Genomic DNA, 115,343 nt, shown 5'->3' with positions numbered 1-115,343 from the left:
CAGCGCCCGCACGGGGACGTGCGGCGTGCCGAGGGTGAGTGCGCAGAGCGCCGCGACCGCGAGCAGCAGCAGGGCGACGGCGAGACGGCGGCCCGCGTGCGGGCCGCCGAAGGAGTCGCTGCGGAGCCTCACCGCAGTGCGGCCGTGGCCTCGTCCAGGACGATGCCGAGCGAGCGGGTGCCGCGGCCCTTGGCCCACACCTCGGAGTTGACCTCGTGCACCTCGTTGTCGCGGACGGCGGGGATCTTCTTCCACAGCGGGTTGCCGGCGAGCTTCTCGGAGAGCTTGCCGTCGCTCTCACCGAAGGACATGGTCTCCACGAAGAGCACGTCGACGTCCTTCGCCAGGATCTCCTCCAGGCTGTAGGTGCCCTCCACGCCGCGCGACTTCCACGGGTAGTCGGCCAGCTTGGGGAAGAGCCCGGCGGTCACGTCGGTGCCCGGGGTGGCGACCCCGAAGTTCTCGTCGCTCCCGAAGATGATGAGGGCGGTGCGGTCGCTGGGGTTCCTCTCGGCGTCGGCCAGCTTGGTGCGGAAGGTGCGCTCGGCCTTCTCGCCCTCGTCGGTGCGGCCGGTGAGCGCGGCCAGGTCGCGGAGGTAGCCGACGCTGTCCTGCCACTTCTCGGGCTGGACCGGCCAGAACGTGGTGGCGCCCTTGAGTGCCGGGGCCAGCTTGCCGTGGGTGTCCGACAGCCCGATGACCAGGTCGGGCTTGTGGGAGAGGATCGCCTCGACCTCGGGCGCGATGAAGCCGCCGGGCACGACGGGAACGTCTGCGGCCTTCTCCTTGCCCAGGAAGCCCTTCTGGGCAAGGAGTTCGTTGTTGGTGGCCGCCGGTGTGATGCCCAGCTCGATGAGCATGTCGTCGCACAGGGCCACCAGGCACACGATGCGCTGGGGGGTCTTGCCGGGCGACACCTCGACGCCGCGGGCGTCGGTGATCTGCTTCGCTGCCTTGATCGGTTCGACGTCGACCTCGGTCTTCTTCTCGGCGCGGGAGTCGGTGGACGCCTCCTCGGTGGCCGCCCCGCAGCCCACCAGCAGGAAGCCCAGCGCGGCGGCGGCCAGCCGGCCCCGGACGGAACGAATGGGTGAGCGCGACATGTGCGGCCCTCGGTTCTGTGTACTGCGGGGCACGGCACGATGCGGCGGAGGGACGCCCCGGTGACCCCCCGCACAGGAGGGTACACATGATAATCATTATCAAAGTCACGGAACACCCCTTCTGGAGGCGACCACTCATGACCGCCGATCCGCTGCTGCTCGTCGCCGACCACGTACGGGGCTCGCTGAGCGTGCTGGGGCTCCCGCACGGCGACCGGGTCGCCCACCTGGAGCGGCGCCACCCGTCGGAGCACGCCGGCTTCCTGGCACTGCCCGGTGACCGGGTCGCCTGCGTGGACGACCGGGCCGGCGCCCTGCTGGTGCTCGACCCGTTCGGGGCCGCGGAGGGGCGGCCGTTGACGCAGGCCGAGATACCGGTGGCCGTGCCCGCCGAGCACCTGGCGGCCGACCCGGCCGGTCTCCGACTCGCCGTCACCTCGGGTCTCGGCTGCCACGCGGAGCCCTGGTCGGACCTGCTGACCGTCGTGGACCTGCCCACCCGGGACGCCGTCCGCGTCCGGGTGCGCACCGGAGAGCCGGGCGTGAGCATGCTCGGCGGCCCGGACCCCCTGGTGGTGCTGCGCCACCGCGAGCCGGGCTCGCTCGACGCCCACCGCCACCGCGACCTGCTCGCGTCCGAACCGGGCTGCCCGCAGGCCGCTCCCCCGCTGAGCGCGCTGCCGCTGCCCGACGACGGCCACGGCGACGCCCAGGACCCGCTGCACCAGCGGGTGTTCGCCGCCACCGGCGACGGCGTGCACCGGGCCCGACGGGAGGGCGACACCCTCCTCGCGGAGGACCCGCTGCCCTGGGGCACCGACGGCCGCGGCTACTTCCTGCGCTTCGACGCCCGCCGCCGTCACCTGTGGTCCTGCCTGCGCGGCGGCCCCGCCGACCCGCGGCGCTGGCCGGAGTGGACGAACACCGCGTGGCGCCACCGCCTGGACGAGCAGACCACAGACCTGGTGGACCTCGGCCCCGGGCTGGTGTTCCGCATGGGACTCACCCGGCAGCACGCCGCGTTCGCCCGCGTCCACCCGGACGGCGACGAACTCGTCCTGCTGCACCTGGGCGGGCACGGCCCGGCGGTGGAGCACCGGGTGCCGCTGGCCCCGATGGAAGGCGCCCCGCGGGCCGGCGGCACCCCCTGGGACGGCGTGCAGCGCCGGGCCGTGGCGGCGTCCCCGGGATCGCCCCTGGTGGCGGTCAGCCGGGGCGGGCACGGGGAGGTCCACCTCGTCGACGCCGAGCGACCGGGCGAACCGGTGGTGCTCAAGGCGGGTAGTCCGCTGGACCACGGCGGACACCTGGCGCTGCTGACCCCGGGCGACGGCGCCGACGGGGACCCCCTGGGCCGCTGAGCAGGCGCCACCCCCGCCGCGGAGCCGGGCGGTGTGCGGCGAGCCTCAGGCGGGCACAGAAAGCCTGCCCGGTGCGACGGGGGATGCACACCGGGCAGACAACAACCTTTTTACCGCATCGGCCAACGGTTATGCATCACCCGTCGGTTCACTTGCCGCCCGAACACCCGCGGGCGGCGAGATCCGGCCACCGGGGTCACGCCCCGGCGTGCACGCCGGGGCGAGTGCAGGGGCGGCGCCGGGCCGGCCTGTCGCCCGGCGCCGCCCTTGTCGCAGGCGGCCCAGACCCCCGTCCGGGGCCACCTCGTCAAAGGACCGGAACACCTCAGCCGGCGCCCCGGTTGCCGTCTCCACCCGGTTCGGGCGGATCTGCCGGGAGGTTCATCCGCTCCCGGAACTGGCCGATGATCGTGGTCAGGCTGTCCTGTATCTCGGGAGGCAGCCCGACGGACCTCAGCGCGATGGTGCGCACCCGCTGGTCGCGCATCGCCGCGAGGAAGTGCACCTCCTCCTCGACCCGTTCGGCCTGCTCGGGGGAGAGGTCACCCAGCAGGTAGCCGGCCGGCACCCCGAAGAACCGGGCCAGGACCCGCAGCACGTCCGGGCTCGGGTTGGCGCGCTTGCCGGTGCGCAGCATCGACAGGTACTGCTCGGTGAGCGTGACCCCGCCGAACTCCTCCCGGCGTCGGCAGATCTCCTCCGCCACCCGCGCGTTGGTCCACGGCGCGCCCTTCGGGTGCATGTGCGCGAAGAGGCGGTTCAGCCGGTCGGCGAGCGTGCCGCCCGCACCCACCGGCCGCCCTGCGTCGCCGGTCATCCGCACCGCCTTCCCCCGCGGGACGCCGGCCGGGTGCCGGCATGCCCATCAACGACCGGTTAAGGCCGAGCACTTCGGGCTTGCATGGTGCCATGGAAGAGACGCAGCGCACCAGAGCAATCCCGAACAGTGACCCCCGCACCGGTTAACCGGCGGTTGACCTCACGCCGGACGGCGGCGCCTGGGCGTGGCAGGCCCGGGACGGGACCTCTGGGCGACTAGAGGCTGTCCCGTACACCCAGTTGCAGGTGCTCGACGTGGTAGACGGCCTCGTCCAGCAGTTGCGCGACATGGCTGTCGTGCAGGCTGTAGACGATGCGGCGGCCTTCCCGGGCACCCTTGACGAGGCTCAGCGCCCGCAGCAGCCGCAACTGGTGGGAGACGGCCGACTGGCCCATGCCGACCGCCTCGGCCAGCTCGGTGACCGGCAGCGGCCCTTCACGCAGCCGGGCCAGGATCAGCAGCCGGGACGGCGTGGCGAGGGCCTGGAGCGTGGCGGCGACCGTGGCCGCACTCTCGGCATCCAGACGCGCGGCCGGGCTGCCGTGTCCGTCGACTCCATGTCCCATGGCGGGAATGGTACGGTCTCCGCTATACATGAATGCCTCTTCATGTGTTCAGCCGTTCACTCCATTGTGCACGACCGCCGCCCGGCCGCGCACACATCCCGCACCCACCCCGCCCGCTGCCCCCGTCCACACCGTTCGGCCGCATCCGGCGGCCGTTCCGCATCGGAGACCCCCATGACGTTCACCGCGACCCGCCCACCGGCGCCCCGGCCGGACCGCGCGGCGGCCCTTCCCGGCCCGTACCGCGTCCTGCTGACGCTGCCCGAGGCCCGCTGGGCGGCACTCGCCACGGCGGCCTTCCTGGTGGGCGTCGGCCTGCACTTCGGCGGCGCACCCTCGTGGCTGCCCTGGGCCGCGTGGGTGCTCTGCTACGCCGCGGGCGGCTGGGACCCGGCCCGGTCCGGCCTCGCCGCGCTCGCCGAGCGCACCCTCGACGTGGACCTGCTGATGGTCGTCGCCGCACTCGCCGCCGCCGCCATCGGCCAGCCACTCGAAGGCGCGCTGCTCATCGTCATCTTCGCCACCTCCGGCGCGCTGGAGGCGTTCGCCACCCGGCGTACCGAGGACTCGGTACGCAGCCTGCTGGAACTGGCGCCCCAGCGGGCCTGCCGGGTCGGCCCCGACGGCCGGGAGGAGGTGGTCGCCGCCGAGCGACTGGTCGTCGGCGACCTCGTGGTGGTGCGGCCCGGCGAGCGGGTCGGGGCGGACGGGATCGTGACCGGCGGCACCAGCGACGTCGACCAGGCGTCCGTCACCGGCGAGGGCATCCCGGTGCCGCGGACCGAGGGCGACGAGGTCTTCGCCGGCACCCTCAACGGCAGCGGCGTGCTGCGGGTACGGGTCCGGCGGCCCGCCCACGACTCCGTGATCGCCCGCATCGTGGCCGCCGTCGAGGAGGCGAGCGCCACCAAGGCGCCCCGGCAGCTGTTCGTCGAGCGCATCGAGCAGCGCTACGCCGTCGGCATGGTGGCGGCGACCGTCGCCGTGTTCGCCGTGCCCATGCTGCTGGGCGCCGACCTGGAGCCGTCGCTGCTGCGCGCCATGACCTTCATGGTGGTCGCCTCACCGTGCGCGGTGGTCCTGGCCACCATGCCGCCCCTGCTGGCCGCGGTGGCCACCGCGGGCCGGCACGGGGTGCTGGTGAAGTCCGCGGCGGTGCTGGAGCGGCTGGGCTCGGTGGACCAGGTGGTGCTGGACAAGACCGGCACCCTCACCGAGGGCCGCCCCCGGCTCGCCGAGGTGCGCCCGTTCGGGCAGTGGACCGAACGGGAGCTGCTGCGGATCGCCGCTGCCGCCGAACGCGGCAGCGAGCACCCGCTCGGCCGGGCCGTCGCCGCCGCCGCACCGGAGGAGGAGTCGCTGCCGGTCAGCGACTTCGAGGCGCTGCCGGGCCGCGGGGTGCGCGCCCGGGTCGCCGGACGCGACGTCGAGATCAGCGCACCGCGCGGCACCGCGGCAGCGGCCGTCGCCGCCCTGGAGCGGGACGGCTGCACCGTCGCCGAGGTGCGCGTCGACGGCGAGCCCGCCGGGCTGCTGGGCCTCGTCGACCGCCCCCGCGCCGACGCCGCGGCGGCGGTGGCACGCCTGGAGCTGCTGACCGGCCGACCCCCACTGCTGCTGACCGGTGACCGCCCCGCCGCCGCGACCCGGCTCGCCGGGCTGACCGGCATCCGGCCGGACCGGGTGCGGGCCGCGCTGCTGCCGCAGGACAAGGCGGACGCCGTCCGCGAGTTGGAACGCTCCGGCAGCCGGGTGCTGGCCGTCGGTGACGGCGTCAACGACGCCCCCGCCCTGGCCGCCGCGCACGCCGGTATCGCGATGGGCGGCAGCGGTGCCGACCTCACCCTGCGCACCGCTGACGCGGTGCTGGTGCGGGACGAGCTGGCCGCAGTGCCCGCTCTCGTCGCACTGTCCCGCCGCGCCCGGCGGCTGGTGCTGCAGAACCTGGTGATCGCGGGAACCGCCATCGTGGTGCTCGTCACCTGGGACCTGGTCTGGCACCTGCCGCTGCCACTGGGCGTCGCGGGTCATGAGGGCTCCACCGTCCTGGTCGGACTGAACGGGCTGCGCCTGCTGCGCGACCGCGCCTGGCGCGCCTGACGCCGCAGGCCCGGCCGCCGAAGGGCCCCGCGAACCGGCCGGAGTTGACGGTGCCACGGGGGGCCGGGTGGGCGCCGGTACCAAGATTGTGAAGGGATTCACACTTTTCCCTTGGCCGGGGCCGTGATCCGTGCTGAGATGCGACCACATCCGACACATTCCGGCTCGACGGCGCGCTTGGGGAGGGCACTGTGGCGGAATCCGCCATGTCTCGTTCGGTACGGCTGGATCACGGTGAGGGGGAGGACCCGCTCGCCCGCGCGGTGTGGCGGCTGCGTTCCCGCGGCTGCTGGGAGGACGCCGCAGCGCTGCTGAGCGCGGACGCCGCGCAGGACGCCGAGGTCGCCGTGGAGCGGGCCGCGCTGCTGGTGGAACGCTGCCTGTTCACCGCGGCGGGCTGGGCGGACGCGGAGGACGCGCTGCGGAACGCGGAGGCTCTCGCCGTCGCCGACGAGGTCCGCGGCGCGGCGGCCTGCGCACGCGGCCATCTCGCCTACGCCTCGACCGTGCTGGGCGTGCGGGACCGGGCGGACGAGGCTCGGGCGGCCCTGGGACGGGCCGCCGCGCTGCTGCCGCCGACCGCTCCCGGGCGCGCGCTGCTGGACTTCCGGCGCGGCCTGGTCGCCGAGCACCTCGCGGACAACCCGCAGGCCGCGCGTGCCGCCTACCGGCGGGCGCACGCGGGGGCGACCGCCCACAACAACGCCCTGCTGTGCTCGTTCACCTGGCGGCACCTGGCCGGACTGGCCCTGCGTGAGGGCGAGTTGACCGAGGCCCGGCACGGCTTCGCCGAGTCGCTGCGGCTACGCGAGGAACTGGGCTACCTGGTCGGCATGGCGCCCGCGCTGGCCGCGCTCGCGGACGCCGAGCCTGAGCCCGAGGCGTCCCGGCTGCGGGCCGAAGCACAGCGGCTGTTCCGTCTGCTGGGCGGCGTGCCCACCTGGCTGGAGAGCCAGCTCCCGGCCGCCTGAGCGAGACCTCGGGGAGCCGGGGCATGCGGGCGAGGCGGGGCCAGGGGTGGGGCCGCTCAGGGCGGGGCAGGGGCGCTCAGGGCGCGAGGTGGCCGCGGAGGACGCGTTCCGCGCGTACCGCGTCCCCCACCGCCAGCGCCTCCACCAGCGCCACGTGCTCGGCGGCGCGGGCGGCCAGTTCGGCGGGCCGGACCGTCGGGCGCCGCACGCGCCGCCGCACGTCCCCGGCCACAGCGACCAGGCGGCGGTTGCCGGTGAGCTCCAGCAGGGCCGTGTGGAAGGCCGTGTCGGCCTCCGCGTAGCCGGGCCGGTCGCCGCGGGCGGCCGGCCCGACCGTGGCCTCGGCGAGCGGGCGCAGCGCCCGCCAGCGCTCGGCCGGCAGGGTCCCCACCAGGCCCAGCACGGACGGCACCTCCAACAGGAGCTGCACCTCCGACAGCTCGGCCGCGTCCCGCACGCTGTGCTCTGCGACCCTGAAGCCCCGGTTGGGCACCGTCTCCACGGCACCTTCGCTCGCCAGCTGCTGCATGGCCTCCCGGACCGGCGTGGGCGACACCCCGAACCGTTCGGCCAGGGCGGGAGCGGAGTAGACCTCCCCCGCCCGCAGCTCCCCGCAGAGCAGGGACTCGCGCAGCGCGCTCAGCACCTGGCCGCGTACCGAGTGGCGCTGCGGTGCGCGCGGCGCGGCCGGCTCGCTGTGCACGTGCTCGCCCCGCGCGGGCTCACCGGCCCGGGGGCCGCCCTGCCGCCTCCCGTCGCGGTCCTGCTGCGCGGGGATTGCACGGTCGGCGCCCGGGCCGGTCCGTATGACCGGCTCCGTTCGGGTCTGCTCCATCTGACCGCTCCTGTCCCCTCCGGATGTCCGAAGAGCACGATAGGCGGAGAGTGCCGGAGATCAAACCTCGACATGATCGGGTAAGGTAAGGCTTACCTGCTAACGATCGAGAAACCGGGAACGCCGCATGGCCCTCACCGCCCTCGCTCCAGCCTCCGCCGCCCCCACCGCGGAGTCCCCTCTCGCCGCCGCCTACGCACGCCTGGCGGAGATCCTTCCCACCATGCGCATCACCGAGACCGGCGGCCCACTGCCGTCCGGCGACGGCTGGATCAGCGACGAGGACCTGGCGGCGGGCGGTGACGCGGTCGAGGCGTTCCTGCGCTGGGACGACGAGCAGGTGCGGCACGACTACGGGCAGCAGCCCCGGCCGGACGTGGTGGCCAGCTTCGGACTGCACCGCTACGCGTGGCCCGCCACCCTGCTGATCACCATCCCCTGGTTCCTGCACCGGCGGGTGCCGCGCTTCCCGGCCGGCACTGTGGCCTTCCACCGCGCCCGCGGCCTGCTGGCCGTTCGCCCCTCCCGCTTCGCCTGCCTGCCCGGCGACCCGGCGGCCGGCCTGCCCGGCGCCCGGATCGTGGGTGGCGAGGAGGCGCTGCGCGCCGAGGTGCGGGAGGCCGTCGCCGAACTCCTCGGACCGGTGCTCGAAGGGTTCCGGCCCCGGATGCGGCGCGGCCCCCGCGCCCTGTGGAGCCTGGCGACGGACGAGATCGTCGAGGGCCTGTGGTACGTCGGCCAGCTGCTGGGCGACGAGGGCCGCGCCCGGGCGGAGGCCGAGCGGCTGCTGCCCGGCACGGTCGCCCCCTTCCCCAAGGGCGCGGGTTTCCGCGAGCTGGCAGCCCCCGGCGGGGAGTCGCTCACCACCCGGGACCGCGCCGGCTGCTGCCTCTTCTACACCCTGCGCCCCGCGGACACCTGTACGACGTGTCCGCGCACCTGTGACGCCACTCGAATCGCCCGCATGACCGCCTCTCGCTGAGGCGTTCGACCCAGAACGCCCCCACAGGGCCCCAGCTGCCCCGTTCGACGGTTTCTTGCCGCGAAACCCCCTGCGCCCCGTGCGATTTCCGCCAGGATGCTGCCCGAAAGGGAAGCCACGGCGAAAGCCGAACAAGGGGCACCGGATGACACTGACGGATATATCGCTTAACTGGGTGCTGGCAGGCGCGGTGCTGCTCGCCGGTTTCCTCGGTGCGGTCTGGCTCACCGCCCGCGGCCGCAAGCCCGCGGAGGACCCGGCCCAGGCCGATTCCTGGGAGCGGGCCGAGGAGCGCCGGCGCCGCAAGGAGACCGTCTACGCGACCGCCTCCTACCTGCTGCTGTTCTGCTGCGCGGGCGTCGCCGCCGCACTCTCCTTCCATGGCCTGGTCGGCTTCGGCCGGCAGAACCTCAACCTGTCGGGAGGCTGGGAGTACCTCGTGCCCTTCGGCCTCGACGGGGCGGCCATGTTCTCCGCGGTGATCGCCGTCCGGGAGGCGAGCCACGGCGACGCCTCGCTCGGGTCGCGGCTGCTGGTGTGGGCGTTCGCGGGTGCTGCCGCCTGGTTCAACTGGGTGCACGCGCCGCGCGGTGACGAGCACGCCGGGGCACCGCACTTCTTCGCCGGAATGTCGCTGTCCGCGGCGATCCTGTTCGACCGGGCGCTGAAGCAGACCCGCAAGGCCGCGCTGCGCGAACAGGGCCTCGTCCCCAGGCCGCTGCCGCAGATCCGCGTGGTGCGCTGGCTGCGCGCCCCGCGGGAGACGTTCCGCGCCTGGTCGCTGATGCTGCTGGAGGGCGTACGGACGTTGGACGAGGCCGTCGACGAGGTCCGGGAGGACCGGCGGCAGCAGGAGCAGGAGCGCCTGCGGAGGAAGGAGCACGGAAAACTGGAGCGGGCCCGACTCAAGGCCCTGAGCCGGCAGCAGCGTTGGAACAGGGGCGGCCGGCAGGAACCGCCGCTGGAGGTGGAGATAGCTCCCGCGAGCACCGAGCCCGGCCAACTGCCCCTGCGGCAGCGGCCGGCGCTCCAGGCGGTGACCGACGAGAAGAAGGGCTCACGTCCGGAGGGCGCGTCCACCGGTGATCCGCTGGGTGACGAGTCGAGCCAGACCAGTCCCCGACTGGATTCGCTGGAGGAGAAACTGGCCGCGATCGAGCGGCAGTTCGGCTGAGCCCGGCGGTGCCCCGGCACCCCCGCGGCGCAGCCGTGCGGGAGCGGCGGCAGCACACCGGGCCCCTACGTGTGCCGCTGCGTGCCGCTGCCGGTGTCAGCTCTCCCAGACGGCGGCCGCGGTGCGGTCGTCCGCGTAGCCCTTGATACGGGTCTGGGCGTCGGAGAGGAAGTCGGCCAGCCCCGGCGGCTCGCCGGTGGTCCACCGGGTGGCCAGGTGGGCGGCGAAGTCGGCTTCCTCCCGCAGCGGTTCGGCGAAACCGCGCCCGCAGAGCAGCAGCACGTCACCCGGCCGCGCCTGCGCGGCACGGAAGCGGAAGGCGACCCCGGTCGGCGACGACTCCCCCGCGCGGTCCGCGCCCGCCGCGTCCGCGTCGTCCGGGGCGGACTGCGCCGGGATGCCGGCCGTGACCGTGGTCCCGGGGCTGCCCTCGTCCGCCTCGCCGTCACGCGGCGACTCGCGCGGGTCCGCGGCCGGGCCCTCCGGCGAGGTGCCCGGTTCGAGGTCCTGCCAACGGCCGTCGCGCAACCTCAGCAGTCCGCCGCCACCCACCCCGAAGAACACCCGTGAGCGGCAGCGCGGGTCGACCGGCAGCAGCAGGCAGCGCAGGTCCGCGGTGTACTCCTCCGGTTGCAGGCCGAGTTCGGCGGCCCGCGCCCGCAGCCTGCCCATGCCGCGGGCGGTGAGACGGCCGAGCCCGGACTTCAGAGCAGCCCGGCGGTCGGCCCGGATGTCCTCGGACAACCGGGAGTGGCTGCGGCCGACCGCACCGGCGATCCATCCGGCGGCGTCCCGGGCGGCCCGGTCCGCGAAGGGCGCGGCACGGTCACCGACCGCGACGGCGAGGAGCAGCAGCGCCGCGTCCCCGCTGCCGAAACGTGCCACCAGGAGCGCGTCGGCGCGGGGCCTGCCGCGGTAGCGCGCGGAGTCGCCGCGCAGGGAGGCCGCCCGGACGGTGAGCGGGCCGTACCGGGCGCCGTCCAGCACGGTGTCGGGGGTCAGCGCGTCCAGGTCCTCGGGATCGGCGGCGGGCAGCGCCGTCGGTTCGGGGTCGTAGGTGGGGGGCCGGTCGCCGAGGAAGTCGGCGGGCGGCGGCGCGGCCATCCGGCGGACCGGAGGCGGGGAGCCCTTGGCCGGGCCGGGACGCAGCCCGCGCGGGGTGCGGGGCGGCGGGTCCGGTGGGCGCTGCCGGACGATCCCGGGGACGCCGACCGTGCGGGCTGCCGAGTCGAAGCGGTCGTCGATGCTGTCGCCGGCCGCTGAGCGGCCGGTGTCCGGGGCGTCGTCGTCGTAGAGCTGACTCCACCAGTCGGGCGCTTCAGCCCGCTCCCGCTGACCACTCATGCGGTCATTGTCCATGTCACCGGGAGGAAGTCCCAGACCTTCCCGGTGCGCCACGCCGCGGACTCGCGCCCTGAAGGAGCGTCAGCTCGACCGGCGGGCGCGGCGGGTGGGGCGGTCGCGCGCCGGGGGCGCCCCGTGAGTGGTGCGGCACCGGCTCGGATTCGGGCGGGTGTGCCCTGCCGGGAGGCGGCGATATCGGGACCACAGGGGTCAGACCGCAGGGAATCGATGCGCGGCGCGTTGCCATGTGTGAACCTTTGGCTATGAGGGATACGAGCCAGAACACCCCGTTCAGCCAGGCAGAGCAGATGTATCTCACCACCCAGCGCCTGGGCAGGCTTGCGACGGTGGACGCCCAGGGCCAACCGCAGGCCAACCCGGTGGGGTTCTTCCCGCGGCACGACGGGACGGTGCTGATCGGCGGCTTCTCGCTGGGCAGGACCAAGAAGTGGCGCAACCTGCGGAAGAACCCGTTGCTCGCCCTGGTCGTGGACGACCTGGTCAGCGAGTCGCCCTGGCGGGTACGCGGGGTGGAGATCCGCGGCGAGGCTGAACTGCTCACCGGTGAGAAGTTGTTGGGCGACCGGTTCAGCGACGAGGTGATCCGGGTGCATCCCCGCTGGGTCCGCAGCTGGGGGTTGGAGGAGGACTGAGGGGCGGTCGGTGCCCGGGCCCACCGGTGCCGGCCGCCTCTCACACCGCGCGGGGGACGTCGGCGGCCCGGCCCCGGGACGCGGTGACGGCAACGCTCCCGCTGGCGAAGCCGCTTCCGGTACCGGTGGCGGTATCGCCGGCGGTCGCAGTGCCGGTTGCGGTGCCGGTGGCAGGCAGCAGCACGCCCTCGATCTCCAGCAGGGCGCGCTTGGCGGGCAGCCCTCCGGCGAAGCCGGTGAGCGCTCCCCCGGCGCCGAGCACCCGGTGGCAGGGGCGCACCACGAGCAGCGGGTTGGCGCCCACCGCACCGCCGACCGCCCGCACCGCGGCGGGCGGTGCACCGGCCAGGACGGCCAACTCGCCGTAGGTCACGGTGCAGCCGTAGGGGATGCTGTCCAGCGCGTCCCACACCCGGCGGCGGAACTCGGTTCCCTGCGGTGCGAGGCGCAGCGAGAAACCGGAAGACCCACCGGCGAAGTAGGCGTCGAACTGCTCCACCGCGTCCCGGTGGGCGGCGTCGTCGCGGACCCAGCCGGGTCCGACGACGGCGCCCCGGCGCTGGCCGGGCATGGTCACCGAGGCGAGCACGCCCGGTTCCGGACCGGCGAGCAGCAGGTCGCCGAGCGGGCTGGGGCAGTGGGTGTACAGCATGGCGGTCAGTCCTTCTTCGTCGTCAGGGCGTGTTCGTCGTCAGGGCGGTGTTCGCGGGCGGGGCGGTGTTCCACAGCAGGTGCAGGGCGTAGGAGCGCCACGGACGCCACCGGGAGGTGTCGGGCGGCCCCTCGGCTCCCAGGTGGCGCAGGCCGTGCCGGACGCCGGCGTCGCCCGGCAGGAAGACGTCCGGGTCGCCCAGCGCCCGCATCCGGATGTAGCCCGCCGTCCAGGGGCCGATGCCGCGCAGCGACAGCAGCGCGCGTTCGGCCTCGTCGCGGTCGGTGCCGGGGCCGAGGTCCACGGTCCCGTCGGACAGCGCGGCCATCACGGTGCGCAGGGCGTCCCGGCGGGCCGCCGGCATGCGCAGCTCCTCAAAGCTCGCCCCGGCCAGCGTGTCGGCGGTGGGGAAGACGTGGGTCAGGCCGCCGTCCGGCGCCGGGAGCGGCTTGCCGTGCGCGGCGACCAGGCGGCCGGTGAGCAGCCGCGCGGCCTCCACCGTGACCTGCTGGCCCAGCACCGCGCGAGCCGCCAGTTCGGCCGGGTCCACGGCGCCGGGGGCGCGCAGACCCGGCATGGCGGCGGCGGGTGCGGCGAGCAGGGGGTCGTCCGCGAACCGCTCGGCGACGGCCTGCGGGTCGGCGTCGAGGTCGAACAGCACCCGCAGCCGCTGCACGGCCGTGGTCAGGTCCCGCAGGTCGGTCAGGTGCAGGCGGCAGGCCAGCCAGCCGGGGCCGCCGCGTTCGTGCACCTCGGCGACCGCGTGGCCGTGCGGCAGGCCGAGCGTACGCCGGTAGCGGCGGTCGCCCGGCGGTCCCACCGCCTCCTCCACGCCCTCCACGGCGCGCCGGGCGAGGAAGTCGAACAGGCGCCGTGCGTCGTAGGGCCGGCGGCAGGCCAGGCGCAGCGCCACTCCCTCCCCCTCACCCACCGCGGGCGGCCTGCCCGTGCCGCGCAGCCGGGTGGGCGTGCAGGCGTAGATCTCTCGGACGGTCTCGTTGAACTGGCGCACGCTGGCGAAGCCGGAGGCGAAGGCGATCTCGGTGACCGGCAGGCGGGTCGTGCGCAGCAGTATCCGGGCGGTGTGCGCCCGCCGGCCGCGGGCCAGAGCGACGGGACCGGCGCCCAGTTCGGCGGTGAGCATCCGCTGCACCTGCCGGGCGCTGTATCCCAGTCGGTCGGCCAGTCCGGCCACGCCCTCCCGGTCGACCACACCGTCACCGATCATGCGCATCGCCCGGCCGACGGCGTCAGCCCGTACGTTCCACTCGGCGGAGCCGGGCACCGTGTCGGGACGGCAGCGGCGGCAGGCGCGGAAGCCCGCGCCCTGGGCCGCGGCGGCCGACGGGTGGAAGCACACGTTGGCCCGCTTGGGCGTGACCGCCGGGCAACTGGGGCGGCAGTAGATGCCGGTGGTGCGCACGGCGGTGAAGAACACGCCGTCGAACCGGGCGTCCCGGCTGCGTACCGCCTCGTACCTGCTGTCGTCGTCCATCACACGGTCCAGTGTGCGCCGTCGCCCGGCAGGTCACTGGCGGAAATCGGACACGGCGATCAGCAGGTACGGAACGGCCGCCACCGCGAAGATCAGCGCCGGTCCCGCGCTGAGCGAGCCCAGCGCGTAGGAGGCGAAGACGAGCACCGCGACGACTTCCGAGCCGAATCCCGCCATGGAGGTGACCGTGGCGCGGGCCCGGTCGGAGACGGCGCTCTGCAACCGCGCGTCGGCGAGCGCCATCGTCCACTGGAAGACGCCGAACGCCACCGCGACCAGCGCCAGTCCCGCCGGGTGCCCGGGCAGCGCGCCCGCAGCGAGACAGCAGGCTCCGGCAGCCAGCACCAGCGGGGCGTACCGGGCGCCCCGGCCGGCTAGCCAGCCGCCGACCACGCAGCCGCCGGTGACGAGCAGCACCAGCAGCGGCACGGTGCCGGGGGCGACACCGGTGTCACGGGCCAGCAGCGGCACGTACTCGTCCAGGGCGGTCACTCCGGTGATCAGGGAGACGAACAGCAGGGCCCGCAGCGCCCCAGGGGAGCCGCGCACCTCCCGCAGACCTTCGGCCAGCACCTCGCGGTACCCGCGCTGCCCCGACTCGCCGGCGTCGGTGTCCCCTGCGGCGTCGGGCTCGCTCAGGGGGCGGGGCGGGGCGGCGGGCTCCGGGGCCGAGGCGGCAGCCGGGCGGCTGCGGTGGTCGGGCAGGGTGGCGCCGGTCAGGGCGCACAGCAGCGTGACGGCGACGCTGGCCGCGCCCACGGCGAGCGGGCCGCCGAGAGCGATGACCGGGGCGGCCAGGGCCGTGGCGGCCAGTTCGGCGGACGCGGCCAGCGACTCGGTGCGTCCGATGACCCGGGCGTAGTCGTTCCGGGCGCCGGCCCTGCTCAGCTCCTCGTAGGCAAGGGCCTGGAAGGTGCCCGAGCGCAGGGCCGTCCCGGCGCCCCACAGCACGAATCCGGCGGCGAACGCCGGATACGACGGCCACCACGTCCACAGCGCGAAGCCGGTACCGGTGAACAGCGGGGCGAGCACCAGCAGGCGACGCCGGGAGAACAGGTCGGCCCACAGGCCGGACGGGATCTCCAGGGCGAAGGCGGTGACCGACCAGATCACGAAGAGCGAGGAGATCTGCGCGGCACTGAGGCCGGTCTCGGTGAACAGCACCGCGTAGACCGGGTAGAGCAGGACGAAGTCCTCAAGCCAGGCGTAGGCGTAGAGCCGGCGCACGAGGACGGCGGAGGCGGCGGAGGCGGCTGGGGATCAATGTCGCTTGAACATGGTCCGAGCGTACGCCGCCGCCCGCAGGTACGACAGGCCTTTCCTCATTCCAAAGACTTCGTTGCAAACAACCTCTTGCAAACTTTCCTTTGCACTGCTTTCCTGGGTTGCATGAGCGAGCAACCGGGCCCCTCGCGCCCCCAGCCCCCCGCCGACGACCCACAGGTACGCACTCTCGACCCGCGCTCGTTGCGGGCCCTCGCCCATCCGCTGCGGTTGCGCATTCTCAGCGCGCTGCGGGAGTACGGGCCCGCCACCGCCTCCGGGCTGGCCGAGCGGTTGTCGGAGTCCAGCGGGGCGACCAGCTACCACCTGCGGCAACTGGCGGCGCACACCTTCGTGGTGGAGGACACCGAGCGCGGCACGGCCCGCGAGCGCTGGTGGCGGGCCGCCCAGCGCGGCACCCGGCTGGACCGGGTGGACGAGCTGCACCAGCACCCCGACCCGGAGGTGGCCGGCGCGCTGAGCACCTTCCTCCACGAGGTCGCGGCGACACACGCCCGGGAGACGGAGACCTGGCTGGCCACGCAGTCCGACTGGTCCGCCGAGTGGCGGCGCGACGGCCAGGACCTGAGCGACTTCAGCCTCCAGCTGACCGCGGCGCAGACGCGGGAGCTGACGTCGCGCCTGCACGACGTGATCCAGGAGTACCGCGACCACAACCCCGAAGCCGCCGACACGCCCGCCGGGGTGGAACGGGTCCGGGTCCACCTGCACGCCTTCCCTCGCAAGCCCGGCTGAGTCGTCCCCACCACCGCTCCTGGAGGAGCCCGATGCACTGCGACATCCACGCTCTCGGGGCCCGCTACCGCGCCACGGAGCTGCACAGCTGGGCGGCACGGCGCGATGCCGCCGCCGTGGCCCGGTCCGCCGGGCCGGACGGGCGGGGCCACCCGCCGGCCGATCCGGTGCTCGCCGGCATACGCCACCGCGTCGGCTGGACGCTGGTGTCGGCCGGTCTGCGGCTGGTCGCCGCCGGGCCCTCCCCGGCGGACGCCCGGCGGTGAGCGCCACCGACGATCCCAGCGCGGCTGACGCCGGCGGGGCGATACCCGCAGCCTTACCCGACCGGCGTCCGCTGCTCAGCGTGCTCGCCGCCAACGTGGTGTCGGTGCTCGGCACCTCGCTGACGTTCCTGGCCGTGCCCTGGTTCGTGCTGGAGACCACCGGCAGCGCGGCCCGTACCGGCCTGGTGGCGTTCTGCGCCACCGTTCCGGTCGCCGCGTCGGCACTGCTGGGCGGCCCGCTCATCGACCGGTTCGGGCGCCGCCGGACCAGCGTCGGAACCGACCTGCTGTGCGGTGTCACGGTGGCGGCGGTGCCACTGCTGCACGCCGCCGGCCTGCTGCCGTTCTGGCTGCTGTGCGTACTGATGGCCGTCAACGGGCTGTTCCACGCGCCGGGTGAGACCGCGCGCAGTGTGCTGCTGCCCGCCCTGGCCGAACGGGCGGGCACCCCGCTGGTCCGGGCCGCGGGGTTCTTCGACGGCGTCTCACGGGGTGCTCGCATGGCGGGAACGGCGCTGGCGGGCCTGCTGATCGCGACGCTCGGCGCGGAGGCGGTGCTGCTCCTGGACGCGCTGACCTTCGCCGTGTCGGCCGCGATCATCGCGGTCGGGCTGCGTGGATTCACCGCCGCCGGCCCGGTCCGCGCCACCGGGACGGTGTCGCCGCGGGCGTACGCGGGAGAGTTGGCGGACGGGTTCCGCTTCCTGCTGCGCCTCCCCCTGCTGTGGGGCATCACCGCGATGGTGCTCGTGACGAACTCCCTGGACGCGGGCTGGTCGTCGGTCCTGCTGCCGGTGCACGCCAGGGAGCACCTGGGCGGCCCGGTGGACCTGGGGCTGCTGTTCGCGGTCGGCGGTGCCGGCGCCCTCGCCGGGGCCCTGCTCTACGGTTCCTTCGGGCACCGCCTGCCGCGCTGGCCGGTGTTCACCTGCTGCTTCCTGGTGGCGGGGGCGCCGCGCATGCTGGTGGCGGCGCTCGGTGAGGGGCTGGTGCCGCTGCTGGTGATGATGGCCGTCGGCGGCCTCGCGGCGGGCGCGCTGAACCCGATCCTCACCACCGTGCTGTACGAGCGGGTGCCGGACGCGATGCGGAGCCGGGTCATGGGCATCTCCTACGCCGGGGCGCTCGCGGCGACTCCGATGGGTTCGCTGGCGGCCGGGTTCCTCGTGGAGGGCGCGGGCCTGTCCGTCGCCGTGCTCGGGTTCGGTGCCGTCTACCTGCTGGTGACGCTGGCCCCGGTGGGGGTGCGGTCGTTCCGCGGCATGGACGATCCCCCGCCGGCTGCGGCCCCGCGGACCGCCACCGAGCCGGTCCCCCGGTGAGGTCCCCGCCACCGGGTGGCCTCCACGGCCCGGCCGGGCGGCCGGTCAGCCGGGCGGTTCCGACGGCTGGAGGCGTCCGTCGCGGACCTCGGCGACACGGTCGACAGCGGTGAGGTGCGTGCGGTCGTGGGTGACCAGCACGGTGGCGGTGGCCTGCCGGTGGGTGAGCCGGGTGACGAGTTCGATGACGGCCGCGCCGCGTTCGTGGTCGAGCGCGCTGGTGGGTTCGTCGACCAGCAGGACCGTGGGGTCGTTCACCAGGGCGCGGGCGAGGTTGACCCGCTGTCGCTGGCCGCCGGAGAGCTGGTGGGGGCGCCGTCCCGCCTCCGCCGTCAGTCCGACGGCGGCCAGCAGCTCCCCGGCCCGCTCTCGCGCCTCGGCGGGACGGCGGCCGGCGATCCGGCCCATGACCTCCAGCTGCTCCGCCGCCGTCAGGGAGGGAAGCAGGTTGGGCTGCTGGAAGACGATGCCGATCCGGTGGCGCCGCAGCTCGGTCAGCTCGCGGCGGGTCATGCCCGCCGTGGCGGTCCCGTCGATCGTCACCCGCCCCGAGTCGGGAGTGACGAGCGTGGCGGCGACGGCGAGCAGGCTGGACTTGCCGGAACCGGACGGCCCGACCACGGCGGTCAGGCTGCCGCGGGGCACGTCGAGGGTGACACGGTCCAGGGCGGTCAGGCGGGACTCGCCGTCGGGGTAGGTGAGGGTGACGTCGGTCAGGTTCAGGCTCATCGCACGCTCCCCAGAGCGGTCAGCGGGTCGACGGTGGTGACGCGGCGGACGGCCAGCGCGGCGCCGAGCAGGCCGAGCAGGACCGTCACGGCCGCAGGGACCAGCACCGTGCCCGGCGTGAGCCGGAACGGCACCGTGCCACCCGCGAGGATCGCGCCGAGGCCGGCGGCGAGCCCGGTACCGAGCAGGGTGCCGCCGGTGAGCAGGACGGCGGCCTGGCCCAGGGCGTCCTTCAGCAGGTCGGCGGTGGAGGCGCCGAGCGCCTTGAGCACGGCGATGTCCGCGCTGCGCTGGATGGTCCAGACGGTGAAGAAGGCGCCGATGACCAGCGCGGAGATGGCGAACAGGAAGCCGCGCATCAGTTGCAGCGAACTGTTCTCCGCGGCGTAGGAGCCGATCGCGGTGAGGGTGTCGTCCCTGGGGAGCGTGCTGGTGCCCGCGGCCCGGTCGACCGCCGACAGGTCGGCCCCGGAGGTGGTGTTGAGTGCGATCACGGTGGCGGACGGCCCGTCGCCCGCGCCGGCGGGGGCACTCGTGCGCGGGGCGGCGTCGAGGCCGGTCCAGATCACCGGAAGGTGGCTGAAGGACGCGTCGCCCCGCACGGACGCCACGTTCAGCTGCCGGCCGGCCAGGGTGAAGGGGTCGCCGGGCTCCAGCCCGAGGTCGGCGGCTGCCGTGGCCGACAGGACCGCCGAGCGGTCGCCGATCCGGCCGCCGTCGGGTGCCAGCGTGGAACCGGGCCGCACGCCGAAGGCGGAGACCGCGGTGCTGCGGTCTCCAGCGGCGGCCCTGGTGGTGGTGATCGCCAGCGGTTCCGCGCTGGTCACCCCGGGGGCCTCGGCCCATGTCCGCCACTGCCGCTCGGTGACGGTGGAGTGGGTGTACGACACGTCCTGCCCGCCGCCGGGCGCCTGGAAGGCGATGCTGTCGGCGGGCAGGCCGGTGATCGCGGAGACGTTCTGCCGGGCCAGGCCGGCGGTCAGCCCGGACAGCAGGCCGACCAGCAGCGTGATCAGCACGGTGACGGTCCCCATCAGGGCGAAGCGCCCCTTGGCGAACCTGAGGTCTCTCCAGGCGACGAACACGGGTGAGGGCCTTCCCTTCCACGGATGGCGCGGTGCTGCACGGTGCTGTGCGGTGTGCGGTGTGCGGTGTGCCCTCAGCGTCGCCGCCGGCCCCCGTGCGGGCATCCGGCGCAGGACCGCACTTCGCGGGTCGTAAGGCGGCGGCCGGACTCCTCCTTTTGGCAGAGGCCCGCTCGCGCGCCGTCTGCCTAGGCTGGGAGGATCGTGAACCTCACCGTCCCCACTTCGAACCCGGTCAGCCGGGCCCTGGCCTGGTGCCTGCACCTGCTGGTGGTCGGACTGCTCGCGCTGGCCGCCGCCCGTGCCGTGGCCGACAGCCGCCCGCACGCCCCGGCGATCGCCGCCGTCGCCGCGGTCTGCGCACTGGTCTACGCGGCGGGTCCGCTGCTCCCCCGCTTCGGCCGCTCCCGGCAGGCCGCCGCCTGGTGGCTGGCCTCCGTCGGCGCCGCTTGGCTGACCCTGCTGGCGCTGTCCGCCGACGCCGTGTGGGTGGCGTTCCCGCTGTACTTCCTCCAGCTGCAGCTGCTGCCGCGGCGCACCGGGCTCGTCGCCGTGGCCGCGACCGCGCTGGCGGCGATCACCGCGTTCGCCGCCCACCGGGGCGCCTTCGCCCCGGCCATGGCGCTCGGCCCCGCGCTCGGTGCCGCGGTCGCCGTCGCAGTGGTGTGGGGCTACCAGGCCCTGTACCGGGAGAGCGAGCAGCGCCGCGAACTGATCGACGAACTCACCGCGACCCGCGCTGACTTGGCCGAGGCCCAGCACACCGCAGGTGTGCTGGCCGAGCGCGAACGGCTGGCCCGCGAGATCCACGACACGCTCGCGCAGGGCCTGACCAGCGTCCAGCTGCTGTTGCGCGCCGCCGAGCGCGCCCTACCCGACTCGCCGCAGCTCGCGGCCCGCCACGTCGAGCAGGCCCGGCAGGCGGCGGCGGACGACCTGGCCGAGGCCCGCCGCTTCGTCGCGGCCCTCACCCCGCCCGCGCTGGACGGCACCACGCTGGCCGGCGCCCTGGAACGCCTGTGCGCCACCGCCTCCGTGCGCCACCGCGTCACCGCCCGGTTCCACCGTGTCGGCACCGCCGTGCCGCTGCCGACCGCGCACGAGGTGGCGCTGCTGCGCGTCGCCCAGTCGGCGCTGGCCAACGCCGTGCAGCACTCGCGCGGCACCACCGTCGACGTCACCCTCCGCTACGGCGGGGACGTCGTCAGCGTGGACGTGCGCGACGACGGCGTCGGCTTCGACCCGGAGCTGCTGCCCGACCCGGGCCCGGGGAGCGGGCCCGGCCAGGGAAGCGGCGGCGGTTTCGGCCTGGCCGCCATGCGCGCCCGGGTGCGCGCCCTCGACGGCGACGTGACCCTCACGTCCGCGCCGGGCCGCGGCACCGCCCTGGCCGTCCGGCTTCCGCTTCCCCCGTCGGCCCCTCCCCCCTCAACTCCGCCCCCGTCCACCGCGACCTCGCACGAGGCACGCCCGTGACCGGCCTGCCCGTCCGCCTGCTGCTGGCCGACGACCACCCGGTCGTCCGCGCCGGGCTGCGCGCGGTGCTGGAGACCGAGCCGGGCATGACGGTGGTGGCCGAGGCCGCCACCGCTGAGGACGCGGTCGCCCGCGCCGCGGCAGGCGACGTGGACGTGGTGCTGATGGACCTCCGGTTCGGCGACGGCATGGGCGGCGCCGAGGCCACCGCCGCCATCACCGCCCGGCCGGGCGCACCACGCGTCCTGATCGTCACCACCTACGACTCCGACGCCGACACGCTCCCGGCGATCGAGGCCGGCGCGACCGGCTACCTGCTCAAGGACGCCCCGCCCGAGGACCTCGCCGCCGCCGTCCGCACCGCCGCCGCCGGGCGCACCATCCTGGCGCCCACGGTCGCCGACCGGCTGATGCACCGGCTGCGCACGCCCGGAACGGCCCTGACCAGGCGCGAGACGGAGGTTCTCGGGCTGGTCTCCGAGGGGCTGTCCAACCAGGGCGTGGCCCGGCGGCTGCATCTCACCGAGGGCACCGTCAAGTCGCATCTGGCCCGGGTCTACACCAAACTCGGCGTCACCTCGCGGACCGCAGCCGTCGCCGCCGCCACCGAACTCGGCCTCATCCGCCGCTGACCGGCCGGCGGCCAGCCCCGCCGGTCACGGTGGCGGCAGCCGCTGGAGCAGCCCCCAGGTGAACTCCGCGACCACCGGCCGCCGCTCGCCTCCGGTGTCCGGCGCGCTGAAGGCCAGCTGCCAGCGGGTCGGTGCCGAGCCCTGCATCGGGCGCGCCGGGGCGAACGCCCGCGCCACCTCGTCGACCGTGCAACTCCACGGCTCCAGGTCCGCGACGGTGCGCAGCAGCGGTCCCGGTGCGCCGGGTGCGCGGACCAGCCACGCGTTCCACACCCCGCCGTCCGCGGTGGTCATCACCTCGAACCGCAGGTCCGGCCAGAGCGGGACCGGCCAGGTCAGCGCCTCGCACTCCAGGTCTCCCACCCGCCGTGCCGTGCGCTCGAGCGGCGGGCCGAGCACGGACCGGTAGCGGCGCAGTGCGCTGCCGCCGTGCGCTGACCGGGCCCAGGCCTGCCAGCGGCGGTTCGCCTCCCGCATCCGGGCCCGGTCGGTGCCCAGGCGCCGCAGGGACGACGCCACCAGATCAGGCTGGAAGTCGGCCATCCGGCGCAGCAGCACCAGCTGGAAGTCGAGCGGTGCCAGCTTCGGCCGCGTGCCCTCGGCCACCGCCCGCCCCCTTCTCCTCGTGTTGTCGACTCGCTGCCGCTACCGGCGCGGCACCGGGCTACCGGCGTCCGCGCTTGCGTTCCATCATGTGGCGTCCCAGCGCCTGCCGCTGCTTGAACACCTTGCGCTGCTCGGCCCTCAGCCGGGCGTCGGTCCGGGCCGCCAGACGCAGGTTCTCCCGCTGGAGCTTGCGGTAGCTGTCGAGCCGGCGGTGCGCGAGCGAGCCGTCCGCCAGGGCGGCCAGCACGGCGCAGCCGGGCTCGACCTCGTGCCGGCAGTCGGGGAACCGGCAGCGGGCGGCCAGTTCCTCCACTTCGGCGAAGGCCTGCTCCAGTCCGGGGCCGGCATCCCACAGGCCGACCCCGCGCAGGCCGGGCGTGTCGATGAGCACGCCCCCGGCGGGCAGCAGGGCCAGTTCACGGGTGGTCGTGGTGTGGCGTCCCTTGCCGTCCCGGTCACGGACCTCCTGCACCTCCATCCGGCGCTCCCCCAGCAGCGCGTTGGCCAGGGTCGACTTGCCCGCGCCGGACTGGCCGAGCAGTACGGCGGTGCCGCCCGTCAGCAGGGCTGCGACGTCGTCGACGCCCTCGCCGGTGGCGGCGCTCGCCAGCGCCACGTCCACGCCGGGCGCGGTGTCCACGGCGTCGGCGAGCAGATGGCGGGGGTCGGGGACGAGGTCGGCCTTGGTGAGCACCACCAGCGGCCTGGCTCCGCTTCCCCAGGCGAGGGCGAGGAAGCGTTCCAGCCGGCCGAGGTCGAACTCGGCGGCGAGGGAGACGCAGAGCACGGCGTGGTCGACGTTGGCCGCCAGGACCTGCCCTTCGGAGCGCTTGGAGGAGGTCGAGCGGACGAAAGCGGTCCTGCGCGGCAGCAGGGTCCGCACGAAGCGCCGGCCCGCGGGCGGGTCGACGGCCGCCCAGTCGCCGGTGCACACCACCCGCAGCGGGTCGCGCGGGGTGACGAACTCGGTGTCGGCCCGGACGGTCCCGTCCGGGGTGACGACGTGGCAGCGGCCCCGGTCGACCCGCACGACCCGGCCCGGCAGCAGGCCCTGCGCGGCGTGCGGGGCGAACGCGGCGTGCCAGCCGTCGTCCCAGCCGTAGGCGGCGAGCGGGTGCGGCGGAGGCGGAGGCGGAGGGGCGGCCGAGGAGGAAGGGGAGGACGAACAGGAGGAGGGGAACTGCGGCGAAGCAGAGGAGGACAAGGGGGATGACCCTTCACGGAAGGGTGGCCCCGGCGCCCGCGCGCGGCGCGGGGTCAGTGGTGGTGCAAGGTTCAGCCGGGGACCACGGGAACGGTGTGGATGAGATCTCGGTGGCGCGTGGCGCACGTCGCGGTGACAGCCATCACGAACACCTCCCGTCTTCTTCCGCAGCGGCAGCGGCGGCGGCCTTCGGCCCCGCCGGAACGCCGTCACCCTAGTCCGGCGGCCTCTTCGCGCGCCACGGGTTTTCGCTCCCGCCCGGCAGGGCCCGGGGTTCCCGCCGGGAGGAGCCCGGAAGGACGGTCGGCGGGTCAGTCCGGCGGGTCAGTCCGACGGGCAGATGAACTCGCACCACACCAGCTTGCCGACGCCCCGGGACTCCACACCCCACACGTCGGCGAGCCGGTCGACGAGCAGCAGCCCCCGGCCGCCCTGCCCCGACCGTTCGGGGGCGGGCAGCACCGGGTGGACGCTGCTGGCGTCCTCGACCTCGACCCGCAGCCGGCGTTCCGCACCGCCCAGCAGCCGGACCGTGACCAGCGCGCCGCCCCCGGTGTGCTCCAGCGCGTTGGCGGCGAGTTCGTGGGTGGCCTGGGTGATGTCGTCCACGCACGGGTCGGCGTTCCAGGCGCGGGCCGCCGCCTGGACCATCTGGCGGATACCGGCCAGGGCGCGGGTGTCGCCGGGGGCGACGTGCTGGTGCAGCCGTCGGCCCAGTTGCCGGGCGGGCTGCCGGTCGCGGCGCAGCAGCAGCACGGCCATGTCGTCGGAGCCGGCCCGCCCGCCCGGCTCCTCGCACAGCCACTCGGCCATCTTGCCCAGGTCAGCCGGGCCGCGGGTGACCGCCGCGGCGAGGTCGTGCACACCGTCCTCGATGTCCTTGCCCGGCTGCTCCACCAGCCCGTCGGTGAACATGAGCAGGGTCTCCCCCGCCTCCAGCTCCATGGCCGTCACCGGGTAGTCCGGCGTCCCCACGACCGGCATGCCGAGCGGCAGCGAGCCGACCACCGGGAACGGCCGGCAGGTGCCGTCGCTGCGGCTGAGCAGCGGGTCGAGGTGCCCGGCCCTGACCATGCGCAGCCAGCCGGTGGTCGGATCGACCTCGGCGTACAGGCAGGTGGCGAAGCGGTCGGTGTCCAGGTCGCGGAGGAACGCCGACGCCCGGGACAGCACCGTCGCCGCGGAGTGGCCCTCGGCGGCGTAGGCGCGCAGCACGATGCGCAGCTGCCCCATGACGGCGGTGGCGTGCGTGTCGTGGCCCTGCACGTCGCCGATGACGGCGGCGACCCGGCCGCCGGGCAGCGGGATGACGTCGTACCAGTCGCCGCCCATGCCCCGGCCGCTGCGGGCCGGGCGGTAGCTGACGGCGGTCCGCATGCCGGGGATGTCGGGCAGGGAGTGCGGCAGCATCGAGCGCTGCAGGCTCTCGGCGAGTTCCAGCTCCTGCTCGAACAGCTTCGCGCGTTGCAGGCTCTGCGCGATGCTGCTGGTCAGGGCGGTGAGCAGGGAGCGCTCACCGGCGGGGAAGGTGTGCTTGTGCCGGAACAGCAGTCCCAGCGCGCCCAGCGGACGGCCCTGCGCGATCAGCGGCAGGTAGGCGGCGGCCGAGGCGTCCAGGGGCGCGATGTGCGGCCACAGCTGCGGGTAGCGGCGGGCGAACTCCTCGCGGGAGACGAGGTAGCGCGGGGTGAGGGTGCGCACCACCTCGCTCATGGGGAAGTCCGCGTCGATGCGCGTGTACTCCAGTTCCGGGACGAAGCTGCTGGTGCGGCCCTCGGCGACGAGGTGGATGCGGTTGCCCTCGGCGAAGCCCATCATCAGGCTCACCGCGCCCAGCCGGCCCAGGCCGCGGGAGCTCTCCAGCACGTCGATCACGTCGCGGACCGTGCGGGCGTGGGCCAGGGCGGCGGCGGTCTCCTCCACCACGCTGGCCTCGTGGCGGCGGTGGTTGTCGAGGGTGAGGCGGTTGGTGGAGTGGCTCAGCTCGTCGGTGGCGTCGCGGATGATGCCCAGCACGCGGCGCGGCCGGCCCTGGCCGTCCCGCCGGATGTGGCCCTGGGTGTGGGTCCAGCGCAGGGTGCCGTCCGCGCGCCGGATGCGGAAGTAGGCGCCGTAGGTGGTGTGGCGCTGCTTCAGCGCCTGGGAGAACAGCGCGTCCAGGCGGGCGCCCTCGCTGGCGGGCAGCCGCACGCCCAGGCCCTCGGGGGTGCCGTCGTACTCCTCGGCGGTCAGCTCCAGCACGCGCAGGGCGGAGTCGTCCAGGTGGAGCCTGCCTGCGTCGAGGTCCCAGTCGAAGGTGCCCATCCGGTTGAGGGCCAGGGTGGACTCCGCCTCGGCGGGCCAGGGCCCCGGTTCTCTGACCGGGTCCGTCAGCGAATCCCGAGTGTCCATGCCACACCCCCGAACTGGCTGGCGGTCCCCTTCACTCTGTCACTGTTCGCCCGATTCTTCGAGCCGTGCGCACCACCCAGTGCACGCCGGGCACAGACCGGGACGGGGCGGTGTGCGGGACAGCCCTTAGTCGCGGGGCGGGCCCTTGAGCCGGGACCGGACGTCCTCCGGCGGCAGGAAGCGGGCCCAGCGTTCGGGGAACTCGGCGGGCTGACCGGGTCCGTCCGCCGTCCCCGGCTCCTCCTCGCCGTCGTCGGCGCCCCGGGCGGCGTCCCCGTCGTCCCCGGTACCGGGGGTGCCCCGCTCATCGGCGTCGCCACCGTCGCCGGTGTCGCCGCCGTCCGGCGCGGCGTCCGGCCCGGCGCGGGCCTCCCGTACCGCCCTGCGCGCCGCCACCGCGGCGATGACCTCGGCGGCCTCCTTCTCACGCTGGCGGTCCCGGGCCCGGCGGGCGGCGGCGGTGGCGACCGAGGGCCACACCCGGTCGATGGCAGCGTTGACGGCCGCACCGACCAGCACGGCGAACGCCGAGATGAAGATCCACAGCAGGATCGCGACGGGGGCGGCGAGCGAGCCGTAGATGGTGGGCCCCTCGACCGTCGACGTGAGGTAGATGCGCAGCAGGAAGCTGCCGCCCACCCACATCAGCAGGGAGACCATCGCCCCGGGGATGTCCTCGCGCCACGGTGAGCGGACCGGTACCGAGACGTGGAACAGCGTGGTGAGGAAGACGACGGACAGCAGCAGCACGGTCGGCCAGTAGAAGATCCGCACCAGCAGTTCGGCCTGCGGGACCCAGCTGATGACGGCGTTGGGGCCCACCACCATCAGCGGCAGCGCCACCGCGCCGATGAGCAGCGCGATGATGTACAGCAGGAAGGCGAGCAGCCGGGTCTTGACGATGCCGCGGTGCCCGTCGAGGCCGTACATCACGGTGATGGTGTCGATGAACACGTTGACCGCGCGCGAGCCGGACCACAGGGCCAGGGCGAAACCGAACGAGATGATGTCCGGCCGCCCCCCGTCGATGACGTCGTCGATGAGCGGTGCGGCGATGTCGTTGACGCCGCGCTCGGAGAGCACCGTGGCGGAGGCGTCGAGGATGTTGTCCCGGACGCTGGCGATGGTGTCGGTGCCGATCCAGGAGTCGAGGTAGCCCAGCAGGCCGAGCAGGCCCATCAGCAGGGGCGGCAGGGACAGCAGGGTGAAGAAGGCCGCCTCTGCCGCGAGTCCCAGGATGCGGTACTCGATACAGGAGTTGACGGTGTCCTTCAGGAGCAGCCAGGTGAGCCTCCGTTTCGGGATGTTCCGGTACAGAAGGCGTGTTCTTGCCCGACGGCGACTGGGCCGGTTCGGGGGTGAAGTGGCTGCTCGCACCCCCTTAACGTATCCGCCCTGCGGCCTGCGAAGCCCACCGGCGACCAGGCGTGCCCACCGGACCCCGGAACGGGGGCCGGGCACCCTGGCGGACGGCGGGACAGCCCTTAGGCTGGGCGGCATGGCAGCCACGACGCACACCGTGACGAACCAGCCGCCGCCCCTGGAGGGTTATGACGTCTACGCCCAGGACCAGGCGCTGGTGGAGGGCGTGCGGCGGCACGTGGGTGAGGAACAGCGCGCGCAGGCGGAGGCCGAGCTGAGCGCGCTGGGCCGCCTCGCCGGCTCCGCCGAGGCACAGCGGTGGGGGGCGGAGGCGAACAGCCATCCGCCGGAGCTGCGCACCCACGACCGGTACGGCCACCGCGTCGACGAGGTGGACTTCCACCCGTCCTGGCACCGGCTGCTGGAGCACGGCACGGCGGCGGGGCTGACGGACGCCTGGTCGCGTCCGGACGGGCAGCTGCGGCGCAGCGCGGGGTTCCTGGTGTGGTCGCAGGTGGAGGCCGGTCACGGCTGCCCGCTGTCGATGACCCACGCCGCGGTGCCCGCGCTGCGGGCCGATCCGCACCTGGCGGCGGAGTGGGAGCCCCGGCTGGTCTCGCGCACCTACGAGCCGGGGCTGCGTCCGGCGGCGGCCAAGGCCGGCGTGCTGGCGGGCATGGGCATGACGGAGAAGCAGGGCGGCTCCGACGTGCGGGCCAACACGACCCGGGCGGAGCCGCTGGCCGAGGACGGCACCTACACGCTGACCGGGCACAAGTGGTTCTGCTCGGCCCCGATGTCCGACGTGTTCCTGGTGCTGGCGCAGGCCGGGCCCGGCGAGGGCCGCCCGACCTGCTTCCTGCTGCCGCGGGTGCTGCCCGACGGCAGCCGCAACACCTTCCGCATCCAGCGGCTGAAGGACAAGCTCGGCAACCGGTCGAACGCCTCGGCCGAAGTGGAGTTCGACGGCTCCACCTGGGCGCGCCGCGTCGGTGAGGAGGGCCGGGGCGTGGCCACCATCATCGAGATGGTGGCGGCGACCAGGCTGGACTGCGTGACGGGCTCGGCGGCGCTGATGCGCCAGGCTGTCGCCCAGGCCACCCACCACGCCGCGCACCGCACGGCGTTCGGCGGCACGCTGCTGGACAAGCCGCTCATGCGCAACGTGCTGGCCGACCTCGCGCTGGAGTCGGAGGCGGCGACGACGCTGGCGCTGCGCCTGGCCGCCGCCCACGACCGGGCGGCCGGTGGCGACGAAGAGGAGCGGCAGCTGCTGCGGCTGGCGCTGCCGGCCGCGAAGTACTGGGTGACGAAGCGCTGCACACCGGTGGCCGCGGAGGCGCTGGAGTGCCTGGGCGGCAACGGCTACGTGGAGGAGTCGGGTATGCCCCGGCTGCTGCGCGAGTCGCCGCTGAACTCGATCTGGGAGGGCGCGGGCAACGTGCAGGCGTTGGACGTGCTGCGGGCGCTGCAGCGTGAGCCGGGCGCGCTGGACGCCTTCCTCACCGAGGTGGGGGCCGCCCGCGGCGCCGACCACCGGCTGGACGGCGCGGTGAAGGACCTGCTGACGGAGCTGGCCGACCTGGACGGCGTCGAGGGCCGGGCCCGGCGGCTGGTGGAGCGGATGGCGCTGGTGCTCCAGGGTTCGCTGCTGGTGCGCTGGGCGCCGTCGGCGGTGGCGGACTCCTTCTGCGCCTCCCGGCTGGGCGGCGACTGGGGTTCGGCGTTCGGCACCCTGCCGCGCGGGCTGGACCTGGCGTCCGTCACCGACCGCGCCCGGCCGAAGGCCGGCTGAGGCGGGCGCGTGCCGGCCCGGGCCGACGCGGTCTGCCCGCACCGGGAGTCAGACGGCGTGCAGTCCGCGCCGCTGGAAGACCTCCCGGGCCGCCGCCACCTGCTCCGGCGTCGGCGGCGGGGTGTCCGCCAGTGGGAACGGCCGGTTCAGCGCCGCCCACTTGGCGGCGCCCAGCCGGTGGAAGGGCAGCACGTCGACCCGGCTGACGTTGCCCAGGGAGGCGGCGAAGGCGGCGACGCCGTCGACGTTCTCCGGGTCGTCGGTGAGGCCCGGCACCAGGACGAACCTGACCCACACGTCCGAGCCGCGGCGGGCCAGGCGCTGGGCGAAGTCCAGGGTCGGTTGGAGTTCCCTGCCGGTCACCCGGCGGTAGAGGTCCCGGTCCCAGGACTTGATGTCCAGAAGCACCAGGTCGGTGTCGGCCAACAGCGCGTCCGAGGCGCGGGCGCCCAGGAAGCCGGAGGTGTCCAGGGCGGTGTGCAGGCCCAGCCCGTGCTTGAAGCGGTGCAGCAGTTCGTGGGTGAACACCGGCTGGAGCAGCGGTTCGCCGCCGCTCACCGTGGCCCCGCCGCCGGCCGCCCGGATGAAGTCCCGGTACTTGCCGGCCTCCTCGACCAGCTCGGCCGCAGTGGTGCGGCGGCCGTTGCGCAGCTGCCAGGTGTCGGGGTTGTGGCAGTACATGCAGGCCAGCGGGCACCCGGCGAGGAAGGCGACAAAGCGGGTGCCGGGACCGTCGACGCCGGTGGACAGGTCCCAGGAGTGGAGCGACCCGGTGACGGGCCGCCGACTGGCGGCACCGGCCGGGGTCGCCGCGGCGTCAGCCCCGGCCGCCGTCGCCGCGTGGCCGTCCCCCGCCGGGGTCGCCGCGGGGCCACTCCCGCGGGGGCCCGCGGCGGGCACGGCGGACAGCGTGGACCCGGTGCTGGACGCCGCCCTCCCGGCGCCCCGGCAGGCGGTCACAGCGCACCGTGGAAGGTGCGGTTGATGACGTCGAGCTGCTGCTCGGTGGTCAGCCGGTGGAAGTTCACCGCGTAGCCGGAGACCCGGATGGTGAGCTGCGGGTACTTCTCCGGGTGGGCCATCGCGTCGCGCAGGGTGCTCTCGTCCAGGACGTTGACGTTCATGTGGAACCCGCCGCAGGAGACGAAGCCGTCCAGGACCCCGGCGAGGTTGCCGGCCCGCTCCTCGGGGGTGCGGCCCAGCGCGTCGGGCGTGATGGTGTTGGTGAGCGAGATGCCGTCCTCCGCGTCGTCGTAGTCGATCTTCGCCACGGACAGTGCCGAGGCCACGTAGCCGTGCGCGTCGCGGCCGTTCATCGGGTTGGCGCCCGGTGCGAAGGGGGCACCGGCCCGGCGGCCGTCGGGGGTGTTGCCGGTCTTGCGGCCGTACACCACGTTGGAGGTGATGGTCAGCACCGACTGGGTGTGGACCGCCTGCCGGTAGGTGGCGTGCTCGCGGATCTTCGCCATGAAGCCGTGCACCAGTTCGCGGGCGAGGTCGTCGGCCCGGTCGTCGTTGTTGCCGTAGGCCGGGTAGTCGCCCTCGATCCGGTAGTCCACGGCCAGCCCGGTGCTGTCGCGGACGACCTCGACCCTGGCGTGCCGCACGGCCGAGAGCGAGTCCACCGCGACGGACAGGCCCGCGATGCCGCAGGCCATGGTGCGCAGCACCTCGCCGTCGTGCAGCGCCATCTCCAGCCGCTCGTAGGCGTACTTGTCGTGCATGTAGTGGATGACGTTGAGCGCGTGAACGTATGTCCTCGCCAGCCACTCCAGCATGGCGTCGTACCGCGCGGCCACGGTCTCGTAGTCGAGCACGTCGCCGGTGATCGGCTCGAAGCCCTCCACGACCTGCTCGCCGGTCAGTTCGTCCCGGCCGCCGTTGATCGCGTAGAGCAGCACCTTGGCCACGTTGACCCGTGCGCCGAAGAACTGCATCTGGCGGCCCATGGCCATCGCGGAGACGCAGCAGGCGATGGCGGTGTCGTCGCCGTACTTGGGCCGCATCAGCTCGTCGGACTCGAACTGCAGGGCGCTGGTGTCGACGGCGACACGGGCGGCGTACTGCTTGAAGCCGGCCGGCAGCCGCGGGGACCAGAAGACGGTCAGGTTGGGCTCCGGCGCCGGGCCCAGGTTGTACAGGGTCTGCAGGGCGCGGAAGCTGGTGCGGGTGACCAGCGGGCGGCCGTCGTCGCCCATGCCGGCCAGCGACCAGGTGACCCAGGTCGGGTCGCCGGAGTACAGCTCGTTGTACTCCGGAGTGCGCAGGAAGCGCACGATGCGCAACTTGATGACGAAGTCGTCGATCAGCTCCTGTGCGGCGGCCTCGGTCAGCACACCGCCGGCCAGGTCGCGTTGCAGGTACACGTCGAGGAAGGCGTCGATGCGGCCGATGGACATGGCCGCGCCGTTCTGCTCCTTCACCGCCGCCAGGTAGCCGAAGTACAGCCACTGCACGGCCTCGCGGCCTGTGACGGCCGGACGGGAGACGTCGTAGCCGTAGGAGGCGGCCATCTCCGCCAGTTCGCCCAGGGCGCGGATCTGCTCGGCGGTCTCCTCGCGGGCGCGGATCACGTCCTCGGTGGGCCACCGCGCGGCCAGCGCGGCCTGCTCGGCCTCCTTCGCGGCGACCAGGCGGTCCACGCCGTACAGCGCGACCCGGCGGTAGTCGCCGATGATGCGGCCCCGGCCGTAGGAGTCGGGCAGGCCGGTGATGACGCCCGCCGAGCGGCAGGCCCGGATCTCGGGGGTGTAGGCGTCGAAGACCCCGTCGTTGTGGGTCTTGCGGTGCCGGGTGAAGACCTCCTTGACGGCCGGGTCCGGCTCGTGGCCGTAGGCGCGCAGCGCCGCCTCCACCATGCGCCAGCCGCCGGCGGGCATGATCGCCCGGCGCAGCGGGGCGTCCGTCTGGAGTCCCACGACCAGTTCGTGCTCGCGGTCGATCCAGCCGGGGCCGAAGGCGGTGATCGTCGAAGGGGTGGAGGTGTCCACGTCGTGGATGCCCCGCTCGGCCTCCTCGGGCAGCATCTGCTCGATGCGGGCCCAGACGCGGCGGGTGCGGTCGGTCGGGCCGGTGAGGAAGGAGCCGTCGCCCTCGTAGGGGGTGTAGTTGTGCTGGACGAAGTCCCGGACGTCGATCGCGTCGCGCCACAGCCCGCCCCTGAAGCCCTCCCAGGCGCCGTGTCCCTGTGCCGTCGATGTCGGGTGCGTGGTCATGGTCTGTCCCCTCCGGGGTGCGGTGCGGTCGGTGGGCGGACGGGCGGGCCGGATCGCGGCCCGCTCATCCGGCGTCGGGCGTCAGGTCGGCGCTGCCGTAGTAGGCGGTCCGCATGAGCTGCTTCATCTCGTCGAGCATCGGCATGCGCGGGTTGGCGGGCGCGCACTGGTCGGCGTAGGCGTTCAGGGCCTGCTGCGGCAGGGCGTCGAGGAACGCGCGCTCGTCGACCCCCTCCTCCTGGAAGGACGCCGGCAGTCCGCAGCGCGCCCGGAGGTCCTCGACGGCCCGCGCGTAGGACTCCACCGCTTCGGCCGGGGTGGCCGCGGGCAGGCCCAGCGTCCTGGCGATGTCCTGGAAGCGCTCGGGCGCCCGGTACACCTCCGCCTTGGGCCACGGCGTCGCCTTGGCGGTGACGGTGCCGTTGTGCCGGATGACGTGCGGCAGCAGCAGCGCGTTGGTGCGTCCGTGGGTGACGCCGAAGGTGTTGCCGAGGGTGTGGGCCATGGCGTGCACCAGTCCGAGGAAGGCGTTGGCGAACGCCATGCCCGCCACCGTGGAGGCGTTGTGCATGCGCTCCCGGGCCTGGGGGTCGGCGGCACCCGCGGTGACGCAGCTCTCCAGGTTGCCGAAGACGAGCTTGATGGCCTGGAGGCAGAGCCCGTCGGTGTAGTCGCTGGCGTACACCGAGACGTACGCCTCGGTGGCGTGGGTGAGGGCGTCGAAGCCGGAGTCGGCGGTGACCCGCGGCGGCAGGTCCATCGCCAGCGCCGGGTCGACGATGGCGACGTCCGGGGTCAGCGCGTAGTCCGCCAGGGGGTACTTGCGGGCGCTGGCCGGGTCGGACACGACCGCGAACGGTGTCACCTCCGCGCCGGTGCCGGAGGTGGTCGGGATCGCCACCAGCTGCGCCTTGGCGCCGAGGGCCGGGAAGCGGTAGGCGCGCTTGCGGATGTCGAGGAACTTCTCCTTGGTGTCGGCGAAGGCCACCTCGGGGTGCTCGTAGAGCAGCCACATCACCTTCGCCGCGTCGATCGGCGAGCCGCCGCCCAGCGCGATGACGGTGTCGGGGCGGAAGTCACGCATCCGGGCCGCTCCCGCCTCGACGGTGGCCAGCTCCGGGTTCGGCTCGACGTCGTCGATCACCTGGAGCGCGGGCGGCTCGGCGCGGGCCGCGAGCAGGCCGGTGACCCGGGCGACGAAGCCCAGGTCGGACATGGTGCGGTCGGTCACCAGGGTGACACGGCGCATGCCGGGCATCTCGCCCAGGTGGCGCAGCGAGTTGCGTTCGAAGTAGATGCGCGGCGGCACCTTGAACCACTGCATGTTGGTGTTGCGGCGGCCGACCCGCTTGATGTTGATCAGGTCGGCGGCGGTGACGTTGCCGGAGACGGAGTTGCGTCCGTAGCTGCCGCAGCCGAGGGTGAGCGAGGGCAGGAACGCGTTGTAGACGTCGCCTATCCCGCCGAAGCTGGACGGCGAGTTGACGATGATGCGCACCGCGCGAATCCGCTCGGCGAACTGCTCCGCGAGGCCTTCGTCGGCGGTGTGGATCGCCGCGCTGTGCCCGAGGCCGTCGAACTCGACCATCTGTGAGGCGAGTTGCATGCCGTGGTCGGTGCCGGTGGCGTGCAGCACCGCCAGGACGGGGGTCAGCTTCTCCCGGGTGAGGGGTTCGCGCGGTCCGACCTCGGCGGCCTCCACCAGGATCACCGAGGTGCCGGGCGGCACGGTGAACCCGGCCTGCTCGGCCAGCCACACGGCGGGCTTGCCGACCACCTCGGGGTTGAGCCGCGCCTGGGCGCAGTTGTGTCCGCCGGCCTCCGCGCCGAAGAAGAGGCGCTCCAGCTTCTTCTTCTCCGCGGCCGACGCGCGGTGCGCGCCCAGCAGCGAGAACTCTGCCAGGGCGGCGTCGCGGATCTCGGGGTCGAGGATGACGGCCTGCTCGGAGGCGCACACCATGCCGTGGTCGAACGCCTTCGACATCACGATGTCGTGGACGGCGCGGCGCACGTCGGCGGTGGCGGTGACGTAGGCGGGCACGTTGCCGGCGCCGACCCCGAGGGCCGGCTTGCCGCACGAGTAGGCCGCCTTGACCATGGCGTTGCCGCCGGTGGCCAGGATCATCGCGACGCCGTCATGGTGCATCAGCAGGCGGGTCGCCTCCGCGGACGGCTGCTCCACCCACTGCACGCAGTTCTCCGGGGCGCCGGCGGCGACCGCCGCGTCCCGGACGATCCGGGCCGCCTCCACGCTGCACCGCTGGGCGGAGGGGTGGAAGGCGAACACGACCGGGTTGCGGGTCTTCAGCGCGATGAGGGCCTTGAACACGGTGGTGGACGTCGGGTTGGTGACCGGCGTCAGGGCGCAGACCACACCGACCGGGTCGGCGATCTCCACGATGCCGGTCAGTTCGTCGCGGTTGATCACACCGACGGTCTTCCAGTCCGCCATGGAGTGTGTGACGTGTTCGCAGGCGAAGAGGTTCTTCACCGCCTTGTCCTCGAACAGGCCGCGCCCGGTCTCCTCCACCGCCAGCAGCGCCAGGTCGGTGTGCCGGCTCAGGGCCGCCAGCGAGGCGCGTCGCACGATGTGGTCGACCTGCTCCTGACTGAGGGAGCGGAAGTCGTCCAGCGCCTTGAGCGCCCCGGAGACCAGGGAGTCGACGTGCAGTGCCGCTTCGGTGGGGACGGGGGTCGGAACGCTGGCTGCCTCAGCCATGCTGGATCACCTCTGTGCTTGCCGGTGACTCCATTCCACCCCTGGCCGGGGCCGTGCCGCAGCCTCCGAAGGTCCCTTCCCCGGGCCGAACGGCCCTGGTCCCGGGAGCCGTTCGGCGGCCGGACAGATAACAGGCCGGTCAGGCGCCCGGGCCGTCAGGCGCCCGGGCCGTCAGGCGCCCGGGCCGTCAGGCGCCCGGGCCGTCAGGCGCCCGGGCCGTCAGGCGCCCGGGCCGTCAGGCGCCCGGGCCGTCAGGCGCCCGGGCCGTCAGGGCAGGGGCGCCCAGGGCGGGTTGGCGCCGCGCACCGCGCAGGTGAGGGCGGCGACCCGCAGGCCGAAGGTGAGGGCCGCGTGCAGCGTGCCCTCGTCGAGCCCTCCGGGGCGGCCCTTCCGGTCGGGGCTGCCGGGGCTGCCAGGACCGGTGAGGCGTCCGCCTAGGGCGCCGTCGTGGTGGAGGGCGTGCAGGAAGCCGGCCATGAAGGAGTCCCCGGCGCCGACGGTGTCCACCACCTCCGTCGGCGGCGCGTCCAGCCGCAGGCGGTGGCCGTCCAGGGAGGCGAACACGCCGGCGGGTCCGAGCGTGATGACGACCAGCGGCGTGCCGAGGCCGTGGAAGGTGTCCGCGGCCTGCTCCGGGGACGCGCCCGGCAGCAGGTGCGCGAGGTCGTCGTCGGAGAGCCGCAGCACGTCCGCGGCGGCGCACCAGCGGGGCAGCCGGGCCCGGTACTCGGCCGGGTCCACCAGCAGCGGGCGCACGTTGGGGTCGAGCGAGACGGTGGCCCGCTCCCGCGCCGACGCGAGGAGGTCCTCGACGGCCGCGCCGCCGGGCGGGCGCACCAGGGCCAGCGAGCCGGTGTGCAGGCAGGACATGCCGGGCGCGGTGGCGGCGGCCAGTTCCTCGCCGGTCCACTGCCAGTCGGCGGTGGCCTCCGCGTGGAAGGAGTAGTCGGCCCGGCCCTCGGCGTCCAGGTCGGCCACCGCGAGCGTGCTGGACTCGGCGGCGGTGACGGACGAGCCGAGGTCCACGCCGGAGCTGCGCAGGTGCTCGCGGAAGAGGCGGCCGAAGACGTCGGTCGACAGCCGGCCCAGGAAGCGGGTCCGCGTGCCCAGCCTGGCCAGGGCCACGGCCGTGTTGGCCGGGCCGCCGCCGGGCAGCACCTCCAGCCCCAGGGACGCCGCCGGCGCGTCGGCGGGTCCGGGCACCACGAAGGCGTCGGCCACGCACTCGCCGAGCACGGCGACCGGCGCCTGGGGGTCGGGGTGGCGGTTCGCGGTCATCGCGGGACCCTTTCGCTGGACGGGCTGGGCGCCCGGCCGTGGCAGCCCGGACGGGAGGAGTCCAGCATCGTGCACCTGCCTATGTCAACGTTGACATAGGCAGGCGCACGAACCGGCTCCGGACCGACGGCGGCGCGGACGGCGCGCGGAATCGTTGCCTTCCCGCCCATTGACAGCGACGACACGGGCACGCATTCTCTTCGCCATCTGCTAATTCGATTTAGCTCGGGAGAGTGCCGCATGGGTGAACGGCGCGTGACGATGGCCGACGTGGCCCGCAGTGCGGGCGTCTCGCCGACCACCGCGTCCTTCGTGCTGTCCGGGCGCACCGACATGCGGATCTCCGAGAACGCCCGGCTGAAGGTGCAGCAGGCCGCCGGCCGCCTCGGCTACCGGCCCAACGTCACCGCACGCAGCCTGCGCACCAAGTCCACCCAGACGATCGGCCTGGTCTCGGACAGCCTCACCACCACCCCGTTCGCCGGGGAGGTCATCAGGGGCGCGCTCGAAGCCGCCCGCGACGTTGAGCACCTGCTGTTCATCACCGAGACCGGTGGCGACCGGGCCGCCGAGTCCGGCCTGGTGAACGCGCTCCTGGACCGCCAGGTGGACGCCGTCATCTACGCCGCCATGTACACCAGGGAGGTGACGCCGCCCGCCGAACTGAACGGGCAGCGTGTGGTGCTGCTCAACTGCCTGGCGCCCGGTCTGGACGCGCCTTCCGTCATCCCCGACGAGTACGAGGCCGGCCGCACCGCCGGCCGCGCGCTGCTCGCCGCCGGCCACCGCCTGGGCATCTGGGCGATCGGCGGCCACCAGGCACTGCCGGCCACCCCGGACGGCGTCTTCGCCGGCAACGAGCGCATGGCGGGCCTGCGGCAGGTTCTCGACGAGGCCGGAACGGCGGTGGCCGGGGTCGTCGAGTGCGACTGGGACCCGGAGGACGGCTACCGCGAGGTCTCCGCGCTGCTCGCCTCGGGTGAGGCCCCGCGCGCCCTGATCTGCTCCACCGACCGGATCGCCTTCGGCGCCTACCAGGCGCTGCACGATGCGGGCCGTTCGGTGCCGGGCGACGTGTCGGTGGTCTCCTTCGACGACCAGGACATCGCCTCCTGGCAGCGCCCCGCGCTCAGCACCATCGCTCTGCCGCACTACGAACTCGGCCGGCGGGCGGTCGAGTTGCTCATGGACTCCGCGCCGCTCGCCCCCCGGACGCACCGGGTGCCGATGCCGCTGCGGGAGCGGGCCTCCATCGGCCCTCCACGCCCCTGAAACCCCCACGTGCGGTGGGGCCGGGCGGCCACCCGACCCCACCCGCACAAGCTCCGACTCCGCTCACGTCAACGAGACAGGACGAAACATGCGCAAGCCCATCGTAGCCGCGGCACTCGCCGCGGTGACTCTGGCCGCGGCCGGCTGCTCAGGCTCCACCAGCGCCGGAAGCGGGGGTGCGACCTGCGACGGCAAGATCGACGGCACCCACACCATCAAGACCTTCTACCACGCCGGCGGCGCCGAGAAGGACGCCTTCCTCTCCCTCGTGAAGGACTTCAACGCCAGCCAGGACCAGGTGAAGGTCGAGGTGGAGAGCGTGCCGGAGGGCACGTACAACGACTCGGTCCAGGCCGCCGCGGCCTCCGGCAAGCTGCCCGAACTGCTCGACTTCGACGGGCCGAACCTCTACAACTACGCCTGGAACGGCAACCTCATCCCGCTCGACGAGTGCCTGGACAAGAAGACGCGCGAGGACCTGCTGCCGTCCATCGTCGAGCAGGGCACGTACGACGGACGGCTCTACGGGGTCGGTGCCTTCGACTCGGGCATGGTGATCTACGCCTACCGGTCCGCCCTGGAGAAGATCGGCGCCCGCATCCCCGAGGGAAACGACGACGCCTGGACCGCCGAGGAGTTCACCGAGATCCTGGCCGACCTCAAGGCCGACGGGTACGAGCGGCCGCTCGACATGCACATGTGGTACGGCCGCCAGGGTGAGTGGTTCAGCTACGCGTTCAGCCCCATCGTGCAGTCCGCGGGCGGTGACCTGATCTCGCGCAAGGACTTCCAGACGGCGAAGGGCGCGCTGGACACTCCCGAGGTCGTGTCGGCGATGGAGACCTTCCAGAGCTGGTTCCAGAAGAAGTACGTGGACACCGAGGCGCAGGACGACAGCCCCTTCCTCAAGAAGAAGAGCCCGCTGGCCTGGCACGGCATGTGGGCGTACAAGAACGGCTACCACGAGGCGGCCGGCGACGACCTGGTGGCGGTCCCGCTGCCCGACTTCGGCAACGGGGCCAAGACCGGGATGGGCTCCTGGCAGTTCGGCATCACCACGCAGGCCGAGGAGCCCGACGCGGCGGCGGCGTTCCTGAAGTACGTGCTGGAGGAGGACAGCCTGCTGACCCTGTACGAGGCCGTCGGCGCGCCGCCCTCCACCAACACCGCGCTGGAGAAGACCGACATCTACGCCGAGGGCGGCGCGATGCGGCTGGTGACGGACAACCTCCAGCAGGCCCCGAAGGTCGCCGTGCCCCGGCCGCAGACCCCCGCGTACCCGACGATCACCCAGGCGTTCGCCCAGGCCGTGGACGACATCACCCAGGGCAAGGACGTCAAGCAGGCCCTGGACGCCGCCGTGCGGCGCATCGACCAGGACATCAAGGACAACGGCGGCTACCAGGCCCAGGAGTAGGAGCAGGCCCAGGAGCAGGACCGCAACCGAACCCGCGGACCGGCCCGCACCGGCCGTCGCCACCCGCAGGACCGCCGTCTCCGACGGCGGCCCTGCGGGGCGGCGGGCCGCCCCGCACCCCTGCCCGGAACGCGCCGCACCACCGGGCCGCCGGCCGCCGGCCCGCACCCGCACCCGCACCCGCACCCGCACAAGGTGATCCCTGATGCCCCTGACCGAACACCGTGACGGAGCGGCCCCTCCGCCCGCCGCGACCGGCCGACCGGCAGTGGCCGGCGCTGGACCGCGCACCCGCCCGACCCGTTCACCGCGCCGCTCGTTCAGCACCCGTGAGCGGGCCGCAGCGGCGCTGTTCTCCGCGCCAGCCGTGGCCCTGCTGGCCCTGTTCCTGCTGTTCCCCTTCGTCTCGGCCGTGCTGCTGTCCTTCACCGACCAGCGGCTGTCCTCGCCGCTGCCGGTGTCGTTCACCGGGCTGGAGAACTACCGGCGGATCTTCACCGACGCGCAGTTCTGGACCGCGTTCCGCAACAACACGCTGTTCGCCGCACTGGTGGTGCCGCTCCAGACGTCGGCGGCACTGGCCCTGGCCGTCCTGGTCAACCGCAAGCTGCCCGGCCGCACCTTCTTCCGCACGGTCTACTTCCTGCCCACCGTCACGGTGATGGCGGTGGCCGCGGTGATCTGGAAGCTGCTGCTGCTGCCCGAGGGCGGCCTGGTCAACGGCGTGCTGGGCACGCTCACCTTCGGCCAGTTGCAGCCCGGGTGGCTGTCCAGCACCAGCTGGGCGCTGCCGGCCATCGTGCTCACCTCCGTCTGGCAGGGGGTCGGCTTCCAGATGGTGATCTTCCTGGCCGGCCTCCAGGCCATCCCCGACTCGCTCTACGAGGCGGCCCGGGTGGACGGCGCCAACGCCTGGCAGCAGTTCCGCCACGTGACGCTGCCCGGCCTGCGCAACACGCTGATCTTCGTGATCAACGTGACCTCGATCTTCGCCTTCCGGCTGTTCGACCAGGTCTACCTGATGCCGCAGTTCCCCGGCGGCCCGCTGGACTCGACCCGCACGATGATGCTGGAGCTGCTCCAGACCGGCTACACCCGCCGCATGATCGGGCAGGCGTCGGCGATCGCGGTGGTCTTCTTCCTCTTTGTCCTCGTCGTCTCGCTGGTCCAGCGCCGCCTGGGCCGTGAGGAGCGTGCAGTCCGTTGAGCACCCTCACCAAGCGCCGTTCCGGCCACAACATCCCGCTGCACTACCTGCTCAGCTCGCTGGTCGCGGTGGTCATGCTGACGCCGCTGGTCTTCATGCTCGCCGGGGCGCTCAAGCCCAACGCCGACGTGCTCGCCGAGGGCGGCGGCTGGCGGGCACTCGTCCCGACCAGCGTCAGTCTGGACAACTTCGTGAGCGCCTGGGAGCGCTCGTCCTTCGGTCAACTGCTCTTCAACTCGCTGCTGGTGTGCGGGCTGACGGTGCTGTTCGGCCTCGTCGTCAACAGCATGTTCGGCTACGCGCTGGCCCGGCTGCGCTGGACCAGCCGCAACGTCGTGCTGGCCGTCGTGGTCGCCCTGATCATCATCCCGTTCGAGGCGCTGGCGATCCCGCTGCTGCTGATGGTCACCGAACTGGGCTGGCTGGACACCTACCAGGCGCAGATCATCCCGTTCATCGCCAACCCCTTCTTCGTCTACCTCTTCTACTCGTTCTTCCTGTCGCTGCCGCGCGAGTTGGAGGAGGCCGCCCGGATGGACGGCGCAGGGCCCTGGCGGACGTTCCGCAGCGTCATCGTGCCGCTGTCCCGGCCGGCGTACGCCTCGGTGGCGATCCTCAGCTTCCTGATGACCTGGGGGCAGCTGCTCTGGCCGGTCATGGTGACCCGCAGTGAGTCGGTCCGGCCGCTGCCGGTCGGCATGGCGGTGTTCCAGACGCTGCCGCCGATCCAGTGGGGCGACATCATGGCGTTCGCCGCGCTGATGACCGTGCCGATGCTGGTCGTCTTCCTCATCTTCCAGCGTGCCTTCGTGCAGGGCGTCGCCGCCCAGGCCGTCAAGGAGTGACCTCCGCCGCGCCGGGCGGCGGCCACCGGCCCCGGCACCTTTTCCTCACCGACCGCTGCGAAAGGCGGCCCATGCCCGACCCCGTCCCCTCCCCCCGCGACGGTGCAGACCACCGGCTGCCCACCGCCCACCTGCGTCCGCCGGCCAACTGGATCAACGATCCCAACGGGCTCGTGCACCACGACGGCTGGTACCACGTGTTCTTCCAGCACAACCCGCACTCCCCGCTGCACCGCGACATGCACTGGGGGCACTACCGCAGCCGGGACCTGGTCAGCTGGGAGCCGCTGCCGGTGGCGCTCACACCCAGCCCCGGCGGGGACGACGCGGACGGATGCTTCTCCGGCAACGCCGTCTCCCACGACGGCCGGATCACGGCCTTCTACTCCGCCCACCGGACGGACCGGTGGTGGCAGCCGGTCGCCGTCGCCGACTCCGATCCGTCCGGCACCGTCTTCACCAAGCGCCGCGGCCTGGCCGTGCCGTCCGCCCCCGAGGACGTCACCACCTTCCGCGACCCCTACGTGTGGCGCGCTTCCGACGGCTGGCGCATGCTGGTCGGCGCCGGGATGCGGGACGGCAGTGGCGCCGCGCTGCTGTACGAGTCCGCGGACCTGCGCACCTGGACGTACCGCGGACCGCTGCACGCCCGCGCCGACAGCGGGCCCGGGCTGCGGACCGGGGAGGCCTGGGAGTGCCCGCAGCTGGCCGTCTTCGAAGGCGGCCGGGTGCTGCTGCTCACCAGCGCCTGGTACCAGCGGACCGGGCCGGGGCACGTGGCCGGCTGGGCGGGCAGGGCGACGGCCGACGGCCACCGGTTCGGGGTTCCCTTCCGGCTGGACCACGGCCCTGACTTCTACGCACCCGCGCTGCTGCCCGCGCCGGACGGCCGCTGGCTGCTGTGGGGCTGGGCCTGGGAAGCGCGCGCGGAGCGCCGCACCCTGGAGGCCGGCTGGGCCGGGGTGCTGACCGTGCCGCGCGAGGTGACCCTGGGCGCCGACGGCCGGGCCCGGCAGGCGCCGGCCCGCGAGGTCGACGGGCTGCGCACCGGAAGCCCGCTGACCGTGCAGCGGTACGCGCTGCCCGGCGAGTCGGTGCCGTTCGGCACCGTCGGCGCGAGCTGCGACCTGCGTCTGAAGGTCGCGTTCCGCGGGCAGGCCGCGTGGACCCTGCGCATCGCCGCCGACCCCGGCGGCGGCACTGGCGGCACGGACGGCGCAGCTGGAGCAGCCGGTGAGTACCTGGAGCTGCGTATCGCCGACGGGTTCGTCACCGTGGACCGGGGACACGCCTCGGCCGACCCGGACAGCCACGTGGGCAGCTACCGCATGCCGCTGCCGCAGGCGGCGCCGGGCCGCACCGTCGAGCTGCGGCTGCTGCTCGACCGGTCGGTCGCCGAACTGTTCAGCGACGCCGGGGAGGCTCTGACCCTGCGCTACTACCCGGAGCACCGCGGGCCGTGGACGCTGGTCTCCCGCGGCGACGCGGCGGACGAGGTGCGGCTGGACGTCATCGCCCACGACGTCCGCCCCGCCGTGCTCGCCGGCCGCCCGGCCCGGGTGCCGGGCTGACGCGGAGAGGCGTGGGGCGGGGAGGCGGGCGCGGCGGGGAGGCGGGCGCGGCGGGGAGGCGGGCGCCGGGCGCGGCAGGTTGTACCGTCGTGCCCGAACCGGGGCGGACGGCACAGGGCCGGCCGTGCGCGGCGGCGGGCGGCAGGCCCGGCGAGGCGGTCGCATCCCGGCGGACCGGTGGGGATCGGCGGACGGACTGTGGTGCGGAAGGGAAGCCGGCGGCCGACCCTGGCGGACGTGGCGCGACGGGTCGGTCTCAGCGCGAAGACCGTCTCACGGGTGCTGAACGGTGACGGGCCGGTCGCCGATGACACCCGCGCCCGGGTGATGGCCGCGGTCGCTGAGCTGGGGTTCCGGCCGAACCTGATGGCCCGCAACATGCGGGCCGGGACAAGCGACTCCGCCGTCGGCCTGGTCGTGCCCGACATGGGCAACTCCTTCTTCGGCACCGTCGCCGGCGCGGTCGAGGCGGCGGTGCGGCGGCGCGGGCTGACCCTGCTGGTGGGGTCGTCGGGCGAGTCGGCGGAGCAGGAGGGCGCGGTGATCGGGTCGTTCCTCGCCCGGCAGGTCGCCGCGCTGCTGGTGGTGCCGGCGGCGGACGCAGACCACAGCCGGTTGCGGCGGGAGCAGGACGGCGGGCTGCCGCTCGTCTTCCTGGACCGTCCGGCGGCCGGGCTGGCCGCCGACAGCGTGCTGAGCGCCAACCGGGAGGGGGCCGAGCGGGGCACCGCGCACCTGATCGCGCACGGGCACCGGCGCATCGCCTTCGTCGGCGACCGCCCGGCGACCCTGCACACCCGGCGCGAGCGGCACCGCGGCCACCTGGACGCGCTGGCGGCTGCCGGGCTGCCGGCCGATCCCCGGCTCACGGTCTCCGCCCACGACGCTCCGGCCGCGGGGGAGGCGACACTGCGGCTGCTGCGGTCACCCGAGCCGCCGACGGCGGTCTTCGCCGCCAACAACACGGCCAGTCTGGGCATCGTGCCGGCGCTGGCCGCGGCGGGCAGACGCGACGTGGCGCTGGTCGGGTTCGACGACCTGCCGCTGGCCGCGGTCCTGGAGCCGGGGCTGACCGTGGTCGCCCAGGACGCGACGGCGGTCGGCACGGCGGCGGCGGAACTGGCACTGGCCCGGCTGGACGGCGACCGTTCGGCCGCCCGCAGCCGGACCGTGCCGGTGCGGCTGGTCCCGCGCGGCTCGGGCGAGCTGCCGCCCGCCGGGTGACGTCCCTCCCGCAGGCCTCCCCAGGGCCCCGCGGGCCTCCCCCGGGCCTCCCCCGGGGCCCCGCGGGCCTCCCCCGGGCCTCCCCCAGGGAGGGACGTCTGCCGGGCACCCCGCGACCGGCGTGCCGCGCTGTGATGGGATCGGGCCATGAACACCGCCACCGTCACCGTCACCACCTGGTCGCTGGAGCAGACCTCGCCCGAGGACCTGCGGGGCGTGCCCGAGCCCGAGCAGGGTTCGGGGGTGCGCATCGCGCGCGCCCAGGTTCCCAGCCCCGAGTTCAGCCGCTTCCTGTACACCGCGGTGGGCGCCGACGTGACGTGGACGGACCGGCTGAGCTGGAACCGGGCCCGCTGGCGGCAGTTCCTTGAGCGGCCGGGCGTGGAGACCTGGGTGGCGTACGAGCGGGACACCCCGGCCGGGTTCATCGAGCTGGACGCCCAGCCGGACGGGGTGGTGGAGATCAGCTACTTCGGGCTGATCGCCGCGTTCCGCGGGCGCCGCATCGGCGGCGCGCTGCTGGGGCACGGCACCGCGCGGGCCTGGGACCTGGCCGACCGGTGGCCGGGACGGGAGCGCACCCGGCGGGTGTGGGTGCACACCTGCAGCCAGGACGGGCCGCACGCGCTGGGGAACTACGAGCGCCGCGGCTTCCGGGTGTTCCGCACCGAGGTCACCGAGGAGGCGGCCGTCTCCGCGCCCGGACCGTGGCCGGGCGCGCTCGACTGATGTGACCGAACCCACATATCTCACGCTTCGGGACACCCGTGTCCACATTCTGGATAACGGTGGACTGAGTCCAAATCTCCGTGACACGCTTCCGTCATGTCTCGAGCTGGAATTGCCTTGGTGAGTCGGCGTCACGTCGACCTCGGCCGCATGTCCAGCGCCATCTGTCCGGCGGGCTGACAGTCACAGCACCTCCGCCTCTCCCCGTCCCCGCCGTCGCGGACGGGCGAGACCCTCCGCACCACCCCGACCTGCCCCGGCACCGGTTTGCCCGCGTGCGCGGATGCGCGGGCGGAGAGCCGTACGCCCCCGTCAGTCCGAAGGACACATACAGCCATGGCCGACACCCCGAAGCCAGCCGCCGCCGCTCCGTCCCGCCGCAAGGCCGGCCGCCACCGCGGCGAGGGCCAGTGGGCCAAGGGCCACTTCACTCCGCTCAACGCCAACGAGCAGACCAAGAAGGACGACGACGGTCTCAATGTGCGGACACGCATTGAGACGATCTACGCGCACCGCGGCTTCGCCTCCATCGACGGCGCTGACCTGCGCGGACGGATGCGCTGGTGGGGCCTGTACACCCAGCGCAAGCCCGGCATCGACGGCGGCCGGACCGCCATCCTGGAGCCGGAGGAGCTGGACGACGAGTACTTCATGCTCCGCGTCCGGATCGACGGCGGACGGCTGACGACCGAGCAGCTGCGTGTGATCGGCGGCATCTCCGAGGACTTCGCCCGCGGCACCGCCGACATCACCGACCGGCAGAACATCCAGTACCACTGGATCCGCATCGAGGACATGCCGGAGATCTGGCGCCGCCTGGAGGGTGTGGGCCTGTCCACCACCGAGGCGTGCGGCGACACCCCGCGGGTGATCCTCGGCTCCCCGGTGGCCGGCATCGCCGCGGACGAGATCATCGACGGCACGCCCGCCATCGACGAGATCCACCGCCGCATCGTCGGCAACCCGGCCTTCTCCAACCTGCCGCGGAAGTTCAAGTCGGCCGTGTCCGGCTCGCCGCTGCTGGACGTGGCCCACGAGATCAACGACATCGCCTTCGTCGGCGTCGAGCACCCCGAGCACGGCCCCGGTTTCGACCTGTGGGTGGGCGGCGGCCTGTCCACCAACCCCAAGATCGGTGTGCGCCTGGGCGCCTGGGTGCCGCTGGACGAGGTCGCCGACGCCTACGAGGGTGTCGTCTCCCTCTACCGCGACTACGGCTACCGGCGGCTGCGCACCCGCGCCCGCATCAAGTTCCTGATCGCCGACTGGGGCCCGGAGCGCTTCCGCCAGGTCCTGGAGGAGGAGTACCTCGGCCGCCCGCTGCTCGACGGCCCGGCGCCCGAGCAGCCCGTGCAGCAGTGGCGCGACCACGTCGGTGTGCACCGCCAGAAGGACGGGCGCAACTACGTGGGCTTCGCACCCCGCGTCGGGCGGGTGGACGGCGCCACGCTCACCAAGATCGCCGACCTGGCCGAGGCGCACGGCTCCGGCCGGGTGCGCACCACCGTCGAGCAGAAGATGGTCGTGCTGGACGTCGAGGACGACCAGGTCAAGTCGCTGAGCGACGGGCTCGCCGCCCTCGGCCTGACCACGAAGCCCTCCCCGTTCCGGCGCGGGACGATGGCCTGCACCGGCATCGAGTTCTGCAAGCTGGCCATCGTGGAGACCAAGAGCCGCGGCCAGTCCCTCATCGAGGAGCTGGAGCGCCGCCTGCCGGACTTCGAAGAGCCGATCACCATCAACATCAACGGCTGCCCGAACTCCTGCGCCCGTATCCAGGTGGCGGACATCGGTCTCAAGGGGCAGCTGGTCACCGACGCCGACGGCAACCAGGTCGAGGGCTACCAGGTCCACCTGGGCGGCTCGCTGGGCATGGAGCCCGGCTTCGGCCGCAAGGTCCGCGGCCTGAAGGTCACCTCCGAGGAGCTGCCCGACTACGTCGAGCGGGTCGTGCGGAACTTCTCCGCGCAGCGCGAGCAGGGCGAGCGGTTCGCCCAGTGGGCGGCCCGGGCCGACGAGGGGGCCCTGAAGTGAGCGAGCGCGCGGCGCCGTTCTACTGCCCCTACTGCGGCGACGAGGACCTGCGTCCCAGCGAGGAGGGGCCCGGCGCCTGGGAGTGCGCGTCCTGCAACCGGGCGTTCCGGCTGAAGTTCCTCGGCCTGCTCTCCAGCGGCTTCCGCCAGGTCGCCGCCGCCACCGGCACCACCGAAGCGCACGCCGCCGACCCGCACACCACCGACCGGGAGGACACCGCATGAGCACCGCAGTGGACCTGCGCGACCTCGCCGAACAGGCGGGCCGCGACCTGGAGGAGGCCCCCGCGCTTGAGGTGCTGCGCTGGGCCACCGAGACGTTCGGGCCGGAGTTCTGCGTCACCTCCTCGATGGAGGACGCGGTCGTCGCCCACCTGGCCTCCCGGGTGGCGCCCGGCGTGGACGTGGTCTTCCTCGACACCGGTTACCACTTCCCGGAGACGATCGGCACCCGCGACGCGGTGGCCGCCGTCATGGACGTCACCGTGCTCACGCTGACGCCCGCGCGGACCGTCGCCGAGCAGGACGCCGAGCACGGGCCGCGGCTGCACGAGCGCGACCCCGACCTGTGCTGCGCGCTGCGCAAGGTCAAGCCGCTCCAGGAGGGCCTGGCCGGCTACCGCGCCTGGGCCACCGGGCTGCGCCGCGACGAGTCCCCGACCAGGGCCGGCACGCCGGTCGTCGGCTGGGACGAGAAGCGGCAGAAGGTGAAGGTCTCGCCGATCGCCCGCTGGACGCAGGAGGACGTGGACGCCTACGTCGCCGAGCACGGCGTGCTGACCAACCCGCTGCTCGACGACGGCTACCCGTCCGTCGGCTGCGCGCCCTGCACCCGCCGGGTGCAGCCCGGCGAGGACGCCCGCGCCGGGCGCTGGGCGGGGCGGAACAAGACCGAGTGCGGACTGCACGGCTGATGACGGACCACACGACAGGCAGGGAGCGGGAGATGAGCGGGACGGACCAGGGCGCCACGGTGTGGCTGACCGGTCTGCCGAGCGCGGGCAAGACCACCATCGCCCGCGCGCTGGCGGACCGGCTGCGGGCCGGCGGACACCGGGTGGAGGTGCTGGACGGCGACGAGATCCGCGAGTTCCTCTCCGCCGGGCTGGGCTTCTCCCGGGAGGACCGGCACACCAACGTGCAGCGCGTCGGCTTCGTCGCCGAACTGCTCGCCTCGCACGGCGTGAAGGCGCTGGTGCCGGTGATCGCGCCCTACGCGGACAGCCGGGAGGCGGTCCGCAAGCGGCACCGCGCCGAGGACACCCCGTTCCTGGAGGTGCACGTGTCGACCCCGGTCGAGGTGTGCGCGGAACGGGACGTGAAGGGGCTGTACGCCGAGCAGGCAGCCGGGCGGCTCACCGGCCTGACCGGTGTGGACGACCCGTACGAGGCGCCGGACGATCCCGACCTGCGGATCGCCGCGCAGGAACAGACCGTCGAGGAATCCGCGGCGGCGCTGCACGCGCTGCTGACCGAGAGGGGACTCGCGTGACCACCGCAGCCGCTGTGACCGGCACCTTCGGCGCGGAGGGCGAGAGCCCCTTCGCGCTCACCCACCTGGACGCCCTGGAGTCCGAGGCGGTGCACATCTTCCGCGAGGTGGCGGGCGAGTTCGAGCGGCCGGTGATCCTCTTCTCCGGCGGCAAGGACTCCATCGTCATGCTGCACCTGGCGCTCAAGGCGTTCGCGCCGGCGCCGGTGCCGTTCGCCCTGCTGCACGTCGACACCGGGCACAACTTCCCCGAGGTCATCGAGTACCGCGACCGCACCGCCGACCGCCACGGGCTGCGGCTGCACGTGGCCTCGGTCCAGGAGTTCATCGACTCCGGCCGCCTGCGCGAGCGCCCCGACGGCACCCGCAACCCGCTGCAGACCGTGCCGCTGCTGGACGCCATCGACAAGGGCCGCTTCGACGCGGTCTTCGGCGGTGGACGCCGCGACGAGGAGAAGGCCCGCGCCAAGGAGCGGGTGTTCTCGCTGCGCGACGAGTTCGGCGGCTGGGACCCGCGCCGCCAGCGCCCGGAGCTGTGGCAGCTGTACAACGGCCGCCACTCCCCCGGCGAGCACGTGCGGGTCTTCCCGCTGTCGAACTGGACCGAGCTGGACGTGTGGCAGTACATCGCCCGGGAGGAGATCGAACTCCCGGAGATCTACTACGCGCACGAGCGTGAGGTGTTCGCCCGCAGCGGCATGTGGCTCGCCCCCGGCGAGTGGGGCGGTCCCAAGGACGGCGAGCTGGTCGAGCGCCGCCAGGTGCGCTACCGCACGGTCGGCGACATGTCCTGCACCGGCGCGGTGGAGTCCGACGCCGACACGATCGAGAAGGTCATCGCGGAGATCGCCGCCTCCCGGCTCACCGAGCGGGGCGCGACCAGGGCCGACGACAAGCTGTCCGAGGCCGCGATGGAAGACCGCAAGCGCGAGGGGTACTTCTGATGGGCGCCACCGGTACAGACGGAACCACCGGACCGGCCGGGACGACCGGGCCGGCCGGTCATGCCGCCGCCCCCGTCGAGGCCACGTCGCTGCTGCGGTTCGCCACCGCCGGATCGGTCGACGACGGCAAGTCGACGCTGGTCGGCAGGCTGCTGCATGACTCCAAGTCGGTGCTCGCCGACCAGTTGGAGGCCGTCGAGCACGCCTCGCGCAACCGCGGCCAGGAGACGCCCGACCTGGCGCTGCTGACCGACGGCCTGCGGGCCGAGCGGGAGCAGGGCATCACCATCGACGTGGCGTACCGCTACTTCGCCACGCCCAGGCGGCGGTTCATTCTCGCCGACACCCCCGGGCACGTGCAGTACACGCGCAACATGGTCACCGGGGCGTCCACCGCGGAGCTGGCCGTCGTCCTGGTCGACGCGCGCAACGGCGTGGTGGAGCAGACCCGGCGGCACGCCGCGGTGGCCGCGCTGCTGCGCGTGCCGCACGTGGTGCTGGCCGTCAACAAGATGGACCTGGTCGACTACGCGGAGCCCGTCTTCGCCGCCATCGCCGAGGAGTTCACCGCCTACGCCGCCTCGCTGGGCGTGCCGGAGATCACCGCCATCCCCATCTCGGCGCTGACCGGCGACAACGTGGTGACGGCCTCGGCGAACATGGACTGGTACGGCGGCCCGACGGTGCTCGAGCACCTGGAGACGGTCCCGGTCAGCCACGACGTGTCCGCCTGCGTGGCCCGCTTCCCCGTCCAGTACGTCATCCGCCCGCAGACCGCGGAGCACCCCGACTACCGCGGCTACGCCGGTCAGGTGGCCTCCGGTGTGCTGCGGGTCGGCCAGCGGGTGACGGTGCTGCCGTCCGGCCGGACCAGCACCGTCGAGGGCATCGACGCGCTGGGCGAGTCGGTGGACGTGGCGTGGGCACCGCAGTCGGTCACGCTGCGGCTCGCCGACGACCTCGACATCTCCCGCGGCGACCTGATCGTGCCGGCCGACGCGGCCGTGACGCCCAGCCAGGACCTCACCGCCACGGTGTGCCACCTGCACGACCGCCCGCTGAAGGTCGGCGAGCGCGTCCTGCTCAAGCACACCACCCGCACGGTGAAGGCGATCGTCAAGGACATCCCGTCCAGGCTCACCCTGGACGACCTGTCCCAGCACCCGGCGCCCGGCGAGCTGGTCGCCAACGACATCGGCCGGGTCGTCGTCCGCACCGCCGAGCCGCTGGCCGTCGACGCCTACGCCGACTCCCGCCGCACGGGTTCGTTCCTGCTCATCGACCCGGCCGACGGGACGACGCTGTCCGCCGGCATGGCCGGTGACGCGTTCGCCGAGTCGACCGCGCCGGCCGAGCCGGAGGCGGCCGAGGCGGCCGACGACGGGTGGGACTTCTGACATGACCGGTGAGGCGTTCTCCACGTTCGACCAGCGCGGCGGCCGGATAGGCAGCGGCGTGCGCGGCAGCGGCCAGGGCGGCGTCGGGCGATGTGCGCGCTGACGCACGCCCCCGCCCGCCGAAGCCCGCCCAGCCGTTCCCCCTGAGAGGACCCTCCCGTGTCTGACGTCCGACCACGCCGTGCCGTGCTGCGCGCCCTGGCCGCCTCCGCCGTCCTGCCGCTGCTGCTGACGGCCTGCGGCTACGGCTCACAGCGGGTGGACGACACCACCTCGCCGGCTGCCGCGCAGGGGCCCAGGACGGACGGGCTGGACGAGGTCCGCATCGGCTTCTTCGCCAACGTCACGCACGCCACGGCGCTGGTCGGCCTCAGCCGGGACGGCCTGGTGCAGAAGGAGCTGGGCGGGACGGCGGTCAAGCCGCAGGTGTTCAACGCGGGACCGGCCGCCATCGAGGCGCTGAACGCCGACGCGGTCGACATGACGTGGATCGGCCCTTCACCCGCCATCAACGGCTTCACCCGCGCCGGCGGCCGGAACCTGCGCATCGTCTCCGGCGCCACGTCCGGCGGCGCCTCACTCGTGGTGGACCCGGACCGGATCAGCTCGGTGGACGACCTGAAGGGCAAGCGGATCGCCACCCCGCAGATCGGCAACACCCAGGACGTGGCGCTGCTCAACTACCTGGCGGACAAAGGCCTCAAGGTCGACGCCGACACCGGCAGGGGCGACGTGTCGGTGGTCCGCCAGGACAACAAGGAGATCCCCACCACCTTCCAGCAGGGCGGCCTGGACGGCGCCTGGGTCCCCGAGCCCACCGCCTCCAACATCGTCGCCAAGGGCGGCAAGGTACTGCTCGACGAGAAGGAGCTGTGGGACGGCGGCAAGTTCGTCACCACCCACCTCGTCGTCTCGCAGAAGTTCCTCGCCGCGCACCCGAAGGTCGTCGAGGCGGTCCTGCGCGGCACGGTCGGCACCAACACGTGGATCAAGGACAACCCCGACGAGGCGAAGAAGGTCCTCAACGCCCAACTTGAGCAGTACGGCGGCCAGCCGCTGCCCGAGAAGGTGCTCGACCCGGCCTTCGCAGCCATCGAGGTGACGGACGACCCGCTTGCCTCGACGCTGCGGGCCCAGGCCGAGCACAGCGTCGCCTCCGGGCTGCTCAAAGAGGCGCGGACGGACGGCATCTACGACCTGTCCCTCCTCAACAAGGTCCTCAAGGCCGAAGGCCGGGACCCCGTCGACGACGCCGGCCTCGGCGCCGAGTGACCATCCGCCACGGCACGTTCCCCAGGAGGTGACCCCGATGCCCACAACCGAACTCACCAAGGCACCGGCCGCGACCGCGCAGGTCGAAGCCGGCTACGCCGCCCGCATCGAGCACGTGTCGAAGTCCTTCGGACGCCCCGGCTCGCGGCAGCTCGTGCTCGACGACGTCTCGGTGGACGTCGGCCCCGGCGAGTTCGTCACCCTGCTGGGGGCGTCCGGCTGCGGCAAGTCCACGCTGCTCAACCTCGTCGCCGGGCTCGACCGGCCCTCCGCGGGCCGCATCGACGTCCCCGGCGGCCGGGCCGCCCTGATGTTCCAGGAACACGCCCTGTTCCCCTGGCTCACCGCGGGCAAGAACATCGAACTCGCCCTGAAGATGCGCGGTCTGCCCAAGAACGAGCGCCCCGCCGAGGCCGAGCGCCTCCTGGAGCTGGTCCGCCTCACCGGTGCCCACCGCAAGCGCGTGCACGAGCTGTCCGGCGGTATGCGCCAGCGTGTCGCGCTCGCCCGGGCCCTCGCCCAGGACAGCAAGCTGCTGCTGATGGACGAGCCCTTCGCCGCGCTCGACGCCATCACCCGCGACGTGCTGCACGAGGAACTGACCCGCATCTGGGCCGAGACCCACGTCTCCGTGCTCTTCGTCACCCACAACGTGCGCGAGGCCGTGCGCCTCGCGCAGCGTGTCGTCCTGCTCTCCTCCCGGCCCGGCCGCATCGCCCGCCAGTGGCAGGTGGACATCCCCCACCCCCGGCGCATCGAGGACTCCGCCGTCGCCAACCTCTCCCTGGAGATCACCGAACAACTGCGAGGGGAGATCCGCCGACATGGCCAGCACTGACTCCAGGCCCGAGGCATCCGCCGACCGGCCCGCCGCCTCGGACGTCCCGAAGGCCTCGGACGGTGGGAACGCCTCGGACGCCTCCGATCTCGCCGGGCTCGAAGCCGGACTCGACGCCCTCGACACCCGCACCACCCAGCGCACCCCGCTCAGCCGGGTGCTGCGCGACAAGCTGCTGCCGCCCGTGGTGGCGATCGTGCTGGTCGTCGCCGTGTGGCAGCTGGTGTACGTGCTCGGCGTCAAGGAGGACTACCAGCTACCCGGCCCGCTCCAGGTGTGGGGCGCGGTCGCCGACCTCTGGTACAAGGGCACGCTGTTCGAGGTGATCTGGACCAGCGTCTCGCGCGGTGTGCTCGGTTTCCTCGTCGCCGTGGCCATCGGCACCCCCCTGGGGTTGCTGGTCTCCCAGGTCAAGCTGGTCAGGGCCGCGATCGGGCCGATCCTCACCGGCCTGCAGTCCCTGCCGTCCGTCGCCTGGGTGCCCGCCGCGATCATCTGGTTCGGCCTCACCGACTCCATGATCTACGCCGTCGTCCTGCTCGGCGCGGTGCCGTCCATCGCCAACGGCCTCGTCGCCGGCGTCGACCAGACCCCGCCGCTGTACCTGCGCGCCGGACACGTCATCGGGGCCACCGGCATCCGCGGCATCCGCCACATCGTGCTGCCCGCCGCGCTGCCCGGCTACCTCTCCGGCCTCAAGCAGGGCTGGGCGTTCTCCTGGCGCTCCCTCATGGCCGCCGAGATCATCGCCCACTCCCCCGACCTCGGCGCCGGACTCGGCCAGCTCCTCGAAACCGGACGCGCCTACCAGGACATGTCCGTGGTGCTCAGCGCCATCCTGCTGATCCTCGTGGTCGGCATCGCCATCGACCTCCTGGTCTTCGCCCCCCTCGAACGCCACGTGCTGCGCACCCGCGGCCTGCTGGCGGCCAGGTGAGGCCAGTGGCATGCTCGAATACGAACGCCCGTACGCCTACCGCCGGAACCGTCCTGCCGACGTCCGACCGACGTCCGACCGACGTCCGACCGACAGGGAAGCGCACCATGGCCGACCCCGCCCTGCTGATCATCGCCCATGGCAGCCGCGACCCGCGGCACCCGGCGACCGTCACCGCGATCGCCGCGCGGCTGCGCTCGCTGCGCCCAGGGCTGCGGGTGGAGACCAGCTTTCTCGACTTCCAGTCGGCGACGGTCCCGCGTGCCCTGGAGCGGCTGCACCACACCGGAGTGCGGGAGGCCGTCGCGCTGCCGCTGCTGCTCAGCCGGGCCTTCCACGCCAAGACGGACATCCCCTCGGTGCTGCGCGAGACGCTGCACCTGCTGCCGCGGCTGTCCGTCACCCCGGCCGCCGTACTGGGACCGCATCCGCTGCTGCGGGCCGCCCTGGAACGGCGGCTGCGGGAAGCCGGGCTGCGGCCCGGCGACATCGGCTCGACCGGGGTCGTCCTGGCCTCGGCGGGCTCCTCCGACCCGGAGGCGAACGCGGTGATCGCTGAAACCGCGCGGGAGTGGCGGCGCACCACAGGTTGGTGTGCCGTGCGGCCCGCGTTCGCCTCCGCATCCCCGCCCGGGACCGCCGACGCCGTCCGCGCGCTGCGCGCGGAGGGCGCGCGCCGGGTGGTGGTCTCCCCGTACGTCCTGGCCCCCGGCCGCCTGCCGGACCGGATCGCCCAGGGCGCCGAGGAGGCCGGCGCCGACCTGCTCGCGCCGGTGCTCGGCGATGCCCCCGAGGTGGCCGAACTGATCGCCCTGCGTTACGACGAGGCCCGCCTGGCCCACCCCCACCGGGTGCCGCTGAGCGCCTGAGCGGCGGCCCCGGCGGCGCGGGAGCTGCTGGCATACTGCGCGCCATGGGGACCACTTCCGACTCCGCACATCGAAGGGTCGAACACGCCGCGGTCGGCGCGCTGCTCGACTTCGGCGCCTGGCCGCAGTCGCCGGACGCCACGGGCCCGGAACCGATCCGGTGGCGGGTACTCGACCGCTCCGGGGACACCGTGCTGCTGCTCAGCGACCGCGTCCTCGACTGCCGCCGGTACCACCGCGACACCACCGTGACGACCTGGCGCGACTGCGACCTGCGGGCCTGGCTGAACGGCGAGTTCCTCACCACCGCCTTCGGCGACGCCGAGCGCGGGCGGCTGGAGCCGGTGACGTGCACGGGCAACGGCGACGGTTCTCCCGACACGGTGGACCGGGTGTTCCTGCTCAGCGTCGAGGAGGTCAGGGCGCTCACCGATCCGCGCGGCGACGGCCCTCGCCGGCGCCGCGCGACCGGAACCGCCGTGGCGAGGGCGCCGAAGCCGGACGGCTGCCGCCTGTACGTCTACGACAAGGGTGTGGAGCGGGACTACCTCGTCGAGGACGGTGAGCGGCGCGGATGCTCCTGGTGGTGGACCCGCACCCGGACGGTGCCCGGGGACGGCCGGGCGCCGAGAGCGGCGTTCGTCGGCCCGCGCGGCGACGTCAAGACCTACGGCCGGGTCGACCTCGCGTGTTACGGCGTACGCCCCGCCCTGCGGCTGCGGGTGGCGGGAGCCGGCGCCGCGGATGCCGCGGATGCCGTCCACCGGGCCTGACCCCTGCGGGGCAGGCGCACAGAATGTCCGCAGACGTCCACAGGTGCCACCGGCACTCACCGGTGAACCGGAACACAACGGACAGAAGGGTCGCAGGTGCCCCCTTGCGGCGGTGCTCGCTTCCGGTCGACGCCCGCCTGTGGGACTCTGGAAAACGTACGCCCACCGCTCCTTCTCCCCCGCCGAGGCACTATGCGCTGCATCATCGCCGGTTACCCCTTCGACCTGACCCCGAGCGAGGTGGAGCAGGCGATGGCAGGTGTCAAACCGGAACCGGTCACCGGCGAAGCGGTGAAGATCGGCCGGCGAACGTACCCCGTCAAGCAGGTGGGGGCCATCGTCACCCGCCAGGACCGCCGCGACTTCACCGCCTTCGAAGTGACGCGCGCGATGAAGCGGCTCGGCTTCACCTGCGTGCCCGCGCCCGCCCCGGCGCCCCAGTCCCCGGCCGACGAGCTGCCCGGCTGGTAAGCCACCGACACCGCCCGCCGAGGCGGTGCCCCCTGCGGTACCGAACCGCCCCGACGCCCGCCGCGCCGGGGCGGTTCTGCATGCCCGCACGGGAGGCGCGCAGCACCCTCAGCGCACCCGGCCGCCGAAGGAACCGGCCGTCGGCTACTGCCCGTTCGCCTTTGTTGCCGAAGTGATACCGCACCGGGCGTGGCCAGGGAGCGCCCGCCGGGTGCACACTCGGCCCCTCTTCCGATTCATGTGCGGACAACAGGTCAACAGAATGTTGCTTACACCTAAGGGGCAAGGGTGCGGCGTCGACGGTTCACACATCTGGCGGCGGCCGGGCTGGCCGGTGCGGCCGTCCCGTCCCTGGTGTCCTGCGGCGCCGAGGCCGCGTCGGCGGAGGTGACGCTGACCCTGGTCGCGGCCGACTACGGCGATCTGGAGGGCGGCAACGGCTCCCAGGAGTACTGGGACGGCGTGGTGCGCGCCTTCGAGGCGCAGCACGAGGGCATCCGGGTCGACGTCACCGTGCACAGCTGGGACCGGGTGGCCGGCCGCGTCCAGGACCTGGTGAAGAAGGGCCGCTCGCCGGACCTGGCCCAGATCGACTCCTACGCCGGATACGCCGCCGACGACCTGCTGTACCGGGCGCAGGAGGTGCTGACGCTGACCGAACTGGCCGCGTTCCAGCCGTTCCTGGCCGCGGCCGGCGAGGTGCGCCGGACCCAGTACGGGCTGCCGTTCCTCGCGAGCACCCGGATGCTGCTGTTCAACCGGGCGCTGTTCACCCGGGCCGGGCTCGATCCGCAGGCGCCGCCGCGGACCTGGGCGGAGGTGCGGGAGGCCGCTGCGGCGCTGCGCGACGCGGGGGTGAACGTGCCGTACGGGCTGCCGCTCGGCCCCGAGGAGGCGCACGCGGAGGCCATGACGTGGATGGTCACCAACGGCGGCGGCTTCACGGGGCCCTCGGGCGGCTACACGCTCGACGCGGAGGCCAACGTGGAGACGCTGGTCTGGCTGCGGGACGAACTCGTCGGCCGCGGCCTGACCACCGCCAACCCGGCCACCACCGACCGGCAGAACCTCTTCGACCTGTTCACCAGGGGCCAGGTCGGCATGCTGAACGGCACTCCCTCCCTGATGCGCGACGCCGCCCGGAAGAAGATCGACTACGGCGTGGCGCGGCTGCCGGGCCCGGACGGCCCCTCCCGGGCCACACTGGGCGGCACCGACTGGCTGATGGCGTTCCGCCACAACGGCCACCGCGAGGAGATCAGCACGTTCCTCGGTTTCGTCTACCGGCTGGAGAACCACTACGCGCTCGCCGAGCGGTACAACCTGCTGCCGGTGACGACGGCCGCCGCCGACCGCATGCGCTCCGACAAGGCGCACCGCGAGCTGTGGGAGTTCCTCGACGGGCTGCCGGAGGCCGAGTTCTTCCCCGTGGCGAAGGCCGGCTGGTCCAGGACCAGCCAGGAGGCCAGGAAGGCGGTGGGAGCCGCGGTGGCACCCGGTGGCCGCCCGGAACGGGTGCTCCAGACGCTGCAGCGGTCCGCCGAGGCCGGCGACCAGCCGCGGAACGGCTGAGCGCGGGCCGCCAACCCCGCTGACGGAAAGGCCCGTTACGCCGAGGGCGATTCCGCCAGGGGCGATGTCCGCTTCCCTCGGCGGGCCGGAGGGGCAACAGTTCCGACATGAGACTTCTGGTGCTGGGTGGATCGGACTTCGTCGGACGGGTGGTCGCGGAGGACGCGGTGCGGCGCGGCTGGCAGGTGACCCTGCTCAACCGCGGCACCCGCACGCCTCCGGACGGCGTCGCCGTGCGCCGCGGCGACCGTGAGGCCCCCGACGGGCTGGCCGCGCTGGCCGAGGACGAGTGGGACGTCGTCGTCGACACCTGGTCAGGTGCGCCGCACGTCGTCCGGGACGCGGCCCGGCTGCTGTCCGACCGGGCCGGGCACTACGCCTACGTCTCCAGCCGCTCGGTGTACACGTTCCCCGCACCGGCCGGTGCCGACGAGAACGCGCCGCTGGTCGAGTCCTCCGCCGACGCCGGAGCCACCGACTACGCGCGTGACAAGCGCGGCGCGGAGATCGCGGTGACCTCGGCGTTCGGCGAACGTTCACTGCTGGTCAGAGCGGGCCTCATCCTCGGACGCCACGAGAACGCGGGCCGGTTGCCGTGGTGGCTGCGCAGGCTCGCCCGTGGCGGCCCCGTGCCCGCGCCCGGCCCGTACGAGCTGCCGCTGCAGTACGTGGACGTGCGCGACCTCGCCGCCTGGACCCTGGACTCGGCGGCCCGCGGCCTCAGCGGCGCCTACGACACGGTGAGCGCCCCCGGTCACACCACGATGGGGGAACTGCTGGAGTACTGTGCGGCGGCCACCGGCTCGGCCGCCGAACTGCGCTGGGTGACGCCGGAGGAGGTGGCGGCGGCCGGGGTGCAGCCGTGGACGGGGCTGCCCGTCTGGATGCCGCCCGGCGAGCTGCACGACGCGCTGCACGGGGCCGACACCGCCGCGGCGCGTGCGGCCGGTCTGCGGTGCCGTCCGGTGGTCGAAACGGTCGCCGACACCTGGGAGTGGCTCTCCCGCAACCCGGACTGGCGGGCGAAGAACCCGCCGGGCAGCCCCGGGGTCGGGCTCGACGCCGACAGTGAGGCCCTGCTGCTGGCGGGCAGCTCCTAGGGTCGGAGTATGACCGCCGCAGCCGCAGCATCCCCGACCGCCGAACCCGCGCCGCGCGTCCACCAGGCCGACGCCCTGCGCGGGTTCGCGCTGTTCGGCATCCTGGTCGTCAACATCGGCTACTTCGCCTCCGGCTACACGGCGCACGGGGTGAGCGACCCGGCGTTCGGCGGGCCGGTGGACCAGGCGGCCGAAACGGTGGTGTCGCTGCTGTTCAGCATGAAGTTCTACCTGCTGTTCTCCTTCCTCTTCGGCTACAGCTTCACCCTCCAGACGGCGTCAGCCCAGCGGGCCGGGCGGCGCCTCGGCCCGCGCCATCTGCGGCGGCTCGCCGGGCTGTTCGTGCTGGGCGCGGCCCACGCGGTGCTGCTCTACCACGGCGACATCCTCGCCACCTACGCCGTGCTCGGGCTGCTGCTGTACCTGCTGCGCGGCGTGAGCAACCGGACGGCGCTGGTGCTGGCCGCGTGCCTGATCGGCTGGGTGGTGCTGCTGTTCGCCGCGTTGGCCGCCGTCGTGCCCGTGGAGGGTGGCGACGGCGCCGCGCTGCGGGCCGGGCAGGAGACGGCCCAGGCGTTGGCGGGCGGCCCCGGGTCGGTCATCGCCGCGCACCTGGACCTGCTGCCCGGCATGGTGCTCGCACTGGTGTTGCAGCAGGCACCCACGGCGATGGCGATGTTCCTGCTCGGGCTGGTGGCGGGCCGGATGCGGCTGCTCGCGGACGACGGCACGCACGCGGTCCGGCTCCGGCGCGTCCAGTGGGTCGGCTTCCCGCTCGGACTCGCCGGAGCCGTCTGCTACGTCCTGCTGGACAGCACGAGCCACGTGCTCGCCGGCCTCGCCGTGTCCACACTGACCGCACCGCTGCTGTCCGCCGCCTACGCGGCGACACTGCTGCGCTTCTTCCGCACCGGGCCCGGGCATCGCCTCCAGGGGGCGCTGGCACCGGCGGGCCGGATGGCGCTCACCAACTACCTGGCCCAGTCGCTGGTGTGCGTCCTGCTGTTCACCGGCGTGGGAGCCGGGCTGGTGGGCTCGGTGTCACCGGCGCTCACCCTGGCCGTCGCCGTGGCCGTGTTCGGCTGCCAACTCCTGGTCAGCCGCTGGTGGCTGGCACGGCACCGCTACGGCCCCACCGAGTGGGCGCTGCGGGCCTTCTCCTACCTGGAGCTGCCGGGCCGGGCCGCCCGGAGCACCGGCGAACGGGCCTGAACAGCCGGGCGCTCCCCGCACCCGTGGGCTCAGGGCCTCACGACGACCTCACGACGACATCTCGACCAGCTTGGCCACCGTACGCCAGTTGCGGCCGGTGAGGACCAGGCCGCGGGTGGCGGCGGTCACCGCGTCCGGCAGTTTGCTGCGGCCCATGCCGTCGGGGAACCAGCAGTACACCTCCCGGCCGTCCGCCTGGAACTCGTCGGGCGCGTACCGTGCCGCGTCGACACCCGCCAGCGCCTCCGCCGGGACAGGGCGGTCCGCGAAGAGCACCAGCAGCTTCGCCGGGTCCCGGTCGGCCGTCGGCCAGGGGCAGCGGCGCTGCGCGTCCCGCATCTCCTGCCCGGAGCGGACCAGGCAGTCGACGGGGAAGCCGAAGTGCTCGGCGAGCGCCGCCTCCAGCGCGCCTGCGAGTGCCGCCGGTTCCGCCTCCCCGGCGCTGAAGACGGCGTTGCCGCTGTTGAGGTGGGTGGCCACCGAGTCCCAGCCGAGCCCGGTCATCACCTGCCGGAGCTCCGCCATCGGCACCCGCCGGTGCCCGCCGACGTTGATGCCCCGCAGCAGCGCCACATACCGTGTCATGCCGCGCATCGTAGCGGCGCGGACGCGGGCACGGCGGACGGGCCGCGCACCGCCGGGCGCTCGCCCGGCGTCAGGCACCCGCGGCCGCTCCGGCCGGTACCCGCTCGAAGCGGCTGGGGTAGGGGAAGTAGCGCTCCAGGAACTCGTGCATCCGCGCGCCGACCTGTGCACGCTCGGCGTCAGGCACGTCCACGTCGTTGAGGCAGAAGAAGTCGAAGCGGCGGGTGCGCTCGAGTTCCTCCAGTCGCTCCGGGGCGTCCTCCCGGCCGATGTCCACGTACCGGAACCGGAACTCGCCGGGCACCGCGCGGCCCGTCAGGTAGGCGTAGTGGTGGTGCAGGGAGGCGCCCATCGCGATGTCGTCGACGGACCGGAAACGTGACCGGCTGGTGCGTTCGACGTCCTCGGCGAACCGTTCCTCCAGCTCCTGCATCACGGCTTTGATCTGCGGATGCGGGGTGTGCATGAACTTGTTGGTGATCAGGCGCCCGTGCGTGGACATCAGCAGCTCCCGCACGTTCTTGCCGGCCGAGTTCGGAGCGGGCTCCTGCGCGTTCGGCTCACCGAGCCCGAACTGGAAAGGGGAGAACGGCAGCCGCGCTATGCCGTTCCCCAGGAAGAACTGCTCGGGCCGCGCCGGGCGGCCGACGAAGACGTCGTCGTTGAAGTACAGGTACCGGTCGGACAACCCGTCGATGTGGTGCAGCTGGGTGCCGATGGCGTGCGAGTTGAAGACCGGCAGCACCGACGGGTCGGAGAAGATGTCCCGGTGGTCGACCACGGTGACGCCCTCGGCTGCCGTGTCGAGCCAATCGGGCTGCTGCCCGTCGGTGACGATGAAGACGTGCCGGACGAAGTCCGCGTACATGTCGAGGGAACGCAGCGAGTACCTGAGCTCGTCGTGGCTGGTGTACCGGGAGGCTCCGACCTCCTTACCCGCGATGGCGGGACCCGGCCCACCTCGGAAGCGCTCCCGCTTGGCGCGCAGCTCCGGGTCCTCACCGTCCACCCACGTGTAGACGACGTCGATCGGGAACCCGACGGTGTCGATACGGGGCGCGGCGAAGTCCTCGAACGTGGGCAGGACACGCTCGCCGACGGCAAGGGTGGCTCGGCGGCGCGCGTCGGCGGGCAGGACGTCGGAGACGGCGTTGGGCCGGGGGCTGACCAGCGCGCTCGCGACCACCTCCGGCGGGGCCTGGGTGAGCAGCGCGGGGGCGGGCGAGCTTTCCAGCAGGCTCTCGCCGTCCTTCCAGAACTCGACCTCGCAGGCGAACTCCAGACCGCCGAGCACCTGGGCCTCGGGTCCGAGCAGGATCTCCCCGAAGCGCATGGTGCCGGAGGCCTTCAGCTTCTTGGGCAACGCCCCGTCCGCGTAGAGCGCGGCGTCAGCCGGGAGGTTGTCCATGCCGGTCTTCGCCGCGTACAGGGCGGTGCCCCGGTACAGCTCGCGGACCGCGTCCAGGAACGCCTTGCGGTCGGACCTGCGCAGGCCCAGCACATGGCGGCCGGGTGTGCGGCCGGGAACCGCGAAGTACTCCACCTCCGCCCGGCGCAGGGCGTCGACCACCAGTCCCAGGTTGTGCGCGGCGGCCCCGGTCGCACTGAAGTGGCCGAGCATCCTGCCGTAGTACGTCGTTCCGTCGACAACGACCTCACGCAGCGCGGGGTCGGAGTCGAGCAGCTCACGGCGGCGCCGGGCGAGGCGTTCCTCCTCACGACGCGCTGCAGCCTCCGCGCGGGCCGCCTGCCGCCGGGCCTCGATCGCTCTGCGCCTCGACGGCGGAAGCATCCGCTCCGCCGCTCTCCTGACACGCGCCTTCGTGGTCATCGACACACCTTTTCCCGCATTCCCCACATTCCCTGCATTCCCCGCGTTTCCCGCCCCCGGCCTCAGCGTGGGGACCGCGGCCCCCACGCCTCATGACGGGCCAGCCGCCCCTGCGGCGGCTCACCGCGAAAGGAACAGTTGTACGTGGGCGTTCGGTCATTACCTTACGTTTACCGGCGCGTATGGCAAGCCGGATGAATGCCCCTGACCAGGAGCAACGCCGACATAAGCGGCGGCACCACGCGGAGTCGGGATACCGCGCGCGGAGTCAGGAGCCGGCGGGGTGAGGAGGCCGGCCGCCGGGGTCAGGAGACCGGACGGGAATCGGCCCAGACGGACTCGAACTCCTCACGGTAGGTCGCGAACAGCCCGTGGTCGCCGTCGTCGGGAGCCCGGCCGCCGACCAGGTCGCGGCCACCGCCGCGCAGCACCAGCACCGGTGCCTCCATGCCGCGCCCCCGCCGCAGGTACGACTGCACCACGGCCAGGCCGTCGGCTCCGTCCCCGTCCACCAGGAAGGCGGTGAAGCGGGGCGTCTCGTCGAAGACGTGGATCTGCAGGGCGGCGCTGTCCCGGACCCGGGCCCGCACCCGGCGCATGTGCAGGATGTTCATCTCCACTGCACGGCTCAGCTCGCCCCGCTTGAGGCCCAGCTCGCGTTCGCGCCGCTTGACGGCGCTGCTGGCCGGGTTGAGGAACAGGAGGCGCATCCGGCAGCCGGCGTCCGCCAGCCGCACCAGTCGGCGCCCGGAGTAGTTCTGCACCAGCAGGTTGAGGCCTATGCCGACGGCGTCGATGCGCCGCGCCGACCCGAACAGGTTCTCGGCCGGCAGCTGCCGCTGGAGCCGCACCCGGTCCGCGTGCACCCCCACCACGTCGGCGAAGCGCTCCCCGACCAGCTCCTCCACCGCGTCGACCGGGAGGCGCCCCGCCGACGGCACGTCACCGCTGGAGCCGAGCAGTGCCAGCAGACGGGCCGAGGTGCGCTCGGTCTGGGCCAGTACGGCCGCCGACAGCGCCCGGTTGCGGGACACGGCGCTGCGGGCCACCTCCAGCTCGTCAAGCCCCAGCTCCACCTCGCGGCGCTCGTCGAAGTACGGCTCGTAGCAGGGCCAGTGCTGGATCATCAGCTCACGCAGCTGCGGCAGGGTCAGGAAGGACAGCAGGTTGTCGTCGGCCGGGTCGAGCACATAGCCCTTGCGCCGGCTGACCTCCCGGACGGCCACGGCGCGCTGCACCCACTCCTGCCCGGCCGGCCCGGCGGCGGCCACCACCCACTCGTCGCCGTGCACCGGCTCGTAGATCGGCCGCAGCACCGCGGCGACCACGGCCCGCAGGCGCTGCTCGACCAGGTTCAGCCACACGTAGGCGCGCCCCGCCCGCTGTGCCCGGGTGCGCACCTCCGACCAGATCTCGGGACCCCAGTCGAGATCGGCTCCGATCTCCATCGGCCGGGCCAGCGACACCGCGCCGGGTGGCGCGCCGTGGACGTCGGAGGCGCTCTGCGCGCCACCGTCGCCCGGGGGGAGCTCCAGCCCTCCCGAACTCACCTGTGCACCGCCTTCCGCCCCCGCTGTTCGATCAAGGAAGCCTACTGCGGCGTGTCGGGGCAAGGCAGCAGTATCCCGCATCAACTTCCGTTCCCCACCGGTCCATCCGGGGGAAGATAGGCCGGGGAGGAGGCCTGCGGGCTTCCAGCCTGGTACGCAATGATCAGCAGCTGGTGAGTGCATCGCGACAGAAAGAGACTTCATGCAGGTCTGGCCGGGACAGGCGTATCCGCTGGGCGCCACCTATGACGGGGCGGGCACCAACTTCGCCGTCTTCTCCGAGGCGGCCGAACGTGTCGAACTGTGCCTGCTGCACGACGACGGGTCGGAGACGGCGGTCGAACTGCGCGAGTCGGACGCCTTCGTCCGGCACGCGTACCTGCCGGGTGTGATGCCCGGGCAGCGTTACGGCTTCCGGGTGCACGGCCCCTACGAGCCGGAGCGCGGGCACCGGTGCAACAGCGCGAAGCTGCTGCTCGACCCGTACGCGAAGGCGGTCAGCGGCGACATCGACTGGGACGAGGCGGTCTACGGGTACCACTTCGGCCACCCCGAGCGCCGCAACGACCTCGACTCCGCGCCGCACACCATGGCGTCGGTGGTGGTCAACCCGTACTTCGACTGGGGCGACGACCGCCCGCCCCGGACGGAGTACCACCGGACGGTGATCTACGAGGCGCATGTGAAGGGCCTCACCATGCTCCACCCGGACCTGCCGGAGGAGCTGCGGGGCACGTACGCGGCCCTGGGCCACCCGGCGATCATCGAGCACCTGACCGGGCTGGGCGTGACGGCCCTCGAACTGATGCCCGTGCACCAGTTCGTCAACGACCACCGGCTCGCCGACTCAGGACTGTCGAACTACTGGGGCTACAACACCATCGGCTTCTTCGCCCCGCACAACACCTACGCCTCCTGGGGCGACCGCGGGCAGCAGGTGCTGGAGTTCAAGCAGGCCGTGCGGGCGCTGCACGAGGCGGGCATCGAGGTGATCCTCGACGTGGTCTACAACCACACCGCCGAGGGCAACCACTTCGGCCCGACGCTGTCCTTCCGCGGCCTGGACAACGCCTCCTACTACCGGCTCGCCGACGATCCGCGGTACTACACCGACACCACCGGCACCGGGAACTCCCTGCTCATGCGCAGCCCGCACGTGCTGCAACTGATCATGGACTCGCTGCGCTACTGGGTCACCGAGATGCACGTCGACGGCTTCCGCTTCGACCTGGCGGCGACCCTGGCCCGGCAGTTCCACGAGGTGGACCGGCTGTCGTCGTTCTTCGACCTGGTGCAGCAGGACCCGGTGGTGAGCCAGGTGAAGCTGATCGCCGAGCCGTGGGACGTCGGTGAGGGCGGCTACCAGGTGGGGAACTTCCCGCCGCTGTGGGCGGAGTGGAACGGCCGCTACCGCGACACCGTGCGGGACCTTTGGCGGGGTGAGCCGAGGGCGCTGGCCGAGTTCGGCTCCCGGCTGACCGGCTCCTCCGACCTCTACCAGGACGACGGCCGGCGACCCCTGGCCTCCATCAACTTCGTCACCTGCCACGACGGCTTCACCATGCACGACCTGGTGTCGTACCACCACAAGCGCAACGAGGCGAACGGCGAGGACAACCAGGACGGCGAGAGCCACAACCGCTCCTGGAACTGCGGCGTGGAGGGGGAGACCGACGATCCGGAGGTCCTGGCGCTGCGCCGCCGCCAGATGCGCAACCTCCTCGCCACCCTGATGCTGTCCCAGGGCGTGCCGATGCTGAGCCACGGCGACGAGTTCGCCCGCACCCAGGGCGGCAACAACAACGGGTACTGCCAGGACAACAAGATCTCCTGGGTGAAGTGGCCGGAGACGCCGGAGGAGGAGGCGCTGTGCGCCTTCGTGCGGTCGATGGTGTGGCTGCGCCGCGACCACCCGGTCTTCCGCCGCCGCCGGTTCTTCCACGGGCGGCCGGTGGAGGGCACGCACGACGAGCTGTCGGACATCGCCTGGTTCACCCCCGAGGGTGAGGAGATGGGCCAGCCCGACTGGCAGCAGGCCCAGGCCCGGTCGCTGACCGTCTTCCTCAACGGCAACGCCATCTCCGAGCCGGGGCAGCGGGGTGAGCGCATCACCGACGACTCGTTCCTGCTGATGTTCAACGCGCAGCCCGAGGAACGGGAGTTCACCGTGCCGCCGGACCACGGCAGCGGCTGGCAGACGGTCGTGGACACCGCCCGGGAGGACGGCCATCCGCCGTGGACGGGCCCCGCGGTCGACGCCGGGGACCGGATCACGCTCGCCGGACGTTGCATGGCCGTGCTGCAGCGCCCCGCCTGACCGCACCGACCGGCCGGGCCCGCGCGGGGTCCGGCCGGTCCGGGTGCTCCGACCGGCCGGTCCGGGCGCGGGTCAGGTGCCTGTGTGGCGGATCTCGGCGCTGTGCGGCGGCAGCAGCGGCCCGGAGCGCGGGCGGCTGGCGGCCAGCAGGCGGCCGGTGCCGGTGCCGGGCACCTCGGCCGGCTCGTCGCCGAGGTTGACCGCGACGAGCAGACCGCTGTGGCGCACGGTGAGCCACCGGGCCTGCTCGTCGTACTCCGCCCGCACACCGGCCAGCGCGCTGCCGGGCGCCACGTGTGCCCGGCGCAGGGCCAGGAGCGTGCGGGACCACTCCAGCAGCCGGGCGTGGGGCCCCCGCTCCCGCTCGTCCCAGTCCAGGCAGGAGCGGTCCCTGGTGGCACTGTCCTGCGGGTCGGGGATCTCCGCCGCCGTCCAGCCGTGTGCGGCGAACTCGCGGCGCCGCCCCTGCCGGACGGCTTCGGCCAGCTCCGGGTCGGTGTGGTCGGTGAAGTACTGCCACGGGGTGCGGGCCCCCCACTCCTCCCCCATGAACAGCATCGGCGTGGCAGGTCCGCACAGCACCATCGCGGCGGCGCAGGCCGCCAGCTCCGGGCTGATGCCCGCGGCCAGCCGGTCGCCGAGCGCGCGGTTGCCGACCTGGTCGTGGGTCTGGGCGTAGACGACGAGGCGCCCCGCCTCGGTGGCCTCCCGGTCCAGCGGGCGGCCGTGGCGCCGCCCGCGGAAGGCGGAGTACCCGCCGTCGTGGAAGAAGCCGCCGGTCAGGGTTCGGGCGAGGGCGGCCATGGGGGCTTGGGCGAAGTCCGCGTAGTAGCCCTGCGCCTCGCCGGTGAGCGCGGTGTGCAGGGCGTGGTGGAAGTCGTCGTTCCACTGACCGTGCAGACCCAGTCCGTGCTGTGCGCGTGCCGCCGTGGTGCGCGGGTCGTTCTGGTCGGACTCGGCGATCAGGAACAGCGGCCGGCCCAGCTCGGCGCCGAGCGCGTCGACGGAGGCGGAGAGCTGCGCGAGGAAGTGCTCGGCACGGGTGTCGACGAGTGCGTGCACGGCGTCGAGCCGCAGACCGTCCAGCCGGTAGTCGCGCAGGAAGCCGAGCGCGCTGCCGATCAGGTAGTCGCGGACCTCGTCGGAACCGGGGGCGTCGAGGTTGATGGCCGCACCCCACGGCGTGTGGTGGCGCTCGGTGAAGTACGGGCCGTACGACGGGAGCTGGTTGCCGGACGGCCCGAGGTGGTTGTGCACCACGTCCAGGACCACGCCCAGCCCCAGTCCGTGCGCCGTGTCGACGAAGCGCTTCAGACCGTCCGGGCCGCCGTACGGCTCGTGCACCGACCAGGGCGCCACGCCGTCGTAGCCCCAGCCGTGCCGGCCGGGAAAGGAGCAGACCGGCATCAGCTCTACATGGGTGACGCCCAGGTCAGCGAGGTGGTCCAGCCGTTCGGCGGCGGCGTCGAAGGTGCCCGCCGCGGTGAAGGTACCGACGTGCAGCTCGTAGAGCACCGCCCCGGCCGGGCCGCGCCCCGGCCAGTCGTGGCGCCACGGGAACGCCGCGTGATCCACGACGGCGCTCAGCCCCTCGGGGCCTTCCGGCAGGCGCAACGACCGCGGGTCGGGACGGGCCGGGTCGCCGTCCAGCCGGAAGCCGTAACGGGACCCGGCCGCCGCCGCGGCCTCGGCGGCCCACCAGCCCTGCCGGGCCGGGTCACCGGCCATGGGATGTTCCTGCCCGTCCAGTTGCAGGGTGACGGTTGACGCGTGTGGTGCCCACACCTCGAAGCGCATGGGCACCATGCTCAAGGAGGTGCCCCCGCAACGCCAGAAGGCCCCCGCCCCGCGCGTGGCGCGGCGGGGCGGAGGCCGGCCGGGCGACGGGCACCAGTGGAGGAAGTCCAGCACGACCGGCTCGCTGTCGCCGGGCGCAGCCCGGAACGCGGCCCGCGCCACGGGATTTCCAGCAGCTGGGGAACGGTCAGTCCAACCGCAGCACCAGTTCGTCGATCTCCGCTCCCCGCGCGTGCGCGAAGCCCCGGTCCTCGCCGACGACCTTGAAGCCGCACTTCTCCAGGACCCGTACCGATCCGGTGTTGTCCGCCGCCGTCTGGGCGAGCAGCGGGCGTTCGCGGACCTCGGCGAGCAGCCCGCGTAGCGCCGCGGTCGCGATGCCCCGCCCCCAGTAGTAGCGATCGATGAAGTACGTGACCTCCCGCTCGCCCGGCTCGCCGTAGACGGCCGCGTGCCCGACCACGTCGCCGTCCGCGAGCACGGTGCGGGTGACGACGTCGGGCAAGGCGAGGACACGCTTCCAGTGGGCGTCGAAGTGGGCCCGGTCCGTCGGGTCCTCAGCGGTGAAGGCGGCCATCCGGTTCGACTCGGGGTCACTCATGTGCCGGAAGAAGACCGGCAGATCGCTGGGATGCACAGGACGCAGGGTGACATCTGGGGAAGCCATGCACCCGACCCTAGCGCCGCGTGCATCGCGGGAGTCGACCGAAGAAACATGCGTGGCTTGCGTCCCGCTCGCCGCCGCCGGACGACTGTGACGGGCTGGGGACATGTCCCCTGTGGACAGCCCCCGTCGCTCCCGGGAGAATCAGGGCTCATGACGTCACTCGAGTTCGGCGCGCAGCCCCCGCGGGTCTCCGACGCGGAACGGGAACGTGCCCTCGACGTGCTGCGGGAGAGCGCGGTGCGGGGCCAGGTCTCGCAGAACACCTTCGCCCGCCGGATGGAACTGGTCCTGCTCGCCCGCAGACCCGACGAACTGCACGCCGCGGTGCACGACCTGGGCCCGCAGCGCACAGGCCCGGGGCTGCTGCTGCGCACGGTGAGCCGGGCCTCCGCGTTCTCCCAGCGGCTGCGCCGGGCCTGGCGTGCCGAACGCCTGCCCGAGCTGCTGCTGCCGGGGCCCGGCCCCTACCCGCTGTCGATCGGCCGGGCGCCGGGTTCCGTGCTGCGGCTCAACGACCACACCGTCTCCCGCGCGCACGCGCAGCTGAGGCACACCGGCACCGGCTGGCAGCTGCGCGACCTCGGCTCGGCCAACGGCACCTGGGTGAACGGCCGTCGGCTGACGGGGTCCATCGCCGTCCGGTCCGGTGACCAGGTCCGGTTCGGCCAGGTCGGATTCCGCCTCACCGCTCCCTGACGGCTCGCCCCCGAGTTCACTCACTGCCTGACGAGCAGTGCCACGGGGCTGTCCGTGAGCAGGTCCGCCAGCGGGCAGGGGCCCTCGAAGGTGCGGTCGGTCAGCGCGTCGCGCCACTGCCCGGCGGGCAGCGGCAGCACGGTCCCCGCCCAGCCGCCGCGCTCCGCGAGGCGGCGGGAGAGGCGGGTGGCCACCGGCAGCACGCGGTCCGCCCGCACGAACGCCACGCAGTGCGCGGCGGCCGGGCCGTCGGCGGACAGCGGCCGGTAGTCGCCGTCGGCGCCGAACCACTGCGGATGTGCGCGGCGCAGCCGCAGGGCGGTGACGGTCAGGCGCAGCTTCTCCCCCGCCCCGGCGGGCGGTTCACCGGACGGCAGCGGCTCGGGGAAGCGCTGCGGCGCCCGGTTGTCGGGGTCCACCAGGGCCCGGTAGGGGCGCTCGGTGCCCTGGTAGAGGTCGGGCACGCCCGGCATGGTGAGGTGCAGCAGCGCCATGCCCAGCGTGTTGCCACGGGCGGCGCCGTCCAGTTCGTCCGCCAGCGCGCCGAGCGCGCGCCCCGGCGGACCGCAGGGCCCGTCCTCGACGAGGCGTTCCACCTCGGCCTCGTAGGCGGCGTCCTGCTCGGTCCAACTGGTGCGCAGCCCGGCTTCGCGCACCGACTTGAGCACGGCGGGCAGCAGCCGGTCGCGGTCGGCCTCACCCAGTCCGAAGGCGGTCTGCCAGACCAGCCAGGCGGTGTGCCGGTCGGTACCGCCGCCGGTGACCTGCTCCAGCAGGGCGGTCCAGCGTTCGGGGCACTCGCTGAGCACCGCGAGCGAGGCGCGCACGTCCGCGCTGCGCTTGGCGTCGTGGGTGGACAGCACGGTGCCGGTGGCCGGCCAGTCCCGCTGGACGCGGGTGCAGAAGGCATGGAACTCGGCCGGGTCCACCGCGGGCCGTCCGGGGTCGCCGCCGACCTCCGCTGCGGAGAGCAGCGGGATGTAGCGGTAGAAGGCGGTGTCCTCCACGGACTTGGCCCGCAGCGCCGCGCTGACCTGGGCGAAGCGCGGGGCGAACTCGGGGTGGTCGCAGGCGAGTCGGCAGACCACGTCCAGTGTCTCCGCCTCCTCCGGCACGGCGAATGCGCTGCGTGCGTCCCGGGCGGCGGCGGTGAGCAGCGCCGTCTCCTCCGGCCCGGTCGGCGGGTACACGCGGTAGACGGGCAGTCTGACCAGGATCTCGCGTACGGCGGTGGCCAGGGCCCAGTCGGCGTGGTCGCGCAGTGCCGGGTCGGGCGAGTCGTCGAGGATGCGGCGGGCGGCCCGCACCAGGCGGGCGACCTCGGCGGCCAGCTCGTGGCCGATCACCTCGTGGGCGGCGGCGCGGACCGTCGCCGCCCAGTCGGCGCCGCGGTCGGCGGGGACGGCGGTGAACTTCGCATAGGAGCGGCTGAGTTCGCGCACGCCCTGCGGGTCGACGAACAGTCCGTCGAGGTGCCGGAGGGCGTCGTAGCCGGTGGTGCCGTCGGCGGGCCAGTCCGCCGGCAGCCGCTCGTCGGCGGCGAGGATCTTCTCCACCACCGTCCAGGTGCCGCCGGTGGCGGCGTGCAGGCGGCGCAGGTACCGGGCCGGGTCGGTGAGGCCGTCGGGGTGGTCGATGCGCAGTCCGTGGGCCACGCCGTCCCGCAGCAGGGCGAGGGCCCGCTCGTGGACGGCGCCGAAGACCTCCTCGTCCTCGACGCGGACGCCGATCAGCTCCGAGATGGAGAAGAACCGGCGGTAGTTGAGGTCGGTGCGGGCCAGGCGCCACCAGGCGAGCCGGTAGTGCTGGGCGTCGAGCAGTGCGGGCAGCGGCAGGTCCGCCGTGCCGTCGCGGAGCGGGAACCGGTGCGGGCCGTAGCGGAGTTCGCCGTTGACGACGGAGAGCGCGTCGAGTTGGGAGCCGAGTCGGCCGCCGAGGACGGGCAGCAGGATCCGGCCGCCGCCGGCCGCCCAGTCGATGTCGAACCAGCGGGCCCAGGGCGACTGCGGCCCGTGCCGCAGCACCTCCCACAGCGGCCGGTTGAGTGAGGTGTCGGCGGGCAGCGCCATGTGGTTGGGCACGATGTCGAGGACCAGCCGCAGCCCGTGCTCCGCGGCGGTCCGGGAGAGGGCCCGCAGTCCCTGCTCGCCGCCGAGTTCGGCGCGGACCCGGGCGGGGTCGGTCACGTCGTAGCCGTGGCCGGAGCCGGGCACGGCTTCCAGCACGGGCGACAGGTGCAGGTGGGAGACGCCCAGCGACGCCAGGTACGGCACGTCGAGCGCTGCGGCCGGAAGGGGGTAGTCCGGCTGGATCTGCAGTCGGTAGGTGGCGGTCGGGACCCGAGCGGAAGGCGCTGCCGGCGAGGACACACCGGAAGTCTTCGCCGGAGTGGACGAGCCGTCAAGGCGGCCCGCCGCGCGCCGGGCAGGTCGGGTTCCGCCACGTCGGCGGCGGCTCGCGCCCCCGCCGGTCGGCGGGGGCGGATCGTCCTGACGCCTGATCCACCGGCCGGGTCGGGCGTCCTACTCTGTTCCCGGCGCGCACGATCGCCACCCCCCGCCGGCGTCGGCCGGGGCTCCGGGACACCCCCGGTGCTCCCCGGTCGGCGCCTCGTGGCGCGGGCGGGCTCCACCCTCGGTTCGACGGGCGGGCCGCCCGCGCCTCGAAATGGCGCCCGGTGGGTGAACTCAGCTCTGCGCGGGCTCCAGACGCAGCGAGATCGAGTTGATGCAGTAGCGCTGGTCGGTGGGTGTGGGATAGCCCTCGCCGGAGAAGACATGCCCCAGGTGCGAGCCGCAGCGAGCGCAGCGCACCTCGGTGCGGGTCATGCCCATCGAGGAGTCGTGCAGCAGTTCGACGGCGTCGGAGTCGGCCGGGTCGAAGAACGACGGCCATCCGCAGTGCGAGTCGAACTTCGTGTCGGAGCGGAACAGCTCGCTGCCGCAGCCACGGCAGCTGTACACGCCCTCGGTCCTGGTGTCGGTGTACTCGCCGACGAAGGCGGGCTCGGTGCCGGCGTTCCTCAGTACCCGGTACTCCTCGGGGCTCAGCTCGGCGCGCCACTGCTCGTCGGGCTTCTCGATCTCGTAGGACATCAGCCGTGGTCTCCGTTCTCCAGGCGGGACAGGATGCCGGGACCGAGGTCGGTCACGTCGCCTGCCCCCATGGTGAGAACAAGGTCCCCCGGCCGGGTCATTCCGGCCAGCAGTCCGGGGATCTCCGCCATGCTGTGCACGGGCCGGGTGTCGGCGCCCGCGGCTCGGGCCGCGTCGACGATGAGTGCGCTGGTCACACCCGGGATCGGGTCCTCCCGGGCCGGGTAGATGTCCAGCACCGCGGAGGCGTCGGCCAGGGCCAGGGCCTGGCCCATCTCGGTGCCGAGCTCCTGGGTGCGGCTGAACAGGTGCGGCTGGAAGACGACGAGCACCCGGCTGCCGGGGCGGTCGGCGAGGGCGCCGCGGATCGCGGCGAGGTCCGCGGTCATCTCGGTGGGATGGTGGGCGTAGGAGTCGATCACCTGCACGCCGGCCGCCTCACCGAGCAGCTGGAGGCGGCGCTTCACTCCGGTGTAGGAGGCGAGCGCGGGCGCGAGCACGGCGGGCTCGATGCCGGCGGCGGCGCCCGCGGCGAGCGCGGCGACCGCGTTGTGCGCGTAGTGGCTGCCGGGTACGGAGACGGTGAACGTCAGCCGCTCACCGCCGATCTCGGCGGTGACCTCGCTGGTCAGGCCGCGCGGCACGACGGACAGCACCCGCACGTCGGCGTCCGCCGACTCGCCGTAGGTGACCACGGTCAGGCCGTCCCGACCGCGGACGCGGGAGGTCAGTTCGCGCGCACCCTCGTGGTCCGCGGAGACCACCAGCGTCCCGCCGGGCCGGACCCGGCCGACGAACGTCTCGAAGGAGGCGTGGATCTCCTCCATCGACGCGTAGTTGGCGTGGTGGTCCAGCTCCACGTTGAGGATGATGGCGACCTCGGGCGCGTAGCGGTGGAAGCTGCGGTCGCTCTCGTCCGCCTCGGCGACGAAGATCTCGCCCGTGCCGTGGTGGGCGTTGGAACCGGGCGCGTCCAGGTCGCCGCCGATGGCGTAGGACGGGTCGAGGCCGAGGCTGCGCAGGCTGACGGCGAGCATCGACGTGGTGGTGGTCTTGCCGTGGGTGCCGGCGACGGCGACGGGGCGCAGCCCGTCCATGAGGGCGGCGAGCGCGTCCGAGCGGTGCACCACCGGGATGCCGAGCTGCTCGGCGGCCTTCAGCTCCGGGTTGTCCGCGCGGATGGCGGAGGAGACGACAACGGCGGTGCTCGCCGCGTCGAGGTGCTCGGCGGCGTGGCCCAGGTGCACGGTGGCGCCCAGTGCGCGCAGCGCCACGACGGACGCCGACTCCCGGCTGTCACTGCCGGCCACCTTCGCTCCGCGCTGGGCGAGGATCTTCGCGATGCCCGACATACCGGCTCCGCCGATACCGACGAAGTGCGGCCTGTCCATGCCGGGCGGGGCAGCCGGTGCCATGTGCGGGTCTCCCTCAGGTCGTCCTCGGTCCGGCCAGGGTGCGGCCGGTTCCTGAGGGATTCTCGCACTCCCCGGCGGCGCCCCGGCCCGCCCCCGCCGAGCGGGGACGGCCGTGCGGCCGGGGCCGCTTCCCCGGGGGAGGGGGCGTCAGTCGTCGCCCTCGGCGAGTTCGGCCTCGGCCGTGTCTGGCCGGTGGCCGGGCAGTGCGGAACGCGCCGACGCCTCCCGGTGCAGCCGCAGGAACTCCAGGTGCCGCTCGTACTGGTCGAGGATGTCGCCGATGAGCTGCTCCTTGCTGTAGCCCATCACGTCGTAGCCCTGGCTGCCCTCTCCCAGGTGCACCTCGAAGCGCACGTAGGTGTCGTGCTCGGTGACCGAGCGGGTGGCGAAGGCCGGCGCGGCGGTCTCGATGGGCCACACCCGGTAGAGGAACTCCTCCCGCCCGCCGATCGGCACCCTGATGCACACGTGCGGGATGCCCACGGTCTCGTCCGGCTCCTCCGTGACCTGCGCGTCCACGCCCTGGCTCTGCAGTTCTGCGGCGACCTCCTGGAGCGCCGGGCGGCACACCTCGACCACGAAGCGCTGTCCGGCGCGCTTGCCGGGGTAGGACAGTGCCCGGGTCAGCCGCTGGCGCCAGTTGCGGCCGGCGACCTGGTCGCGGTGCGTGCGCCCGGACAGGGACGCGGGCAGGGACGTGCTCAGGGCGTCCTCGCGCATGCGTTCGGTGCGCAGTGCCTTGTAGAGCCCCCACATGATCAGGAACATCACGAACGAGAACGGCAGCCCCATGATGATGGTGGCGCTGGTCAGCGCGTCCACTCCGCCGACCAGCAGCATCGCCAGGGTGAGCAGGCCGGTGGCCGCCGCCCAGAAGATCCGCACCCAGGCCGCGGCGTCGGTGATCGGCGTGGGCAGGTGGGAGCTGAGATTGCTCATCACCAGAGCGCCGGAGTCGGCGGAGGTGACGTAGAGCAGCAGACCGACGAAGGTGGCCAGACCGGCGCTGAACGTCGCTCCCGGGTACTGGGCGAGCAGCCCGTAGAACCCCTGCTCGGGCGACTCCACCGCGTTCGTTCCGAACGCGTCGTTGCCGCCGCGGACCACGCTGAGCGCGCTGTTGCCGAACACGGAGAGGAAGGTCAGCGTGAACAGGAACGGGATCACCAGAGTGGCGGCGACGAACTGGCGGATGGTGCGGCCCCGCGAGATGCGGGCCAGGAACAGTCCGACGAACGGCGCCCAGGCGATCCACCAGGCCCAGAAGAACAGCGTCCAGGCGTTGAGCCATTCGGTGGGCGGGTCGTAGGCGAAGGTGTTGAGGCTCATCGACGGGAAGCGGCTGACGTAGTCGCCGATGTTGAGGATGAGGCTGTTGAGCAGCCGGACGGGGCTGTCGACGACCAGCAGGAAGAACATCAGGAGGATCGCCAGCAGCACGTTGAGCTGGGAGAGCCGCCTGATACCGCGGTCCACGCCGGCCACCGCTGACACCGTGGCCATCAGCACCGCGACGACGATGAGGGAGATCTGCGCGGGAATCCCCTCGGGCACGCCGAAGAGGAAGTTCAGCCCGTAGTTGAGCTGCACCACGCCGATACCGAGCGACACCGAGATGCCGAAGACGGTACCGATGATGGCGGCGAGGTCGACCGAGTCGCCGATCCGGCCGTGGATGCGCCGGCCGATGAGCGGGTAGAGCGCGGAGCGGATGGCCAGGGGAAGCCGGTAGCGGAAGGCGAAGTAGCCCAGCGCCATGCCCATCAGCGCGTACATGGCCCAGCCGGTGATGCCGTAGTGGAAGAGCGTCCACACCACGGCCTGCCGGGCGGCCTCGACCGTCTCCGCGTCGCCTTCGGGCGGCGCCAGGTAGTGGTTCACCGGCCCGGCGACGGAGAAGAACATCAGGTCGATGCCGATGCCGGCGGCGAACAGCATCGCCGCCCAGGCGAACAACCCGTAGTCGGGCTTGGAGTGCTTGGGGCCAAGTTTGATGCTCCCGTACCGGGAGATCGCGACGTACACGACGAACAGCAGATAGAGCGTGGCGGCGAGGAAGTAGTACCAGCCGAATACGTTGGAGATCCAGTCCACCACGACGCCGATGGTGTTCTCGGCGCCTGTCGGCGTGATGATCGCCCAGATGGAGAGGGCCACGATCATGAACGAGGAGCCGATGAAGACCACCGGCTTCAGACGTGTCTCCCCCGGTGGTTCCGCCACCGGGGTGGCGATTGTCCCCTCAGCCGCGTTCCCGCTGTCTCCCTCGGTCGCCACGGTGATGTCCCTTCTGAGTGCGGTGTCGGCAGAAGTCGACGGTGGACGGCGTGTCCCGGCCCGGCGGTGGGGCGCGCACGTACGCGGAAGGCGGAGTCGTGCACGGCCGTTCCGCGTGCCCGGCCGGTGTCAGGCGAATGCGGCGCCGGCGGGCGTTCCGCCTGCGCGGGGCGGCTGGGACCACGTTCCGCAACACGTCCGCACCTTCCGGCGGAACGCAACAAGTCACCACGGGCTGATTATGATCCGGCCCACCGGCTTGATCAACGCACACGACACGGGCAAAACGGCCTACCGAATTTCCGTGCCCGCCGTTCCGGCCCGTTGTCTGTCGGCCTTCTGTCGGCCTTCTGTCGGCTTTCTGTCCACGTCGCGGGTCCGGCCGTGGCCAGGCGTCAGTCGGAGTGGGCGAACAGCTTGAGTACGGGAACGCCCACCTTGTGCCGGGCCCGGGAGGCCCAGTCTCGGTGGAAGAACTCCTCCACCAGGTGGGGCGCGGTCAGCACGATCACCTCGTCGGCCCCGGTCTGCTCGACCACCGAGGTGAGCAGGTCCAGCGGGTGGTGCTCGATGATCTGCCCGACCGCCTCCGCGCCCGCGTCGCGCAGCGATCTCAGTGAGTGCTCCAGGGCGAGGCGGGCCGGGGGCAGCGCCTCCTCCCCCTCGGGCTCGTCGCCCTCCTGCACGGCGTCGACCAGTTCACCCAGAGCCACGTCGTCCAGTGCGCGCAGCAGCCGGTCCTGGTCCCCACGCGGCTGCATGAGCACGACGAAGGAGACCTCCTCCTCGCCGTGAAGCGTCGTGACGAGGTCCACGTCCGCGGACACCAGCGGCTTCTCGATCATCAGTACGCTCGTGAACACTGCCGGTGCCCTTCTCTTCCACGGCTCCCGCCGGAGCCGCACAGAAACCATCCTGCCCCGAGTCCGCACGGGGTGCGCGTTCTTCAGTCTGCCCGACCGACGATAAACGGAACGTGTCATTCCGCTACTTGACGGGCCCGTCGGTAGCGGGTGAACAGGTATCCGGTCTCCTCCAGCACGGCCTCCAGCGAGAAGTCCGCCGGGACCGCGAGCGCGGGGCCGCTGGTGATGCGCTCGGCCTCTCCCCCGGCGAGCCGCGGGGACACCGTCAGGCACAGCTCGTCCAGCACACCCGCCGCCGCGAACTGGCCGAGCACCCGCGGACCGCCCTCCGTGAGCAGCCGCGTCAGCCCGCGCGCGGCGAGCACACCCGGCACCCGCCCGGGATCCGCCCCCGCGCCGTCGCCGGCGACCAGCACCTCCGCCCCCGCCCGGCGGGCCGCGGCGACCCGCTCCGGCGGGGCCTGTGCTCCGGTGACCACCAGCGTCGGGGTGAGCGGCCCGGTGAACAGCGGCGCCGAGAAGTCCAGGTCCAGCCCCGCGCTGACCACCGCCACAGCCGGGGCCGGCGTCTGCCCGGCCGCCGCTCGCCGGGCGGCGAACGCCTCCCGAGCGCGGGCCGGCCGGTAGCCCTCCCGGCGAACCGTTTCAGCACCGACGACCACCGCGTCCGCCAGCGCGCGCAGCACTCCGAAGACGCGCATGTCGGCGGCGCCGGACAGCGGCTGGGAGCGCCCCTGGTGATGGGCGGCGCCGTCCACGGACGCGACCATGTTGGCCCGCAGCCAGCCGGACCCGTCCCCGGGCGGATAGGCGTACGCGTCGGCCAGCTCGTCGAGGCTCCACTGGCGATCGGCGGAATCGGACTGGTGGGCGGAGACGGGGAACAGACGTCGCATGCGTCGCAGTGTGGCACGGGCCACTACCGGGCCGCCCGCCCTGCCGGGCGCCGTAGAGTTGACCGAGTGCCGACCTCCGCAGCCTCCCCGCAGCCGCCCGCTCCCCCCGCCGGCGGGCGTCCGGCGTCCCTGACCGGCAGGGAGCCGCACGTCCCGGCCGAACGCCTGGTCGCCGAGCTGGTGCCGCCGCCGCGCTTCGACGCGGTGCGCTTCGACACCTACGTGCCCGACCCCGGGCAGCCCAGCCAGGCGGAGGCGGTCCGCGTGCTCGGCGGCTTCGCCGCCGGCCTGGGCGGCGCGACGGCCTCCGGCGACGGCCGGCTCCGCCGGTTCTGGCGGCGGTCGGCCCCGGCTGCCGCCGAGGGCCCGCGCGGCGTCTACCTGGACGGCGGTTACGGCGTCGGCAAGACCCACCTGCTGGCCTCGCTGTGGCACGCGACACCGGCGCCGCCCGAGCACAAGGCGTTCGGCACCTTCGTCGAGCTGACGAACCTGGTCGGCGCGCTCGGTTTCCAGCAGACCGTGCGCACGCTGGGCGAGCACCGCCTGCTGTGCATCGACGAGTTCGAACTGGACGACCCGGGCGACACCGTGCTGGTGTCCAGCCTGCTCAGCCGCCTCGTCGAGTCGGGCGTGGCACTGGCCGCCACCTCCAACACCCTGCCCGGCAAGCTGGGCGAGGGCCGCTTCGCGGCGGCGGACTTCCTCCGGGAGATCCAGGGGCTGTCCGCGCACTTCCGGCCGCTGCGCATCGACGGCGAGGACTACCGCCACCGCGGCCTGCCGCAGGCCCCGCCGCCGCTGGACGGCGAGCAGGTCACCCGGGCCGCACACCGCACCCCGGGAGCCTCGCTGGACGACTTCCCCGCCCTGCTGGACCACCTCTCCCGGGTCCACCCCAGCCGTTACGGGGCGCTGTGCGACGGCGTCTCGGCGGTCTGCCTCACCGACGTCACACCCGTGCCGGACCAGTCGACGGCGCTGCGCCTGGTGGTGCTGGCCGACCGGCTGTACGACCGCGAGGTGCCGGTGCTGGCCTCGGGCCGGCCGTTCGACCAGTTGTTCAGCGAGGAGATGCTGTCCGGCGGGTACCGCAAGAAGTACTTCCGGGCGATCTCCCGGCTGACCGCCCTGGCACGCGACGCCAAGAGCCTGACCGGCTCGTGAAGGCCGTGACTCAGGCGCCGTAGCCGGGAGGCGCCGGCACGGCCTGCTCGGCGGCGCGGCTCGTCCGCTCCCAGGCCGCCCAGGTCTCCTGCCGCCCGCGGGTGATGTCGAACGCCAGGTCGTAGACGGCGCTGCCCAGCAGCAGCCGCAGGGGCGGCTCCTCACTGTCGACCAGTTCCAGCACGGCCCGCGCGGCCAGCTCGGGAAGGCTGTCGACGGACCCTTCGGCGAACTGCTTCTCCAGTTCGGCCCGCAGGGGCGCGTAGGCGACCATGGGCGTGGTGGCGGCCAGGCCGGTGGTGTAGAGACCGGTCCAGTAGCCGCCGGGCTCGACCAGGGTGACCTTCACCCCGAAGGGCGCCACCTCGGCGGCCAGTGCCTCACTCATGCCCTCCAGGGCGGACTTGCTGGCGCCGTACAGTCCGGACAACGGGTATCCGGCCAGCGCGCCGATGCTGGACACCTGCACGAGGTGGCCGCCACCCTGCGCCCGCAGGTGGGGAAGCACGGCCTGGCTCACCCACAGCGCGCCGAAGAAGTTGGTGTCGAACTGCGCGCGGGCCTCGGCCTCGGTGAACTCCTCGACCATCCCCGCCGCGAGGAAGCCCGCGTTGTTCACCACCACGTCGAGCCGGCCGAAGTGCCGCACGGCGGTGTCGACCGAGTTGCGCACGGCGTCCCGGTCGGTGACGTCCAGGGGCAGGGTGAGCAGCCGGTCGCCGTGTTCGGCGGCCGGGGCAGCCAGCCCGTCGAGGGTCCTGGCGACGGCGACGACCCGGTCCCCGGCGGCGAGCGCGGCCTCGGTGAACGCCAGCCCCAGGCCCCGGCTCGCCCCGGTGACGAACCAGACCCGGTCGGCGGAGAGCGGCTTCGAGGCGGAGGGGGTGTGCGGGGCGGCGGCGGGCACGGTCATGGGGATTCCTTCACTTCGGCGGCGTACTCGGTGGACACGCAGGGCCCGGCGGTCTCGCGGTCCGGAGCAGGCTCGGCGATACAGGTGGGTGCCTTCGCACCTTAGCGAGACGATACGCGCCGTCTCGCTTGCGTCAAGCGTACATCGATTGCGCTGCCCGCCTCGACCGAAGGGGTCAGTCCGCGCGCCCCCGGCCGACCACCGGGCTAGGTTCGCAGCGTGATCATCCCACTCCGAAGAGTTGTCCTGGCGCTCAGCGTGCTCGCCCTCACCGCCACCGCGGCCTGCGGCAGCACGGAAGCCCCCGCCTCGAAGGCGGCCGCCCCGCAGGCCGTCGCACCCCAGCAGAAGGCGGGCCCGGCCGCGGACGCCGCCCCGCAGAAGCCCATGACCCTGCCCGCCACCGCCAGCGGACGGGCCGCCGTCTTCCTCAACGGTCCCCGCGACACCGCCGACAGGACCGTGGCGCTCACCTTCGACGCCGACATGACGGCCGACCAGACCGACCGCGCCGCCGGCGGCGAGCGGTTCGACAACCCCGACCTGATCTCCGTGCTGCGCCGGGAGAAGGTGCCGGCCACCGTCTTCATGACGGGCATGTGGGCGCGCACCTACCCCGGTCAGGCCCGGTCGATCGGACGTGACCCGCTGTTCGAGGTGGGCAACCACTCCTTCTCCCACCACGCCTTCACCGGACCGTGCCACGGGCTGCCGGTGCTGGACCCGGGCCGTCAGCGCGCCGAGGTCCGCGAGGGGTTCGCCGCCCTGCGCGCGGCCGGCGTGCCGGAACCGGTGCCGTACTTCCGCTTTCCCGGCGGCTGCCACGACGACGCGGCGCTGCGCGCGGTGGGCGCCGAGGGCGCGACCGCGATCCAGTGGGACGTGATGAGCGGCGACCCGTTCAACGACGACGCGGACGACGTGGTGTCCCGGGTGCTCGACGGGGTGCGGCCGGGGTCGGTGGTGGTGATGCACTGCACGCTCAGCGCGGCGCCGGCGACCGCCGAGGCGGTCCGCCGCCTCGTGCCGGAGCTCCGTGAGCGGGGCTACCGGTTCGTGAAGGTCTCCGACCTCGTCGCCGCCTCGGTCAGCTGAGCCGGGAACCTGGCCTCACCGCTGCCCGTTGACAGGTGTGAGGCCCCGCGACGTCCCCCCGATCGCGGGGCCTCACCAGCGTTCTGACCCTCCCTCAGGCAGATCCCTCGCTCAGCCGGGCCCCTCGCGCTCCGAGGCGGCTTCTCCTCCACCGCCCCTACCGCCCCTACCGCCCCCGCCGTTCGCCCGGCGGCGGGCACCGGAGGACGGGAGCTGCCGCGGCCGTGCCGCCCGCCAGGTCAGCCCGCGGCGCCTGCCCCGTCCCGAGTCCTCCTGCAGCAGTCCCGGCGGCGGACCGCCCAGCTCGGGGAAGTCCGCACGCAGACCGCGTACCAGGGAGTACATCATCAGGAACGCTATGAAGAAGAACGGCAGTCCCACCACGGTGATGACCTGCTCCAGCGCGGCGAGCCCGCCGGTGCCGGTCGCGGCGATCAGCGTGCCGGCGACCACGCCCTCCGTGATCGCCCAGAACACCCGCTGCCGGGTCGGGCTCTGCCCCTCGTCGGTGCCGACGGTGAGCACGTCCACCACGAGCGAGGCGGAGTCGGCCGAGGTGGTGAAGAAGATGACCACGATGAGGACCGACACCGCTGCCAGGAAGGTCGCGAACGGGAAGCTGTCCAGGAAGGCGAAGAGCGCGCCGGGGATGTCGTTCTGCTCGACGACCTCGTCGACCAGGTCGGCGGTGCCGTCCATCTGGAGGCGGATCGCTGAGAGCCCGAAGACGCTGAACCACACGATGGTGAAGGCGGTCGGCAGCGCCAGCACGCCCAGGACGAACTCGCGGATGGTGCGGCCCTTGGAGATGCGGGCGATGAAGATGCCCACGAACGGCGACCAGGTGATCGTCCACGCCCAGTAGAAGACCGTCCAGCTGCCCTGCCAGCCGCTGTCGGCGAACGTGTCGTTCCAGAACGACAGCGGCACCAGCGAGCTGAGGTAGGTGCCCGTCGTCTCGATGACGCCGCGCAGCAGGAACAGCGTGGGACCGGCCACCAGGACGAAGAGCAGCAGGCCGACGGCCATGCTGATGTTGATGTTCGACAGCCGCTTGATGCCCTTGTCCAGGCCGGCCGCCACGGAGGCCGTCGCGATGGCGGTGACCACCACGATGATGGCGAGCTGCACGGTCCTGCTCTCCGCGATGCCGAACAGCTCGGACAGCCCGCTGTTGATCTGCATCGTGCCCAGGCCGATGGAGACGGCGACGCCGAAGAGCGTGCCCATCACCGCGGTGATGTCGACGGTCTTGCCGATCGGGCCGTGGATGCGCTCGCCCAGGATCGGGTGCAGGATCGAGCTGACCCGGAAGGGCAGGCCCCGCCGGTGGATGAAGTAGGCGAAACACAGGCCGGGCAGGCAGAAGATCGTCCAGGTGTGCAGGCCGAAGTGGTACAGCGAGTACGCCATCGCCATCTCCGCAGCCTCCACCGACTGCGGGTCGACCCCGCTCTGCGGCGGGACGGCGAAGTGGCTGATCGGCTCGGCGACACCCCAGAACATCAGGATCGTGCCGATCCCGGCGGCGAAGAGCATCGCGAACCAGGCCCGGTTGCTGTACTCCGGCCGCGACCCCTGGGGTCCCAGCCGTACGTGCCCGTACCGACTGACGGCGATCCAGAACAGGAAGATCAGGAACGAGGTGACGCCCAGGATGTAGAACCAGCCCAGGCTGCGCTTCAACCAGTCCGACGCGACACGGAACACGGAGTCGACCTGGTCCGTCAGCAGGATGGTGGCGGCGACGAAGACCAGCGTGAGCGCCGCCGAGGTGAAGAAGATGACGGAGTCGGTCCTGAGCCCCAGTCTGCGTTGCAGCCGGTCCAGGAAGGCCAGTAGAGAGTGCATCAAGACGTCCCTGACGTGGGGTTTTCAAGTCGGTTGGTGGTCGGGCCGCTCCGGCGCACGCTATCCCACGCCGGTGTGGGGGCCCTGGGCGGTACCGGCCCGGCGAGGCAGGCAGGCGCGCCTGCCGCGAAGTGGCACCCGTCGGTGGACCGATGCCCGGTACCACCGCACTCGGCGCAACGACCGCCACCCTTTCGAAGGACTGCCGGCGACACCGCCGCACAGTGGTGTACCCCCGAACACCGCACTCCGATCATCGGATTGTCCATCGGTACGAAGGGGTGCATGTGACGTCAGCAACAAGGACAGCGGTGTTCGGTGCTCTCGGGGCCATGGTGCTGGTCGCCACGGTGGCCGGGCCGGTGGGTGCCGGTCCGGCGACCGCCGCCGGATCTCCCGGTGCGGACCCGCTCGCGGACCTGCACGGCGGCACGTTCACCGGTCGGCTCTCGACGGCCCGGGAGCACCCCGATCCGCCGTGGGCGGCCCGGCCCCTGGCGCCGCGCCCCGGTGCCGTACGGCCCGGCGCCGAACGCCCAGGTGCCGAGCGGCACGGCGCAGCCGAGGCCCGCGGCGTGGCGGTGGCCGGCAGCCGGGCCGCGGAGGCCGGAGTGGACTGGCGTCCGTGCGCGGCCGAGGAAAGGCTGCCGGAGCCGGTGCGCTGCGGCACGGTCACCGTGCCGGTCGACTACCGGAACCCGGACGGCGACACCCTGGACCTCACCGTGAGCCGCCTCGCCGCGACGGGCGACCAGCAGGACCGGCAGGGGCCACTGCTCTACAACCCGGGCGGGCCCGGCGGCAGCGGCATGAACTTCCCGCTGTACTCGCTGGTGCTCGGCGGCACCTGGAAGAAGCTCAACACCGCCTACGACCTGGTGGGGTTCGCACCGCGAGGCGTCGGCAGGTCCGCGCCGCTGTCGTGCCAGGATCCGAAGGAGTACTGGCAGGCCCCCAACCCGTCGCCGCGCGAACCGTCGGAGGAGTTCAAGCGGCAGAAGAACGCCGAGGCCGCCCGCTACGCGGAGGGCTGCGCGCAGCGGCAGGGCGACCGGCTCGGCCACTCCACGACCGCCGACAACGCCCGCGACCTGGACGTGCTGCGGGCGGCGCTGGGCAGCGACCGCCTGTCCTACCTGGGTGTCTCCTACGGCACCTACATCGGCTCGGTGTACGCCACGTTCTTCCCCGAGCGGGTCCGCCGGCTGGTGCTGGACTCCGTCGTCGACCCCGACCCGGCGAAGATCTGGTACGGCTCCAACCTGGCCCAGTCGCTGGCCTTCGAGGACCGGTGGAGCGACTGGAAGATCTGGGTCGCCGGACACCACGACGTCTACGGCCTGGGCCGGACCGAGGCGGAGGTGCAGCGCTCCTTCGACGCGGTCCGCGACGAGTTGGAGCGGGAGCCGGCGAACGGCGAGGTGGGGCCGCGCGAACTGCTGGAGAGCTACCTCGACACCGGCTACAGCGACGAGGTGTGGGCGCGGCGCGCCTACGAGCTGGCCGAGTTCCGCAAGGGCAACCGCAAGCCGCTGGTCGGCACCGCCCGGCGCGACCCGCGCCGCGCGGTCGCCGCGGAGAACAGCTCCGCGGTGTACACCTCCACGCAGTGCGGTGACGCGCCCTGGCCGCGGAACTGGTCCCGCTGGGACCGGGACAACACCGAACTGGCCCGCAAGGCGCCGTTCGAGACCTGGGAGAACGCGTGGCTGAACCTGCCGTGCGCCTACTGGCAGGGCGAGCAGCGCGAGCCGGTGGAGGTGGGCACGGCGCCCGGTGAGCTGCCGCCGGTGCTGCTGCTGGCGGCGACCGGTGACGCGGCGACCCCGTACGAGGGGGCGCTGGAGGTGCGGCGGCGGCTGCCCGGGTCGGTGCTCGTCACCGAACGCGACGCGGGCTCGCACGGGTTGTCCGGCGGACCGAACTCCTGCGTCAACACGCATCTGGAGGGCTACCTGCTGGAGGGCACCGTGCCGGACGGCGACACCGACTGCGAGGGCCGGCCGTCGCCCGAGCCGGTGTACGGCGAGGTGCAGCGGCGCGCGCTGCCCGGCGCGGGCGACGAGCCGCGTCCTGCGGTGGCCGGCCGCTGACGTCGAGCCGCCGCCGGGGGCACGGCCGGTGTCCCCGGCGGCGGACGGGACGGTTCAGGCCAGTCCGGCGACCAGTTCGGCGACGGCGCGGCGGCGTCCCGTGTAGAACGGCACCTCCTCGCGCACGTGCAGACGCGCCTCCGAGGCCCGCAGGTGGCGCATCAGGTCGACGATGCGGTACAGCTCGTCCGCCTCGAAGGCCAGCAGCCACTCGTAGTCGCCGAGGGAGAAGGACGCGACGGTGTTGGCGCGCACGTCGGGGAAGCCGCGGGCCATCTTGCCGTGGTCGGCGAGCATCCGGCGACGGTCCTCGTCGGGCAGCAGGTACCACTCGTAGCTGCGCACGAAGGGGTAGACGCTGACGTACTCGCGGGCCTGCTCGTCGGCGAGGAACGCGGGGACGTGCGACTTGTTGAACTCCGCCGGGCGGTGCAGCGCCATGTTCGACCACACCGGCACCAGCGCGCGTCCCAGCCGGGTGCGGCGGAAGAGGTTGTACGCCTCCTGGAGCGCGTCGGAGGTCTCCGCGTGCCACCAGACCATGACGTCGGCGTCGGCGCGCAGGCCGGACACGTCGTAGGTGCCGCGCACCACGATGTCCTTGGCGGCGAGCTGCTCGAACAGCTCCTCGACCTCCTCCGCGTATCCGGACCGGTCGGCGGGGAGCACGTCGCGCAGCCGGAAGACCGACCACAGGGTGTAGCGGATGACCTCGTTGAGGTCCTTGGCCTTCTTGCCCGCGTTGGGGGCTTTCTCCGGTGCAGCAGTCATGGCCCTATTCTCGCCCCTGCCCGCCCGACGCCCGCGCCAGGGTCTGCTCGGCTGCCTGCCGGCCCCCGGCCACGCACGCCGCGATGCCCAGGCCGTCGTAGGCGGCGCCGCACACGGCGAGCCCTGGCACCCGCGCGACGGCGTCGCGGACCGCGGCGACCCGGTCGACGTGCCCCACCGCGTACTGCGGCAGGCCCGCGTGCCAGCGGGTGACGGCGGTGTCGACGGGGGTGGCGGTGAGGCCGACGGCCTCCTTGAGGTCGTGCAGCGAGAGGTCGACCAGTTCGCCGTCCTCCCGGTCCAGCAGCGCCTCCTCGCCGAGCCGGCCCACGGAGGTGCGCAGCACGAACAGTCCGGGGTCCTGGTCCGCGATCCACCGCCACTTGTTGGAGGCGAAGGTGGACGCCTTGATGGTGCGCCCGTCCACCGGCGGCACCAGGAAGCCGCTGCCGGTGGGCGGTTCGGCGATGTCCGCGCGGCGGAAGGCGAGCGTGCACAGCGCCATGGACGCGTACGCGATGCCGGACAGCCCGGTGGCGGCGGCCGGTGCCTGCTCGGCGAGCAGCCGGGCGGCGGCCGGGGCGGGCACGGCGATCACCACGGCGTCGGCCTCGTGTACAGCGTGCAGGGCATGTGAGCCGTGCGTGCCGGTGACCTGCCAGCCGTGGCCGGTCCTGCGCAGGCCGCGCACGTCCGCGCCGAGCACGATCTCACCGCCGGCGGCCCGCACCGCGTCGGCGACGGCCTGCGGCAGGCGGCCCACGCCGCCGCTGACGCCCATGAAGACGGGTGCGTCGACCGGGGCGGCGGCGGCCCGCTGCCGGACGGCCCGGACGGCGGCGAGCAGCGACGGTTCGCTGCGGACCGCCTCGAACAGCTGGGGCACTGCGGCCCGCAGCGAGATCCGGTAGGCGTCGCCCGCGTAGACACCGCCCAGCAGCGGCTCGACGAGGCGGTCGACGACCTCGCGGCCGAGCCGTTCGGCAACGAAGGTGCCGATGGCGACGTCGGTGCCGTCGGTGCCCAGGTCGGTGGGCGGCAGGTCCGCTTCCTCGCCGATGCGGGCCCGGCCCTCGGCGGACAGCACCTCGCCGACGGTTCCGGGGCCGTCGGGCACGCCCATGACGTGGCCGGCGGGCATGGGGCGGACGGCGCCCCTGGTCCAGATGGCGCCGCCGGCGACGGCCGGCGGCTGGAGCGCGCCGGTGAGGCCGACGGCCCGCGCGAGGTCCACGGCTTCGGGGCGCCGGGCGAGCAGCGACTCGGCGCCCAGGTCGACGGTGCTGCCCGCGACGCTTCCGGTCATGAGCTTGCCGCCGAGCCGCTGCCCGGCCTCCAGCACCGTGACGTGGGCGCCGCCCTCGGTCAGCCGGTGGGCGGCGGCCAGTCCGCTGATGCCGCCGCCGACGACGATGACGCGCATGCCGGCCGCCTCAGCGCGCGGTCTGCTCGTGCACGTACGCCACGAGCCGGGTGAGGGCCTCGGGGTCGGTGTCGGGCAGCACGCCGTGGCCGAGGTTGAAGACGTGGCCGGGCAGGTCGCGGGCTGAGTCCAGGACCCGGCGGGCCTGCGTCTCGACGGCCTCACGCGGGGCGAACAGCACGGCCGGGTCCAGGTTGCCCTGGATCGCCTTGCCGGGGCCGACCCGGCGGGCGGCCTCGTCGAGCGGCACCCGCCAGTCGGCGCCGACCACGTCGGCGCCCGCTTCGGACATCAGGTCCAGCAGTTCCCCGGTGCCGACGCCGAAGTGGATGCGCGGCACGCCGTAGCCGGCCACCGCGTCGAAGACCTTCGCGGAGGAGGGCATGACCCGGGTGCGGTAGTCCTCGGGCGTGAGCGCGCCGACCCAGGAGTCGAACAGCTGGACCGCGCTGGCTCCGGCCTCGATCTGGACCTTCAGGAACGCGGAGGTGATGCCGGCGAGGCGGTCGAGCAGTTCGGCCCACAACTCGGGCTCGCCGAACATCATCGCCTTGGTGTGCTCGTGGTTGCGGGACGGGCCGCCCTCCACAAGGTAGCTGGCCAGGGTGAAGGGGGCGCCGGCGAATCCGATCAGCGGAGTGGTTCCGAGCTGCTCGGTGAGCATGCCGACCGCGGCCGTCACGTAGTCCACGTCGTCGGGCTCCAGCGGGCGCAGCTGCGCCAGGTCGGCGCGGGAGCGGATCGGCCGGGCGACGACCGGGCCGACGCCGGGCTTGATGTCGAGGTCGATGCCGATGGCCTTGAGCGGGACCACGATGTCGCTGAAGTAGATCGCCGCGTCCACCTGGTGCCGCCGCACGGGCTGCAGGGTGATCTCGGTGACCAGATCGGGCCGCATGCAGGAGTCGAGCATGGCGATGCCCTCGCGGAGCTTGCGGTACTCCGGCAGCGAGCGGCCGGCCTGCCTCATGAACCAGACCGGCGTGTGCGGCACCGGCTCGCGGCGGCACGCCTTCAGGAAGGCGGAGTCGTACGTCTTGCTCGGCGGGCCCGTGGGGCGGTCATCGGCACTCACGGGCGCAGTCTCCCACGCGGGCCGGTGCCGGTGACAACTCGGCCGGAACGGGACCGCGGTGCGCGGGTGTTCGGCGTCACAGAACGCGGTGGGGCGGATCGGCTGTTCGGGGGTGTTCCTACCGGGTTGGGCGGGCGCTTCGGCCTACTGTTCCGCCCATGGCAGCGGCGCGAGCACAGATGGCTGAAGGCCCCGACGACGATGCGCTTCCGCCGGCTTTCCGGCGTGCGGTGGCGGCGCTCGGCAGGGTGTCCTGCCGTCCCGAGGTGCGCATCGACCCGATGCCGGCGCCCAAGCGGCTGGCACCCTTCGCGCACGCCGTGGAGGCGTCGGTCGAGGTGGACGGGGAGGAGCTGGCCGACGGGCGGTTCGTGCTGCTGCACGATCCGCAGGGGCAGGACTCCTGGCAGGGCACGTTCCGGGTGGTGACACTGACGCGGGCCGAACTGGAGGCTGAGATGGCCGCCGATCCACTGCTGCCAGAGGTCACCTGGTCGTGGCTGACGGGCGCGCTGCAGGCGAGAGCCGTGGCGTGCGGGCAGGCGGGCGGCACGGTCACCCGGGCCTCGTCGCACTACTTCGGCGCACTGGCGGACCGGGTGCCGCAGGCGGAGATCGAGATCCGCGCCTCGTGGACGCCGATGGGTCCGATGGGGGTGCCGGACACCGCCGAGCACCTCGCCGCGTGGTGCGACCTGCTGTGCCAGTGTGCCGGGCTGCCCCCGGAGCACGGCGACGGGCGGCACGGGGGTGGGGGTGTGGTGCCGCTTCCGCCGCGCCGTGGCCCGCACCCGCTCTGAGTGGACGGCCACAGCCGCTCCGAGCAGGACTGCTGTGCGGGTCCGCTCGACCCTGTGTCCGAATTGCGAAATTTATCCTCACTCGTTCGTGATCTTCTCCTAAAGCAGGACCGCGTTGCTGCCGAAGGTCCTTTTGACCCTTCCACCCGGCAGCAGCGGCTCGTTTCCGGAGCCGGCAGCCATCCCCTGACTCCACTCCCCAGGAGGCCCGGTGTCTGTTCTCCTCGAGCACCCCACAAGCCCGGTCGCCTACCGCCCGAACAAGCCGACGGCCATGGTCGTCGTCGCAGACCCCCGAGTCCGTTCCACCGTGACCCGGCACCTCTGGGCGCTGGGCGTGCGGGACGTAATCGAGGCGTCATCGATCGCGGAGGCCCGTCCCCGAGTCGCCAACCCACGTGACATCTGCGTGGCCGACGTCCACCTTCCCGACGGCTCCGGCCTGACCCTGCTGTCCGAGACCCGGGCGGCGGGCTGGCCGAACGGCCTGGCCCTGTCGGCCGCCGACGACATCGGCGCGGTGCGCCACGCCCTCGCCGGCGGCGTAAAGGGCTACGTCGTCACCGGCACCCGCAACAACCTCGCCATGGCCGCCCGGCCCGGCGCGGCCCCCATCGGCGCGGCAGCCGCCCGGCTGCACCGGCGTCCGCCCGGCGCCCCCGGCCACCCCGGCGGCCACCGCGAGCTGTCCGGCCGCGAGGTCGAGGTCCTGCGACTCGTCGCCGAGGGCCAGTCCAACAAGGCCATCGGCGTCTCCATGGGGCTCTCCGCCCTGACCGTCAAGAGCCACCTCGCCCGGATCGCCCGCAAGCTCGGCACCGGCGACCGCGCGGGCATGGTGGCCGTCGCCCTGCGCACCGGCATCATCCACTGACCCCACCCGCGACCAGCGGCCCGACCGACCGGACGCCCGAACCGACCGGTCACCCCCGCGGCCGGCGCGGCGACACGCCCGCCGCGCGCACCCCGCCGGCCCCTTCCGGGCCGAGCACCCCCGCCCCGTCCGGGGCCCTCCCCACCCGGGGACCGCCCGCCCGCGGCACCCGGTGCGCATCCCCGCAGCGCCCGCCGACGTAACGTTCCGTCGGCGGGCGCTGCGCGGTCCGTACACACGGATACCCTTGTCGGGTGACCGACGCCCAGAAGATCGCCGCAGCCAGCACAGCCCAGGAACCGTCCCCGGACACCGGTCCGGCGCCGACCCCCCTGCTGGAGCCGCGAGAGGGCATTCCGCCGGTGGTCGCGGACGCCGAGGCACTCGCCGGCGTCGTCGCGGCCTTCTCCGCCGGCACCGGACCCGTCGCGGTGGACGCCGAGCGGGCGTCGGGCTACCGCTACGGCCAGCGGGCCTACCTGGTGCAACTTCGCCGCACAGGCGCCGGCAGCGCACTGATCGACCCGGTCGCCTGCCCCGATCTCTCCGCCCTGGACACCGCGCTCGCGGACAGCGAGTGGGTGCTGCACGCCGCCTCCCAGGACCTGCCCTGCCTGCGGGAGATAGGCATGCGCCCGCGCCGGCTGTTCGACACCGAACTCGCCGGACGGCTCGCCGGCTACCCCCGGGTCGGCCTGGGGGCCATGGTCGAGGGCGTCCTGGGATACGCCCTGGAGAAGGGGCACTCCGCCGTCGACTGGTCCACCCGCCCGCTTCCCGAACCCTGGCTGCGCTACGCCGCGCTCGACGTGGAACTGCTGGTGGACCTGCGGGACGCACTGGAGGCGGAACTGGATCGGCAGGACAAGCTGGACTGGGCCCGCCAGGAGTTCGAGGCCCTCGCGCTCGCTCCCCCGGCACCGCCGCGCAAGGACCCCTGGCGGCGCACCTCGGGCATGCACAAGGTGCGCAGGCGCCGTCAGATGGCCGTGGTCAGGGAGCTGTGGCAGGCCCGGGACGAGGTCGCCAGGCGCCGCGACGTCTCCCCCGGCAAGGTGCTCACCGACGCGGCGATCGTGGAGGCCGCACTCGGTCTGCCGGACTCGGTGCGCGCGCTCACCGCGCTGCCCGGCTTCGGGCACCGGATGGGGCGGCGGCAGCTGGAGGAGTGGCAGGCGGCGGTGGACCGGGCCAGGGCACTGCCGGACTCGGAGCTGCCGCAGCCGGGCCAGGCACCGGGCGGACCGCCGCCGCCGCGCTCCTGGGCGGAGAAGGACCCGGCCGCAGCCGCGCGGCTCGCCGCCGCCCGTGCCGCGGTGACCGCGCAGGCCGAGCTGCTGCGGCTTCCGCAGGAGAACCTGATCACCCCGGACACCGTGCGCCGCCTGTGCTGGGAGCCGCCGGCCGACCTGTCGGCGGAGGCCGTCGCGGACGCGCTGCGCGGCTACGGGGCCCGCGCGTGGCAGGTTGAACAAACGCTTCCTCTGCTGGCCACGGCCCTGGCCGCGGCGCCCCCGGCGGAGTAGCCGCCGCCCGCGGACCGGCGCGGATGTGACACGCACCGCACCGGTCCCGGTGGGGCGGGCCTTGCCACTTGGTTACCGACAAGTAGCATGGAGGTCGGGAAGCGCGCCGCCCGGCGGCGGCATTCTCCCGGGGGCAACCCCGGAACTCCCGGCCGCACCCTGCAGGAGGAGAGCCAACGTGCCTCGTACCGCTAGGGACGTCGTCTTCGTCGACGGCGTCCGCACCCCGTTCGGCAAGGCGGGCCCCAAGGGCATCTACCACGAGACCCGCGCCGACGATCTGGTCGTCAAGTGCATCCGCGAGCTGCTGCGCCGCAACCCGGGCCTGGCGCCGGAGCGCATCGACGAGGTCGCCCTCGCCGCGACCACCCAGATCGGCGACCAGGGCCTCACCCTGGGCCGCACCGCGGGGATCCTCGCGGGGCTGCCGCAGACCGTCCCCGGATTCTCCGTCGACCGCATGTGCGCCGGCGCGATGACCGCCGTGACCAGCACCGCGGGCTCGGTCGCCTTCGGCGCCTACGACATCGTCGTGGCCGGCGGCGTCGAGCACATGGGACGCCACCCGATGGGCGAGGGCGTCGACCCCAACCCGCGCTTCGTCTCGGAGAAGCTGGTCGACGAGTCGGCCATGTTCATGGGCATGACCGCGGAGAACCTGCACGACCGGTTCCCGCACCTCACCAAGGACCGCGCCGACGCCTACGCCGTGCGCAGCCAGGAGAAGGCCGCCAAGGCCTACGCCAACGGCAACATCCAGCCCGACCTGGTCCCCGTCTCGGTGCGCCGCACCAACGCCGAGGCCGGCGAGACCGGCTGGGGCCTGGCGACCGCCGACGAGCCGATGCGCCCCGGCACCACGCTGGAGATGCTGGCCGGCCTGAAGACGCCGTTCCGGGCGCACGGCCGGGTCACCCCGGGCAACGCCGCCGGCCTGAACGACGGCGCCACCGCCTCGCTGATCGCCGCCGAGGACGTGGCGCGCGAGCTGGAGCTGCCCGTCAAGATGCGCCTGGTCTCCTACGCCTTCGCCGGCGTCGAGCCCGAGGTGATGGGCATCGGCCCGGTGCCGTCCACGGAGAAGGCGCTCGCCAAGGCGGGCCTGTCCATCGACGACATCGGCCTGTTCGAGATCAACGAGGCGTTCGCCGTGCAGGTCCTGGCACTGCTGGACCACTACGGCATCGCCGACGACGACCCCCGCGTCAACCAGTTCGGCGGCGCGATCGCCTTCGGGCACCCGCTCGCCTCCTCCGGCGTCCGGCTGATGACGCAGCTGGCCCGCCAGTTCGAGCAGCAGCCGCACGTGCGCTACGGCCTGACCACCATGTGTGTCGGCTTCGGCATGGGCGGCACCGTGATCTGGGAGAACCCGCACTTCGACGGAGGAGCCAAGTGAGCAACACCGCAGAGCTGTTGAAGGGCGCAGCCGAGCTGTTCCCGGACGAGGTGGTGACCCAGGCGCACGTACGGCACCTGGACCTGCCCGCCGGAGCCGGCCGCTTCGCGCTCATCACGCTGGACAACGGTTTCGACCACACCAAGCCGACCACGTTCGGCCCGCAGTCGCTGGCCAACCTCGACGCGGCGATCGACCAGGTCGAGGCCGAGGCCGCGGCGGGCGAGATCGTCGGTGTCGGCGTGACCGGCAAGCCGTTCATCTTCGCCGTCGGCGCCGACCTCAAGGGCGTCGAGCTGCTGAAGCGGCACGAGGACGCGCTCGCCATCGGCAAGGGCGGCCACGAGGTCTTCAAGCGGCTGCCCGCGCTGGCCGTGCCCACCTTCGCCTACTACAACGGCGCGGCGATGGGCGGCGGTGTCGAGGTCGGCCTGCACTGCGGCTACCGGACCGTCTCGCAGTCCATCCCCGCCTTCTCGCTGCCCGAGGTCTTCCTCGGCCTGGTGCCCGGCTGGGGCGGCTGCGCGCTGCTGCCGAACCTGATCGGTCCGGAGCGGGCCGTGCAGGTCATCGTCGAGAACTCGCTCAACCAGAACCGGCAGCTCAAGGGCAAGCAGGTCTACGAGCTGGGCATCGCCGACGCCATCTTCGAGGGCGCGGACTTCCTGGAGCAGTCGCTGCACTGGACCGCGGCCGTACTGACCGGCCAGCTCCAGGTCGAGCGCCCCGAGATCGACCGCGGCGAGTCCTGGGACCGGGCCGTGGCCCGCGGCCGGGAGATCGCCGACAGCAAGGTGCACGGCGCGGCGCCCGCCGCCTACCGGGCACTGGACATCATCGCCGCGGCCAAGGACGGGGACCTCCAGAAGGGCTTCGACGCCGAGGACACCGCGCTGGCCGACCTCATCATGGGCGGCGAACTGCGCAGCGGCATCTACGCCTTCAACCTGGTGCAGAAGCGCGCCAAGCGTCCCGCCGGCGCCCCGGACAAGAGCCTGGCCCGGCCGGTCACCAAGGTCGGCGTGGTCGGCGCGGGCCTGATGGCCTCGCAGCTGGCGCTGCTGTTCGCCCGCCGTCTGGAGGTGCCGGTCGTGCTGACCGACATCGACCAGGAGCGCGTGGACAAGGGCGTGGGCTACGTCCACGAGGAGATCGACAAGCTGCTGCTGAAGGGCCGGGTGGGCCAGGACAAGGCCAACCGCCTCAAGGCGCTGGTCACCGGCTCGCTCGACAAGGCGACCGCCTTCTCCGACGCCGACTTCGTGATCGAGGCCGTCTTCGAGGAGATGGGCGTCAAGCAGAAGGTGTTCGCCGAGGTCGAGGCGGTCGTGCCCGCGCACGCCATCCTCGCCACCAACACCTCCTCGCTGTCCATCACCGAGATGGCCTCGCAGCTGAAGAACCCCGAGCGGGTCGTCGGCTTCCACTTCTTCAACCCCGTCGCGGTGCTGCCGCTGCTGGAGATCGTCCGTGCCGAGCGCACCGACGACGCCTCGCTGGCCACCGCGTTCGCCGTGGCCAAGAAGCTGAAGAAGACCGCCGTACTCGTCAAGGACGCCCCGGCGTTCGTGGTGAACCGCATCCTCACCCGCTTCATGGGCGAGGTGCTGGGCGCCATCGACGAGGGCACCCCGGTGGAGGTCGCCGACCGTGCGCTCGCGCCGCTCGGCCTGCCGATGTCGCCCATCGTGCTGCTGGAGCTCGTCGGCCCGGCCGTCGCGCACCACGTCGCGGGCACCCTGCACGGCTCCTTCCCCGACCGGTTCGGTGTGTCGGAGAACCTGGGCCGCGTCGTCGAGGCGGGCAAGCGCAGCCTGTACCGCCACGACAGCGGCACTCCCGAGCTGGACCCGGAGGTCGCCGCGCTGTTCCAGGTCGGTGACACCCACCTCACCGAGGAGCAGGTCCGCGACCGGGCGCTGAACGCCATCGCCGAGGAGATCGGCCTGATGCTCGCCGAGGGTGTCGTCGCCGAGGCGCAGGACGTCGACCTGTGCCTGATCACCGGTGCCGGCTGGCCGTTCCACCTGGGCGGCATCACGCCGTACCTGGACCGGGCCGGCGTCAGCGAGCGCGTCACCGGGCGCACCTTCCACGCCCCGGGCGTGGCCAGCGTGCCCGCGTAACTCCGGGGCGACGGGCGGCCCACGCCGCCCCGGCCTCCACGGCGCCCGTCCGCAGTCCGCTGCGGGCGGGCGCCGCCGCGTTCCCAGGCCGACGGCGCCGGAGACGTTCACCTGCTAGGTGTCAGGCGAAGTGAGCTAGGAATCCCCTCCCCTTCAGGGAGGGGAGGTTTCAAAGGCCCCGCGCATAGGATGCCGACATGAGCTATCTGATCACTGGTGGAGCCGGATACATCGGGGCGCACGTGGTGCGTGCGCTGACCCTGGCGGGTGAGGACGTCGTCGTCCTGGACGACCTGTCCAGCGGCCTGCGCGAGCGGGTCCCGCAGGACGTGCCGCTGGTGGAGGGCTCGGTGCTCGACGCCGGACTGCTCGACCGCACCTTCGCCGAGCACCGCATCGAGTGTGTGGTGCACCTGGCGGCGAAGAAGCAGGTCGGCGAGTCCGTGGAACGGCCGCTGCACTACTACGAGCAGAACGTGCAGGGCCTTCAGGTCCTGCTGGGCGCCGTCGCCCGCGCGTCGGTGCCGCGGTTCGTGTTCTCCTCCTCGGCGGCCGTCTACGGCATGCCCGACGTGGACCTGGTCACCGAGGACACACCCTGCGCGCCGATGAGCCCCTACGGCGAGACGAAGCTCGCCGGCGAGTGGCTGGTGCGGGCCGCGGGCCGGGCGCACGGCGTGTCCACCGCCTGCCTGCGGTACTTCAACGTGGCGGGCGCGGCGACCCCCGAACTGGCCGACACCGGCGTGTTCAACCTGGTGCCGATGGTCTTCGAGAAGCTCACCGCCGGTGCGGCGCCGCAGATCTTCGGCGACGACTACCCCACCCCTGACGGCACCTGCGTGCGGGACTACATCCACGTCGAGGACCTGGCCGAGGCGCACGTCGCCGCGGCCCGCGCCCTCATCGAGAGCGCGGGGGGCGACGGCGGACCGCAGGAGCTGACGGTCAACATCGGCCGCGGCGAGGGTGTCTCGGTGCGGGAGATGGTGGACCTGATCGCCGAGGTGACCGGCCGCCCCGAGCCGGCCGCCGCCGTCACCCCGCGCCGCCCCGGCGACCCGGCCCGCGTGGTGGCGTCGGCGGAGCGGATCGCCAAGGAGCTGGGCTGGACCGCGCGGCACGACGTGCGGGACATGGTCGTCTCCGCGTGGGAGGGCTGGTGCCTGCGGTATCCGGAAGCTGCGGCTCCCGCCGGCACGCCCGGCTGAGCCGGTGGCCGCACACCCGGCTGAGCCGGTGGCCGCCCTGCCGCTGGTCGTGGTCGACGCCGCCAACGTCGTCGGGTCGGTGCCCGACGGGTGGTGGCGCGACCGGCACGCCGCCGCCGAACGCCTCCGCGACCGCCTGGTGCCGTACGCGGCCGACGGCGTCGCGGCCCTGCCGGGGCCGGTGGATCTGGTGCTCGTCGTCGAGGGCGCGGCCCGCGCGGTCGCGTCCGTCGACGGCGTGCGCTGCGTGGCCGCGCCGGGCGAGGGCGACGACACGATCGTCGCCGTCGTCGCCGAGCGGGGCCGCGACCGGCCCTGCCTGGTGGTGACGGCGGACCGCGCCCTGCGGGCCCGCGTGGCCGCCCTGGGCGCCGCCGTCACCGGCCCGTCGGCGGTACGGCCGGGGGGCGGCGGGAAGCCGACGGGCCCGTAGGACACCGGAACGCCCAGCTCACTGGGGTCCACGGCCACGGAGGCGGCGGCGTTTCAAGGGCGGACTCCTAGCCGATGGCGGCCAGAAGTTCGCGGTCTGTGGCGGGCAGCAGGGCGGCGGACTCGTCCGCGCCGGGCTCACCGTGCGAGGCGTACGCGCTGACAGAGGAGACGTAGGTCCAGTGGCGTGCCCGCGCGCCCAGGGCCGCAACTGCCCTCCGTACGAAGCCTGGCTGCCATGACACCTCGAACACAGCGTCCCACACCCCGCCACGCAGGGACGCGTATGCGCCGGGATCACGCCGGTCCGCGACCACCAAGCGGGCGCCCTCGGCCACGGGCCCGCTGTCGCCTCTGGCCAGACAGGTCACGCGGTGGCCACGTTCGAGGGCCTGCCGAGACACCTCACGCCCCAACCAGGCAGTGCCGCCGAGGACCAGGATCTCCATGCACTCCATGGCCGAACTCAAGCAGCACGGGCCGTCCACGCCAAGGGACTTCCGCTGTGGGAGGAGCCGGCCGCCCTGACCGTTCCCTCAGGACCGGGAGGCGGTCGGCCGCCGGTATCCCACGAGCGCTACCGCGGCGGGTCGACGCGCTGGTAGATGACCGCGCCGTCCACCACCGCGGCCCGCTCGTAGCGGGCCTTGAGCAGGGCGGTCAGCCGGGGCATGCGGGAGGGGCGGTAGGGTGCGCCGCGTGAGTCGTCGATGATCAACCGGGGCGGGTTCGTCGTCAGCTCGGCCATCAGCGTCGGCCATGAGCCCTCCACGCCGTACCGCTCGCCCACGTTGAGGCCGTTGCGCCCACCGCTGAAGTTGGTGAGCAGCCCCGCTGTCAGGTAGCGCGAGGCGGGCTTGCGGTCGGCGAACCAGTAGTGCTCGGGGTGCATGCCCCAGAAGAGGACCTCCTCGTCCGGTTCGGTGCGGGCCTGCACGGCGGCGGCGAGCTTCTGCGAGTGGTCCAGCTCGGCGGTGCCCGCGGTGGCGGCCCAGCCGGTGAAGAGCGTGCAGCTGACCAGTGAGCCGATGACGGCGCCGCGCAGCCAGTCCGCGCTGAGCAGTTGCAGGGCCCCCGTCCCGAGCATGACCAGCGGCGGCAGCAGTTGCAGGTAGTAGTGGCCGAAGAAGTGGAATCCGGTGACGACGGCCAGCGCGGACGCCACCAGCCACACCCACAGTTCCGCGGTGAGCACTCCCCTGCGGTCCGTGCGGCGGCGCAGTACCGCGATCAGCGGCACGGTGAGTCCGGCGGCGCCGGCGGTGAACAGGGCCGTGTTGACCAGCCCCCGTCCCAGCACGTGGAGTTCGGAGCCGGTGAAGGAGGCGTAGGAGCCGGAGCCGGTCACCGTCCAGAACAGGCACCGGGCGAAGCCGGTGAGCGCGGCGACGGCGAGCAGTGGCGCGGCGAAGCCCGCGGCGGTACGCAGGGCGGCCTGGCGGCGGTCGGGGCCGCGCGGCACGGACCGCCACAGCAGGTAGAGCACCGGCAGCAGTACGGCCCCGCCGGTCTGCTTGACCAGGACGGCGCCGGCCACCGCCAGGCCGGCCGCGGCCCAGCGGCGGCGGTCGGCACACCAGACGGCCGCCGCCGTCATCGGCAGCATGAACACCTCGAAGGAGGCGGCCTGGGTGTCCTCCGGGTTCAGGCCGACGGACGCCAGCAGACACAGCACTCCGGCCGTGACGCCCGCCCGGTCGCCCCAGCGGCGCCGGGCGAGCGAGGCCAGGATCGCGGCGGTCGCGGCGACGGACAGCACCGCCAGCACTTTCAGCGGCCACAGCGAGGCGTCGCCGAACACCGCGAACGCCCCCTGGTACAGCCACGGCATGAGGGGAGGTTTGCGGTCGACGACGTTGTCGTAGAGCGTGCCGCCGTCGGCGAGCATCCGGGCCTGGGTGGCCAGGAAGCCCTCGTCGGGATTCCACAGCGGACGGCTGAAGGACGGCAGCCGGACGGCGGCGGAGACCACGAGCAGCACCGGCAGCAGGCCCGCCCAGTAGCGCAGCGAGGGACGGGTGGCCACCGCCGTGCGGAGCCTTTCCCGCCGCGGTGCTCGGGAGCCGCGTGGGGCGGGGATCGTCGCGGTGCGCCGGCCGTCGGAGACGGAGAGCATGGTCCTGCCCTGCGGCGGCTTCGCGATCGGCATGGGCTCCAACCTATCCGGCCCCGCACGCCTTGCCGGGCAAGGGGGCGTGCGGGGCCGGTGGTTCTGTCGGGGGTCGGGTCAGTCGCGGGTGCGCTCGCGCGGAGCGGCGGCGTCCTCGAAGCGGCCGTCGATGCGCGAGACCAGGCCGGTGACCTGGCGGGCGATGTCGGGTGCGGTGAGGCCGATCTCGGCCAGGACCTCCTTGCGGGAGGCGTGGTCGAGGAAGCGCGGCGGGATGCCGAAGTCGCGCAGCGGCACGTCCACCCCGGCGTCGCGCAGGGCCTGGGCGACGGCGCTGCCGACGCCGCCGACGCGGCTGTTGTCCTCGACGGTGACGACCACGCGGTGGCGCTCGGCGAGCGGCGGCAGCGCCGCGTCGACGGGCTTGACCCAGCGGGGGTCGACGACGGTGGTGGAGATGCCCTGCTTCTCCAGCAGCCCGGCGATCTCCAGGCACATCGGGGCCAGCGCGCCGACCGAGACCACCAGCACGTCCGGCCGGTCGGCTCCGGCGTGCCGCAGCACGTCCATGCCGCCGACGGTGCCCACAGCGGGCACGGCCGGTCCGACGGCGCCCTTGGAGTAGCGCACCACCGTGGGCGCGTCGTCGACCGTGACGGCCTCGCGCAGCTGGGCGCGCAGCTGGTCGGCGTCGCGCGGCGCGGCGATGCGCAGGCCGGGCACGACCTGGAGGATGGACATGTCCCACATGCCGTTGTGGGAGGCCCCGTCGGTGCCGGTGACGCCGGCCCGGTCGAGTACGAAGGTGACACCCAGGCGGTGCAGGGCGACGTCCATCAGGACCTGGTCGAAGGCGCGGTTGAGGAACGTGGCGTACACCGCGAACACCGGGTGCAGCCCTGCGGTGGCCAGTCCGGCCGCGGAGACCGCGCCGTGCTGCTCGGCGATGCCCACGTCGTAGACGCGTTCGGGGAACGCCTCGGCGAACTTGTGCAGGCCGGTGGGGCGCATCATGGCGGCGGTGATGGCGACGACGTCCTCGCGCTCCCGGCCGAGGCGGACCATCTCCTCGCCGAACACCGACGTCCAGTCGGCGCCTGAGGTGCTGACCGGCAGGCCGGTGTCGGGGTGGATGACACCGACGGCGTGGAACTGGTCGGCCTCGTCCTGCCGGGCCGGCTGGTAGCCGCGGCCCTTCTCGGTGAGGCAGTGCACGATGACCGGGCCGCCGAACCGCTTGGCGCGCTGGAGCGCGGACTCCACGGCGGTGATGTCGTGGCCGTCGATCGGGCCGACGTACTTGAGGCCCAGGTCCTCGAAGAGGCCCTGGGGGGCGATGAAGTCCTTCAGGCCCTTCTTGGCGCCGTGCAGCGTGTCGTAGAGCGGGCGGCCGACGACGGGGGTGCGGTTGAGCACCTCCTTGCCGCGGGCGAGGAAGCGCTCGTAACCGTCGGTGGTCCGCAGCGTCGCGAGGTGGTTGGCGAGGCCGCCGATGGTGGGCGCGTAGGAGCGCTCGTTGTCGTTGACGACGATCACCAGCGGCCGGTCCTTGGCGGCGGCGATGTTGTTCAGCGCCTCCCAGGCCATGCCGCCGGTGAGGGCTCCGTCGCCGATGACGGCCACCACGTGGTCGCCGGTGCGGCGCAGTTCGTTGGCCTTGGCGATGCCGTCGGCCCAGCCGAGCACGGTCGAGGCGTGGCTGTTCTCGATGACGTCGTGCTCGGACTCGGCGCGGGAGGGGTAGCCGGAGAGGCCGCCCCTGGTCCGCAGCCCGGAGAAGTCCTGCCGACCGGTGAGCAGCTTGTGCACGTAGGACTGGTGGCCGGTGTCGAACAGCACCTTGTCCCGGGGCGAGTCGAAGACCCGGTGCAGGGCGATGGTCAGCTCCACCACACCGAGGTTGGGGCCGAGGTGGCCACCGGTCCTGGACACGGCTCCCACCAGGAAGTCACGGATCTCAGCGGCCAGCTGGTCGAGCTGCTCCGGGCTGAGTCCGTCGAGGTCGCGCGGTCCCTTGATGCGGGTCAGCGTCGCCCCATCGTCACCCGCTTCGGGCTGACGATCGTCGCGCGGCACCTTTGGCACTGCGCCTCCTTAGCTGTTGAGCCGGTACGGGCCTGAGCCGATCCGTCGAGTCTAATGTTCCGCCCGGACGGGCGTACTCCGGAGGGTGCGAGATGCGTCACGCGAACGTACGACCGCGTACGTCGGGCGTCCGTCGGGCGTCCGTCGGGCGTACGTCGGGTGTGTCTCGGGGGCGGCGGGCTCGGAGCTGGCTCGGCAGCCGGTGTCCGGCGCACGCGCGGCGCCCGCCGGCACGTGCCGCCCCTGCGCGGGACGGGTGGTGCCGGCGGGCGCCGGGTGGTGCGGTGCCGCGGGCCGGTCAGGTGCGGCCGGCGGACTTCTGCGTGCGGCGCGAGACCGAGTCGATGACCACGGCGGCCAGCAGCACGCCACCGGTGATCATGTACTGGACGTGGGCGGGGCTGCCGAGCAGCGCCAGGCCGTTGGCGATGGAACCGATGACCAGCATGCCCAGCAGCGCCGACCAGACCTTGCCGCGACCGCCGAAGAGGCTGGTGCCGCCGATGACGGCTGCGGCGATGGCCTCCATGAGCAGGTTGCCGCTGCCCGCGCCCTGGTTCGCCGCGGCGATCCGCGAGGCGATGAGCAGACCGCCGAAGGCGGCCATCGTCCCGGCCAGTGCGAAGACCGAGATCCGCACCGCGGTGACGTTGATGCCTGCGCGGCGGGCAGCCTCGGTGTTGCCGCCGAGGGCGAACACCTTGCGGCCGTAGGTGGTGCGGCGCAGCAGCAGGTCGAAGCCGACGAGCACCACGATGAAGATCAGCAGCGCCAGCGGCAGGCCCTTGTACTGGTTGAGCATGTACGCGGCGAGGAAGGCGAGCAGCGCCAGCACACCCGTGCGGACGGCGATCTCGCTCATCGGCCGCGACGGGATGCCCGCCGCGTTGCGGCGGCGGCTGTCCAGGAACTGGGCCGCGAAGTAGCCGGCCACCGCGACGAACGCCAGGCCGTAGGCGGCGGCGACCTCGGAGAAGTAGTGGCTGGACAGGGTGGCGACGAGGCCCTCGTCGTCCAGGTTGATCGTGCCGGTGCTGTCGAGCACCTGGAGCATCAGGCCGTTCCAGGCGAGCAGGCCCGCCAGGGTGACCACGAACGCGGGCACGCCGATCTTCGCGAAGAAGAAGCCGTGCACGGTGCCGGCGAGTGCGCCGGTGAGCAGCGCGAACAGGATGGCCGCCCACTCGGGCATGCCGTTGTTGACGGCGAGCACCGCGAAGACCGCGCCGGACAGGCCGCTGACCGAGCCGACGGAGAGGTCGATCTCGCCCAGCAGCAGCACGAAGACGATGCCGACGGAGATCAGGCCGGTGCCGACGACGTAGACGGAGAGGTTGCTGAGGTTCTGCGCCGACAGGAAGTTGGAGTCCATCGACTGGAAGATCGCCCAGATGACGATCAGGCCCACCACGACGGGGACCGAGCCCAGCTCACCGCTGCGCATCTTGCGGGCGAACTCCCGCAGGTAGCCCGCCAGTCCCTGCTCGCGCACGAGCAGCCGGGGGTCGACCAGGGCGGGTCCGGCGACGGCGGTGGCGCCCGCCGGGGTGCCGTCCTCGGGCGACTTGGAGAGGTCGGTGCTCACTTCGTTCCCTCCGCGTTGCGTGCCTTGCGCCGGGTCACGGCGTTGTCCGTGGCGCCGGTGATGGCGGAGATGATCTCCTCCTGGGAGGTGGTCGCGACGTCGAAGACGCCGTTGTTGCGGCCCAGCCGCAGCACGGCGACCTTGTCCGCGACGGCCTTCACGTCGGCCATGTTGTGGCTGATGAGTATGACGGCGAGGCCGCGCTCGCGCAGGCGCTCGACCAGGTCGAGGACCTGGGCGGTCTGCTCCACGCCGAGGGCAGCGGTGGGCTCGTCGAGGATGACCAGCTTGGGCTCACCGAGCATCGAGCGGGCGATGGCGACGACCTGCCGCTGACCGCCGGAGAGCGAGGCGACGGGGATGCGCACGCTGGGGATGCGGATGGACAGCGAGTCGAGCAGCTCGCGGCTGCGGCCCTCCATCCGTACCTCGTCCAGCACACCGGCGCGCTGGATCTCGCGGCCGAGGAAGAGGTTGCCGACGACGTCCAGGTTGTCGCACAGGGCGAGGTCCTGGTAGACGGTGGCGATGCCCAGGTCCTGGGCGTCGTGGGGGCGGGTCACCACAGCGGGGCGGCCCTCCCATTCGAGTACGCCCTCGTCGGCGGGACCGACGCCGGCGATGGCCTTGACGAGGGTGGACTTGCCGGCGCCGTTGTCGCCGACGAGTGCGACCACCTCACCGGCGTGGACCTCCAGGTCGACGTCGGTGAGCGCCTGGACGGCACCGAAGCGCTTGGAGACTCCGCGCAACGCCAGAACCGGCGTAGCGGACATGTGGACCAACTCCTAGAAGATGTGCGCAAGGACGTCCGTGCCTGCCCGGTCCCGGGGTGGGCACCCCGGGACGCGGGACTTACGGGACGGTGGCTGAGCGGGGCGGAAGGTCTCCGCACGGCGGGCTCCGGAGGGCGGGCCCTCCGGAGCCCGCCGGGACCCCTTCCGGGAGTCCCGGCCGGGTGTTACTTCAGACCGGCCTTCTCGCACGCCTTCTGGTACTTCGGCGTGCAGATGTCGTTCAGCTTGTAGAGGCCGTCCTTGAGCACGGTCTCCTCGATGTTGTCCGCGGTCAGCGAGATCGGGGCGATCAGCGTGGCCGGGACACCCTTGGTGGTGGGGCTGTCGATGGTGGAGTCCGCCTTGACGTCCTCACCGCGGGCCAGCGCGATGGCCATCTCGGCCGCCGCGTCCGCCTCGGGCTTGTACGGCTTGTAGACGCTCATGAACTGCTCACCGGCGACGATGCGCTGGACACCGGCGAGTTCGGCGTCCTGACCGGTGACCGGCGGCAGGGTGTCGAAGCCGGCACCCTTCAGGGCGGTGATGATGCCGCCCGCCATGCCGTCGTTGGCGGAGTAGACGCCGACGATCTTGTCCTTGCCGATCGAGGAGATCGCGCCGTTCATGTTCTTGTTGGCCTCGCTGGGCTTCCACTCGGTGGTGTCGTAGGACTTGCCCACCTTCACCTTGCCCTCGAGGACGGACAGCGCGCCCTTCTTGAACATCGCCGCGTTCGGGTCGGTCGGCGAGCCGTTCATCATGACGATCTCGCCGTCGTCGGCCTTGTCGCCGATCTCGTCGAGCAGCGCCTGGCCCTGTACCTTGCCGACCTCCTCGTTGTCGAAGGAGGTGTAGGCGGAGATGGGGCCCTCCGCGAGGCGGTCGTAGGCGACGACCGGGATGCCCGCCTCGTCGGCCTTCTTGACCGAACCGGCCACGGACTTGGAGTCCACGGCGTCGAGGATGATCACGTCGACCTTCTTCGTGATCATCGAGTCCATCTGCTGCTGCTGGACGGAGGCGTCCTGCTTGGCGTTGACGTACGTCACCGAGCAGTCGGAGCACAGCTCCTTGATCTTCGCTTCGATGAGCGGCCTGTCGAAGTTCTCGTAGCGGGCGGTCTGGTCCTCCGGCAGCAGCAGGCCGATGGAGAGCGGACCGTCCTTCTTCTTCTCGTTGTCACCGGAACCGGTGTTCCCGCCGGACTCCTTCGCGCTGCCGCATGCGGCAAGCGAGGTGGCCATGGCGGTGGCAGCAAGAGCGACAGCGGCACGACGGAGAGTCGCGTTCATGAGGTGTACCTCCCTGACGAGGCCGCGACGTTGCGACCGAGGTGGCGTGAAGTCAACCCCCCGCCAGGTGCGTCGTCAAGAAGTAAATAATTAACGAGAAGGCAACGATGCCATGCGTGAACAACCTGAACGCAGCGTATCCGAGGGTGACGGGCACTCCTGAGGGCCGTACGGGCATCGCCCGTACGGCCCATCAGCCCCGGCGGCGTTCGCGCCGCCGCCGGCCGTCACGCGGAAGCGCGGACCACCTCTCCCACGGGCTCCAGGAGCGGGGCGTCGCCCATCTCGTTGAGGACCAGTGCCAGGGCGCCCAGCACCTCGGCACGCCCGCCCAGCGCCCCCGGCACCACGGACAGCATGCGGGCGGCGCTGGGGATGGCGTAGCGGGAGACGGAGTCGCGGATCGGGTCGAGCACCAGCTCGCCGGCCTCGGCCAGGTCGCCGCCGAGCACCACGCGGCTGGGGTTGAGCAGGTTGCACAGGTTGGCGACACCGCTGCCGATGTGGCGGCCGATGTCGGCGACCACCCGCCGGCAGCCCGGGTCGCCGCCGCGGGCCAGCGCGACCATGGCGGGCATCGTCAGGTCGGCCCCGTGGCTGGGCGTGAGCAGCGGCAGCACGTACCTGGCCGCGGTGAAGGTCTCCAGGCAGCCGCGGTTGCCGCAGCGGCACACCGGCCCCGACTCGTCGAGCGTGATGTGCCCTATCTCGCCCGCGGTTCCGCCGGGCCCACGGTAGATCTGACCGCCCATGACCAGGCCGGCGCCGACGCCGCTGGCCACCTTGATGTAGGCGAGGTCCGCCACTCCCCTGCCGCTGCCCCAGACCAGCTCACCCAGGGCGCCGAGGTTGGCGTCGTTGTCGACGTGCACCTCCACGCCGAGCCGGGCGGTCAGTTCGTCGCGCGGGTTGATGCCGGTCCAGCCCGGCAGGATCGCCGTGGAGCCGAGCACGCCGGTCTCCACGTCGATCGGGCCCGGTACGCCCAGGCCGACACCGATGACCTTCTCGCGCCGCACGCCGGTGGTGGCGAGCAGCCGCTCCACCAGTTGCTCCGCCCGGTCGAAGCCCTGGGCGGCCGAGGAGTCGACATCGAACGGTTCGGCCTCCTCCGCCAGCACCTTGTGCGCCAGGTTGCCGATCGCCACACGCAGGTGCGAGTGCCCGAAGTCGACTCCCACGACGATGCCCGCGTCCCCCGAGAGGGACACGCTGCGCGCCCGGCGACCGCCCGCGGAGGTCGGGGTGACGTCGACAGTGCCGCTGTCCTTGAGCTCCCGGACGATGTTGGAGACGGTGGCCGCCGACAGGCCGGTCGCCCTCGCGATCTCGGCCTGGGTCAGCGACCCGGCCATGCGCACGGCCCGGACGACACGTTCGAGGTTGGCCCGGTGCAGTGAGGACTGCGAGCCCGGTGTCTCCACTACTGATCCACTCCCGCCTGGACGGCACGGCACGCCGGCCGCCCGTCGACCGCGCCACAGCAGTGGGGCAACGGCCTGTTTCCAACATATGAACCCTAAGGGGACCGTGCGGGGTTCTCCCCCGTCAAGACCTTGAGCGGAGCCGGTGCTCAAATGTGCTCCATACGACGAGCACACCGCAGCCACGTGGTACGACGCGGACCCGGCCCTTCCGGGCGTTGCCGCGAAGGGCCCGCATTCCGTCGAGAGTCGTGCGCCGCAAGGGTGAGAGCGCGCCCAACCACCGGACCCGACAGGCTCTGAAAAGCCCCGACAAGCCCTGACCGGGAACGTCCCCGGCTCACCGGACCGGGGTGGCGGACTTCCAGGCGGGCACGGCGACCGAACGGATGTCGCGGGCACCGACACCGACCGCCTGGAGCGCCAGCACACCGCACTGCAGCCCGAGGTCGTGCGTCCCGCCGCGCGGCGGGACGGGCCTCAGGGCGGCGGTGACGCACAGGTCGAGCAGGGCCCTGGCGGTGACGGTGAGGTCGGCGGGGCGCCCGTCGGGCAGCTCCACCCGGAAGTCGCCGCGCGCCTGCCCGGCGGTCAGCACCCGTTCGCAGTCGCGGCGCATCCGGCGCTCGCTCTCACGGAGCCGGGCGGCGGTCCCCTCGTCGAGGTAGCGCCGCTCGGACCGGGCGACGGCGGCCCGCGCGCGGTGCTCGGCACAGCACTCGGTGACCGCGAGGGCGGTCTCCCACAGCTGGCGGACCGGGTCGGTGCCTCCCCGGCGCAGGGCGGCGGTCACCCGCTGCTCCAGGTCCTCCTGGTGCTGCGCGGCGATCGCGTGCAGCAGCGCGTCCTTCGAGCGGAAGTGGTTGTAGAGGGCGCCGGGTGACATGCCGAGCGCGGCCAGGATGCGGCGCACGCTGGTGCCCGGATAGCCGTGCCGGTGGAAGAGTTCGGCGGCGACGTGCTCGATCCGGCACCGGGTGCCGGGTCCGGCGGGCGCCTCGGGCAGGCCGTCCGCCCCGGTCACCCGCCGCACCGGGCCGGCACATCCCGGAGACCCGTCGTCACGAAGTGAACACTCACAGTGAGACACCCTACAAGCGGAACGGAGAGTCGGGGCGGGCCGTCCGGTCCCGGCGGGTCGCCGGCCGGGACCGCGGGCACCGCTACTTGAGGGTGGCGGCGGTCAGGCCGGACTGGACCTGGCGCTGGAAGGACAGGTAGACGACGAGGACCGGCAGCATCGCGATGGTCATGCCCGCGTAGAGCGCCGGCAGGTCCCCCTCGTAGCCCTGCTGCTGCATGATGTTGACGAGGCCCTGGGCGAGCACCGACCGGTCCGGGTCCTCGCCGCTCTGCTGCTGCATCAGGGTCAGCGGCAGGATGTACTGGTTCCACTGGCCGAGCACGTTGAAGATGCCGACGCTCAGCAGTCCCGGTTTGGCCATCGGCAGCATGACCTGGAAGAAGATCCGGGTGTGCGAGGCGCCGTCGAGCACCGCCGCCTCGTGCACGGCGGTGGGCAGCGTCCGGAAGAACGAGCTGAGGAAGAACACCGTGAACGGCAGCGAGTAGGCGACGTACACCAGGATCAGGCCCTGGTAGGTGTTCAGCATGCCCAGCCGGTTCACCATGAAGTACAGCGGTACCAGCGCCAGGAAGACGGGGAACATCGCCCCGGCGACGAAGAAGTAGTAGAAGAAGCGGTTGCCGGGGAAGTCGTAGCGGGCCAGCACGTAGGCGGCCATCGCTCCCAGCAGCATGGTGAGCGGCACCGAGAACACCATGACGATGACGGTGTTCAGCAGGTAGTCGCCGACGCCCTTGGCCCAGCCGCGCTGGAAGGCGTCGAACGCCCAGTTGCTCGGCACGCTCCATGCGCTGGAGCCGATCTCGGAGTCCGTCTTGAACGACCCCAGTACGATCCACACCAGCGGCAGCACGATCATGACCGTCCACAGCACGAGGAATCCGTGCGAGAAGACGTTGAGCGTGCGCCCCTCCATGGCGTCCCTGGACGGCCTCTCCTCCGTGCCGCGGGCCCTTCCGCCCGGGGGGCCCTTCGGCCCCTGGGGCCGGGCGGGGACCTTCGGCGGTTCCTGCGTCGACATCGTCATGGCGCTTCTTCCTTTAGAACTCGACGCGTTCACGGCGACTGGCCCGCAGCGTGATGAGGGAGACGACCAGGGTGAACAGGAGCATCACCACACCGATGGCACAGGCGTAGCCGGCCTTTCCGAAGATGTTGAAGTTGCGCATCAGGTAGGTGGCCAGCACCTCGCTGTTGTGGTCGGGGCCGCCGCCGAACTGGCCGGGGGTGAGGGTGGAGACCAGCAGGAAGGCGTCCATCGCGAGGATCGCCAGGAACACCCAGGCGGTCTGCACGGTGTCCCACAGCAGCGGCAGCGTGAGCCGGAAGAACGTCTGGGTGCGGCTGGCGCCGTCGAGCAGGGCCGCCTCGAAGTAGTCGCGCGGGATGGACTGCATGGCGGCGGAGAACAGCACCATGTAGAAGCCGACGCCGGACCAGACGAGCACGAAGATCAGGCACCAGCGCACCAGTGCCGGGTCGTTGAGCCATTCGATCGGGGACGCCGGATCGGACAGCCCGACCGCGACCAGCGCCCCGTTGAGCAGCCCCGCCTCGTCACTGCGGTAGACCGCGCGGAAGAGGATGGCCAGGATCGCGATGGACAGCACCTGCGGGAAGAAGAACACGATCCGGTACAGGGCCGCGCCGCGCACGCCCTGCACCCCGCCGGCGGTCCCGCGTCCGCCCACGTTGATCATGAAGGCGAAGAACAGTGCCAGCAGGATGGTGAGGACGGGGACGAAGACCAGGAGCTGGACGTTGTTCCGCAGCGCGCTGAGAAACACGTCGTCGTGGAGCAGTGCCCGGTAGTTGTCCAGCCCCACGAAGTTGAACGACTGGGACTGCCCGCTCCAGTCGGTGAGTGAGTACCCGAAGGTCTGCACGTACGGCCAGACCACGAACACGAGGTACAGCCCCACGGGCATGAAGAGGAATCCCGCGATGAACGGGTACTTGCCTTGCCGCATGACACCCTGCTCCCGGATCTCCGCCTTACCGGCCCCTCCCCTCAGTCCCGCTTGTTCTGCTTGCTGGCCGGGTCCTTCGCCGCCTTGTCGACCGCGGCCTGCGCCTTCTTCAGCCAGTCGGCCGGCTTGATGCGCTTGGCCATCAGCTCGGCGGTGGCGTTGCGGATGGACTCGTCCATCGCGCTGTACCACTCGGTGTAGAGGTAGTCGAAGCGCTCCTCCGCGGGGCAGGCGTCCACGGCGGCGATGGCCGACTTGATGCCGGGGCGCAGCTCGACGCCCTCGTCCACGGCCCCGTCGACGATCGACAGCGAGCTGACCTCCTTGGCGAAGCTCGTCGACCACTCCTTGGAGAGCATCTGGCGCAGGAACTCCAGGCCTCCCGCCTGGTTCTTCGCCTTGGCGGGCACGATGAACGGCTCACCGGCGCCGGCGCGCAGGGCGTGGAAGGGCATCACGCTCTCCTCCAGCACCGGCACGGGCAGGAAGGTCATCTCGAAGTCCTCGGGGGTGGACTTCAGCTGCTCGTTCTCCAGCCAGGAGCCGCTGGGGATGAACAGCGCCTTGCCCTCGTTCCACTTGGTCTGCGACTCCACGTGGTCCAGGCCGTTGGTGCCGGGCATCAGCAGGCCCTTGTCGACGATCTCGTAGACCGCCTCGATGGACCGCTTGGCCGCGTCGTTGCCGACGAACGCCCTGGGGTCGAGGTTGTCGATCGCCTTCATCGAGTCCAGACCGCCGGTCTTGGCGATGAGGTCCATGATGACGACGTTCATGTAGTAGGGGTGCTTGCCCTGGTGGGCGAGGCCGCCGATGCCCTTCTTCTTCGCCTCCTGCATCACGGAGACGAAGTCGTCCCAGGTCTCGGGCGCCGTCCAGCCGTTGTCCTTGAACAGCTTGCCGGAGTACCACAGGCCCCAGACGGTGTAGACGTAGTTCAGGGCGTGCATCTTGCCGCCGAAGAAGCCCTTCTCCGCGGTGCCGGGGATGAGGGTGTCGCGGACCTTCTTCTCCGGGTCGTCGACCGAGGGCGCGTCGAGCAGCTGGGTGAGGTCGGTGAGCTGGCCCTGCTTGTGCAGGACGTCCAGCTTGATGGACTGGGCCCCGGAGTTGTCGACGACGTCCGGCGGGTTGCCCGCGTTGAAGCGGGGCTGGAGCTTGCCGGTGATCTCCTGCGTGCCCAGGTGGCTGACCTTCGCGTCCCAGGACTTGGCGTACACGCCTTCCCACTGCTTGGCGTACTCGTCACCGAAGCCGCCCTTGAAGACGACCACGTCGAGCGCGTCGCCCTTGTTGACACCGAAGGGGTTGTCCTTGGTGACGGCGCCCTTCTTGACGGGCTTCGACTCCTCGCCGCCGCCCGAGGCGCAGGAGGACAGAGCGGCCACTCCGGGGACGGCGATGAGGCCGATCGCCGCTGCGCGCTTGATCAGGTCACGACGGTTGAGATTGGTGGATCCCATGCTCAAGTCCTCGCCTTCTCACAGGACTCAGGCGGTGTGCGTACCGGTCTCCCGTCGACTTGCCACTGGCGAAGGGCCCGACACCGCGGGTCAGTTGAAGCTGGGGTCGTACGCTCGGGCCCGCTCGCGCGACAAGCGTCCGGCGGTCCGGGTGCCGACAGGTATAGTCCACTTCCCGCAGGCGAGGCAAGATCGGAAGCGATTCCGCGCGGCATACTTTCCCGAGTTGAGACCTGCGGCACGGCAGCGGCGCCGCACCCCGCCAGAAGCGGGATGCGGCGCCGTGGGAACCGCGTGGGGCAGCCGTGCTGCCGGAAGGGTTACTTCCGGATCAGCGAGCGCAGCACGTACTGCATGATGCCGCCGTTGCGGTAGTAGTCGGCCTCGCCCGGGGTGTCGATCCGGACCTTGGCGTCGAACTCCACGCCGGTGTCGGTGCTGACCTTGACCGTCTCGGGAATGCCGCCGTCGTTCAGCGCGGTCACGCCGGAGATCGAGAAGGTCTCCTCACCGGTCAGTCCGAGCGCCGCCGCGGAGGAGCCCTCCGGGAACTGCAGCGGCAGCACGCCCATGCCGATCAGGTTCGAGCGGTGGATGCGCTCGTAGGACTCGGCGACGACGGCCTTGACGCCGAGCAGCGCGGTGCCCTTGGCCGCCCAGTCGCGGGACGAGCCGGAGCCGTACTCCTTGCCCGCCAGCACGACCAGCGGGATGCCGGCGGCCTGGTAGTTCTGCGAGGCGTCGTAGATGAACGACACCGGCGCGTCGGCCGCGTTCTCGGCCTGCGTGAAGTCGCGGGTGTAGCCGCCCTCGGTGCCCGGCGCGATCTCGTTGCGCAGGCGGATGTTGGCGAACGTGCCGCGGATCATGACCTCGTGGTTGCCGCGGCGCGAGCCGTAACTGTTGAAGTCGCGACGCTCCACACCGTGCTCGTTGAGGTACTTCGCGGCCGGGGTGTCGGCCTTGATGGCACCGGCCGGGGAGATGTGGTCGGTGGTGACCGAGTCGCCCAGCTTGGCCAGCACCCGCGCGCCCTCGATGTCCTCCACGGGCGCGGGGTCCATTCCCATGCCCTCGAAGTACGGGGGCTTGCGCACGTAGGTGGACTGCGGGTCCCACTCGAAGGTGTTGCCGGTGGGAACGGGCAGCGCCTGCCACTGGGCGTCGCCGGCGAAGACGTCGCTGTAGCTGCGGCCGAACATCTCCTGGCCGATCGCGGAGGCGACGACCTCCTCGATCTCCGCCTCGGTGGGCCACACGTCCGCCAGGAAGACGGGCTTGCCCTCCTTGTCGGTGCCGATCGGGTCGCGGGTGATGTCGATCTTCATCGAACCGGCCAGGGCGTAGGCCACGACCAGCGGGGGCGACGCCAGGTAGTTCATCTTGACGTCGGGGTTGATCCGGCCCTCGAAGTTCCGGTTGCCGGACAGCACGGAGACGACGGCGAGGTCGTTGTCGTTGACGGCCTTGGAGACCTCGTCCGGCAGCGGGCCGGAGTTGCCGATGCAGGTGGTGCAGCCGTAACCGACCAGGTTGAAGCCCAGCTTGTCCAGGTAGGCCGTCAGGCCCGCGCGGTCGTAGTAGTCCATGACGACCTTGGAGCCCGGGGCGAGCGTGGTCTTGACCCACGGCTTGCTGGTCAGGCCCTTCTCCACGGCCTTCTTCGCCAGCAGCGCCGCACCGACCATCACGGACGGGTTGGAGGTGTTGGTGCAGGAGGTGATCGCGGCGACCGTGACGGCGCCGTGGTCGATCTCGTAGGTGGAGCCGTCAGGGGCGGTGACGGTGACCAGCTTCGTGGGGATGCCGTTGGAGACAGCCGGGGAGTCGGAGGCCGGGAAGGACTCCTTGCCCGCCTCGTCCAGGTCGGTGTCGTCCACGTAGTTGCGGACGTCCTGGCCGAACTGGTCGGCGGCGCGGGACAGCGCGATGCGGTCCTGCGGGCGCTTGGGACCGGCGATGGACGGCACGACCGTGGCGAGGTCCAGCTCCAGGTACTCGGAGAAGACCGGCTCGTCATCCGCGTTCGGGTCGAGCCACAGGCCCTGCTCCTTGGCGTACGCCTCCACCAGCGCGAGCTGCTGGGCGTCGCGGCCGGTGAGGCGCAGGTAGTTGATCGTCTCGCCGTCGATGGGGAACATCGCCGCGGTGGAGCCGAACTCCGGCGACATGTTGCCGATGGTGGCGCGGTTGGCGAGCGGGATCGCGGAGACGCCCTCGCCGTAGAACTCGACGAACTTGCCGACCACACCGTGCTTGCGCAGCATCTCGGTGATGGTGAGCACCAGGTCGGTGGCGGTGGTGCCGGTGGGCAGCGAACCGGTCAGCTTGAAGCCGACGACCCGCGGGATCAGCATGGAGACGGGCTGGCCGAGCATCGCGGCCTCGGCCTCGATGCCGCCGACGCCCCAGCCCAGCACGCCGAGGCCGTTGACCATGGTGGTGTGGGAGTCGGTGCCGACCAGGGTGTCCGGGTAGGCCTGGCCGCCGCGGACCATGACCGTCCTGGCCAGGTGCTCGATGTTGACCTGGTGAACGATGCCGGTGCCCGGGGGGACGACCTTGAACTCGTCGAAGGCGGTCTGGCCCCAGCGCAGGAACTGGTAGCGCTCGCGGTTGCGGCCGTACTCCAGCTCGACGTTCTGCCCGAACGCCTCGGGCGTGCCGAAGCGGTCGGCGATGACGGAGTGGTCGATGACCAGCTCGGCGGGGGCGAGCGGGTTGATCCGGGCCGGGTCGCCGCCCAGCTCCTTGACCGCCTCGCGCATGGTGGCAAGGTCGACCACGCAGGGCACGCCGGTGAAGTCCTGCATGATCACGCGAGCCGGCGTGAACTGGATCTCCTGGTTCGGCTGCGCCGCGGGATCCCAGCCGGCCAGCGCCCGGATGTGGTCGGCGGTGATGTTCGCGCCGTCCTCGGTACGCAGCAGGTTCTCCAGCAGGATCTTCAGGCTGTAGGGAAGACGCGCCACGCCCTCGACCTTGTCCAGCCTGAAGATCTCATACGACTCGTCGCCCACTCGCAGCGTACTGCGAGCGTCGAAGCTGTTCGCCGACACGACAGTCTCCTTCAATGCATGATTCGCGTGTACCACCACGATCCTGCCGTCTGCAGGACCTTGCCCATCTACTGAGGCGAACCTAAGTTAGGGTTGCCTAACGTCCGTGGGGAGTGGCACGCCCTCCGGCAGATATCTCGATGTCGAGATAACTGTAGTACATCGCCGTCGAACGGTCATGCCCCGACCCGCTTGTCCTGCGCCATCGAACCCTGGAAGACCCGGCCACCGGCAGCAGGCGCCCTGCGGATCAGGTGGCGGGGATCGGGCCGCATACGCTCGGCAACGTGCCCCGCCACCCGAGAACGCCCCGCCCACTGGTCGCCGACGGACACGCATACCTGTGGACGACACGCCACAGCCACTCCCGGGATCGCGACGGGCGACCCGTGGACTGCCGCCACATCCTCACGTTCTTCCCGCAGCCGGCCGGCAGCAGCGGCCCCCTGCGCGTCGTCTTCGCCGAGGAACCCGATCGATACGTCCCCGGTGGGGCACCCGCCGGCTCCGGGGACGTGGGCTTCCTTCACAGCGCACACCTGAACCTGCACGAGCCCGGCGCGGCCCGGGCCCTGCTCGACGCCGCCCTGGCCCGCGGGTGGCGGCCCGGGCACCGGCGGACGGTCGTAGTCGACGGCTGGCCCCTGCTGGCGGCAGTCGCCGCGCGGTGAGCCCGCCGGAGTTCGCGTGTCAACGCGCACCGGGAGGCCAAAAGGATTATACACGGATATGACGTACCGACTGACGACCCGCCCGCCGTCACCCGATTGGCCCTCCAGGCAAGCGAGTTCATCTCATATCTGAGATAGGGTCGCGCTCATGACCGACGACTACCTCGCCCGTATCGGCAAGCTCATCCGGGACGCACGACAGCATCGGGGCTGGACACAGGCGCAGCTGGCACAGGCACTGGCCACCAGCCAAAGCGCGGTGAACCGTATCGAACGCGGCCACCAGAACATCAGCCTTGAGATGATCGCCCGTATCGGCGAAGCCCTGGACAGCGAGATCGTCGCCCTCGGCTACTCCGGCCCGATGCACCTGCGGGTGGTCGGCGGTCGGCGGCTCTCCGGCAGCATCGACGTGAAGACCAGCAAGAACGCCTGCGTGGCACTGCTCTGCGCCACGCTGCTGAACTCCGGACGCACCGTGCTGCGCCGCGTCGCCCGCATCGAGGAGGTCTTCCGCATCCTGGAGGTGCTCCACTCCGTCGGCGTCCGGACCCGCTGGATCAACGACAGCGCCGACCTGGAGATCGTGCCCCCGGCGACGCTGGACCTCGGTGGCATGGACGCCGAGGCCGCCCGCCGCACGCGGTCCATCATCATGTTCCTCGGCCCGCTGCTGCACCGGCTCGACCGGTTCCAGCTCCCCTACGCGGGCGGCTGCGACCTGGGCACCCGAACCGTCGAACCTCACCTGCAGGCGCTGCGCCGCTTCGGCCTGGACGTCACCGCGACCGAGGGCACCTACCACGCCGTCGTCGACCGGTCCGTCACTCCCGAGCGCCCGATCGTGCTGACCGAGCGCGGGGACACCGTCACCGAGAACGCCCTGCTGGCCGCCGCCCGGCACCCCGGCGTCACGGTGATCCGCAACGCGTCCTCCAACTACATGGTCCAGGACCTGTGCTTCTTCCTGGAGCTGCTGGGCGTCCGCGTCGAGGGCATCGGCACCACCACGCTCACCGTGCACGGTCAGGCCCACATCGACGTGGACGTCGACTACTCGCCGTCGGAGGACCCGGTCGAGGCGATGAGCCTGATCGCGGCGGCCGTCGTCACCGAGTCGGAGCTGACCATCCGGCGGGCGCCGGTGGAGTTCCTGGAGGTCGAGCTGGCCGTACTGGAGGAGATGGGCCTCGACCACGACCGCAGCCCCGAGTACGCCGCGGACAACGGCCGCACCCGGCTCGTCGACCTCACCGTGCGCCCCTCCAAGCTGGAGGCGCCCATCGACAAGGTCCACCCGATGCCGTTCCCCGGACTGAACATCGACAACGTGCCGTTCTTCGCCGCCATCGCGGCCTCCGCCCACGGCTCCACGCTGATCCACGACTGGGTCTACGACAACCGCGCCATCTACCTCACCGACCTCAACCGGCTCGGCGGACGCCTGCAACTGCTCGACCCGCACCGCGTACTCGTCGAGGGCCCCACCCGCTGGCGCGCCGCCGAGATGATGTGCCCGCCGGCCCTACGCCCCGCGGTGGTCGTACTGCTGGCCATGATGGCCGGCGACGGCACCTCCGTGCTGCGCAACGTCTACGTCATCAACCGCGGCTACGAGGACCTCGCCGCCCGCCTCAACTCCGTCGGCGCGCAGATCGAGATCTTCCGCGACATCTGAGTGGACGTTAAGTCCGTTTCTGATAGCGGCCTCGTCCGGGTTGGGTGAGGAAGCCTTGGCGG

At 72.9% G+C, this 115,343-nt stretch carries 95 protein-coding genes and 1 pseudogene (1 of these 96 running past the window's edge); 49 read left to right on the top strand and 47 right to left on the bottom strand.

Annotation, left to right across the window (positions count from 1 at the left end; genetic code table 11):
• Nucleotides 1–69: the 5' portion of a FecCD family ABC transporter permease gene (locus tag QNO07_RS17895; RefSeq protein WP_283993139.1), read on the bottom strand. Its footprint begins 972 nt before the window's first position; the window shows 69 of its 1,041 coding nt (coding positions 1–69); it begins with the start codon at nt 67–69; its stop codon lies beyond the left edge, outside the window.
• Between the two features lie 59 nt (nt 70–128).
• Nucleotides 129–1,103, bottom strand: coding sequence for an ABC transporter substrate-binding protein (locus QNO07_RS17890; protein ID WP_283993116.1), 975 nt, complete (start codon nt 1,101–1,103; stop codon nt 129–131).
• A gap of 137 nt (nt 1,104–1,240) precedes the next feature.
• On the opposite strand from QNO07_RS17890, the gene QNO07_RS17885 reads away from it, so the two are divergent.
• Complete coding sequence (locus tag QNO07_RS17885) at nt 1,241–2,464, top strand: hypothetical protein (protein ID WP_283993114.1); 1,224 nt, start codon at nt 1,241–1,243, stop codon at nt 2,462–2,464.
• A 325-nt stretch (nt 2,465–2,789) separates the two neighbouring features.
• Here the strand turns inward: QNO07_RS17885 and QNO07_RS17880 are convergent, their stop codons facing one another.
• Both QNO07_RS17880 and QNO07_RS17875 read right to left on the bottom strand, forming a co-directional pair.
• Nucleotides 2,790–3,281 carry a helix-turn-helix domain-containing protein gene (locus QNO07_RS17880; RefSeq protein WP_283993113.1) on the bottom strand — a complete coding sequence of 164 codons (492 nt, stop codon included), beginning with the start codon at nt 3,279–3,281 and terminating at the stop codon, nt 2,790–2,792.
• A gap of 218 nt (nt 3,282–3,499) precedes the next feature.
• Entirely contained in the window at nt 3,500–3,850 is a 351-nt protein-coding gene (locus QNO07_RS17875; RefSeq protein WP_283993112.1) for an ArsR/SmtB family transcription factor, read from the bottom strand.
• A 174-nt stretch (nt 3,851–4,024) separates the two neighbouring features.
• Here QNO07_RS17875 and QNO07_RS17870 point away from each other — a divergent pair, with 174 nt between their 5' ends.
• Nucleotides 4,025–5,950, top strand: coding sequence for a heavy metal translocating P-type ATPase (locus tag QNO07_RS17870; RefSeq protein WP_283993111.1), 1,926 nt, complete (start codon nt 4,025–4,027; stop codon nt 5,948–5,950).
• 206 nt (nt 5,951–6,156) lie between these two features.
• A complete protein-coding gene (locus QNO07_RS17865; protein ID WP_283993109.1) occupies nt 6,157–6,921 on the top strand; it encodes a hypothetical protein in 765 nt (254 codons plus the stop codon).
• 76 nt (nt 6,922–6,997) lie between these two features.
• Here QNO07_RS17865 and QNO07_RS17860 read toward each other — a convergent pair whose 3' ends face one another.
• A complete protein-coding gene (locus QNO07_RS17860; RefSeq protein ID WP_283993107.1) occupies nt 6,998–7,756 on the bottom strand; it encodes a GntR family transcriptional regulator in 759 nt (252 codons plus the stop codon).
• Nucleotides 7,757–7,883: 127 nt separating this feature from the next.
• Here QNO07_RS17860 and QNO07_RS17855 point away from each other — a divergent pair, with 127 nt between their 5' ends.
• Nucleotides 7,884–8,738: a (2Fe-2S)-binding protein gene (locus QNO07_RS17855; RefSeq protein WP_283993106.1), complete on the top strand. Its 855-nt coding sequence runs from the start codon at nt 7,884–7,886 to the stop codon at nt 8,736–8,738.
• Nucleotides 8,739–8,883: 145 nt separating this feature from the next.
• Nucleotides 8,884–9,912 (top strand): DUF2637 domain-containing protein, encoded by a 1,029-nt coding sequence (locus QNO07_RS17850; protein WP_283993105.1) that lies wholly within the window; start codon nt 8,884–8,886, stop codon nt 9,910–9,912.
• Nucleotides 9,913–10,008: 96 nt separating this feature from the next.
• Here the strand turns inward: QNO07_RS17850 and QNO07_RS17845 are convergent, their stop codons facing one another.
• Nucleotides 10,009–11,256: a protein phosphatase 2C domain-containing protein gene (locus QNO07_RS17845; RefSeq protein WP_283993104.1), complete on the bottom strand. Its 1,248-nt coding sequence runs from the start codon at nt 11,254–11,256 to the stop codon at nt 10,009–10,011.
• A 263-nt stretch (nt 11,257–11,519) separates the two neighbouring features.
• On the opposite strand from QNO07_RS17845, the gene QNO07_RS17840 reads away from it, so the two are divergent.
• On the top strand, nt 11,520–11,909 hold the full coding sequence (locus QNO07_RS17840; protein ID WP_283993102.1) for a PPOX class F420-dependent oxidoreductase: 390 nt from the start codon (nt 11,520–11,522) through the stop codon (nt 11,907–11,909).
• Between the two features lie 40 nt (nt 11,910–11,949).
• Here QNO07_RS17840 and QNO07_RS17835 read toward each other — a convergent pair whose 3' ends face one another.
• The 3 genes from QNO07_RS17835 to QNO07_RS17825 are packed head-to-tail and all read right to left on the bottom strand — an operon-like array spanning nt 11,950 to nt 15,283.
• Entirely contained in the window at nt 11,950–12,561 is a 612-nt protein-coding gene (locus QNO07_RS17835) for a methylated-DNA--[protein]-cysteine S-methyltransferase (RefSeq protein ID WP_349636845.1), read from the bottom strand.
• Nucleotides 12,562–12,583: 22 nt separating this feature from the next.
• Complete coding sequence (locus tag QNO07_RS17830; protein ID WP_283993138.1) at nt 12,584–14,056, bottom strand: AlkA N-terminal domain-containing protein; 1,473 nt, start codon at nt 14,054–14,056, stop codon at nt 12,584–12,586.
• A gap of 33 nt (nt 14,057–14,089) precedes the next feature.
• Entirely contained in the window at nt 14,090–15,283 is a 1,194-nt protein-coding gene (locus QNO07_RS17825; protein WP_283993101.1) for an MFS transporter, read from the bottom strand.
• 162 nt (nt 15,284–15,445) lie between these two features.
• Here QNO07_RS17825 and QNO07_RS17820 point away from each other — a divergent pair, with 162 nt between their 5' ends.
• The 3 genes from QNO07_RS17820 to QNO07_RS17810 are packed head-to-tail and all read left to right on the top strand — an operon-like array spanning nt 15,446 to nt 17,663.
• Nucleotides 15,446–16,075 carry a helix-turn-helix domain-containing protein gene (locus QNO07_RS17820; RefSeq protein WP_283993100.1) on the top strand — a complete coding sequence of 210 codons (630 nt, stop codon included), beginning with the start codon at nt 15,446–15,448 and terminating at the stop codon, nt 16,073–16,075.
• Between the two features lie 32 nt (nt 16,076–16,107).
• Nucleotides 16,108–16,341: a hypothetical protein gene (locus QNO07_RS17815; RefSeq protein ID WP_283993099.1), complete on the top strand. Its 234-nt coding sequence runs from the start codon at nt 16,108–16,110 to the stop codon at nt 16,339–16,341.
• Nucleotides 16,338–17,663 (top strand): MFS transporter, encoded by a 1,326-nt coding sequence (locus QNO07_RS17810; protein WP_283993098.1) that lies wholly within the window; start codon nt 16,338–16,340, stop codon nt 17,661–17,663. Before QNO07_RS17815 ends, QNO07_RS17810 begins: the two co-directional genes overlap by 4 nt.
• Before the next feature lie 45 nt (nt 17,664–17,708).
• Here the strand turns inward: QNO07_RS17810 and QNO07_RS17805 are convergent, their stop codons facing one another.
• Both QNO07_RS17805 and QNO07_RS17800 read right to left on the bottom strand, forming a co-directional pair.
• Nucleotides 17,709–18,392 (bottom strand): ABC transporter ATP-binding protein, encoded by a 684-nt coding sequence (locus QNO07_RS17805; RefSeq protein WP_283993097.1) that lies wholly within the window; start codon nt 18,390–18,392, stop codon nt 17,709–17,711.
• A complete protein-coding gene (locus QNO07_RS17800) occupies nt 18,389–19,477 on the bottom strand; it encodes an ABC transporter permease (RefSeq protein WP_283993095.1) in 1,089 nt (362 codons plus the stop codon). The genes QNO07_RS17805 and QNO07_RS17800 overlap by 4 nt, the downstream gene beginning before the upstream one ends.
• Nucleotides 19,478–19,681: 204 nt before the next feature.
• Between QNO07_RS17800 and QNO07_RS17795 the strand changes: the two genes are divergently transcribed.
• Nucleotides 19,682–20,953, top strand: coding sequence for a sensor histidine kinase (locus QNO07_RS17795; RefSeq protein WP_283993093.1), 1,272 nt, complete (start codon nt 19,682–19,684; stop codon nt 20,951–20,953).
• Complete coding sequence (locus QNO07_RS17790; protein WP_283993092.1) at nt 20,950–21,585, top strand: response regulator; 636 nt, start codon at nt 20,950–20,952, stop codon at nt 21,583–21,585. Before QNO07_RS17795 ends, QNO07_RS17790 begins: the two co-directional genes overlap by 4 nt.
• Nucleotides 21,586–21,609: 24 nt before the next feature.
• Here QNO07_RS17790 and QNO07_RS17785 read toward each other — a convergent pair whose 3' ends face one another.
• The 4 genes from QNO07_RS17785 to QNO07_RS17770 form a co-directional block, all read right to left on the bottom strand.
• Nucleotides 21,610–22,191: a hypothetical protein gene (locus tag QNO07_RS17785; protein WP_283993091.1), complete on the bottom strand. Its 582-nt coding sequence runs from the start codon at nt 22,189–22,191 to the stop codon at nt 21,610–21,612.
• 58 nt (nt 22,192–22,249) lie between these two features.
• Entirely contained in the window at nt 22,250–23,395 is a 1,146-nt protein-coding gene (gene rsgA / locus QNO07_RS17780; RefSeq protein WP_283993089.1) for a ribosome small subunit-dependent GTPase A, read from the bottom strand.
• 324 nt (nt 23,396–23,719) lie between these two features.
• Nucleotides 23,720–25,786, bottom strand: a complete 2,067-nt coding sequence (locus QNO07_RS17775) for a SpoIIE family protein phosphatase (RefSeq protein ID WP_283993088.1) — start codon at nt 25,784–25,786, stop codon at nt 23,720–23,722.
• 126 nt (nt 25,787–25,912) lie between these two features.
• Nucleotides 25,913–27,163 carry a YihY/virulence factor BrkB family protein gene (locus QNO07_RS17770; RefSeq protein WP_283993087.1) on the bottom strand — a complete coding sequence of 417 codons (1,251 nt, stop codon included), beginning with the start codon at nt 27,161–27,163 and terminating at the stop codon, nt 25,913–25,915.
• A gap of 121 nt (nt 27,164–27,284) precedes the next feature.
• On the opposite strand from QNO07_RS17770, the gene QNO07_RS17765 reads away from it, so the two are divergent.
• Nucleotides 27,285–28,943: an acyl-CoA dehydrogenase family protein gene (locus QNO07_RS17765; RefSeq protein ID WP_283993086.1), complete on the top strand. Its 1,659-nt coding sequence runs from the start codon at nt 27,285–27,287 to the stop codon at nt 28,941–28,943.
• Between the two features lie 48 nt (nt 28,944–28,991).
• Here QNO07_RS17765 and pflA read toward each other — a convergent pair whose 3' ends face one another.
• From pflA to QNO07_RS17745, 4 genes are all read right to left on the bottom strand, one after another.
• Nucleotides 28,992–29,843 carry a pyruvate formate-lyase-activating protein gene (gene pflA, locus QNO07_RS17760; protein ID WP_283993085.1) on the bottom strand — a complete coding sequence of 284 codons (852 nt, stop codon included), beginning with the start codon at nt 29,841–29,843 and terminating at the stop codon, nt 28,992–28,994.
• Nucleotides 29,844–29,899: 56 nt separating this feature from the next.
• On the bottom strand, nt 29,900–32,158 hold the full coding sequence (gene pflB, locus QNO07_RS17755) for a formate C-acetyltransferase (protein WP_283993083.1): 2,259 nt from the start codon (nt 32,156–32,158) through the stop codon (nt 29,900–29,902).
• 64 nt (nt 32,159–32,222) lie between these two features.
• On the bottom strand, nt 32,223–34,877 hold the full coding sequence (gene adhE / locus QNO07_RS17750) for a bifunctional acetaldehyde-CoA/alcohol dehydrogenase (RefSeq protein WP_283993081.1): 2,655 nt from the start codon (nt 34,875–34,877) through the stop codon (nt 32,223–32,225).
• 267 nt (nt 34,878–35,144) lie between these two features.
• Nucleotides 35,145–36,155 (bottom strand): carbohydrate kinase family protein, encoded by a 1,011-nt coding sequence (locus tag QNO07_RS17745; protein ID WP_283993079.1) that lies wholly within the window; start codon nt 36,153–36,155, stop codon nt 35,145–35,147.
• 240 nt (nt 36,156–36,395) lie between these two features.
• Here QNO07_RS17745 and QNO07_RS17740 point away from each other — a divergent pair, with 240 nt between their 5' ends.
• The 23 genes from QNO07_RS17740 to QNO07_RS17635 all read left to right on the top strand — a co-directional run bounded on the left by QNO07_RS17740 (nt 36,396) and on the right by QNO07_RS17635 (nt 59,330).
• Nucleotides 36,396–37,427 (top strand): LacI family DNA-binding transcriptional regulator, encoded by a 1,032-nt coding sequence (locus QNO07_RS17740; protein WP_283993077.1) that lies wholly within the window; start codon nt 36,396–36,398, stop codon nt 37,425–37,427.
• 88 nt (nt 37,428–37,515) lie between these two features.
• A complete protein-coding gene (locus QNO07_RS17735; protein WP_283993076.1) occupies nt 37,516–38,844 on the top strand; it encodes an ABC transporter substrate-binding protein in 1,329 nt (442 codons plus the stop codon).
• Nucleotides 38,845–39,049: 205 nt separating this feature from the next.
• The gene (locus QNO07_RS17730; RefSeq protein WP_283993075.1) at nt 39,050–40,051 is read left to right on the top strand and encodes a carbohydrate ABC transporter permease; all 1,002 of its coding nucleotides are present in this window, start codon (nt 39,050–39,052) and stop codon (nt 40,049–40,051) included.
• The gene (locus QNO07_RS17725; protein WP_283993074.1) at nt 40,048–40,896 is read left to right on the top strand and encodes a carbohydrate ABC transporter permease; all 849 of its coding nucleotides are present in this window, start codon (nt 40,048–40,050) and stop codon (nt 40,894–40,896) included. The genes QNO07_RS17730 and QNO07_RS17725 overlap by 4 nt, the downstream gene beginning before the upstream one ends.
• Before the next feature lie 71 nt (nt 40,897–40,967).
• Nucleotides 40,968–42,467 carry a glycoside hydrolase family 32 protein gene (locus QNO07_RS17720; protein WP_283993073.1) on the top strand — a complete coding sequence of 500 codons (1,500 nt, stop codon included), beginning with the start codon at nt 40,968–40,970 and terminating at the stop codon, nt 42,465–42,467.
• Nucleotides 42,468–42,704: 237 nt separating this feature from the next.
• Nucleotides 42,705–43,691: a LacI family DNA-binding transcriptional regulator gene (locus QNO07_RS17715; RefSeq protein ID WP_283993072.1), complete on the top strand. Its 987-nt coding sequence runs from the start codon at nt 42,705–42,707 to the stop codon at nt 43,689–43,691.
• Nucleotides 43,692–43,838: 147 nt separating this feature from the next.
• Nucleotides 43,839–44,420: a GNAT family N-acetyltransferase gene (locus tag QNO07_RS17710; protein ID WP_283993071.1), complete on the top strand. Its 582-nt coding sequence runs from the start codon at nt 43,839–43,841 to the stop codon at nt 44,418–44,420.
• A gap of 96 nt (nt 44,421–44,516) precedes the next feature.
• On the top strand, nt 44,517–44,600 hold the full coding sequence (locus QNO07_RS27575) for a putative leader peptide (RefSeq protein WP_309471194.1): 84 nt from the start codon (nt 44,517–44,519) through the stop codon (nt 44,598–44,600).
• Nucleotides 44,601–44,756: 156 nt separating this feature from the next.
• The gene (locus tag QNO07_RS17705; protein WP_283993070.1) at nt 44,757–46,454 is read left to right on the top strand and encodes a nitrite/sulfite reductase; all 1,698 of its coding nucleotides are present in this window, start codon (nt 44,757–44,759) and stop codon (nt 46,452–46,454) included.
• On the top strand, nt 46,451–46,678 hold the full coding sequence (locus QNO07_RS17700) for a hypothetical protein (RefSeq protein WP_283993141.1): 228 nt from the start codon (nt 46,451–46,453) through the stop codon (nt 46,676–46,678). The genes QNO07_RS17705 and QNO07_RS17700 overlap by 4 nt, the downstream gene beginning before the upstream one ends.
• Complete coding sequence (locus QNO07_RS17695; protein ID WP_283993069.1) at nt 46,675–47,367, top strand: phosphoadenylyl-sulfate reductase; 693 nt, start codon at nt 46,675–46,677, stop codon at nt 47,365–47,367. Before QNO07_RS17700 ends, QNO07_RS17695 begins: the two co-directional genes overlap by 4 nt.
• Nucleotides 47,367–47,945, top strand: a complete 579-nt coding sequence (gene cysC / locus QNO07_RS17690) for an adenylyl-sulfate kinase (RefSeq protein ID WP_283993068.1) — start codon at nt 47,367–47,369, stop codon at nt 47,943–47,945. The genes QNO07_RS17695 and cysC overlap by 1 nt, the downstream gene beginning before the upstream one ends.
• A complete protein-coding gene (gene cysD, locus QNO07_RS17685; protein ID WP_283993067.1) occupies nt 47,942–48,889 on the top strand; it encodes a sulfate adenylyltransferase subunit CysD in 948 nt (315 codons plus the stop codon). Before cysC ends, cysD begins: the two co-directional genes overlap by 4 nt.
• On the top strand, nt 48,889–50,286 hold the full coding sequence (locus tag QNO07_RS17680; protein ID WP_283993066.1) for a sulfate adenylyltransferase subunit 1: 1,398 nt from the start codon (nt 48,889–48,891) through the stop codon (nt 50,284–50,286). The genes cysD and QNO07_RS17680 overlap by 1 nt, the downstream gene beginning before the upstream one ends.
• Before the next feature lie 159 nt (nt 50,287–50,445).
• Nucleotides 50,446–51,558, top strand: a complete 1,113-nt coding sequence (locus QNO07_RS17675; protein ID WP_283993064.1) for an ABC transporter substrate-binding protein — start codon at nt 50,446–50,448, stop codon at nt 51,556–51,558.
• A gap of 37 nt (nt 51,559–51,595) precedes the next feature.
• Nucleotides 51,596–52,396, top strand: a complete 801-nt coding sequence (locus tag QNO07_RS17670; RefSeq protein ID WP_283993063.1) for an ABC transporter ATP-binding protein — start codon at nt 51,596–51,598, stop codon at nt 52,394–52,396.
• The gene (locus QNO07_RS17665) at nt 52,383–53,333 is read left to right on the top strand and encodes an ABC transporter permease (RefSeq protein WP_283993062.1); all 951 of its coding nucleotides are present in this window, start codon (nt 52,383–52,385) and stop codon (nt 53,331–53,333) included. The genes QNO07_RS17670 and QNO07_RS17665 overlap by 14 nt, the downstream gene beginning before the upstream one ends.
• Nucleotides 53,334–53,440: 107 nt before the next feature.
• Nucleotides 53,441–54,202 (top strand): sirohydrochlorin chelatase, encoded by a 762-nt coding sequence (locus QNO07_RS17660; protein WP_283993061.1) that lies wholly within the window; start codon nt 53,441–53,443, stop codon nt 54,200–54,202.
• Nucleotides 54,203–54,246: 44 nt separating this feature from the next.
• Nucleotides 54,247–54,975: a DUF6273 domain-containing protein gene (locus QNO07_RS17655; protein ID WP_283993060.1), complete on the top strand. Its 729-nt coding sequence runs from the start codon at nt 54,247–54,249 to the stop codon at nt 54,973–54,975.
• 192 nt (nt 54,976–55,167) lie between these two features.
• A complete protein-coding gene (locus tag QNO07_RS17650; protein ID WP_283993059.1) occupies nt 55,168–55,446 on the top strand; it encodes an SCO5918 family protein in 279 nt (92 codons plus the stop codon).
• Nucleotides 55,447–55,734: 288 nt separating this feature from the next.
• Nucleotides 55,735–57,018 (top strand): extracellular solute-binding protein, encoded by a 1,284-nt coding sequence (locus QNO07_RS17645; protein WP_283993058.1) that lies wholly within the window; start codon nt 55,735–55,737, stop codon nt 57,016–57,018.
• Between the two features lie 107 nt (nt 57,019–57,125).
• Entirely contained in the window at nt 57,126–58,118 is a 993-nt protein-coding gene (locus QNO07_RS17640) for an NAD-dependent epimerase/dehydratase family protein (protein WP_283993057.1), read from the top strand.
• Nucleotides 58,119–58,127: 9 nt separating this feature from the next.
• A complete protein-coding gene (locus QNO07_RS17635) occupies nt 58,128–59,330 on the top strand; it encodes a DUF418 domain-containing protein (protein ID WP_283993056.1) in 1,203 nt (400 codons plus the stop codon).
• Nucleotides 59,331–59,378: 48 nt separating this feature from the next.
• On the opposite strand, the gene QNO07_RS17630 is transcribed toward QNO07_RS17635, so the two are convergent.
• From QNO07_RS17630 to QNO07_RS17620, 3 genes are all read right to left on the bottom strand, one after another.
• A complete protein-coding gene (locus QNO07_RS17630) occupies nt 59,379–59,915 on the bottom strand; it encodes a DUF1697 domain-containing protein (protein WP_349636843.1) in 537 nt (178 codons plus the stop codon).
• Nucleotides 59,916–59,985: 70 nt separating this feature from the next.
• Nucleotides 59,986–61,707 (bottom strand): stealth family protein, encoded by a 1,722-nt coding sequence (locus tag QNO07_RS17625; RefSeq protein ID WP_502961873.1) that lies wholly within the window; start codon nt 61,705–61,707, stop codon nt 59,986–59,988.
• 344 nt (nt 61,708–62,051) lie between these two features.
• Nucleotides 62,052–63,296, bottom strand: a complete 1,245-nt coding sequence (locus QNO07_RS17620; protein ID WP_283993053.1) for a DUF5919 domain-containing protein — start codon at nt 63,294–63,296, stop codon at nt 62,052–62,054.
• Between the two features lie 202 nt (nt 63,297–63,498).
• Here QNO07_RS17620 and glgX point away from each other — a divergent pair, with 202 nt between their 5' ends.
• Nucleotides 63,499–65,613, top strand: coding sequence for a glycogen debranching protein GlgX (glgX, locus tag QNO07_RS17615; protein ID WP_283993052.1), 2,115 nt, complete (start codon nt 63,499–63,501; stop codon nt 65,611–65,613).
• 72 nt (nt 65,614–65,685) lie between these two features.
• On the opposite strand, the gene treZ is transcribed toward glgX, so the two are convergent.
• Both treZ and QNO07_RS17605 read right to left on the bottom strand, forming a co-directional pair.
• Nucleotides 65,686–67,410, bottom strand: coding sequence for a malto-oligosyltrehalose trehalohydrolase (gene treZ, locus QNO07_RS17610; RefSeq protein ID WP_283993050.1), 1,725 nt, complete (start codon nt 67,408–67,410; stop codon nt 65,686–65,688).
• A gap of 187 nt (nt 67,411–67,597) precedes the next feature.
• A complete protein-coding gene (locus tag QNO07_RS17605; RefSeq protein ID WP_283993049.1) occupies nt 67,598–68,077 on the bottom strand; it encodes a GNAT family N-acetyltransferase in 480 nt (159 codons plus the stop codon).
• Between the two features lie 150 nt (nt 68,078–68,227).
• On the opposite strand from QNO07_RS17605, the gene QNO07_RS17600 reads away from it, so the two are divergent.
• Nucleotides 68,228–68,773: an FHA domain-containing protein gene (locus QNO07_RS17600; protein WP_283993047.1), complete on the top strand. Its 546-nt coding sequence runs from the start codon at nt 68,228–68,230 to the stop codon at nt 68,771–68,773.
• 20 nt (nt 68,774–68,793) lie between these two features.
• Here QNO07_RS17600 and treY read toward each other — a convergent pair whose 3' ends face one another.
• The 6 genes from treY to QNO07_RS17570 all read right to left on the bottom strand — a co-directional run bounded on the left by treY (nt 68,794) and on the right by QNO07_RS17570 (nt 77,322).
• On the bottom strand, nt 68,794–71,142 hold the full coding sequence (treY, locus tag QNO07_RS17595; protein ID WP_283993046.1) for a malto-oligosyltrehalose synthase: 2,349 nt from the start codon (nt 71,140–71,142) through the stop codon (nt 68,794–68,796).
• 318 nt (nt 71,143–71,460) lie between these two features.
• A complete protein-coding gene (msrB, locus tag QNO07_RS17590; RefSeq protein WP_283993045.1) occupies nt 71,461–71,868 on the bottom strand; it encodes a peptide-methionine (R)-S-oxide reductase MsrB in 408 nt (135 codons plus the stop codon).
• A complete protein-coding gene (murC, locus tag QNO07_RS17585) occupies nt 71,868–73,283 on the bottom strand; it encodes a UDP-N-acetylmuramate--L-alanine ligase (protein WP_283993044.1) in 1,416 nt (471 codons plus the stop codon). The genes msrB and murC overlap by 1 nt, the downstream gene beginning before the upstream one ends.
• Nucleotides 73,284–73,430: 147 nt before the next feature.
• The gene (gene betT, locus QNO07_RS17580; RefSeq protein WP_283993043.1) at nt 73,431–75,560 is read right to left on the bottom strand and encodes a choline BCCT transporter BetT; all 2,130 of its coding nucleotides are present in this window, start codon (nt 75,558–75,560) and stop codon (nt 73,431–73,433) included.
• Between the two features lie 395 nt (nt 75,561–75,955).
• The gene (locus QNO07_RS17575; protein ID WP_283993041.1) at nt 75,956–76,423 is read right to left on the bottom strand and encodes an indole-3-glycerol phosphate synthase; all 468 of its coding nucleotides are present in this window, start codon (nt 76,421–76,423) and stop codon (nt 75,956–75,958) included.
• Nucleotides 76,424–76,539: 116 nt separating this feature from the next.
• Nucleotides 76,540–77,322, bottom strand: coding sequence for a pyrimidine reductase family protein (locus QNO07_RS17570; RefSeq protein ID WP_283993040.1), 783 nt, complete (start codon nt 77,320–77,322; stop codon nt 76,540–76,542).
• 66 nt (nt 77,323–77,388) lie between these two features.
• Between QNO07_RS17570 and zapE the strand changes: the two genes are divergently transcribed.
• Complete coding sequence (gene zapE, locus QNO07_RS17565; protein WP_502961871.1) at nt 77,389–78,489, top strand: cell division protein ZapE; 1,101 nt, start codon at nt 77,389–77,391, stop codon at nt 78,487–78,489.
• A gap of 10 nt (nt 78,490–78,499) precedes the next feature.
• On the opposite strand, the gene QNO07_RS17560 is transcribed toward zapE, so the two are convergent.
• Nucleotides 78,500–79,402, bottom strand: a complete 903-nt coding sequence (locus QNO07_RS17560) for an SDR family NAD(P)-dependent oxidoreductase (protein WP_283993038.1) — start codon at nt 79,400–79,402, stop codon at nt 78,500–78,502.
• A 219-nt stretch (nt 79,403–79,621) separates the two neighbouring features.
• Here QNO07_RS17560 and QNO07_RS17555 point away from each other — a divergent pair, with 219 nt between their 5' ends.
• Nucleotides 79,622–80,497 (top strand): polysaccharide deacetylase family protein, encoded by an 876-nt coding sequence (locus QNO07_RS17555; RefSeq protein WP_283993037.1) that lies wholly within the window; start codon nt 79,622–79,624, stop codon nt 80,495–80,497.
• A gap of 111 nt (nt 80,498–80,608) precedes the next feature.
• Here the strand turns inward: QNO07_RS17555 and QNO07_RS17550 are convergent, their stop codons facing one another.
• Entirely contained in the window at nt 80,609–82,348 is a 1,740-nt protein-coding gene (locus QNO07_RS17550) for a BCCT family transporter (protein ID WP_283993036.1), read from the bottom strand.
• A gap of 311 nt (nt 82,349–82,659) precedes the next feature.
• On the opposite strand from QNO07_RS17550, the gene QNO07_RS17545 reads away from it, so the two are divergent.
• A complete protein-coding gene (locus tag QNO07_RS17545) occupies nt 82,660–84,441 on the top strand; it encodes an alpha/beta hydrolase (protein ID WP_283993035.1) in 1,782 nt (593 codons plus the stop codon).
• A gap of 54 nt (nt 84,442–84,495) precedes the next feature.
• Here QNO07_RS17545 and hemQ read toward each other — a convergent pair whose 3' ends face one another.
• From hemQ to hemE, 3 genes are read right to left on the bottom strand one after another with little or no spacing between them, the layout of a single operon-like run.
• Nucleotides 84,496–85,212 (bottom strand): hydrogen peroxide-dependent heme synthase, encoded by a 717-nt coding sequence (hemQ, locus tag QNO07_RS17540; protein WP_283993034.1) that lies wholly within the window; start codon nt 85,210–85,212, stop codon nt 84,496–84,498.
• Nucleotides 85,213–85,216: 4 nt separating this feature from the next.
• Nucleotides 85,217–86,635, bottom strand: coding sequence for a protoporphyrinogen oxidase (gene hemG, locus QNO07_RS17535; RefSeq protein ID WP_283993033.1), 1,419 nt, complete (start codon nt 86,633–86,635; stop codon nt 85,217–85,219).
• Nucleotides 86,636–86,645: 10 nt separating this feature from the next.
• Nucleotides 86,646–87,710: a uroporphyrinogen decarboxylase gene (gene hemE, locus QNO07_RS17530; protein WP_283993032.1), complete on the bottom strand. Its 1,065-nt coding sequence runs from the start codon at nt 87,708–87,710 to the stop codon at nt 86,646–86,648.
• A gap of 158 nt (nt 87,711–87,868) precedes the next feature.
• On the opposite strand from hemE, the gene QNO07_RS17525 reads away from it, so the two are divergent.
• The 7 genes from QNO07_RS17525 (at nt 87,869) to QNO07_RS17495 (ending at nt 96,079) form a co-directional block, all read left to right on the top strand.
• On the top strand, nt 87,869–88,510 hold the full coding sequence (locus QNO07_RS17525; protein WP_283993031.1) for a DUF3000 domain-containing protein: 642 nt from the start codon (nt 87,869–87,871) through the stop codon (nt 88,508–88,510).
• 211 nt (nt 88,511–88,721) lie between these two features.
• Nucleotides 88,722–89,384, top strand: coding sequence for a LuxR C-terminal-related transcriptional regulator (locus tag QNO07_RS17520; protein ID WP_283993030.1), 663 nt, complete (start codon nt 88,722–88,724; stop codon nt 89,382–89,384).
• A gap of 254 nt (nt 89,385–89,638) precedes the next feature.
• A complete protein-coding gene (locus QNO07_RS17515; RefSeq protein WP_502961870.1) occupies nt 89,639–90,910 on the top strand; it encodes an HRDC domain-containing protein in 1,272 nt (423 codons plus the stop codon).
• Nucleotides 90,911–91,088: 178 nt separating this feature from the next.
• The gene (locus tag QNO07_RS17510) at nt 91,089–92,309 is read left to right on the top strand and encodes a thiolase family protein (RefSeq protein WP_283993029.1); all 1,221 of its coding nucleotides are present in this window, start codon (nt 91,089–91,091) and stop codon (nt 92,307–92,309) included.
• Nucleotides 92,306–94,435 (top strand): 3-hydroxyacyl-CoA dehydrogenase NAD-binding domain-containing protein, encoded by a 2,130-nt coding sequence (locus QNO07_RS17505; RefSeq protein ID WP_283993026.1) that lies wholly within the window; start codon nt 92,306–92,308, stop codon nt 94,433–94,435. The genes QNO07_RS17510 and QNO07_RS17505 overlap by 4 nt, the downstream gene beginning before the upstream one ends.
• 197 nt (nt 94,436–94,632) lie before the next feature.
• Complete coding sequence (gene galE / locus QNO07_RS17500; RefSeq protein WP_283993025.1) at nt 94,633–95,646, top strand: UDP-glucose 4-epimerase GalE; 1,014 nt, start codon at nt 94,633–94,635, stop codon at nt 95,644–95,646.
• A 4-nt stretch (nt 95,647–95,650) separates the two neighbouring features.
• A complete protein-coding gene (locus QNO07_RS17495) occupies nt 95,651–96,079 on the top strand; it encodes an NTP pyrophosphohydrolase (protein ID WP_283993024.1) in 429 nt (142 codons plus the stop codon).
• Between the two features lie 88 nt (nt 96,080–96,167).
• Here QNO07_RS17495 and QNO07_RS17490 read toward each other — a convergent pair.
• The 12 genes and pseudogenes from QNO07_RS17490 to acnA all read right to left on the bottom strand — a co-directional run.
• Nucleotides 96,168–96,527 (bottom strand): annotated as a pseudogene (locus QNO07_RS17490) (NAD-dependent epimerase/dehydratase family protein); the annotation flags it as partial.
• Between the two features lie 128 nt (nt 96,528–96,655).
• On the bottom strand, nt 96,656–98,227 hold the full coding sequence (locus tag QNO07_RS17485; protein WP_283993023.1) for an ArnT family glycosyltransferase: 1,572 nt from the start codon (nt 98,225–98,227) through the stop codon (nt 96,656–96,658).
• Nucleotides 98,228–98,305: 78 nt separating this feature from the next.
• Nucleotides 98,306–100,216, bottom strand: coding sequence for a 1-deoxy-D-xylulose-5-phosphate synthase (gene dxs / locus QNO07_RS17480; protein ID WP_283993135.1), 1,911 nt, complete (start codon nt 100,214–100,216; stop codon nt 98,306–98,308).
• Between the two features lie 355 nt (nt 100,217–100,571).
• Nucleotides 100,572–101,858: a sugar ABC transporter permease gene (locus QNO07_RS17475; RefSeq protein WP_283993021.1), complete on the bottom strand. Its 1,287-nt coding sequence runs from the start codon at nt 101,856–101,858 to the stop codon at nt 100,572–100,574.
• On the bottom strand, nt 101,855–102,643 hold the full coding sequence (locus QNO07_RS17470; protein ID WP_283993020.1) for an ATP-binding cassette domain-containing protein: 789 nt from the start codon (nt 102,641–102,643) through the stop codon (nt 101,855–101,857). The genes QNO07_RS17475 and QNO07_RS17470 overlap by 4 nt, the downstream gene beginning before the upstream one ends.
• A 176-nt stretch (nt 102,644–102,819) precedes the next feature.
• On the bottom strand, nt 102,820–103,929 hold the full coding sequence (locus tag QNO07_RS17465) for an ABC transporter substrate-binding protein (protein ID WP_283993018.1): 1,110 nt from the start codon (nt 103,927–103,929) through the stop codon (nt 102,820–102,822).
• A gap of 227 nt (nt 103,930–104,156) precedes the next feature.
• Nucleotides 104,157–105,353, bottom strand: coding sequence for an ROK family transcriptional regulator (locus QNO07_RS17460; RefSeq protein ID WP_283993017.1), 1,197 nt, complete (start codon nt 105,351–105,353; stop codon nt 104,157–104,159).
• A gap of 340 nt (nt 105,354–105,693) precedes the next feature.
• Nucleotides 105,694–106,377 (bottom strand): TetR/AcrR family transcriptional regulator, encoded by a 684-nt coding sequence (locus tag QNO07_RS17455; protein WP_283993016.1) that lies wholly within the window; start codon nt 106,375–106,377, stop codon nt 105,694–105,696.
• A gap of 139 nt (nt 106,378–106,516) precedes the next feature.
• Nucleotides 106,517–107,461 carry a carbohydrate ABC transporter permease gene (locus QNO07_RS17450; protein WP_502961872.1) on the bottom strand — a complete coding sequence of 315 codons (945 nt, stop codon included), beginning with the start codon at nt 107,459–107,461 and terminating at the stop codon, nt 106,517–106,519.
• Nucleotides 107,462–107,480: 19 nt separating this feature from the next.
• On the bottom strand, nt 107,481–108,410 hold the full coding sequence (locus tag QNO07_RS17445) for a carbohydrate ABC transporter permease (RefSeq protein WP_283993014.1): 930 nt from the start codon (nt 108,408–108,410) through the stop codon (nt 107,481–107,483).
• Nucleotides 108,411–108,451: 41 nt separating this feature from the next.
• Nucleotides 108,452–109,873: an N-acetylglucosamine/diacetylchitobiose ABC transporter substrate-binding protein gene (ngcE, locus tag QNO07_RS17440; protein WP_283993012.1), complete on the bottom strand. Its 1,422-nt coding sequence runs from the start codon at nt 109,871–109,873 to the stop codon at nt 108,452–108,454.
• A gap of 320 nt (nt 109,874–110,193) precedes the next feature.
• On the bottom strand, nt 110,194–112,932 hold the full coding sequence (acnA, locus tag QNO07_RS17435; protein ID WP_283993011.1) for an aconitate hydratase AcnA: 2,739 nt from the start codon (nt 112,930–112,932) through the stop codon (nt 110,194–110,196).
• Between the two features lie 287 nt (nt 112,933–113,219).
• Here acnA and QNO07_RS17430 point away from each other — a divergent pair, with 287 nt between their 5' ends.
• Both QNO07_RS17430 and QNO07_RS17425 read left to right on the top strand, forming a co-directional pair.
• Complete coding sequence (locus QNO07_RS17430; RefSeq protein WP_283993009.1) at nt 113,220–113,603, top strand: hypothetical protein; 384 nt, start codon at nt 113,220–113,222, stop codon at nt 113,601–113,603.
• Nucleotides 113,604–113,751: 148 nt separating this feature from the next.
• Complete coding sequence (locus QNO07_RS17425) at nt 113,752–115,281, top strand: UDP-N-acetylglucosamine 1-carboxyvinyltransferase (RefSeq protein ID WP_283993008.1); 1,530 nt, start codon at nt 113,752–113,754, stop codon at nt 115,279–115,281.
• The last annotated feature ends 62 nt before the right edge of the window (nt 115,282–115,343 follow it).

It is taken from the genome of Streptomyces sp. 549 (assembly GCF_030124175.1).
In the GTDB taxonomy this organism is placed as follows: domain Bacteria; phylum Actinomycetota; class Actinomycetes; order Streptomycetales; family Streptomycetaceae; genus Streptomyces.
This window is presented reverse-complemented; position numbering and strand designations above follow the sequence as displayed.

Excerpts from the sequence above, each read along its gene's own strand:
- QNO07_RS17890 (WP_283993116.1), bottom strand. The coding sequence starts at position 1,103 with ATGTCGCGCTCACCCATTCGTTCCGTCCGGGGCCGGCTGGCCGCCGCC.
- QNO07_RS17885 (WP_283993114.1), top strand. The coding sequence starts at position 1,241 with ATGACCGCCGATCCGCTGCTGCTCGTCGCCGACCACGTACGGGGCTCG.
- QNO07_RS17880 (WP_283993113.1), bottom strand. The coding sequence starts at position 3,281 with ATGACCGGCGACGCAGGGCGGCCGGTGGGTGCGGGCGGCACGCTCGCC.
- QNO07_RS17875 (WP_283993112.1), bottom strand. The coding sequence starts at position 3,850 with ATGGGACATGGAGTCGACGGACACGGCAGCCCGGCCGCGCGTCTGGAT.
- QNO07_RS17870 (WP_283993111.1), top strand. The coding sequence starts at position 4,025 with ATGACGTTCACCGCGACCCGCCCACCGGCGCCCCGGCCGGACCGCGCG.
- QNO07_RS17865 (WP_283993109.1), top strand. The coding sequence starts at position 6,157 with ATGTCTCGTTCGGTACGGCTGGATCACGGTGAGGGGGAGGACCCGCTC.
- QNO07_RS17860 (WP_283993107.1), bottom strand. The coding sequence starts at position 7,756 with ATGGAGCAGACCCGAACGGAGCCGGTCATACGGACCGGCCCGGGCGCC.
- QNO07_RS17855 (WP_283993106.1), top strand. The coding sequence starts at position 7,884 with ATGGCCCTCACCGCCCTCGCTCCAGCCTCCGCCGCCCCCACCGCGGAG.
- QNO07_RS17850 (WP_283993105.1), top strand. The coding sequence starts at position 8,884 with ATGACACTGACGGATATATCGCTTAACTGGGTGCTGGCAGGCGCGGTG.
- QNO07_RS17845 (WP_283993104.1), bottom strand. The coding sequence starts at position 11,256 with ATGAGTGGTCAGCGGGAGCGGGCTGAAGCGCCCGACTGGTGGAGTCAG.
- QNO07_RS17840 (WP_283993102.1), top strand. The coding sequence starts at position 11,520 with ATGAGGGATACGAGCCAGAACACCCCGTTCAGCCAGGCAGAGCAGATG.
- QNO07_RS17835 (WP_349636845.1), bottom strand. The coding sequence starts at position 12,561 with ATGCTGTACACCCACTGCCCCAGCCCGCTCGGCGACCTGCTGCTCGCC.
- QNO07_RS17830 (WP_283993138.1), bottom strand. The coding sequence starts at position 14,056 with ATGGACGACGACAGCAGGTACGAGGCGGTACGCAGCCGGGACGCCCGG.
- QNO07_RS17820 (WP_283993100.1), top strand. The coding sequence starts at position 15,446 with ATGAGCGAGCAACCGGGCCCCTCGCGCCCCCAGCCCCCCGCCGACGAC.
- QNO07_RS17815 (WP_283993099.1), top strand. The coding sequence starts at position 16,108 with ATGCACTGCGACATCCACGCTCTCGGGGCCCGCTACCGCGCCACGGAG.
- QNO07_RS17805 (WP_283993097.1), bottom strand. The coding sequence starts at position 18,392 with ATGAGCCTGAACCTGACCGACGTCACCCTCACCTACCCCGACGGCGAG.
- QNO07_RS17775 (WP_283993088.1), bottom strand. The coding sequence starts at position 25,786 with ATGGACACTCGGGATTCGCTGACGGACCCGGTCAGAGAACCGGGGCCC.
- QNO07_RS17765 (WP_283993086.1), top strand. The coding sequence starts at position 27,285 with ATGGCAGCCACGACGCACACCGTGACGAACCAGCCGCCGCCCCTGGAG.
- pflB (WP_283993083.1), bottom strand. The coding sequence starts at position 32,158 with ATGACCACGCACCCGACATCGACGGCACAGGGACACGGCGCCTGGGAG.
- adhE (WP_283993081.1), bottom strand. The coding sequence starts at position 34,877 with ATGGCTGAGGCAGCCAGCGTTCCGACCCCCGTCCCCACCGAAGCGGCA.
- QNO07_RS17745 (WP_283993079.1), bottom strand. The coding sequence starts at position 36,155 with ATGACCGCGAACCGCCACCCCGACCCCCAGGCGCCGGTCGCCGTGCTC.
- QNO07_RS17740 (WP_283993077.1), top strand. The coding sequence starts at position 36,396 with ATGGGTGAACGGCGCGTGACGATGGCCGACGTGGCCCGCAGTGCGGGC.
- QNO07_RS17735 (WP_283993076.1), top strand. The coding sequence starts at position 37,516 with ATGCGCAAGCCCATCGTAGCCGCGGCACTCGCCGCGGTGACTCTGGCC.
- QNO07_RS17730 (WP_283993075.1), top strand. The coding sequence starts at position 39,050 with ATGCCCCTGACCGAACACCGTGACGGAGCGGCCCCTCCGCCCGCCGCG.
- QNO07_RS17720 (WP_283993073.1), top strand. The coding sequence starts at position 40,968 with ATGCCCGACCCCGTCCCCTCCCCCCGCGACGGTGCAGACCACCGGCTG.
- QNO07_RS17710 (WP_283993071.1), top strand. The coding sequence starts at position 43,839 with ATGAACACCGCCACCGTCACCGTCACCACCTGGTCGCTGGAGCAGACC.
- QNO07_RS27575 (WP_309471194.1), top strand. The coding sequence starts at position 44,517 with ATGTCTCGAGCTGGAATTGCCTTGGTGAGTCGGCGTCACGTCGACCTC.
- QNO07_RS17705 (WP_283993070.1), top strand. The coding sequence starts at position 44,757 with ATGGCCGACACCCCGAAGCCAGCCGCCGCCGCTCCGTCCCGCCGCAAG.
- QNO07_RS17695 (WP_283993069.1), top strand. The coding sequence starts at position 46,675 with ATGAGCACCGCAGTGGACCTGCGCGACCTCGCCGAACAGGCGGGCCGC.
- cysC (WP_283993068.1), top strand. The coding sequence starts at position 47,367 with ATGACGGACCACACGACAGGCAGGGAGCGGGAGATGAGCGGGACGGAC.
- QNO07_RS17680 (WP_283993066.1), top strand. The coding sequence starts at position 48,889 with ATGGGCGCCACCGGTACAGACGGAACCACCGGACCGGCCGGGACGACC.
- QNO07_RS17670 (WP_283993063.1), top strand. The coding sequence starts at position 51,596 with ATGCCCACAACCGAACTCACCAAGGCACCGGCCGCGACCGCGCAGGTC.
- QNO07_RS17665 (WP_283993062.1), top strand. The coding sequence starts at position 52,383 with ATGGCCAGCACTGACTCCAGGCCCGAGGCATCCGCCGACCGGCCCGCC.
- QNO07_RS17660 (WP_283993061.1), top strand. The coding sequence starts at position 53,441 with ATGGCCGACCCCGCCCTGCTGATCATCGCCCATGGCAGCCGCGACCCG.
- QNO07_RS17655 (WP_283993060.1), top strand. The coding sequence starts at position 54,247 with ATGGGGACCACTTCCGACTCCGCACATCGAAGGGTCGAACACGCCGCG.
- QNO07_RS17650 (WP_283993059.1), top strand. The coding sequence starts at position 55,168 with ATGCGCTGCATCATCGCCGGTTACCCCTTCGACCTGACCCCGAGCGAG.
- QNO07_RS17640 (WP_283993057.1), top strand. The coding sequence starts at position 57,126 with ATGAGACTTCTGGTGCTGGGTGGATCGGACTTCGTCGGACGGGTGGTC.
- QNO07_RS17635 (WP_283993056.1), top strand. The coding sequence starts at position 58,128 with ATGACCGCCGCAGCCGCAGCATCCCCGACCGCCGAACCCGCGCCGCGC.
- QNO07_RS17630 (WP_349636843.1), bottom strand. The coding sequence starts at position 59,915 with ATGACACGGTATGTGGCGCTGCTGCGGGGCATCAACGTCGGCGGGCAC.
- QNO07_RS17625 (WP_502961873.1), bottom strand. The coding sequence starts at position 61,707 with ATGCTTCCGCCGTCGAGGCGCAGAGCGATCGAGGCCCGGCGGCAGGCG.
- glgX (WP_283993052.1), top strand. The coding sequence starts at position 63,499 with ATGCAGGTCTGGCCGGGACAGGCGTATCCGCTGGGCGCCACCTATGAC.
- treZ (WP_283993050.1), bottom strand. The coding sequence starts at position 67,410 with ATGCGCTTCGAGGTGTGGGCACCACACGCGTCAACCGTCACCCTGCAA.
- QNO07_RS17605 (WP_283993049.1), bottom strand. The coding sequence starts at position 68,077 with ATGGCTTCCCCAGATGTCACCCTGCGTCCTGTGCATCCCAGCGATCTG.
- QNO07_RS17600 (WP_283993047.1), top strand. The coding sequence starts at position 68,228 with ATGACGTCACTCGAGTTCGGCGCGCAGCCCCCGCGGGTCTCCGACGCG.
- msrB (WP_283993045.1), bottom strand. The coding sequence starts at position 71,868 with ATGTCCTACGAGATCGAGAAGCCCGACGAGCAGTGGCGCGCCGAGCTG.
- murC (WP_283993044.1), bottom strand. The coding sequence starts at position 73,283 with ATGGCACCGGCTGCCCCGCCCGGCATGGACAGGCCGCACTTCGTCGGT.
- QNO07_RS17570 (WP_283993040.1), bottom strand. The coding sequence starts at position 77,322 with ATGCGACGTCTGTTCCCCGTCTCCGCCCACCAGTCCGATTCCGCCGAT.
- QNO07_RS17560 (WP_283993038.1), bottom strand. The coding sequence starts at position 79,402 with ATGACCGTGCCCGCCGCCGCCCCGCACACCCCCTCCGCCTCGAAGCCG.
- QNO07_RS17550 (WP_283993036.1), bottom strand. The coding sequence starts at position 82,348 with ATGCACTCTCTACTGGCCTTCCTGGACCGGCTGCAACGCAGACTGGGG.
- hemQ (WP_283993034.1), bottom strand. The coding sequence starts at position 85,212 with ATGACTGCTGCACCGGAGAAAGCCCCCAACGCGGGCAAGAAGGCCAAG.
- hemG (WP_283993033.1), bottom strand. The coding sequence starts at position 86,635 with ATGCGCGTCATCGTCGTCGGCGGCGGCATCAGCGGACTGGCCGCCGCC.
- QNO07_RS17525 (WP_283993031.1), top strand. The coding sequence starts at position 87,869 with ATGGCAGCGGCGCGAGCACAGATGGCTGAAGGCCCCGACGACGATGCG.
- galE (WP_283993025.1), top strand. The coding sequence starts at position 94,633 with ATGAGCTATCTGATCACTGGTGGAGCCGGATACATCGGGGCGCACGTG.
- QNO07_RS17485 (WP_283993023.1), bottom strand. The coding sequence starts at position 98,227 with ATGCCGATCGCGAAGCCGCCGCAGGGCAGGACCATGCTCTCCGTCTCC.
- QNO07_RS17465 (WP_283993018.1), bottom strand. The coding sequence starts at position 103,929 with ATGAACGCGACTCTCCGTCGTGCCGCTGTCGCTCTTGCTGCCACCGCC.
- QNO07_RS17450 (WP_502961872.1), bottom strand. The coding sequence starts at position 107,461 with ATGTCGACGCAGGAACCGCCGAAGGTCCCCGCCCGGCCCCAGGGGCCG.
- QNO07_RS17445 (WP_283993014.1), bottom strand. The coding sequence starts at position 108,410 with ATGCGGCAAGGCAAGTACCCGTTCATCGCGGGATTCCTCTTCATGCCC.
- ngcE (WP_283993012.1), bottom strand. The coding sequence starts at position 109,873 with ATGGGATCCACCAATCTCAACCGTCGTGACCTGATCAAGCGCGCAGCG.
- QNO07_RS17425 (WP_283993008.1), top strand. The coding sequence starts at position 113,752 with ATGACCGACGACTACCTCGCCCGTATCGGCAAGCTCATCCGGGACGCA.